A 115,343-nucleotide genomic window follows, 5' to 3' on the forward strand; every position below is an offset into this window, starting at 1 on the left:
CATTCCAGATTTTTCATGGCCGTGCCTTTGGCTGGATGGTCTGGCGCGGCTGATCCAATAGTCGCTTGGAATATTACTGTGGTGAGGGGATTCATCCCCGCTGGGTTGCGAAGCAGCCCCGAAACCATTCGACGCGGTGATTCAGTCAGATCTGGCAAGCCGGATTCACGACTGCTGCGCAGCCGGACGGGGATAAATCCCCTCACCACAGTGGATTCATTCCAGATTTTTCATGGCCGTGCCTTTGGCTGGATGGTCTGGCGCGGCTGATCCAATAGTCGCCTGGAATATTACTGTGGTGAGGGGATTTATCCCCGCTGGGTTGCGAAGCAGCCCCAAAACCATTCAACACGGTGATTCAGTTAGATCTGGCAAGTCGGATTTACGACTGCTGCGCAGCCGGACGGGGATAAATCCCCTCGCCACAGGGGATTCATTCCAGATTTTTCATGGCCGTGCCTTTGGCTGGATGGTCTGGCGCGGCTGATCCAATAGTCGCTTGGAATATTACTGTGGTGAGGGGATTCATCCCCGCTGGGTTGCGAAGCAGCCCCGAAACCATTCAGCGCGGTGATTCAGTCAGATCTGGCAAGCAGGATCTACGACTGCTGCGCAGCCGGACGGGGATAAATCCCCTCGCCACAGGGGATTCATTCCAGATTTTTCATGGCCGCGCCTTTGGCTGGATGGTCTGGCGCGGCTGATCCAATAGTCGCCTGGAATATTACTGTGGTGAGGGGATTCATCCCCGCTGGGTTGCGAAGCAGCCCCGAAACCACTCAGCGCGGTGATTCAGTCAGATCTGGCAAGCAGGATCTACGACTGCTGCGCAGCCGGACGGGGATAAATCCCCTCGCCACAGGGATTCATCCCCGCTGGGTTGCGAAGCAGCCCCAAAACCATTCAGCGCGGTGATTCAGTCAGATCTGGCAAGCAGGATTTACGACTGCTGCGCAGCCGGACGGGGATAAATCCCCTCACCACAGAGGTTCATTCAGATTGTTTATGGCCGGGCCTTACTGTGGCGAGCGGATTTATCCCCGCTGGGTTGCGAAGCAGCCCCAAAACCATTCAGCGCGGCGATTCAGTCAGATCTGACAAGCAGGATTTACGACTGCTGCGCAGCCGAACGGGGATAAATCCCCTCACCACAGGGGATTCATCCAGATTGTTTATGGCCGGGCCTTGAGCTGCGCTTCAGCCGCCGACGCCAGATCCGGTGGCAGGAAATCCTTGTCCGGGTTGTAGTCGGCTTTCAGATAACGCCGCAGGTCTTCCAGGTCACCCGGGTTCAGCGTCCCCGCCGCCTGCTTCAGGCGCAGGTTGTCGAGGATGTAGTCGTAGCGGGTGTTGTTGTAGTTGCGCACCGAGGTGTACAGCTGGCGCTGCGCGTCGAGCACGTCGACGATGTTGCGTGTGCCGACCTGATAACCGATTTCCGTGGCTTCCACCGCGCTCTGGTTGGAGATGATCGACTGGCGGCGCGCCTGCACCTGCTCGACGTCGGTGTTCACCGCGCGGTGCAGATTACGGGTGTTTTCCACCACTTGCCGGCGCAGCGATTCGCGCTGCTGTTCGCTCTGATCCAGTTGCGCATAGGACTGGCGCACTTGCGAACTGGTCAGCCCGCCGCTGTAGATCGGGATGTTCAGTTGCAGGCCCAGGGTGCTCTGCTCGACGTTGCCGCCATAAGGCGCGCCGAACGAGTTGGGGTTGGCGAAGCCGAGGGCGTCGTTGTCGCCTTTCTCGTATTTCGCCACGGCGTCGAGGGTCGGCAAGTGGCCGGCCTTGCGCTGCTTGAGCGTCTGCTCGGCGGAGCTGACCGCGTAGTTGCTGGCGAGCAGATTGAGGTTCTGCCGCGCCGCCGTGTCGACCCAGGATTTCGCATCGTTGGGCGCCGGCGGCAGGATCGGCAGCGTATGAACGATGCCCTGAATCGAGTTGTACTGGCGGTTGGTCAGGGTGATCAACGCCTGGAACGCATCATCGACCTGACGCTGGGCGACGATGCGGTTGGCTCGCGCGGTGTCGTAACTGGCTTGCGATTGCAGCACGTCGGTCTTGTCCGAAAGGCCGACATCGAAGCGCTCGTTGGACTGGTCGAGCTGACGTTTGAACGCCGCTTCTTCAGCTTTGGTCGAGGCCAGATTGTCCTGGCTGCGCAGCACGTTGAAGTAGCTTTCAGCGCTCTGCAGGATCAGGTTCTGCTCGGTGGCCGACAGCTGCAGAGCGGCCTGCTCGTTGACGTCCTTCGCCGCTTGATACTGGAACCAGCGATCGGCGCGGAACAGCGGCTGCGCCAGTGTCGCCTGATAGGAATGCGCGCTGCGGTTGGCGATGGCCGAAGGCTGGTCGATCGAGGTGCGCACGTCAGCAACTTCGGCGCCACCGGACAGGTTCGGCAGCAGACCGGCGCGGGCCTGGGGCACCACTTCTTTCTGCGCGCCATACTGGGCGCGGGCCGCCGCGAGGTCGGCGTTGTTGTCGACCGCTTCCTGATAGACGCTGACCAGATCGGTTTTGGTCGACAAGGGTGCTTCCGCTGCCCAGGCCATTGTGTTGGACGCACAGGACACGGCAACAGCCAATGAAAGTTTGCGCAGCATGAGGCGATCCCTAGCATGAATATTATGGAAGTAATCCGGGCGCCAAAGGTAAGGCGCAGCCCGCACAGCGTCAAGGCTGAGCAGGCCCAGCGAGTGTAGTTGCGCATTGCTCCGGCAACAATCGGCCAGCCTGGGTATTTACGCCATTCATCATGGCGTTCGCTGCGGTGTTGGCGTTCCTTGATGGTTGTGTCTAGACTGGCCGGGTTCTTGTCGGGGTGCCTTGCTATGAGGCTGAGATCGAATAATTTCGGATCCCGTTGAACCTGATCAGGTTAGCGCCTGCGTAGGGAACAAGATTTCTCGTCACCCGGCGAGTCCTCTTGTGCTTCGTCCGGGATATTGTTCGACAATCGAACGCCATGGCGAATGCACAGCACCGGTCCTGGTGCGTCCGTGCCTTTCAGGTTCTGCTCCGACAATCCACTGCTGGATGCCGTCTGGAGAGCCTGTGATGACAACAAAAGAAAAAAACGCGATCAACCTGAGTGACTCGGCCAAGGTCGACGAGCAGTCGGTCAAGCCGTTCACCCGTTCGCAAAAAGTCTACGTTCAGGGCTCGCGCCCGGACATTCGCGTACCGATGCGCGAAATCAGCCTCGATGTAACCCCGACCGATTTCGGTGGCGAGATCAATCCGCCGGTCACTGTCTACGACACTTCCGGCCCGTACACCGATCCGAACGTGGTCATCGATGTGCGCAAAGGTCTGGCCGATGTGCGTTCAGCGTGGATCGATGACCGTGGCGATACCGAGCGCCTGCCGGGCCTGAGTTCGAACTTCGGCCAGCAGCGTCTGGCCGATGCCGAACTGACCAAACTGCGCTTCGCCCACGTCAACAACCCGCGCCGCGCCAAGGCCGGGGCCAACGTCAGCCAGATGCACTACGCGCGCAAAGGCATCATCACTGCCGAGATGGAATACGTCGCCATCCGCGAAAACATGAAGCTGCAAGAAGCGCGCGCGGCCGGCCTGCTCAAGCAGCAACATGCCGGCCACAGCTTCGGCGCAAGCATTCCGCAAGAAATCACCGCGGAATTCGTCCGCGAAGAAATCGCTCGCGGCCGCGCGATCATTCCCGCCAACATCAACCACGTCGAACTGGAACCGATGATCATCGGCCGTAACTTCCTGGTGAAGATCAACGGCAATATCGGCAACAGCGCCCTGGGTTCTTCGATCGAAGAAGAAGTGGCGAAGCTGACCTGGGGCATTCGCTGGGGCTCGGACACGGTGATGGACCTGTCCACCGGTAAACACATTCACGAAACCCGCGAGTGGATCATCCGCAACTCGCCAGTGCCGATCGGTACCGTGCCGATCTACCAGGCGCTGGAGAAGGTCAATGGCGTTGCTGAAGACCTGACCTGGGAGCTGTTCCGCGACACCCTGATCGAACAGGCCGAGCAGGGCGTCGACTATTTCACCATCCACGCCGGCGTGTTGCTGCGCTACGTGCCGCTGACCGCCAAACGCGTGACCGGCATCGTTTCCCGTGGCGGTTCGATCATGGCCAAGTGGTGCCTGGCGCACCACAAAGAGAACTTCCTCTACACCCACTTCGACGAAATCTGCGAAATCATGAAGGCCTACGACGTCAGCTTCTCGCTGGGTGATGGCCTGCGTCCGGGCTCGATTGCCGACGCCAACGACGAAGCGCAATTCGGCGAACTGGAAACCCTCGGCGAGCTGACCAAGATTGCCTGGAAGCACGACGTGCAATGCATGATCGAAGGCCCGGGCCACGTGCCGATGCAGTTGATCAAAGAGAACATGGACAAGCAGCTCGAATGCTGCGACGAGGCGCCGTTCTACACCCTCGGTCCGCTGACTACCGACATTGCGCCGGGCTATGACCACATCACTTCCGGTATCGGCGCGGCGATGATCGGCTGGTTCGGTTGCGCGATGCTCTGCTACGTGACGCCGAAGGAGCACTTGGGCCTGCCGAACAAGGATGACGTGAAGACCGGGATCATCACTTACAAGATCGCCGCACATGCGGCGGACCTGGCCAAGGGACACCCGGGCGCGCAGATCCGTGATAACGCACTGAGCAAGGCGCGTTTCGAATTCCGCTGGGAAGACCAGTTCAACCTCGGCCTGGACCCGGACACCGCGCGCTCCTATCACGATGAGACCCTGCCGAAGGACTCGGCCAAGGTCGCGCATTTCTGCTCGATGTGCGGGCCGAAATTCTGCTCGATGAAGATCACCCAGGAAGTCCGTGAATACGCGGCCAACCAGCGCATCGACGCGGTCGATGTGGACGTCGCCAAGGGGCTAGCTGAGCAGGCCGAGCGGTTCAAACAGGAAGGCAGTCAGCTGTACAAGAAAGTCTGACCCCGTACTGATCGTTCCCACGCTCCGCGTGGGAATGCAGCCCGTGACGCTCCGCGTCACTGGACGCGGAGCGTCCCGAGAGGCATTCCCACGCAGAGCGTGGGAACGATCACAACAAATGTCCCTTTGAGATAACACCCTTGAGCATTCAACCCGGCACTTATTCTCCCGACCTCGCCGTGCCCGCTGACAAGCGTGTCTTCGGCGGTCGCGATCTGTTTTCCCTGTGGTTCTCCCTCGGCATCGGCCTGATGGTTTTGCAGACCGGTGCATTGCTCGCGCCGGGTCTGGGTCTGTCCGGTTCTTTGCTGGCGATCTTTCTCGGCACGCTGGTGGGCGTGCTGCTGCTCGCCGCCGTCGGCGTGATCGGCAGCGACACCGGTCTGTCATCGATGGCGGCGCTGAAACTCAGTCTCGGCAGCAAAGGCGCGAGCCTGCCGGCGCTGCTCAATCTGCTGCAACTGATCGGCTGGGGCTCGTTCGAAATCATCGTCATGCGCGACGCCGCCAGCCTGCTCGGCACCCGCGCCTTCAGCGAAGGTTCGCCGTGGGCCAATCCGATGCTGTGGACGCTGTTTTTCGGCACGCTGGCGACCTTGCTCGCGGTGAGCGGGCCGTTGACGTTCGTGCGGCAGATTCTGCGCAAGTGGGGCATCTGGCTGTTGCTCGCCGCGTGCCTGTGGCTGACCTGGAACCTGTTCGCCAAAGCCGACCTCGCGGCACTGTGGGCGCGTGCCGGTGACGGTTCGATGCCATTCGCGGTGGGCTTCGACATTGCCATCGCCATGCCGCTGTCGTGGCTGCCGCTGATTGCCGATTACTCGCGTTTCGGCAAACGCGCGAAGAATGTTTTCGGTGGCACGGCTGTGGGTTTTTTCATCGGTAATTTCTGGCTGATGAGCCTTGGTGTGGCCTACACCCTGGCGTTTGCGCCGAGCGGTGAAGTCAATGCGCTGCTGCTGGCTCTGGCCGGTGCCGGTCTGGGCATTCCGCTGTTGCTGATTCTGCTCGACGAGTCGGAAAACGCTTTTGCCGATATACATTCGGCAGCGGTCTCGAGCGGGATTCTGTTGCGTCTGAAAGTCGAGCACCTGGCCTTGGCCATCGGCGTGATCTGCACGCTGATCGCACTGCTGGCGCCGTTGGCGCAGTACCAGAATTTCCTGCTGTTGATCGGCTCGGTGTTTGCGCCGCTGTTCGGCGTGGTGCTGGTGGATCACTTCATCCTGCGCAAGCGCAGTGCTCAGGTCGCCTCAGCCGCATTGCGTTGGCCGGCGTTGCTGGCGTGGCTGGGTGGTGTGAGCACCTACCACTTGCTGGCGAATCTGTATCCGGATGTCGGCGCAACCCTGCCGGCGCTGGTGCTGGCAGGGCTGTTGCAGTTAGTGCTGGGCCGGGCCTTCAGTTACGGCCGGGAAACAGCTCAGGCTTGAGAATGCCGTTCAGGCGCGGATAAGGGATCTTCAGTTCGACGTGGCCCAGCGCATAGGGCGCGATGGTGGTCACGTCGTACTTGAGGATCACGCCACCGTAGGTCAGCGCCACGTGCGGGGTTTTCACGAACGGCCAGTTCGCGACGAATTCCGCCTCCTGATCGAGCTTGGTGCTGATCAGCCAACTGTTGTGCGCCACTTGCGCGGCTTTCCAGAATGCCTCTTCCTGACCCGGCAGCAACATGTCGGACAGGTTCAGCACCTTGTGCTGCTGGCGCGAATAGTTGATGAAACCGCGACCCGGCGTGCCGTGGGCGCCGCCGGTGTCGAGGTAGCTCGACAGCTCGATGATCACCAGTCCGTCATGCTGCTCGCGTACTTTCGCTTGCAGATAGCTGCTGTTGCGCGGGCCGGCGCTGGCGAGGAACTGCTCGCGGTAGGCGGCCAGGGTTGGCGCGACCGGCGCGTTCTTCTCGGTGCGGGTCATTTGCAGCAGACGTTTTTCGATGATGCCGTCCAGTGCCGGCTCATCCGGGAAGCGCAGGGTGTCGATGTTCACCAGCGGGCAATCGGGATTGGAACAGCCGGGTTTGAGTTGTTCCGAGGCGTCGCGGGTGGTTTCCAGCGGCGTGCGATAGTTAGGCTGGAACAGGCTGGCACAGGCGCCCAGAGTCAGGGCAATAGCGGCCACAGAGGCAATTTTGAAAAGCGACATGGGCGTCCTTTCGAAAGCAGGGGAAGGCAAAAAGATACCGCTTCGACTCTCAACGGAGCAGTCAGTTCGCCACTAAGCTGATTAGAGTGTGTTTCAGCTTCACCGTCCATCCCGCTGACGGTAAAGGGGCTGCATCAAACGGTGCGGGCGCGTTAGGATGGCGCGAAGTCGAGGTTGCCGGTTGTACATGGAAACCTCGTAAAGGATATGCAGTAAAGAGGATGAACATGACTGATTTTGCCAACGCCATTCCGACCGCCGTCGATATCGTGCGGCGCGAAAAATGCTACGAGGGCTTTTACAAGCTCGATCGTGTGCACCTGCGCCATGAATTGTTCGCCGGTGGCATGAGCCGCGAGATCAACCGGGAAATCTTCGTGCGCCACGATGCCGTGTGCGTCCTGCCTTACGATCCGCAGCGCGATGAAGTGGTGCTGATCGAGCAGTTTCGCGTCGGCGCCATGGGCAAGGCCGACAACCCGTGGCTGGTCGAGCTGGTCGCTGGTCTGATCGACAAGGATGAGCAGCCGGAAGAAGTTGCTCACCGCGAGGCGCAGGAGGAAGCTGGGCTGGACATCAAGGCGTTGTGGCCGATGACCAAGTACTTCCCATCGCCGGGTGGCAGCAACGAATTCGTGCATTTGTATCTGGGGCGTTGCAGCACCGACGGTGTCGGCGGTCTGCACGGGCTGGAAGAAGAGGCCGAAGACATTCGCGTAACGGTCTGGGCCTTTGAAGATGCCTTGCAGGCCGTGCGTGACGGACGTATTGCCAACGCGGCGAGCATCATCGCCTTGCAGTGGCTGGCGCTGAACCGCGCCGAAGTGAGGGGGCTATGGTCGTAAACAAGCTGCGCGATCGTTATCGGGTTGACCTCGTGGGGCTGCAAGCCGCCTGCGAGGCCAACTACGCGCGCCTGATGCGACTGCTGCCGGACATGCGCAACGAACCCGAAGCGCGGCGTATCGCTGTGACCCAGGGCGAGCAGATGCTCGGCGTGCTCGCCCTCGAAGTGCTGCAGACCTGCCCGTACACCACGACCTTGCAGGTACGCCAGGAGCACAGCCTGCCGTGGCTGCCGGTGCCGCAACTGGAAGTGCAGGTCTATCACGATGCGCGCATGGCCGAAGTGGTCAGCGCCGAGCATGCACGACGCTTTCGCGGCATCTATCCTTACCCGAACGCCGCCATGCACCAGCCCGATGAAAAGGCCCAGCTCAATGTGTTTCTGGGCGAATGGCTGAGTCATTGCCTGGCGTTGGGGCACGAGTACGAAGTCGTTCGCTAGTTGTGAACTGCGTCCGCTTCGGCGGTTTCCCCTTTGTGTCATCCCCCAGCATAATTGCCGCACCCATCCATTGCGTGCCTAGCCCCGGGAGAGCGCCTTGCCCAGCGTATCGACAATTACCAGCGCCGACCCGGCGCTGCTGGTGCAGTTGTCCGACAGCCACCTGTTCGCTGAAGCGCACAGCAAGCTGCTGGGCATGAAGACCCGCGAGAGCCTGCAACAGGTCATCGACCTGGTTTTGGCGCAACAGGCGCAGATCGATCTGCTGCTGGCGACCGGAGATATTTCCCAGGACGGCACGCTGGAGTCGTATCAGGCCTTCCGCCAGATGAGCGCGCAGATCAATGCCCCGGCGCGCTGGATTCCCGGCAATCACGACGAGCCGATGGTCATGGCCGAGGCGGCGGTGCAAAGCACGCTGCTGGAAGCAGTGGTCGATATCGGCAATTGGCGGGTTACCATGCTGGATTCGGCGGTGCCGGGTTCGGTGCCGGGCTATTTGCAGGATGATCAATTGCAGCTGCTGGCCCGCGCGCTGAGCGAGGCGCCGGAGCGTCATCATCTGGTGTGCCTGCATCATCATCCGGTGTCGATCGGCTGCGCGTGGATGGAGCCGATCGGCCTGCGCAACCCGGAAGCGTTCTTTGAAGTGCTGGATCGTTTCCCACAGGTTCGCGCGGTGTTATGGGGGCATGTGCATCAGCAAATCGATCGCGAACGCAATGGCGTGCGCTTGATGGCTTCGCCTTCGACGTGCATCCAGTTCGAGCCGGGCAGTGCGGATTTCAAAGTGGGCGAGCAGGCGCCGGGGTATCGCTGGCTGCGGTTGTTCCCGGACGGGAAATTGGAAACGGGCGTCGAAAGAGTCACCGACTTCGAGTTCACAGTCGATTACGGCTCCAACGGTTACTGAACTGACAATCAAAGACCCTCACCCCAGCCCTCTCCCAGAGGGAGAGGGGGCCGACCTCGGTGTCTTTGGCTGTGCATCGGCCTGAAACAGCGATATCGATTATGGATTCGCAGCATAACGTTCAGGTCGGTGTAGCTCTCGAATATCCCCCAGTCGGTTCCCTCTCCCTCCGGGAGAGGGTTAGGGTGAGGGCAGCTTGTGCTGTCACACCAATTTATTGAACCCACCCCCAATCCCGGTCCTTCTCCCTGTAAACTCCGCTATCTTTCGCCGACAGCCAGGGAGCTCAAATGTCCGGTTCGATCCTCTATATCCACGGTTTCAACAGCGCGCCGGCCTCAAAGAAGGCTTGTCAGCTGGTCGCGGTCATGGAGCGGCTGGGTTTGAGCGGGCAATTGCGCGTGCCGGCGCTGCATCACCATCCGCGCGAAGCCATCGGTCAGCTCGAGCAGGCAATCGCCGAGCTGGGCCGGCCGTTGCTGGTGGGAAGTTCGCTCGGCGGCTACTATGCGACTCACCTGGCCGAGCGCCATGGCCTGAAAGCCCTGCTGGTCAACCCGGCGGTCAGCCCGCACCGGATGTTCGATGGTTATCTGGGCACGCAGAAGAACCTCTACACCGATGAAACCTGGGAACTGACCCACGACCACGTCACGGCGCTGGCCGAACTGGAAGTGCCGCCACCGCAGGATCCGCAGCGTTATCAGGTCTGGTTGCAAACCGGCGACGAAACGCTGGATTATCGCCTCGCCCAACAGTATTACCGCGCCTGTGCCCTACGCATTCAGGCGGGTGGCGACCACAGTTTCCAGGGCTTTGCCGGGCAATTGCCGGCGTTGCTGAGTTTTGCCGGCATGGCTGCCGATATGTATCAGGCAATCGATTTCACCACGCTGTGAAGTCTTGCCCCTCTTTCATGAATGACTGACGACGAGACCTTATGGCCACTCCCAGCGCTAGTTCTTATAACGCCGACGCCATCGAAGTCCTCTCGGGCCTCGACCCGGTGCGCAAACGCCCCGGCATGTACACCGACACCAGTCGGCCGAACCACCTCGCCCAGGAAGTCATCGACAACAGCGTCGACGAAGCCCTGGCCGGCCACGCCAAATCGGTGCAGGTCATCCTGCACGCCGACCATTCGCTGGAAGTCAGCGACGACGGCCGTGGCATGCCGGTCGACATCCACCCGGAAGAGGGTGTATCCGGCGTCGAGCTGATCCTCACCAAGCTGCACGCGGGCGGCAAGTTCTCCAACAAGAACTACCAGTTCTCCGGCGGTCTGCACGGGGTGGGTATTTCCGTGGTCAACGCGCTGTCGACCGAAGTGCGCGTACGGGTCAAACGTGACGGCAACGAATACCAGATGACCTTCAAGGACGGCTTCAAGGCCTCCGAGCTGGAAATCGTCGGCACCGTCGGCAAGCGCAACACCGGCACCAGCGTGTACTTCGCGCCGGACCCGAAATACTTCGACTCACCGAAATTCTCCATCAGCCGCCTCAAGCACGTGCTCAAGGCCAAGGCTGTGTTGTGCCCGGGGCTGCTGGTCAGCTTCGAAGACAAAGGCACCGGCGAGAAAGTCGAGTGGCATTACGAAGACGGCCTGCGCTCTTATCTGGTCGATGCGGTCAGTGAGTTCGAACGTCTGCCGAACGAGCCGTTCTGCGGCGCTTTCGCCGGAAATAAGGAAGCGGTCGACTGGGCACTGTTGTGGCTGCCGGAAGGTGGCGACGCGGTGCAGGAAAGCTACGTCAACCTGATCCCGACCGCGCAGGGCGGCACGCACGTCAACGGTCTGCGTCAGGGCCTGCTCGATGCGATGCGCGAGTTCTGCGAATTCCGCAGCCTGCTGCCGCGCGGCGTGAAGCTGGCGCCGGAAGACGTCTGGGAGCGCATCGCTTTCGTCCTGTCGATGAAAATGCAGGAACCACAATTCTCCGGCCAGACCAAAGAGCGTCTGTCATCCCGTGAAGCGGCGGCGTTCGTCTCCGGAGTGGTGAAAGACGCTTTCAGCCTGTGGCTCAACGCCAACCCGGAAACCGGTCTGGCCCTGGCCGAACTGGCGATCAATAACGCCGGTCGTCGCCTCAAGGCGAGCAAGAAAGTCGAGCGCAAACGCGTCACCCAAGGCCCGGCATTGCCGGGCAAACTGGCTGACTGCGCCGGGCAGGACCCGATGCGTTCCGAGCTGTTCCTGGTCGAGGGTGACTCCGCCGGCGGTTCGGCCAAACAGGCGCGGGACAAGGAATTCCAGGCGATCCTGCCGTTGCGCGGCAAGATCCTCAACACTTGGGAAGTCGACGGCAGCGAAGTGCTCGCCAGCCAGGAAGTGCACAACATCGCCGTGGCCATCGGCGTCGATCCGGGCGCGGCGGACATGAGCCAGCTGCGCTACGGCAAGATCTGCATCCTCGCCGACGCCGACTCCGACGGTCTGCACATCGCCACTTTGTTGTGTGCGCTGTTCGTCCAGCACTTCCGCCCGCTGGTGGATGCCGGTCACGTCTATGTGGCGATGCCGCCGCTGTACCGCATCGACCTCGGCAAAGAGATTTACTACGCCCTCGACGAAGCCGAGCGCGACGGTATTCTCGATCGCCTGGTCGCCGAGAAGAAACGCGGCAAGCCGCAGGTCACCCGATTCAAGGGTCTGGGCGAAATGAATCCGCCGCAACTGCGTGAAACCACCATGGACCCGAACACTCGGCGTCTGGTGCAGTTGACGCTGGGCGAAGACTTCGCCGAAACCTCGGAAATGATGGACATGCTGCTGGCGAAGAAACGCGCCGGCGACCGCAAATCCTGGCTGGAATCCAAAGGCAACCTCGCCGAGGTGCTGGCCTGATGCAGTTTGGCTGGGCCTTGGCGGGTGCGTTGCTGCTGAGTGCGCTGAGCGTGTCGGCCGAGCCGCTGCAACAATTGCGGCTGCTTTCCGAACACCCGGTCGAAGGCATGCGCGGCGGTAACCTGTCGGGGCTGGCCATGTGCGGCAATGAGCTGTGGACGGTTTCCGATCGCGATGACGAGCAGATCTATCGGCTCGATACCCGCGATCCGGTCTGGCAGGCGCAAACCGTGCACATCGACGTGCCGCCCGTGCCGGAGAGCGGCTTGCCGTGGGGCTTGAGTTCGCGCACCTGGGCGGCGTCGTTCATTCGCGGTGGCGATCTGGATTTCGAGGGCATCAGTTGCGACAGCGTCGGCAATCGCTACATCGTCAGTGAGGCCCATGCGGCGGTGTTGCAGGTGCCGGTCAGTGGCCCGGCGAACTGGCTGAAAATCTCGCCGCTGCTGGTTCGCGAAGCGCGGGCGAGCGGCCTGCTGCTCAAGTTCAATTCGATCTTCGAGGGCCTGGCGATCAACCCGGCCGGTGATCAGATATGGCTGGCCGCCGAACGGCAAAAACGTGGTTTGCTGCTGATCAAACGCCAGCAGACGGTGTGGGATTGTGACGGTCGCTGCGTGCTGCTCAGTGAGGGCGGCAAGGAGATGCAGCCGCCACAGTTTCCGAAGGCGAAAGCGGTTCATCGCGACTTTTCCGACATTTCGTTGTTCAACGGCAAGCTGTTTACCCTTGAGCGCAACGCTTTCGAGATCTGCCGTCGCGATGCGCAGACGGCCAAGGTCGAGCAGTGCTGGTCGTATGCCGGCGAACTGTTGCAGGAAAATCGCCGCTACTCGCAGAACTACGGACTGGAGGAAGCGCTGATCATTGATGCCGAAGGTGCGTGGATCGGCGTCGACAACAATTTTGGCCCGCGTGCTGATGGCGAAGTCCGCCCGGTGGTCTGGCGCTTCGCCGCGCCGGACGGTGGCTGGAGCGCCAGGCCATGAGCCAGCAGCCACCGGGCAAGCGTGCCGGTCGGGTGTTGATGATCCTCGCCTGGTGCGCGGCGCTGTTTCTCGCGACGCGGTTTTTCGGTCAGTGGGAGCAGCGCCAGCAGAATCCGAACATCGTGGTTACGTCGGAGCAGGGCGAAGGATTTGTCGAAGTGAAACTGGCGAGCAATGCCCAAGGGCATTTTGTCGCCAGCGGCCAGATCAACGGCGAGCCGGTCGAGTTCATGCTCGACACCGGCGCCACCGATGTGGCAATCCCGGCGGATCTGGCCAAGCGTTTGAAGCTGCAGGAAGGTTTCGGCGTGACCCTGAGCACGGCCAACGGCCTGAGCCAGGGCTATCGAACGAAGATTGCCCGCCTGCAATTGGGCGACATCGTCCTGCGGGATGTCCGCGCACTGGTGGCGCCGGGACTGCATGGCGATCAGGTGCTGCTCGGCATGAGCGCCCTGAACAGACTTGAATTTACCCAGCGCGGTGGCACCATGCTGCTGCGCCAGACAACGAACCGATGAGGCCCGCATGAGCGACTCCCTTGATCTCAGCCTGGACGGTGTAGAACGCCGATCGCTGGCTGACTTCACCGAAAATGCCTACCTCAACTACTCCATGTACGTGATCATGGACCGCGCCTTGCCGCATATCGGCGACGGCCTGAAGCCGGTACAGCGGCGTATTGTCTACGCCATGAGCGAACTGGGGCTGGACGCTGATTCCAAGCACAAGAAATCGGCGCGTACCGTCGGTGACGTGCTCGGTAAATTCCACCCCCACGGCGACTCGGCGTGCTACGAAGCGATGGTGCTGATGGCGCAGCCGTTCAGCTATCGCTACACGCTGGTCGACGGCCAGGGCAACTGGGGTGCGCCGGACGATCCGAAGTCCTTCGCCGCCATGCGTTACACCGAAGCGCGGCTGTCGCGCTATTCCGAAGTGCTGCTCAGCGAGCTGGGCCAGGGCACCGCTGACTGGGGCCCGAACTTCGACGGCACCCTGCAGGAGCCGCTGGTATTACCGGCGCGCCTGCCTAACATTCTGCTCAACGGCACCACGGGTATCGCCGTGGGCATGGCCACCGATGTGCCGCCGCACAACCTGCGCGAAGTCGCCACCGCCTGCGTACGCTTGCTGGATGAGCCGAAAGCCACGGTTGAACAGCTCTGCGAACACATTCAGGGTCCGGATTATCCGACCGAAGCGGAAATCATCACGCCGCGCGCCGACCTGCTGAAGATGTACGAAACCGGCAAGGGCTCGGTGCGCATGCGCGCCGTGTACCACGTCGAGGACGGCGACATCATCGTTACCGCGCTGCCGCATCAGGTCTCCGGCGCCAAAGTGCTGGAGCAGATTGCCGCGCTGATGCAGGCCAAACCGTCGAAAGCGCCGCAGATCGCCGATCTGCGTGACGAATCCGACCACGAAAACCCGTGCCGCATCGTGATCATCCCGGTCAACAGCCGCGTCGATCACGACGCGCTGATGCAGCACCTGTTCGCCAGCACCGAGCTGGAGTCGACCTACCGGGTCAACGTCAACATCATCGGTCTGGACGGCAAGCCGCAGCTGAAAAACCTCCGTGCGCTGCTGGTCGAATGGCTGGAGTTCCGCGTGCTGACCGTGCGTCGCCGCCTGCAATTCCGCCTCGACAAGGTCGAGCGTCGCCTGCATCTGTTGGACGGTTTGCTGATCGCCTACCTCAACCTGGATGAGGTGATCCACATCATCCGTACCGAGGAACACCCGAAAGCCAAGCTGATCGAGCGTTTCGCCCTCAGCGAGATTCAGGCCGACTACATCCTCGACACCCGCTTGCGTCAGTTGGCGCGACTGGAAGAGATGAAGCTGCGTGACGAGCAGGACGAACTGCTCAAGGAACAGGCCAAGCTGCAAGCCCTGCTGGGCAGCGAAGCGAAGCTGAAGAAACTGGTGCGCACCGAGCTGCTCAAAGACGCCGAAACCTACGGCGACGACCGCCGTTCGCCAATCGTCGAGCGCGCCGAAGCCAAGGCGCTGAGCGAGCACGATCTGCTGCCGAACGAGAAAGTCACTGTCGTGCTGTCGGAAAAGGGCTGGGTACGTTCGGCCAAGGGCCATGACATCGACGCCACCGGTCTGTCGTACAAGGCCGGCGATGGCTTCAAGACCTCGGCGGCGGGGCGCTCCAACCAGTTTGCCGTGTTCATCGACTCCACCGGCCGCAGCTATTCGGTCGCCGCGCATACCTTGCCGTCGGCCCGTGGTCAGGGCGAACCGTTGACCGGCCGTCTGACGCCGCCACCGGGCGCCTCGTTCGAATGCGTGCTGATGCCCGAAGACGATGCGCTGTACGTGATTGCCTCCGATGCCGGTTATGGCTTCGTGGTCAAAGGCGAAGACCTGCAAGCGAAGAACAAGGCTGGCAAGGCGCTGTTGAGCTTGCCGAACAACGCCAAGGTCATCGCACCGCGCCCTGTGGCCGATCGTGAGCAGAACTGGCTGGCCTCGGTCACGACCGAAGGTCGCCTGCTGATCTTCAAAATCAGTGATCTGCCACAATTGGGTAAGGGCAAAGGCAACAAGATCATCGGTATCTCCGGTGAACGCGTGGCCAGTCGCGAAGAATATGTCACGGACATCGCCGTTCTGCCGGAAGGCGCCACCCTGGTGTTGCAGGCTGGCAAACGGACCCTGTCACTGAAAGCCGACGACCTCGAGCACTACAAAGGTGAGCGTGGACGGCGCGGAAACAAACTTCCGCGGGGCTTTCAGCGGGTCGATGCGCTGCTCGTCGAAAACCTCAATTAGGCGAGAACGCCTTCCTAGAGCGTTCGATCTGCGATTAAACGCGTAGATCGACGCTTTGGCGCTGGAGTCGGAACGCATATTCACGGATGATATGGCCTTTCAAGCGCCGGCGTGGCCGAGCGTTCTTCATATTTATTGAGTATTTTCACTGTGGTCAGCCTTGTGGCGGCCACCTGGACGGGATGATGACTGCTCTACGCCCCCTTATTTTGTTGCTCGCCGGCGTTCTTGGCCTGGCGGGTTGCAGCGTTCACCAGCCGGTGTCGCTGTACCAACTGGACAGCGGAAGTCCGGTTCAGCCTGCGCAAAGCGCGGGCATGGCGGTTTTGCTGGGGCCGGTGGTTGTAGCCGATTACCTGCAACGCGAAACCCTGCTGCAACGTCAACCGGACGGCAGCCTGCAAGCGGCGACCGACGGTCGTTGGGCCGGCAGCCTTTCGTCGGATATCGATCAGTTGCTGATGCGTCAGGTCGCCGGTCATCTGGACAGCCAGCGTGTGGTGCTGGCGCCTGCTACCGCCGGGTTCACGCCGGATGTGCAGGTTTTGCTGACCATCACCCGTCTGGATTCCGGAGCGAAACAACCGGCGATTCTCGATGCGCAGTGGCGTTTGATCGATCGTCGCGGCAAGGTGCGCGATAACCGCATCATTCATCTGCAAGAGTTGCATGCTGGCAGCACCGCTTCCCAGGTGCAGGCACAGGGGATTCTGTTGCAGCGTCTGGCCGAGCAACTGTCGGTGGCGCTCAAGCCACTGGCCAACCAGCCGCCAGTGGCCGAGGCACCGCGCAAGGCCGCGCCGAAACCCGCAGCGCCGGCGGCGGATGCCGAGAAGCAGCCGAAGATTCCGATGGCCTCGCCGATTCGTACCGATATGGAAGTGTTTCGCTTCTGAGGCTGGAACGCGTCAGAACAGAGCCCGCCTTGTGCGGGCTTTGTTGTGTCTGGAGGTGGGGTGGAAGATCCAGAGCCCCTCACCCTAACCCTCTCCCGGAGGGAGAGGGGACCGATTGGGGGATATTCGATAGCTACACCGACGTGAACGCGCGGAGGTGAATCCATAATCGCCAAGTTCTGTCAGGTCGACATATGGCGCCAGACACCTCGGTCGGTCCCCTCTCCCTCCGGGAGAGGGCTAGGGTGAGGGGCTTTTCAGGGGTGCGCACGATTCCAATAACACCGCGCACAAAAAAGCCCGCAGACAATCACTCGTCTGCGGGCTTTTGCGTATCTGGCCTAAGCCTTACGCCCGGCGCTCATGCATCCGCGCCAGTTGCCGCTCCAGCATCGACGGATACGGTTCCATCAACCGCTCCACACAGCAAGCGCCTTCAGGGCTGGCGATCGGCCGGATCCGCGCACGCTGGCGGATCAACGTGTCATCGCTGATCTTGCGCTCGACCAGCAGCAGATTGCGGCTGTGTTGCGACAAGGCCAGTGCATCCTGGGCCGAATCGGTCAGCAGCAGATCAATCTGGCTCAGACCGAACAATTCATCGCCCAAGGTCAGGCCCAGCTGCAATTGCAGGGTGATGCCGCTGTCTGCGACCTCGATCTGCAACTGATGACCCAGAGCACGCAGCAGTTCGCCGCAGCAGATGGCATTGGTCAGGTAATCGTCGCCGCAATCTTCGGTGTGGAACAGCAACAGCGTGCTGCCATCGTTGAGGGTTTCGATTTCGCCCTGATACAGCGACGCGGCCTGCTCAAGGCAGTCGCGATAGCGGTCCTGCAATTCTTCCAGACGCGCGCGAGGCAAGCGGCGCAATTGTTCCTGCGAGCCCAGTTGCACGGCCAGTACGGCGGTATGCTGCGGAACGTCAGGGCTCGGTTTGCGCGTGAGCGGTTGGGCGGCGCCGTTCAGCGATTCGTCGCGCAGGTCGGCGAAGGCGTCATCGTCATCATCGTCTTCGACGGTGCTGACCAGGTGACGCGGCGCCGGTTTCTTCGCGGCCAGCGGGCGGCTTTCGTCGAAGCTTGGATCGCGCAGGTTACGCACCTCGAATTCCGGCTCGTCTTCTTCCTCGGCGAATTCCGGTTCGGGTTCGGGCTCAGGCTCAGGTTCCGGGGCGTAGCTGGCGTGCAGCTGGCGCGCCAGATCGCCGATTTCATCCTGGCGATCGATGCCCGGGGTGTGCGCGTCGATGCGGCGCAGCCACACACGCAATTGCAGCAACGGCGTCGACAGATAGCGGCCCATGCGCAGGCTCAGAGCCAGCGACAGCGCCAGCAGAATCGCGCTCAAAATGCCCATGCTCTGAAGGCTGATGGTCATCGGCTGCTGGAACTGATCCATGTCCAGACTGATGCGCAGTTGCCCGGCAGTCACATCCTGGAAAGTGATCTTGCTCTCGTACATGCCCTCGGCTTCGCCCAGCAGGCTGTGTTTGGGGCGCTGACCGGACTCGGCGAGGATGCGGTTGTCCACGCTGTAGATCGCCGCGTGGGCGACCAGTTTGTTCTTGGTCAGGTTGTTGAGCAGCACGTTGAGGCTGAGGATGTCGTTGGACACCAGCAGCTCGGTGGCGGAAGTGGCGGTCTGCGTGGTCAGGCTTTCGCCCAGCGCATCGGCCTGCTCGTGCATGGCCTGCTTGAATTGCAGACCCATCACCCCGGCATAGATCACCAGGGCCAGAGCGACCAGGATCACGTTGTGGCTGGCAATGCGCAATGCAATCGGTACACGGCGATGGCGCAGTGCACGGAAGATCAGCAGGAAGAAGTTATCGGTTTTGACTGGCGTGGGCCGGTTCACTTGAGCTCGGCTCTTTGTCCGTGAAGTTGACGCGCAGTATAGCGACAGGCCCCAGACCGGCAAAGCGCTCGCGGTGCCCGATGGTCACTGAAAGTGGGTAGAATGCGGTTTTTTTCCAGTTGCGGGGGTGCGCGTTGCGCGAAATCGTCCTGATTAACATCACGGGAGTCGACCGTCCGGGTCTGACGGCGGCCATCACCGGTGTTCTGGCACAAGGTGGTGTGAACATTCTCGACATCGGTCAGGCGGTGATCCACGACACCCTGTCGTTCGGCATCCTGGTTGAAATTCCCGATTCCGAACAGGGCAAGTCGGTGCTCAAGGACATCCTGTTCAAGGGCTACGAACTGGATCAGCAAGTGCGCTTCACCCCGGTATCCGAAGAGGATTACCAGCAATGGGTGGGCAATCAGGGCAAGAAGCGCCATATCGTTACCCTGCTGACGCGCAAGGTTACCGCTGGCCAGTTGCAGGCGGTCAGCGCGATCACCGCCAAATATGGCCTGAACATCGACCATATCGACCGTCTGTCGGGGCGCATGCCGCTGGACACGCCGGCCGACAAGGGCAAGGGCTGCATCGAGTTTTCCGTGCGCGGCGAAGCTGCCGATCCGCAGGCCCTGCGCGCCGAATTCCTCAGTGTTGCCCAGGAATTGAACGTCGATATCGCCTTTCAGGAAGATTCGCTGTTCCGTCGCAACCGGCGTCTGGCGGTGTTCGACATGGACTCGACGCTGATCGAAGCGGAAGTCATCGATGAGCTGGCCAAGGCGGCCGGCGTGGGTGATCGAGTGTCCGAAATCACCGAGCGCGCCATGGCCGGCGAACTGGATTTCCGCGCCAGCTTCAAGGAGCGTCTGGCGCTGCTCAAGGGCCTCGACGTCAGCGTGCTCGACTCGATCGGCGCCTCGCTGCGCCTGACCGAAGGCGCCGAAACCCTGTTCGCCGAACTCAAGCGCCTCGGCTACAAAACCGCCATCCTGTCCGGCGGCTTCACTTATTTCGCCAAGCAGTTGCAAGCCAGGCTTGGCATCGATTACGTGTTTGCCAACGAGCTGGAAGTGGTCGACGGCAAGTGCACCGGCGTGGCGATCGAGCCGATTGTCGATGCGCAGCGCAAGGCTGACTTGCTCAAGGAACTGGCGCACAAGGAAGGTCTGCGTCTGGAGCAGACCATTGCCGTCGGCGACGGCGCCAACGACTTGCCGATGCTGGCGATTGCCGGGCTGGGCGTGGCGTTCCGCGCCAAACCGCTGGTCAAGCAGTCGGCGAAGCAGGCGATCTCAACGCTGGGGCTGGATGGTGTGTTGTATCTGCTGGGTTTCCGCGATCGTGACGGGCAGCTCTGAGATCTCGATAAGCTGATCTGGCCTCTTCGCGAGCAAGCTCGCTCCCACATTTGAACTGCATTTGAATGTGGGAGCGAGCCTGCTCGCGAAGGCCGCGCCTCGGTCTAGAGCGAATTCCACAACGAATCAAAATCCTCCTCACCTCCGCCATTCTGCGTAGGATCCAGCGAGCGATAGGCGAACTGGTTGAAGCTGTGCGTACTCGCCACCCGCCGATCCAGCCCGGCGCGGTGTTCTTCGCCTTGGGTGTTGATCAACACCTTGTTGCCTTCCTGAAAGGGCAGGCGCGGCGCAAGTACGGTCGCTGGCACATCGATCGCACTGATTTCCGGCAACAGCAAACCGCGCAAATACTGGCTGTGATCATCTTTCGTTCGGACCAGTTGCAAGCCGCACGGCTGCGCGTATGGCGCGACCAGTTCAATGCCCATCTGTGTACCGCTGCCGCGCACCTGGCGGATCCAGCGAATCACCGCAATGCTCCAGCCTTTGGCCTCGCTGTCCTGAATGCCGAGCATTTCCCCGGCCTGCAACTCCGCCGGTACTTCGCTCGGCCAGGCCAGGCAATAGCCGCCGGGGCTATGGTTGATCACCGGCAAGGCGTAAGTCGGATAGTTCGGCGCGTTGCCGGGGCCTTCGTCCTCGCTCAATTGGTCGTACTGGATTTCCTCGTACGGCAACAGCTCATCGTTACTTTGCGGGGCAGCGTCGAACGCCTGACTCCAGCTGTCCTTTTCGCCGTTGCTCACCACGCTGCTGAAGTTTGCCGCGCGGGCACCGGGATGTTTGAGCAACTCGCTGAAGGTGCGCTCGCCGCCGAGGTAGAAATGCAGGGCGCTCATGCCAACGCACACGGTCAGCGTGCCCTGGCCGGCGATGCGTTGAAAGCTGCGTTCCGCCGCTTGGCCCCAAGTAGCGTGCAGATGTTGCAGGGTGTCGACGCTGAGGCCGGCGGAAACGGGCAGTGGGGTCGAGGTGGACTGGTGCAGCAGGTGCGTTTCGAGCTGTTTGACCAGCGGTTGCGGATCGAAGCCCAGCAGCCCATTCTGTTGTTCGCTGCGAAACATCTTGCGGTAGCGCGGGCCGACATCGAGTTCCGGGCTGGTGGCGAACAAACCGTCGTCGGCGCTGCCGGGATGCAGTTTGAGCAGGGCGCTCCACGGCTCGATCACCTCGGCCAGCCGGGCAATCTGGCTTTGACGCAATTGATTGCAACGGGCGCTGCCCAATAGCAGTGCGGCGATGTAGGTCTGTTCGACGCTCAGTTCGCTGGTCAAAAAGGCCAGATCATCGCGCAGCCGCCGTTGTTGCAGCTGCAATTGCGCAGCGCTGCGATACAGCTGGTGCAATTCGAACCACACGTGTTCCGGCGGTGAACTGTACAACTGCGTGGCGCGCACCAGTTGCGCCTTGAGGGCATGCGCCGCGCGTTGCAAGGCGGTGCTGACCAACGTCGCGCGGTCCTTGCTGTATTTGGGCAGGATGCGCAGAACGATCTGTTTATAGCCGATGGCCAGCTGACCTTGCAGCGCCTGGCACAGGTTGCTGACCTTGCGCGAGCGCTCGTCGAGCATGATCGCCTGATGGAGAAAGTGCCGTTCCAGATGCTGGCAGACGAAATACACCTCGGGCCGCAGCAGTTCCAGGAGTTGCAGGCGATTGTCGCTGGGGGTGAGCAACAGGTTCAGTTCGCCGAGGCCTTGATAGAGCAGGCGGGCGGTTTCGCCGATGTTGGCCTTGGGCAGGCCGGCGATCCAGCGCTTGAGATCACGCGGGCTGGCGTCGCAGAACGACAGGCGCGTTTGCGTGGGAGTCGGAGCGCGCAGCTTGGGAGAAAAGTTGGTCTGGCTCATGAGCAAAACCATAGCAGCAAATGCCGCGGTGTGCGGAAGCAGCCTCGGCTACTTCCGCAAATTGGGTCACGCTTTTGGCAGTGCCAGGCCTTGGCCCATCTGCACTGGCGAGCCGGCCACCAGCTCTTCAGCCCACTTCACCTGATCCGGACCAAACAGCACGATTGCCGTCGAACCGAGCTTGAAGCGCCCCAGTTCCGCGCCTTTTTCCAGATGAATCGCTGCGCGTGCGGCTTCGTCGTAGCGGAAGGTTTTCAGCTCGCGCTTCGGCGGAGTAACCAGACCGGCCCACACGGTTTCAATCGAAGCGACAATCATCGCGCCAACCAGCACCACGGCCATCGGCCCGCGTTCGGTGTCGAAAATGCACGCCACGCGCTCGTTGCGGGCGAACAGCTCCGGGACGTTTTCGGCAGTAGTCTGGTTCACCGAGAAAATGCGGCCCGGGATGTAGACCATTTCGCGCAGGGTGCCGGCCAGTGGCATGTGCACGCGGTGGTAGTCCTTCGGCGACAGATAAATGGTGGCGAAATCGCCGCCCATGAATGGCGCTGCGTTGGCCGCATCACCGCCGAGCAATTCGAGCACGCTGAAACTGTGGCCCTTGGCCTGGAACACGCGACCGTGCTCGATCGGGCCGAGTTGACTCACCGCACCGTCGGCCGGGCTGAGGATCGCGCCCGGAGTTTCGTCCAGTGGACGCGCGCCGTCTTTCAACGCACGCGTGAAGAATGCGTTGAAGTGCTCGTAAGCGGTCAGGTCTTCGACCAGTGCTTGCGACATGTCCACTTGATAACGCTTGGCGAACCATTGGGTGAAGGCATTCTTGAACCAGCGCACGCGGCATTCGGCGATGCAGCCGGCCAGGCGCGACAGCAGGTGATGCGGCAGCAGGTACTGGCTGAGGATAAACAGACGCTCTTTCATTAGTTGTCCTTAAAAACCTTAAATCTCGACTGGCGTGTCAGGGTGGTTGCCCCATTCGCCCCAGGAACCGGCGTAGCCCTTGACCCGCGGATAACCGAGGGCTTTGGCCACCAGATAAGTGAAGCCCGACCGGTGATGGGTCTGGCAGTGGGTAATGATTTCCTTGTCCTTGGTGATCCCGAGGTTTTCGAGGATCTGCGGCATGTCGCTGCGGATACGCAGCTGACGCGTCTGGTCCATGCCGGCGGTCCATTCGAAATTGACCGCGCCGGGGATGTGTCCGCCCTTGGCGGCGAGGACTTTCTCGCCGGAATACTCCAGCGGCCCACGCGCGTCCCAGATCGCCAGATCGGCGGCACCGAGACGGCTTTGCAGGTATTCGCGGGTGGCGGTCGGTTCATCGTGCAGGGTCAGCGAGACCGGGCCACCGACGGCGGCCGGCACCTGAATCGACATCGGCATACCGTCCGCCAGCCAGGCCGGCAAACCACCATCTATATAGTGGTACTTGTCGTGGCCGATGACATCGAGCAGCCAGATGAAACGCCCGGCCCAGCCGCCGCCCTCATCGTCATACACCACGTAGACCGCGTCTTTGCGATGACCGAGCTCACCAAACAACGCTTCCAGATCGGCCTTCGCCGGCATCAGCCCGGGCGCCGGTGGCTGGCCGAGCTGGGTGCGTTTCGGGTCGACAAAACGTGCGCCGGGCAAATGACCTTCGGCATACCGGGCAGGGCTGGTCAGGTCCACCAGAATCAGTTCCGGGGACTCCAGACGCGGCAGCAGGTCGCTCGGCTCGATGACGAGCGGCAAGCCAGAGAAGTCAGACATGTGAGGTCTCCAGAGCACAAAGGGGAGGATTGTAGCGCAGGCTCATTGGCCGCGGCTGCTAAAGCTGTGCAGGGCTTTTTCGATGCACTGCGCAGTTTTGCCGAAGGCTTGCACAGTGATGTCGGCGAACGGCCCGCCACCCTGATCGGCAACGACGATCATGATCACCCGGCCGTTGTTGACCAGCGAACGCAGGAACAGATTTTCACCGCGAAACAGCGTGCGCAGGCTCGCTGGCAATAAGGCAGAGAATTGCGCGTTGTTCTCCGGTGTGATCCGCACCTGCGCCTGCTGAGCGAGCAGGCGTTGCAGGACCTTGCTCTGGCTGACGACAAAACTCAGCGCCGCCGCATCCTTCGGCAAACCGGCGGTCTGGTGCACGCGCAGGGTCGAGTGCGTGCGGTCGGCCATCAGAATCATCACCCGGCGCATGCCGCTGGCCACCAGTGCCTCGCGGGCGGCGACGGTCAGGCTCATGGCATTGGTGAAGCGGCTGGGCTCGGCGAGCAGTTCGGCGCATTGCCGACGCCACTGGCCCAGATCATCCGCATTCGGCGCTGCTGCCGGGAGCATGCCGGCCGGCAAGCGACGAGTGCCCCACGGCCAGATCAGCGAAACCGCCGGGTGCCACAAATCAGGCATCGAATGCTGACGCGCGCTGTTCGCCGCTTGCTGGTGCAACTGTTGCTGCACTTCGTCCATGGAAATCTGCAGATACAGGCTGGTCAGGTACTGCCAGCGCTTGCTGTGCGGACTGTCCCAGGCCTGTTGCGCCGACAGCGCCAGGCCGTTGGCAAGCAGCACGGTATTGGCGGGTTGATTGAGCCAGCGGCGTAGCGTCGGATCCTCGTCGAGGCGATTCTGCTGGCGCAGTGGGTGCTCGCTGTCACGGGCAATGCGCAGCACTTTGACCAGTTCGCGTTGTTCGCTGAGCAGCAATTTGTAGCCTTGCTCGACCCAGATCGGCAGATGCCAGGCCTGGACCAGTGCCTCGGCAATCTTCAACAAGCGCACGCCGAACAATTGCTTCTCGACCACACGTGCCGACTCGCCCTTGTGGATCACCCGCAGTTCCCACTCTTCGAGCAACTGCGGATAGGTCAGCGCCAACGGCCACAGCGGCGACAAGAACAGCAGGCTGCCCCAGTGGATGTCCTGCCACAGTCGCGCCAGGCGACTGGCAAAAAAACCGTTGGCCTGTTGTGTCGCGTGTTGGCTGATCAGTTGCAATTGGCGCAAAGCCTTGGGGATCTGCCGGTGCGGTTCGGCGGGCAGGCGCGCGAGCAATTCTTCGGTGCGTGCAAGGCCCAGGCGATTGATTGCCACCTCGAGATTTTCCGCCGGCGCGGCCATGGTGCCGTGGGTGTGACGATTCGCCTCACGGATGATGCTCAAGGCCAGCGCCGGGCTGTCCTGCATCAGATCGGCGATGTCGCGCAGTGAGCTGCGATTGTCGCGGATCGCCCGGCAGACTGTGTCGTGAGCCTCTTGCGGTACGGGCAGGAGGACGCTGTCGAGCAGCTTGACCCAAGCCTGGAGGGTGCTCGGTTTTACCGCTGGAATGTTCGTTTCATTAGCCATGTCTGGACGAGATCTTCACTGACTGTAGACGCGCCCGGCATGGGCTAAATTGGCTTTTCGCCTGAACTGGCTATAGTCTGGCGCAGTTTTGCCGATAAGTAGAAGAAGAGATTTTTTAACTTCCGAATATGACCTTGAACCCGACTTAAACAAGTACCTTCTACCTATGGCTAAAATTATCGGCATCATCGTCGTATTCGCGAGCGTGCTCGGCGGATACGTGCTCTCCCACGGCAAGATTGCCGCCCTGATCCAGCCCTTCGAGGTGTTGATCATCGGTGGTGCGGCCCTCGGCGCGTTCCTCCAGGCCAACCCCGGTTACATGACGATGCACGTGCTCAAGAAATCCCTGAGCATGTTCGGTTCGCGTTTCACCCACACCTTCTATCTGGAAGTGCTCGGGCTGATCTACGAGATCCTCAACAAGAGCCGCCGCGAAGGCATGATGGCGATCGAAGGCGACATCGAAGATGCCGCCGCGAGCCCGATCTTCGCCAAGTACCCGGCGGTGCTCAAGGATGAACGCATGACCGCGTTCGTCTGCGATTACCTGCGCATCATGTCCTCCGGCAACATGGCTCCCCACGAACTCGAAGGCCTGTTCGACATGGAACTGTACAGCCTCAAGGAAGACCTAGAGCACCCATCGCACGCAGTCAACGGCATCGCCGACGGCATGCCCGGTTTCGGTATCGTCGCGGCGGTACTCGGTATCGTGGTGACCATGGCCTCGTTGGGCGAGGGCGACCAGGCGTCGATCGGTCTGCACGTGGGTGCGGCACTGGTCGGTACCTTCTTCGGTATTCTCGCGGCGTACGGTTTCTTCGGTCCGCTGGCGCATTCCCTGGCCCACGATGCCAAGGAAGAGCTCAACGTCTACGAAGCCATCAAGGCCTCGCTGGTGGCTTCGGCGTCCGGCATGCCGCCGTCGCTGGCGGTCGAGTTCGGGCGCAAGGTTCTGTACCCGGCGCACCGTCCAAGCTTCGCCGAGCTGGAACAAGCGGTTCGCGGTCGCTAAGTCATGGAAAATAATCAGCCGATCATCGTCAAGCGCGTCAAGCGCATTGCCGCCGGGCACCACGGCGGGGCGTGGAAAATCGCCTTCGCCGACTTTGCCACGGCGATGATGGCGTTCTTCCTGGTGCTGTGGCTGCTGTCCACTGCTACGCCGGAACAGAAGATCGCCATCGCCGGTTATTTCAAGGACCCGGTCGGCTTCTCCGAAAGCGGCACGCCGTACATCATCGACCTCGGCGGTACACCGACCCTGGCGCCGGAAAACACCCTCAACCCGGAAGTGAAGTCGCAGCCGCAACCGGACAAGGTCACGGTCGACACCGATCAGGTTGAAGGCATGGCCGAGCAGGTCGAGAAGGAGCGTCTCGAACTGCTCCTGCAAGAACTGCAGAACAAGGTCGACGAGAACCCGCAACTGCAGAAATTCAAGGATCAGATCCTCTTCGAAATCACCCCGAACGGCTTGCGCATCCAGATCATGGACGCCGAGAACCGGCCGATGTTCGACTCCGGGTCCGCACGCCTGAAGCCGTACTTCGAAGACATCCTGCTGGCCATGGCCGACACCATCAAAGCGGTGCCGAACAAGATCAGTATCAGCGGCCACACCGACGCCAAGCCGTACATTGGCACTGGCGATTACGGCAACTGGGAGCTCTCGGCCAACCGCGCCAACGCGGCTCGCCGTGCCCTGGTCGCGGGCAGCTATCCGGATGCGCAGGTGGCGCGGGTGGTCGGTTATGCCTCTTCGGCGTTGTTTGATCGGGAAAATCCGTTCAACCCGGTCAACCGCCGGATCGACATTGTCGTGCTGACCAAGAAAGCCCAGGCTGCCATCGAAGGTGCGCAAGGGCCTGATGCAGCGAAACCGGCGGATCAGGGTCAGAACGGTGCTGCTCCGGCAGCCCCGGTTGATCCGAATGCGCTGCCGGCGGACAAACAGCCAGTGCCTGCTCATGAGTTGCGCGAGCGGTTGAATCTGTTTGACGATGCGGCGCCGAAACCGGCTGAGCCGGGTGGGGCGGCGCCAGCGCCGAAGCAATGATTAAAAATAAACCGACAGTGATGTCGGTTTTTTTTCGGCTGATTTTCGGCTTTGTTTTAGTGCGTTGCCAAGAGCAACCCCTTCACCCCAGCCCTCTCCCCCTGGGGGGCGAGGGGGAAAGGTAGCCGTTTTGTGTGCTTTTCGAATTCGAGTTCGACTCGGTATTTCAGGTCGGCGTACGTGAAACATTCACCTCGGTCAGTCCCCTCTCCCTCTGGGAGAGGGTTAGGGTGAGGGGCTTATCGAAAGTGACAAAATTCTAGAACCCGCGACGAATTCGATTCTTCAGCTGTTCATGAAACATCTCCGCATCGCGCTTGTAAGCCCCCTTGACCGATTCGCTGATCGAATCCAGCGCCATCGACCGCTTGTTCGACACCTCATCACGATACGCATCGATAAAGAAATCCAGATCGCTGGCCGTGCTCAGCTTCGGCCACTTGTCCAGATAGATCGGCAATTGCGCCGGCCCGGTCTTGAACGTACAGATCCGCCGGTTGCTGATCGTCGCCTCGCCGATCTCGAACGGCACCCACCACGACAGCGCAGTCTTCTCCGATACCACCGCCAGCAGATGTGTGCACTCGGTGATGTTGCGGGTAATGACCCCGGTAATGTCATCGGTGGTCTGCGATTCCGGATCCAGCACGTCGAGGTAAGTCCTGATCTTCGCCTGGGTCAGGCGGGTGTTGATGGCGATCGCATGGGCGCGATCCATGTGGCGATAGCTGATAAAGACTGGCATCAGAAATGTCCTTTGAGGGCGAGTTCGCGGTAATAGGCGCCGAGTGCCGTCAAGCGGCAGCCGGTCGAGTGAATGGCGGCGTAGTACATGTGCTCGGCGTCGACCGGTTCGATCAGGCTGTGGCGGTTGCACTTCTGCAACTGAGCGAAGACCTCGCCGTGCTCAGGCACGAACGCCTTTTCGGTGGGTTCGTAGCTGGGGTCGAGCGGCAAGACCGATTCGGCTTCGACAAACCAGTCGGGCAATTTGCGCAGGATCTCCTTGGGAATCAGCGGCGAGACTTCGCGCAGGGAAATGAACTGCGACACATTGGTCTTGAACACCGGGCGCTGTTCCCAGGCACCGAGGGCGTTGTCGACGAAGGAATACAGACTGCCGGGGGTGATTTTGCCGAGGATATTCGCCGCGCCGCCATGCAGCGCTTGCAGGAGCAGGCCGGTGAATACGCCGTGCTGCGCGCCCTCCAGCGCCGGCTCGGCTTTTTTGCAGGCGGTGAGGATCGTCATACCCTCGCTGACCATGCTGCTCTCGCTGCGCAGGGCGCGCACTTCGCCGGCGGAACCGCTTTCGCAGCAGTCGAGAATGATCACTTTGTTTTTGATCCGCGTGGCTTTGTCCGCCCAGTTGAGAATGTCGCTGATGCGGATGCCGTCCTTGGCGTTGCGGTAGTCCTGGGGTATCAGCATGCCTTCGTCAGTGTCGGCATCGAAACCGCCATGACCGGCGAAATACAGCAGAGCGACGTTGCAGTCGCCGGAAAACAACTCGCGGATCTGGTCTTCGAGTTTTTCCCGGCTCAGGTAATCCTCGGCAGATGTCAGTACGACATTTTTGAAGTTGGGGTCGCCGTTGGCGTTGCTTTTCAATACCGAAGCCATGGCCATGGCGTCGTTGCAACAGCCGCTCAGCCCGCCAATATGCGTGTAATCGTTGATGCCGATGAACAATCCCTTGCGCATGGTCACACCGCCTTGTGCAGGCGGATCGCGCCGGGGATTCTGTGGGTATTGCTCGGGCGGGCGCAGCGAGACAAATGGCTGATGAACACAAGATGTTTTTTCATGGCTTTCCTCGATGGTCGCTGTGAGCGAAGGAGGAAAGAAATGTAGGCCGCTGGCTCAGGCCTACAAGGTCTGCGCGGCAAAACAGAAAGGTCCTGCAAGCAGTCGTGCAAGTGCCTACAGAAGAAGCTGACGTTTAAGAGGAGAGAGGTGAGTCAGATGCAGTCCGACAACCGGCAGCCCATCGCATAGGACTGCCGGCGTGGCTGTTTAATAGCCGTTTTCAGGCAGGCTGGCGATGATCGAGCGATAGCTGTTCATCCGTTGCTGCTGGATGCGGCCATCTTCAAGCGCCTTGAGCAGTGCACAACCCGGCTCGCGATCGTGCTTGCAGTCGCGGAAGCGGCAAGTGCCAAGCAGGTCATCGAACTCGATGAAACCGGCTTCGACGTCGGCGCGGCTGACGTGGCCCAGACCGAATTCGCGGATGCCCGGGGAGTCGATCAGTTCACCGCCACCGGGGAAGTGGAACAGGCGCGCGGTAGTCGTGGTATGCGTGCCCTGGCCAGATAGCTCGGACAACGGCCCGACGCGGGTTTCGACTTCCGGCAGCAGACTGTTGACCAGCGACGACTTGCCGACGCCGGACTGGCCGACGAATACGCTGATGCGCCCGTCGAGCTGCTTTTGCAGTTGCTCCATGCCGTCGCCGTGGTGCGCCGAGACTTCCAGCACCGGATAACCCAGCGTGCGGTAGACCGCCAGCAACGCGTTCAGCGCCGGGGCGTTTTGCTCGTCGATCAGATCGAATTTGTTCAACAGCAGAAGCGGGCGGATGCCGGCATGTTCGGCGGCGACCAGATAGCGGTCGATCAGGTTGGCGTGGGGCTCTGGTAGCGGCGCGAACACGATGACGATCATGTCGACGTTGGCGGCAACCGGTTTGAGCTGGCCACGGCTGTCGGGGCGACACAGCTCGGTGCTGCGCGGCAGTTGCGCGACGATCACGCCAATGCCCTGGTTGCCGGCGCGCCAGACGACTTTGTCGCCGGTGACCAGCGCTGGCAGGTTGGCGCGCAAGTGGCAGCGGAACACTTGGCCGGCCAGTTCGCCGTCAACAGCTTCGACTTCGACCTGCACACCGAAGTGGGCGATCACCAGGCCGTGCTGCTCAGGGCCAAGGTCGCCGCCTTCGAGGGCCTCGACCGCCGAGGACTCGCGTTTGGCGGCGCGTGCGGCGCGCTCGCCCTGAATCTTTTCGATGCGCCAGTTTTGACGACGATTGAGTTGGCGTTTGGCCATGGGTGTTCCGTCTGAAGAATGCAGCGATTAGGTAAAACGGCCGCGAGTTTAGCACGCCCGGCCCCCGGCCTAGGCTAAACTGCGCAGCATTGCCTAGGAGCCCGAATATGCAAAACCCGCAGAACCTGATCTGGATCGACCTGGAAATGACCGGTCTGGACCCGGACAACGATGTGATCATCGAAATGGCCACCATCGTCACCGACAGTGAGCTCAACACACTGGCCGAAGGCCCGGTGATCGCCATCCATCACAGCGACGAAGTGCTCGCGCGCATGGACGAATGGAACACCCGCACCCACGGTAATTCCGGCCTGACCCAGCGTGTACGCGAAAGCCGCATCAGCATGGCTGAGGCAGAAGCTGAGACCATTGCCTTCCTGGAAAAGTGGGTGCCGAAGGGCAAATCGCCGATCTGCGGCAACAGCATCTGCCAGGACCGTCGCTTTCTTTATACCCACATGAAGGCGCTGGAAAGCTACTTCCACTACCGCAATCTCGACGTCTCGACGCTCAAGGAACTGGCCGCACGCTGGGCTCCGGACGTGCGCGACAGCTTCAAGAAGGGCAGCACGCATCTGGCGCTGGACGACATTCGCGAATCGATCGCCGAGTTGCAGCATTACCGCAAGCATTTCATCAAGTTCTGAGGGAGCGGCTTTCCGCCTTCGCGAGCCTGCTCGCGAAAGGCGCGCCCTCTTCTGGTGCGGCGCCGAAATGGCTAGACTGCGCGCCTTCCTGCCTGGACTGCCACCATGTTGCTGATGCTCTATCTGATCGCCATTACCGCCGAAGCCATGACCGGCGCGCTGTCTGCCGGGCGGCGCGGCATGGACTGGTTCGGTGTGGTATTGATCGCCTGCATCACCGCGCTCGGTGGCGGTTCAGTGCGCGACGTGTTGCTTGGGCATTACCCGCTGACCTGGGTCAAACATCCGGAATATCTGGTGCTGACCTCGGTGGCAGCGATGTTCACCGTATTCGCTGCGCGCTGGATGCGCCACCTGCGCTCGCTGTTTCTGGTGCTCGATGCAGTTGGACTGGTGGCATTTACTTTGATCGGTTGCATGACGGCGCTGGAAATGGGTCACGGCATGTTGGTGGCTTCCGTCAGCGGAGTCATCACCGGCGTTTTTGGCGGTATTCTTCGCGATATTTTCTGCAACGACATACCATTGATCTTCCGTCGTGAACTTTACGCCAGCGTCTCTTTTGCTGCGGCGTGGTGCTACATGGTTTGTCTTTATCTGAACGTGCCCGGCGAACAAGCCATTCTTATTACCCTCTTTGGCGGATTTTTATTGCGTCTGCTAGCCATCCGCTTCCATTGGGAAATGCCCAAGTTTGTCTATAACGATGAACATTAAAGTGTGGTTTTGCTCCTGTGGTGCACGCGGTCTCGCATGATCTTTGCGCCATTTTTCTGCAAACTTATATTTCTTACATTTTCTGCTTTGCTGTTTCTTTGAAAGGTATGTAGTTTTTTTCTTGGCATAGTCTCGATGCCAAAATCAATTTATCTTTTCAAAGGAATTGAATAATGAGCAACAACCCGGATGTTACGCATGATCAGCAAGCAACTTGGCCTGGCCTTGCCGGTCTGGCCAGTTTAAAAGTCAAGTTTGATGCGAATGATAATACTCAAAGCAGGGCATTCTTCGCCAATGGACGAATGCAGATAAAAGTGCAAGTGCTTGTATCCGGGGTGGACGCCGACGGCAACGCAACTCATCTACCGGCAAATGTAATGGAAAGCATCGAGCTTGTTCATTATGCCACCAGCAAGACGTTGCGCGACGGCTGGGTCGCGAGCGCAGTGCAAGGGCGATTTACCATTGAGGCACGACCCGCACCCACTGCCGGAGAGGAAAGTGACGATGACACTGACAGCGTTCATCCCCAAGTGCGGACGTTCTGGGTTTCCTCATCGAGCGCCGGCACGACTCAGATCGGTGCGCGCCTGTCTCTGAACGGGGAGAGGATTCTCAGTAATGGAACCACACTCTCCAGCGTTCACGACAGCAGCGTAACTATCGAAGCACAACCTCCCAAGGCGTATGACGTCAATCTGTTTCGTTGGTATCAGACCCGACGCGGCAATGAGGAACCCGGTAATCGTATCTGGAACTATTATCTGGGTCTTTATCCCCAGGGGGAGCAGGTCAAACTGGTTGATTGGATCGTCGACGGCGAAGATGCAGGCGTTGACATAGTCTTTGCAGGGGGTAATAAGCTTAACGAAAATAAAACCAATTATATGCTGGCCACTCTTGTCCGCCCCGAGCGTAACAAAGTGGATGTATCCTTGCCGTACCGCGGAGATCCTATTGCATTCAAATTTTATGCTGACGCCATTACCAGGGACAGCAAGCTTTACTCTGTGCGCGTCAATGATCGGGACGGCGAGTTGACCGTCATGCAAGCCCTGTCCGAATACTCGGAAATTGCACCAATATCCAGAAGCGGAGAAATTTTTCATTTTCGCGCCGTTGATCAGTATGGTACGGAGCACAAGCTGGCGATTCGGCTGAACTTCCATGAGCGCAACTTGTACTTGGAACGAGGCTGAATCATGTTCTCACCGATGTCATTTCGGTCGATATGAATATATATGCTTTCAGCAGGTTAACTCCCGATAAGCTGTGGTGTTCAATTGTCAGGTATTCGCACCCACGTGCATTTACTTATATGTAATGGTTGGCCCCTCGATTTCGGGGGGGCAACTCAACCACATCTCAAGGATGAGTAGTCATGACTGGCAAACCGCCAAAGGTCAAACCTGTACCAGCCCCAACCACCAAACCTTACGATTCCGGCGTGGATAGCTCTTATCGGCCAGCATCTTCGTCCTCAACAGTGCCATATCTGAACAGTGCGCATAGTCAGCAGCCCTTGCTTTCGGCCGCTGGGCCGGATCAAGTGGCGGTGACGCCGACGATCAGCGTAAACGTACGTCCGATATCCTCGATCATCGATGAATTGACATCGCTTTCCGCAGAGTCTGTGCTGGCGGGATACCAGATACCCATGCCCAAAAGCTTCGGCGATACCCACGCGAAGGGCATTCAGATGCTGAACCAGCGTCAGTATGTCGCCGTCGCTGATGATCACATCGTTCAAGTGGTCCTGGATGTCGAGAGCGGTCTGTTGCGCGCCACGCAGGCTAGAGAGCTGCATCCTTCCGGTCCGTTATTGAAGCCAGACAGCGAGGGGCGGTTCTGGCTCCCGCTGGATAATAGCGGTGCGCATAACCGTTCGGTAAATCTCCATTCCGAAGAAAGACACCTGGCAGAGCTGTTTCTTCTCGCAGGTCATTCAGTGGAGGATTTCTCCGCACTCACAATCAGACGTATTCTTGCGGTGAGTGGCATTGGCGCACCACTGGCGCACGAAACTTCCCCTCATTCCACAGCTTTGGCCTTGCTGCAAGACACGCTAAGGCGCTTTACTCTCGATCAGAACATCCAGCTGTTCGTCAGGCAAATGCAACATCCCGACCCGCACGTGCGCGCGCAGGCCGATCCACACTTGCTGACTTTGCTGCCGATAGGCGCTGGTGACATGACCGAACAGCACCGCGCGTTGCTCTTTGAGCAGAGTGAGCGGGCGTTCGAGCTCGACTGTGATGAAAATACGTTGCAGATGCGGCGCATTTTTCCTCATTTGCCCAAGAGTCTCGCTCAGGCGTTGTGGCGAGAAGCAAGCGCCGCCGACCATTCGCATATGCATCTCCAGCCGGGAATGCCGAGACATATTGCAGAAAAGGCGCTGCTGGCGTTGCGTGACGTTCGTCTTGCCAGAGCCTGTGAAGGTATTTATCTCGATTCAGTAGCCAGCCTGGACAGTGACCAACTGGCGCTGCAGATGATCGGGCAGCTTGATCAGTGGCCGCGACAGGTTCGTATTGAAATTCGTCTGCAAGGGGCGGAAGGCAACCCGTTGTGTGCTATTGGCGATGCTCGATCGCCAGTGCGTCACACGCTGATTCGTCAGCATGAAGGCTACGTCATCCCGGGCAGCGGCATCCCCTCGACCCGGGATTCAATGGATCTGTATGCCACAGTCTGGCTCCTGTTACTGCCCGAGCAGCGCCAGTTGCTCGGTGTAGCGCAGGGCGGTGGTGTGGCTCTGCAGGGGCTGATACGTGCACAGCCGTTGCCGTCGCGCCAGAGTGTGAGCGAATTGTTGGGACTCGCACCGGTGCAGGTAACGGCTGTTGCCGGCAGCGCCCAATACGTGCGAGCGGGGCTGCGAGGCGGCGGCGATGACAACCCGACGTTGACAAAATCCGTTATGGAACGTGTCCGTGATCTCTATCCGCAACTTGCTGACAAGGAATTGAATACGTTCATTTCCGAGCGTCTGAAGTCGGACGCATCCGGGGTCCTGGCTCGGCTGGAGGCAGAGTTTGTAACCTTGCGCACTGAGTTGGCGAGCTGGAGTGCGCAAGGATTGTCGAACCGCACGGATTCATCGCAGGGCGCACCGCAAGCTGGAGAGCAACGCCTGGCTCGCGAGCGGTTCAGTGCAAAGCTGCAGGATATCTGGCAGCGCAAGTCGGTTTCACAGTGGGGGGAGGGCGACTGTCAGTTTTCTTACTATGTCGATTTCTCCGGTGAGTTGCCAAGGTTGTCCAGCCGATTTGAGCATGTAACAGAGTTGATATTGACCGCGAATGAATCGGGCGCACGGATAGGTGCATTTCTCGACAGCTTTCCCGGTATCCGATTTTTGGGAGTCTTTGGCATTGAAGTGGGGGAATTTCCGTCGGGAATATTTCAAATGCGCCAATTAAGCGAACTAACGCTGGACGGGTGCTCGCTAAAACTATCCGAGGTCACAGTTGAAGGATTGTCCAGAATCGAAACGCTTACTCGGTTGAATCTGGCAAACAATCCTCTGACAGTTGCTCCGCATGTTGGCTACATGGCAGGTTTAACCGGATTGATGCTGAGCAACGCAAATCTTTCCTACGTACCTTCAGGCATAGACGCGCTCAGGAAACTGGGTGTCGTGGCGTTGCATGATAATAATATTTCCGACGTGGGATATGAGTTGTTTGAGATTCCGGATACACAGGATCTATTCGTTGGCTTGTTGAATAACCCGCTGAGTGATGCGTCAAGGCAACGGATCAGTCAGTATTTAGAAAATTCCAGTATGGATCGGAAGGTGGAAATCCAGGCGGAGGATGCATTTTCAGAATCTGACTCCGATAGTGAATCTTCAGAAAGCGGGATTTCGACAGGCTCGGACAGTGACTGAAATGTTGGTGAAAGTGACGGATTCTTTATTTTCAAACATATACTGACAAGAGTAGCTGTCCGGTGATTTCCCCTTCTGATTCTGCGTAGTTTGAGTCGGAAGGGGAAGACGGTGCTGAGGCGCTGGAATCAAAGGGGCAGGGACGATATTGTTGAACATGGTCTTGTGATATTGCATTTTGGAGAATATTAGCATTTGTGTGAGTGGGTGACAGAAATGTTAAATTGTTGCCTCCTCATAAATTGTCGAATGTCTTGACTGTTTTAATTGAACTCGAGCCTCAATACTTTGCTGGGTCCTTAAGGGCCAAGTCTATTAATCAGCAAGGTATTGTGAAATGTTTGATGAGAAAGATCGTTTATCCCAGATTGAGGTAAAGCTCGACGCCACAAACTCTGGCCAGCACAAAGTGCTCTATGCCAACGGTCGTATGCAGGTGCGTGTGTTGGTGCTTCTGCGCGGGATCGATAACAATGGCGACGGCGTATCACTGCATGGACATCCTGCCCTGCAGTCGCTGCGGCTGATTGCGTATAACGGTGCGCGGCCTCTGGAGGGAGACTGGAACGTCTCGATTCAGGAAAATCGATATGCTCACGAAATGTCGGGTGGTGCAACTCGGCTGACGGGAGTCCCGCGCATCACGGACAACCGGATAAGCGACGCCTCTGATCCGGTACAGATCTTTCAATTCTGGGTTTCGGCTTCCAGGCCTGGAATCATGGAAGTAGCCGCCGAGATTGTAATGGACGGTGTGGTGCTGCGAAGTAACGGAGTTGGCTTCGATAGCAGTGTTACGCTGGAGGCAGTTCCGCCGAAAAAATACTACCAGAACAGCTTTTCTCTCTATAAATACGGTGCGTTCAGGGAGCTTGTATACGAGGAGCGGATTCAGATTTTCCATCTCGGGCTTCAGGCTGACGGTCGTCAGATAAACTTGTTGGACTGGTACAGCAACGACATAGCGCTTAATCCATATGACGCTGATGATGCGGTAATGGTGTACTCGTCAGGAACAATAAATCACTACAGTGGCGGCGGCAGGAGTTTTTACGGTTATCTGGCGCCAATGTATGGAAAAACCGCTTCGATCCATACTCGTCACGGTTATGTTAATTTCCAGATCAATGATGTGCCCGGCGTGCTGACGCTCGTGCAACGCACTACTGTGCAGACAGAGGAAAAGCCGGGAAATGAAGGCGCGTTCGAACTCGCGGTTATTGATGAGTTCGGTACGGAGCACTGGCTTGGGATTGAGGGTGACAAAGAGCAGCGGACTTTCATTCTGGGTGAATCGAAACGTTCAACAAAGCAATTCTCCTGATTTGATTTTGCGGTCAGCGAATTATCGCTGGCCGAATTGACCGTTTTAATATCTATCTGGAAAAAGGAGCTTCTTTTCCATGGAAAGTAATTCATCCTCCGCTGTTCATTCAAACGCTTTCAACTTCGGTGAGTTTGTTTCCGGAGGCGTTGATCCCCGCACGGGTATGTACACCTGCGCCTTTTCGTTGGGAAAGCTGCACTCGGCGGATCTCAATGGTCCTGAACTTGCGTTTTCAGTGGCTTTCAATCCGCTCAACCAGGCAGATGTCGGTTTCGGCATTGGCTGGTCTTTGACCCTGACGAATTACGACTTGCGCAGCAAAGTCATGACCTTGTCCAACGGTGAACGCTATAAGGCTGTCGAGACATCTGCCGGTCTGAAGTTCAATGAAATGAAACTGCAAACCGCGAAGGTATTGGTGACTGGTGCAGGGCGCTATGAAGTTCGATACAAGGATGGTCGGCGTGAGTTGCTCAAAGTTCTGGCTGGCAGTCATTTCGCCGTAGCAGAAAAAATAATTGCGGGGAACGGTGTCAGCGTTGCGCTGAAGCACGAGTTGTTCAACGGGTTTCCCAGGTTGGCCGAAATCAACGATACCAAGCGCTGCCTCTTGCGAGTCACACGCAAGGCAGGCGAGGCGATATTTACCCGGCATCCCGACACTGCTTCGAGTTCCAGTTACAAATTGATCCTGAAAAACGCTCGAGTAACGGCAATCGAGCTACCGGTCGGTAAAGGTTGGGACCTGGAATATGAAGTCATTCATGGGGCCAGCTATTTACACCGCGTCGTCAATCCATTGCGCGGCGTGGAAATCATTCGCTACAAGCGCCATGGTCACCGTTTCGTAAGTGGCATTGATCGAACACTGCCGTTTGTCATCGCTCACGATATTTACCCGGGGCGCCGCCAACCCAGGCTCTGCAAGACTTACGAGTACTCCGACCATAACTTTCTCGGCCAGGGGCTGTCGCCGGCCCGAAACAGCGACGGCGATCCTCTCTATCAGGCGCCCGGCTACTACGTATATACCTCGGATGAGAAGTGGGTGTTAAAGGGCAAGGTCCACACGCGCATCAAACGCACCTACAACAAGTTTCATCTCCTGATCGCAGAGACGACCACCTGTGGCGACGCGCAGATCGAAACTGCCACCGAATATCACTGCTCCGTCACCAAGCCGTTCAATGACCAGGTGGCTCAGTTCCGCATGCCGAAGGTGCATACGGTGACGTACCTTGATCGACGCACTCAGCAAAAGCGTGTGGAAACCACCGTTACCGAGTTTGATCAGGAAGGCAACTTGCTTAAGCAGGTTGAGCCAAGTGGGGTCACGACTTCGACGGAATTTTATCCGGCCAGTGGTGGAGATAATTGCCCGGAAGATCCGTTGGGTTTCTCCAGGTTCCCGAAAAAAAGGACGGTATCTGCTGCCGCGTCGGAGGGTACTTCGACTGTCACGTACTATGACTATGCGCTGCATACTGCGCTGGAAGGAGCGGAACTGGCCTCCGTGTTACCGGTCGAGGAGCGATTCTTCGAAGTTGTGGAAGGTGTTGAGGTATTGCGTTCGATAACCGCACGCAGTTATCTGAACTTGCCCAAGGACCCACTCAAACACGGGGCCACGAAAGAGCAAAGTGTCATCCTGAATGATAAAAAGACCGTTACTGAATTCTCCTATGAACTTGAGGATGACAGGCTGCGGGTCAAGTCGAGTACACGCGGATTTGACGGCGCATTGCAGACCAGTGAAAAAGTGCTTTCGACGCTTACCGGTTTACTGGTGTCGGAAACAGGTGTCGATGGCGAGCGCATCGAACATCAATATGACGCCATCGGCCGCGCACTGAGCAAAACGGTCGCTTCCGGCACCCCGTATGCGGCCGCTACCCAGTGGGCGTATCTGGCAGCCAGTGAGCAGCAGCCGGCGACGGTGGTGACCACGGATCCCGCCGGCGGCGAGCAAAGAGTGGCCTACGATGGCCTGGAGCGGGTGATCACCGTTCAGGAAAAGGATTGCGACCATCCCGACAAGGACGGGTTCATCCTGACTCGCGCGCTTTATTCTGCCCTGCATGATTCAGTCGGTCACAAGGTGGAAGTGATCCTGACCGATTGGCATGATGGCAAGCCTTGTCCGGTCAGTACCCGCTACGAATTCGATTCCTGGGGCCAGGTCAGCAAGACGCTGCATGCCGATGGGCGTATCGAACACAGCGAGGCGGATCCGGTTCTTCGCCAGCAAACCAACTGGCTCCAGGGGATGGGCAAGACACTTGCCCTCGTCAATGACTTCGGCAAGCCGCTGAGTGTCGAGAGCTTCAATCTGAAGAACAAGAGCCTCGGCAAAACCGTTTACACCTATGACGGTTACGGGCGCACAACCAGCCAGACAGATCCTGTCGGCAATATCACGCGATATGAGTACGACGTGTTTGACCGGCTGATCCGCAGTGTCCTGCCCGACGGCAGTGAGGTTGTGACCGACTACGCCGAGCATAGTGATGAAGGGCTGCCGGTGGCCATTCAGGTCGGTGACAAACTGTTGGGGCAGCAAACTTACGACGGTTTGGGCCGTTTGATCCAGAGCACCGTGGGCGGACGTCAGTCCGAGGCTGCTTATGAAGCGGGCTTCACTCAGCCACAGTGGTACAAGAGTGCTGATGGCAAAAAGACCGAATTCACTTATTTGCGGGAACTGGGCGGTTTGCTGACTGAGCGCAAGGCAGAGGACCTGGTCACAACCATGACCTATGACCCCGTCATTGGCAAACCCTTGACCTGTACCGAAAGCGGCAGGAGCCGCAGCTTTGCCTATCACCCTTCCGGGCGCCTGAAATCCGAAACGACGACCTTCGGCGCTGTCACGAAAGCAACGTCCAGTACCTGGTCCCTGCAGGGGCGACCGATCAGCCACGTTGATGTGCTCGGTACCGACAACAGATCTGAATACGATGAGTTCGGCCGCCTTCTATCCGCCTCGCAAGGCTTGCTGACAACCGAGTTCCACTACAACGCCCGGACGGGGATGCTGGAGTGGACGAAAACCGAAGACACCTCGATCAAGCGTCAGATGATTACCCGGTTCGCCTGTGGCGATATCGGCCGTGAAACCCGGCGTACATTCGAGATTCAGGGTCAGCCTGACCAGACCCTCGAATCGACTTACACGCTGGCTGGCAAACTGGCGCAGAAAGTGTCCAGACGTGGCGCTCAACTCTTACGTGATGAACAGTTCACCTACGACGTGCGCGGGCGCTTGATTCAGTACGACTGCGCTGGCACCCAAAAGCCCCGTGACCCGTATGGCAAGGAAATTATCCAGCAGACGTTCACCTTCGATGCGCTGGACAACATTCTTACCGTGCAGACGAAGTTCCCGCTGGGCGTGAATCTGACCACCTTCAGTTATGACAATCCCGATCCGGTACAGCTCAGCGCAGTCAAACATTCCCATGTCGACTATCCACCGGCAGTGACGCTGGAATACGACGCCAACGGCAGGATGATCAAGGACGACCAGGCGCGAACGCTGGCCTATGACGCGTTCGGACGTCTCGAACAACTGTCCGGCGCAGGCGGTTCAGTCATTCGTGGCTACCATTACGACGGTTTCGACGATCTGGTTGAGCTGTCGCAACCCGACGAGGTTACTACGCAGCGTTACTACTACGCAGGCCGGGTCGCCAATGAGGTGAGTGGTGAAAACTCATCCAGTATCGTGCGTCACGGTGGCGCGCTTGTGGGGCAACAGCAACTCGGTTTGAACGCCGGCGCGCAACTGTTTGGCACCGATCAACAGCAAAGCGTGCTGGCAACACTGGGCAAGGAACAGCTCGCCGATTGCGCCTACAGCCCTTATGGGCATCGTTCTGCCGAAGGCGGATTGTTCAGCCTGGCGGGGTTCAACGGCGAGCAACTGGATCCGGTTACCGGGTTGTATCTGCTGGGCAATGGTTATAGGGCCTATAGCCCGACACTGATGCGTTTTCTTGCCCCTGATAGCATGAGTCCGTTCGGCGCGGGCGGAGTCAATGCCTACAGTTATTGCCTGGGCGACCCGGTCAATCGGGTTGACCCTACCGGGCATGTCTCCTGGCAATCGATCCTCGGCGTCGGCCTCAGTATTCTCGGGATTGTTGCCAGCGTGGTGACGATGGGCGCGGCGACTCCATGGGCAGTGGCGGCGTTGGGGCTGGCGGTTGCTTCAGGCTTGGCGGGTATTGCCAGCGAGGTGGTCAATGAGCTGTCACCGGGTTCTCAAACAGGCGAGATATTGGGCTGGATCAGTTTTGGTCTCGGGCTGGCTTCGCTCGGTGCAGGTATGGCAGCGGGTGCAAAAGCTGCTGTGAATGCTGGCAGGAAGATGGCTTCAGCGTTTAGCAAGGGGCTCAGTGGCAGGGGGGTGGGCAAAGCGGGAAAACACTTCAAGAAGGGCGGAAAAGGCGCCAAGGCTGATGCCAAAAAAGCCAACGCGCCAGTGGAAGAAGTGGCAGATCATCCTTGGCAATTAATCAGGCCCGATGCAGAAGACTACCTCTATCCCACCCACAAGACGATGGCCGACGAATTCTTCGGGCTCGTCGAAAGCGATATGTCCCCCCTTCAGGCAGCCAGGAGGTCCAGGATGTATTACGAGGAGTTCGGCCCAGCCGGTGATGGAAGAAAAGTAACGCATGTTTTTTTCGCGGCCTCGAAAGGACGTGGGGAGCGTATTTATCTTCTGGAGGACAGTAAACAGAGAGTTTGCAAAGTCCTGCAGGCGGGTGGCCATTGGTCCGACGGGGAGACCAACGCAATAATGAAATCGGCCAAAAATATTGTTACAACGCGCATATGAGTACTCTGAATACTTTGCTTGCCCTTTTATCGGTGTGAAAGTCTGGAGTGCTGTTCAAGCGCCCACTCCACATGTTCTTTAACCAACTCCGACGGATAATCCCGTCGCGCCTTCAACGCTTCCAGCACCGGAATCGTTGAAGGCGCATTGCCCAGGCCCACCGCCAGATTACGTAACCAGCGCTCATACCCGGCACGTCGCAACGGCGAGCCTTCGGTGCTGCTCAAGAACTTTTCCTCATCCCACATGAACAGCTCGGCCAATTCAGCATTGTCGAGGTTGTGCCGGGGCGTGAAATCACTTTCTCCGGTCGGTCGGGCGAAACGGTTCCACGGGCAAACGATCTGGCAGTCATCGCAGCCGAATACCCGATTGCCAATCAACGGTCGCAACTCTTCCGGGATCGCGGTTTTCAGTTCGATGGTCAAGTAGGAAATGCAGCGTCGGGCGTCCAGCACGTACGGGCCGACAAAAGCGTTGGTCGGGCAGATATCCAGGCATGCGGTGCAACGCCCGCAATGTTCGGTGCTGTGCGGCTCGTCCACCGGCAGCGGCAGATCGACGAATAGCTCGCTGAGGAAGAAATAACTGCCGGCCTTGCGATTCAGTACAAGGGTGTTTTTGCCGATCCAGCCCAGCCCGGCCTGTTCGGCGATGGCTTTTTCCAGCACTGGCGCACTGTCGACAAAGGCACGAAAACCGAACGGGCCGATCTCTGCCTGGATCCTGTCGGCCAATTGTTGAACACGTTTACGGATCAATTTGTGGTAATCGCGGCCCAAGGCATAACGCGACACGTAAGCCTTTTCCGGTTCAGCCAGGCGTTTGGCCATTTCGGTATCGCCTGGCAGGTAGTCCATGCGCAGGGAAACCACGCGCAACGTGCCCGGCACCAGTTCTTCCGGGTGCGAGCGTTTGCTGCCATGGGCGCCCATGTAGTCCATTTCGCCGTGATAGCCGGCGTCGAGCCAGCGTTGCAGATGCTGCTCGTGCTCGGCCAGGTCCAGACCGCTGATGCCGACTTGCTGGAAGCCCAGCTCGCGGCCCCAATCCTTGATCGATTGGGCGAGGGCGGGCAGGTCTGTGGTGATGGCGGACATGAGGCGAGAGAAACCGGAGCTGAGGTGCGTATAATTCTGCCAGACATCGGAGCCCGAAGACGCATGCCGCAGACGAAAGATGAATTGCCCGACGCGCTGTACCGCGCCGCGCAGGTGCGCGAACTCGACGCGCGGCTGATCGCCGCCGGCACGCCGGGCTTCGAATTGATGCAGCGCGCCGCCCGCGCGACGTGGCGCGCACTGGTGCGCAAGTGGCCGGCAGCGAACGAACTGACGGTGCTTGCCGGGCACGGCAACAACGCTGGCGACGGTTATCTGGTGGCCGGGCTGGCGCTGCGGGCCGGTTGGACGGTGCGCGTTCTCGCCGTCGGCGATCCGCAGCGTTTGCAGGGCGATGCCGCACTGGCCCATGCCGAATCCGTAGCTGACGGTGTTGTGGTGCAAGGCTGGCAGGCGCAGAGCGAGCTGCGCGGTGTCGTCCTCGATGCCTTGCTCGGCACAGGTCTGAGCGGCGAAGTGCGCGAGCCGTATGCATCGGCGATCAAGGCGATCAACGCCTGCGGTTTGCCGGTAGCGGCGGTCGATATTCCGTCAGGGCTATGTGCCGATACCGGACGTGAACTGGGCGTCGCGGTCCACGCCGATCTAACGGTGACATTCATTGCTATGAAGATCGGGCTGTTGACTGGCGACGCGGCGGATCAAATCGGCGAACTGGTCTTCAACGACTTGCAAGCCACCGACGAAATTTTCAGTGACATTCCCGTCTGCGCTCAACGCCTGAGCGCCGCTAATCTCCCAGCACTTGCGCCGCGTGCGCCGACCTCGCACAAGGGGCGCTTTGGCCATGTGTTGCTGATCGGCGGCGATCACGGGTTCGGCGGAGCGATTCTGCTCAGCACGGAAATGGCCTTGCGCGGCGGCGCGGGCATGGTTTCGCTGGCGACTCGCCCAGAGCATGTGCCGGCGGCGCTGACTCGGGTGCCGGAGGCGATGGCGCTCGGCACCTCGTCAGCCAATCAACTGATGGGTCTGCTGGAAAAGGTTTCGGTATTGGTGATCGGGCCGGGACTCGGTCAGGCCAGTTGGGGCCGTGCCCTGCTGTCGGCTGCCGCCAATGCACCATCGCCGCAGGTGTGGGACGCTGACGCGTTGAACCTGCTGGCCAGCGATTTTGTCCAGTTGCCCAAGGATTGCGTGATCACCCCGCATCCCGGTGAAGCGGCGCGCTTGCTTGGCATCAGTACCGCCGAAGTGCAGGCCGATCGCCCGGCCGCTGCTCTGGCGTTGAGCAAAAAGTATTCAGCGGTAGTGGTTCTGAAAGGTGCCGGCAGTCTGATCGCCCATCCAGAAGGGCGTCTGGCCCTCTGTCATCAGGGCCATCCGGCGATGGCCACGGGCGGGTTGGGTGATGTGCTGGCCGGTCTCACCGGCGCATTGCTGGCCCAACGCATGGACGCGTTCGATGCGGCATGCCTGGCCGTCTGGCTGCACGCCAACGCGGGTATGCAACAAGGCAAATTCGGCCGTGGGCTGGCGGCCAGTGATCTGATTCCAGCCATTCGTCAGTTGTTGGAGGAGCAAGCACCGTGTCTGAAGTAACCCTGTACCTGGCCGATGAACAGGCGATGAGCGACTTTGGCGCACGAATCGCTCGCGTCACCCAGGGCCACGGCCTGATTTTTCTCGAAGGCAACCTGGGCATGGGCAAAACCACTCTGTCGCGGGGCATCATTCGCGGTTTGGGGCATGTTGGCGCGGTAAAAAGTCCGACCTTCACTTTGGTCGAGCCCTACGAGATCGGTGACATTCGTGCCTTCCACTTCGACCTGTATCGCCTGGTCGATCCCGAGGAGCTGGAGTTTCTCGGCATCCGTGACTACTTCGAAGACGATGCCCTGTGCCTGATCGAGTGGCCCGATAAAGGTGCAGGCTTTTTGCCAAAGCCCGACCTGACCATTACCATTGGCCCGCAAGACAGCGGGCGTTCGCTGAAAATTTTAGCCCAGGGCTCGCGTGGCGAGGCCTGGTGTGCCGCTTTGGCATTGGAATCCAATTAAATGATGGGGTTTGGTATGCGCTTTCGCGCGTTGGTGGCTGCCGCTGGACTGATGTTGATGGCAGTAACCGTCAACGCTGTGGCCGATTCAAAGGTCAACAGCGTGCGCCTGTGGCGGGCGCCGGACAACACGCGACTGGTCTTTGACCTCAGCGGCCCGGTGCAGCACAGCGTTTTCACCCTGACGGCCCCGGACCGGCTGGTGATCGACATCAACGGCGCCACCCTCGGCGCGCCGTTGAACGTGCAGACCGCGAACACGCCGATCACTGCGATGCGCTCGGCCCAGCGCACACCGACAGACCTGCGCGTGGTCATCGACCTGAAAAAAGCCGTCACTCCGAAAAGCTTCTCGCTGGCGCCGAACGCGCAATATGGCAACCGTCTGGTGGTCGATCTGTTCGACAACCCGGCCGATGCCGCGCCGCCGCCAGCCCCGACGCCATCGGTGGCAACCGTGCCGGCAGTGCCGGTGACCCCGACCGAACCGGCGATCAAGCTGCCGCCAGCCCCGGCCGGCAAACGCGACATTATCGTGGTGATCGACGCCGGCCACGGTGGCGAAGACCCGGGCGCGTCCGGCTCGCGCGGCCAGCGTGAAAAAGACGTGGTACTGCAGATCGCTCGCGAGCTGCAGCGTCAGGTCAACGGCATGAAAGGCTTTCGCGCCGAGCTGACCCGTACCGGCGACTACTTCATTCCATTGCGCGGGCGTACCGAAATCGCGCGCAAGAAGGGCGCCGACCTGTTCGTCTCGATCCACGCCGACGCCGCGCCGTCCGCAGCCGCGTTCGGTGCTTCGGTGTTCGCCCTCTCTGATCGTGGCGCTACGTCCGAGACCGCCCGCTGGCTTGCCGACAGTGAAAACCGTTCCGACCTGATCGGCGGTGCCGGCAACGTCAGCCTCGATGACAAGGACCGCATGCTCGCCGGGGTGTTGCTCGACCTGTCGATGACCGCGTCGCTGACCTCCAGCCTCAACGTCGGCCAGAAGGTCTTGACCAACATTGGCCGCGTTACGCCGCTGCACAAACAACGTGTAGAACAAGCCGGGTTCATGGTGCTGAAGTCGCCGGACATTCCGTCGATCCTGGTCGAAACCGGCTTCATCTCCAACGCCAACGAAGCGAACAAACTGTCCGCATCCAGCCACCAGCAGGCGCTGGCCCGTTCGATCAGCAGCGGCGTGCGCCAGTTCTTCCAGCAGAATCCGCCACCGGGCACCTACATCGCCTGGCTGCGTGATTCCGGCAAGATTGCCCAAGGCCCGCGCGACCACCGTGTCGGCCCGGGGGAAACCCTGGCGATGATCGGCGTGCGCTATCAGGTCTCGCCGGCCACCTTGCGTGCTGCAAACAACCTGAAAAGTGACGAGTTGAAAGTCGGTCAGCACCTGACCATTCCCGGCACCGAACTGGCGTCGAAAGAATGAACCAGGTATTGAACACCGCGCGCATCGAGCTGCTCAGCCCACGGCTGGCGAACCAGATTGCCGCCGGTGAGGTGGTTGAGCGCCCGGCTTCGGTGATCAAGGAGTTGTTGGAAAACAGCCTCGACTCTGGCGCCAAGCGTATTGACGTCGATGTCGAGCAGGGCGGCGTCAAGCTGCTGCGCGTGCGCGATGACGGCAGCGGTATTTCCGCCGATGACCTGCCGCTGGCCTTGGCCCGTCACGCCACCAGCAAGATCCGCAATCTCGAAGACCTCGAGCAGGTGATGAGCCTGGGGTTTCGTGGCGAGGCGCTGGCGTCGATCAGCTCCGTGGCGCGTCTGACCCTGACCTCGCGCACCCGCGATGCTGATCAGGCCTGGCAGGTCGAGACCGAAGGTCGGGACATGGCGCCGCGCGTGCAGCCGGCGGCGCATCCGGTCGGCACTTCGGTGGAAGTTCGCGACCTGTTCTTCAACACCCCGGCCCGGCGCAAATTCCTCAAGACGGAAAAAACCGAGTTCGATCACCTGCAAGAAGTGATCAAGCGTCTGGCGCTGGCGCGCTTCGACGTGGCTTTTCATCTGCGCCACAACGGCAAGACCATCCTCAGCCTGCACGAGGCCCACGATGATGCAGCCCGCGCCCGGCGTGTGGCGGCGATCTGCGGTTCGGGTTTCCTTGAACAGGCGTTGCCGATCGAGATCGAACGCAATGGCTTGCACCTGTGGGGCTGGGTCGGTTTGCCGACGTTCAACCGTAGCCAGGCTGACTTGCAGTATTTCTTCGTAAACGGCCGAGCAGTGCGCGACAAACTGGTGGCCCACGCCGTGCGTCAGGCTTATCGCGACGTGCTGTTCAATGGCCGGCATCCGACCTTCGCGCTGTTTTTCGAAGTCGATCCGGCGGCGGTAGATGTCAACGTGCACCCGACCAAACACGAAGTGCGTTTCCGTGACGGGCGCATGGTCCACGATTTCCTGTATGGCACGCTGCACCGCGCGTTGGGCGATGTGCGCCCGGAAGATCAGCTGGCTGGCTCGGTCACCACGGCGATCGTTCGGCCGAGCGGGATCGAGGCGGGCGAATTCGGCCCGCAAGGCGAGATGCGTCTGGCCGCCAATGCGCTGCTGGAGCAGCCGCAGGCGCAGCCGGTGTTCAATACTTCGTCTGGTGCCAGCGCTGGCGGCGCTTATCAGTATCAATACACGCCACGTCCGCAATCGGCGCTGCCCGCTGCCGAGGCTCAAGCCGCTTACAAAGAGTTTTTCGCGCCGCTGCCTGAAGCCAATGCCAGCGCGCTGCCAACCGGTCAGGAAGATATCCCGCCGCTCGGCTATGCACTGGCGCAGCTCAAGGGCATCTATATTCTGTCCGAGAACGCCCATGGCCTGGTGCTGGTGGACATGCATGCCGCCCACGAGCGGATCATGTACGAGCGCCTGAAAATCGCCATGGCCAGCGAAGGTCTCAGTGGCCAGCCGTTGCTGGTGCCGGAGTCGCTGGCCGTGAGTCAGCGCGAGGCCGATTGCGCTGAAGAACACGCCGCGTGGTTTCAGCGTCTTGGTTTTGAATTACAGCGGCTGGGGCCGGAAACCCTGGCGATCCGGCAGATTCCCGCATTGCTCAAGCAAGCCGAAGCCAATCGACTGGTCGGCGACGTGCTCTCTGACCTGATGGAATACGGCACCAGTGACCGTATCCAGGCGCATCTCAACGAACTGCTCGGCACCATGGCCTGCCACGGCGCGATCCGCGCCAACCGGCGCTTGGCCCTGCCGGAAATGAACGGTCTGCTGCGCGATATGGAAAATACCGAGCGCAGCGGTCAATGCAACCATGGCCGACCGACCTGGACCCAGCTGGGTCTGGACGATCTGGACAAACTGTTCCTGCGCGGTCGTTGATGAGCCAGCTTCCTCCAGCGATTTTCCTGATGGGCCCGACCGCTGCGGGCAAGACCGATCTGGCCATCGAGCTGACCAAAGTGCTGCCGTGCGAATTGATCAGTGTCGATTCGGCGCTGGTCTACCGCGGCATGGACATCGGCACGGCCAAGCCTTCGAAAGAGTTGCTGGCGCAATACCCGCACCGGCTGATCGACATCCTCGACCCCGCTGAAGCGTATTCAGCTGCCGATTTCCGTCGCGACGCGATGCAGGCCATGGCCGAGATCACTGGGCGAGGAAAGATCCCGCTGCTGGTCGGCGGCACCATGCTCTATTACAAGGCTTTGGTCGAAGGTCTGGCGGACATGCCGGCGGCCGATCCCGAGGTTCGTGCGCAGATCGAGGAAGAAGCTGCACGCCTCGGCTGGCAAGCCCTGCACGATCAACTGGCGCAAATCGATCCGGTGTCTGCGGCGCGCATTCATCCCAATGATCCGCAGCGCTTGAGTCGGGCACTGGAAGTCTATCGAGTCAGCGGGCAGAGCATGACCGCCCTGCGCGAGCAACAATCTGCGCAAAGTACTGAAGCAGCCGCTTCGGGACGCCAACAATTGCCCTATACTGTCGCGAACCTGGCCATTGCTCCGGCGAATCGTCAGGTTCTGCACCAGCGAATTGAACAAAGATTCACAAATATGTTGGAACAGGGATTCATCGACGAGGTCGTAGCCCTGCGTAAAAGAAGTGACCTGCATTCCGGGTTGCCGTCTATACGTGCGGTAGGCTACCGCCAAGTCTGGGATTACCTGGACGGCAAGCTGACATTGGCCCAGATGCAGGAGCGGGGCATCATCGCCACGCGCCAATTGGCCAAACGCCAGTTTACCTGGCTGCGCAGCTGGGACGATTTGCACTGGCTGGACAGTCTTGATTGCGACAATCTGCCACGCGCCTTGAAATACCTTGGGACCATCTCCATATTGAGCTGAGTCCTTGCAATTGCCGTCTATCCTTGGGGGTGTGACGGCCGAAGCCATCTGAATTTACCTGTTTTTATTATTGAATCCTTAAAGGAGTGCGGCACATGTCAAAAGGGCATTCGCTACAAGACCCTTACCTGAACACTTTACGTAAAGAGAAAGTCGGGGTTTCCATCTACCTGGTCAACGGTATCAAGCTGCAAGGGACGATCGAGTCGTTCGACCAGTTCGTGATCCTGCTGAAAAACACCGTAAGCCAGATGGTCTACAAACACGCTATCTCGACCGTCGTGCCGGTTCGTCCAATTCGTCTGCCTAGCGCAACCGAAAACGAACAGGGCGATGCCGATGCAGCGCCGGGTAACGCCTGATAGGAGTCTCCTTTGTTCTTTGAGCGCCACGGTGGTGGTGAACGAGTCATCCTCGTTCACTTGGATGGACAGGACCCTGAGGCGCGCGAAGATCCGCAGGAGTTTCAGGAGTTGGCAAATTCGGCTGGCGCCGAGACCGTCGCGTTTTTCAACGTGCCGCGTCATCGGCCAACCGCCAAATATCTGATCGGCAGCGGCAAGGTCGAGGAACTGCGCGACCTGGTCAAGGCTGAAGAAGCCGATCTGGTGATTTTCAATCACATCCTCACGCCCAGTCAGGAACGCAACCTCGAACGTGTTTTCGAGTGTCGCGTGATCGACCGCACCGGGCTGATTCTCGATATTTTCGCCCAACGCGCACGCACCCATGAGGGCAAGCTGCAGGTCGAACTGGCCCAGCTTGACCACATGAGCACGCGGCTGGTTCGCGGCTGGACTCACCTTGAACGTCAGGGTGGCGGTATCGGTATGCGCGGCCCGGGTGAAACCCAGCTGGAAACCGACCGCCGTCTGCTGCGGGTTCGCCTGCGTCAGATCAAGGGGCGGCTGGAGAAGGTGCGCAGTCAGCGCGAGCAGTCGCGCCGTGGTCGATCCCGTGCGGACATTCCTACCGTTTCGCTGGTGGGCTACACCAACGCGGGCAAATCGACACTCTTCAACAACGTGACGAAATCCGAGGTGTACGCGGCCGATCAACTGTTCGCCACACTCGACCCGACCCTGCGCCGGCTGGAGCTTGACGACCTCGGTCCGATCGTCCTCGCCGACACCGTGGGTTTCATTCGTCATCTGCCACACAAGCTGGTCGAGGCATTTCGGTCTACGCTCGAAGAGTCGAGCAATTCCGACCTGCTGCTGCACGTGATCGATGCGGCCGAACCGGATCGCATGTTGCAGATCGAGCAGGTGATGGTGGTGCTGGGCGAGATTGGTGCCCAGGACTTGCCGATCCTCGAGGTCTATAACAAACTCGATTTGCTCGAAGGCGTCGAGCCGCAGATCCAGCGCGATGCCGATGGCAAGCCGCAACGGGTCTGGCTCTCGGCGCGGGATGGCAGCGGTCTGGAATTGCTTGAACAGGCCATCGCCGAGTTGCTCGGCAGTGATCTGTTCGTCGGTACCTTGCGCTTGCCGCAACGATTCGCTCGGCTGCGTGCGCAGTTCTTCGAACTCGGTGCGGTGCAGAAAGAAGAATACGATGAAGAAGGTGTCAGCCTGCTGGCCGTTCGTTTGCCCCGGATCGAGCTTAATCGATTGGTAAGCCGCGAAGGATTGCAGCCGATGGAATTCATCGAGCAACACACTTTGCAATAAAAGCCTGACAAAGCGGTTGTGCCGCAACGGCAGGCATTCTGTAGCATTGGTCGGCGCGCCGTGGGTGCGTCTTTGCTTTATCAGATGGAGAGCGCTATGGCTTGGAATGAGCCGGGTGGCAACTCGAATAATCAGGATCCCTGGGGTGGCAAGCGCCGCAATAACGGCGACCGCAAGGGGCCACCGGATCTCGACGAGGCCTTCCGAAAGCTGCAGGAAAGCCTGAACGGGTTGTTCGGTGGTGGTAAGAAACGCGGTGATGACGGCGGCGGGTCGGGGCGCAGCAGTGGCGGCTTCGGCGGTCTGCTCGGCATCGGCCTGGTCGTGCTGGCGGCTGTCTGGCTGTACAGCGCGGTCTACGTGGTGGACGAGCAGGAGCAAGCCGTGGTGCTGCGCTTCGGCAAGTACTACGAGACTGTCGGCCCGGGTCTGAACATCTACTTTCCGCCGATCGACAAGAAGTACATGGAGAACGTGACGCGCGAGCGTGCGTATTCCAAGCAGGGCCAGATGCTGACTGAAGACGAGAACATCGTCGAAGTGCCGCTGACCGTGCAGTACAAGATCAGCAACCTGCAGGACTTCGTGCTGAACGTCGATCAGCCGGAAATCAGCCTGCAGCACGCCACCGAAAGTGCGCTGCGTCACGTGGTCGGTTCCACCGCCATGGACCAGGTGCTGACCGAAGGTCGTGAATTGATGGCCAGCGAAATCAAGGAGCGTCTGCAACGTTTCCTCGATACCTATCGCACCGGTATCACCGTCACCCAGGTCAACGTACAGAGCGCAGCGGCACCGCGTGAAGTACAGGAAGCCTTCGATGACGTGATCCGCGCCCGTGAAGACGAGCAGCGTTCGCGCAACCAGGCCGAAACCTACGCCAACGGCGTTGTGCCGGAAGCCCGTGGTCAGGCCCAGCGCATCATTGAAGATGCCAACGGTTATCGCGACGAGACTATCTCGCGCGCCAAGGGTGAGGCCGATCGCTTTACCAAACTGGTCGCCGAGTATCGCAAGGCACCTGAAGTCACCCGCGAGCGTCTGTACCTGGACACCATGCAGGAAGTCTTCAGCAACACCAGCAAGGTCCTCGTGACCGGCAACAAGAACGGCCAGAGCAATCTGCTCTACCTGCCGCTGGACAAGATGATCCAGAACAGTTCGGGTAATGCACCGGTGACCGGTTCGGCCGCCAGCAACAACACGGACGTCACGCCACATGTCACTGACGTGCCGCAGACGCGTACAAGGGAGACCCGCTGATGAGCAATAAATCGCTGATCGCCCTGATCGTTGGCGTCGTTGTGGTACTGGTGGGCTGGAATTGCTTCTACATCGTCGCTCAGACCGAGCGCGCGGTGCTGCTGCAATTCGGTCGCGTGGTTCAGGCCGATGTCCAGCCGGGTCTGCATGTGAAAGTGCCTTACGTTAACCAGGTGCGCAAATTCGACGCGCGTCTGCTGACGCTGGATGCACCGACGCAACGCTTCCTGACCCTGGAAAAGAAAGCCGTGATGGTCGATGCCTACGCCAAGTGGCGGGTGAAAGATGCCGAGCGCTTCTACACCGCGACTTCGGGTCTGAAGCAGATCGCCGACGAGCGTTTGTCCCGTCGTCTCGAATCGGGCCTGCGTGACCAGTTCGGCAAGCGCACCCTGCACGAAGTGGTGTCGGGTGAACGTGATGCGCTGATGGCTGACATCACTGCGTCGCTGAACAAGATGGCGGAAAAAGAGCTGGGTATCGAAGTGGTCGATGTCCGGGTCAAGGCCATCGATCTGCCGAAGGAAGTGAACCGCAGCGTGTTCGAACGCATGAGCACCGAGCGTGAGCGTGAAGCTCGCGAGCACCGCGCCAAGGGTAACGAGCTGGCCGAAGGCATCCGTGCCGACGCCGATCGTCAACGCCGCGTGCTGCTGGCCGAAGCCTATCGTGAATCCGAAGAGGTTCGCGGTGACGGTGACGCCCAGGCTGCTGCGATCTACTCCAAGGCCTACGGTCAGGATCAGGAGTTCTACGGTTTCTATCGTAGCCTGCGTGCCTACCGTGAAAGCTTCGCGAACAAATCCGACGTCCTGGTCCTCGACCCAAGCAGCGACTTCTTCCGTTATCTGGAAAAAGCCAAACCTTGACACGACGTTGACCTGAATCAGCCCGCCCGGCGGCTAAAACCTCGGGCGGGGTGATCCTTTCGGAAAACGTGTGTATGATGCGGCAGCCGGGAAATTCCCGGCTTTTTTGCGTCTGCACGTTTGATTGCTGTTTTTGTTGCAGACATCGGGTTTGAATAGCCCGAGCGTTTTTCGAGGAAAGTGATGGGCGAAGCCGCCAGCCGGCCTTTCGCTGCGTCGTTCATGCGCGTGCGTTTTGAACGCCCCGATCATTTTCTGCTTCACTCAAGGCTCGCCTAGTGCTGGCCGCCCGGATCAAAGGGGAATGGCGTAATGGCAACGGTAGACCGCTGGCTGCTGCCAGATGGCATCGAAGAAGTACTGCCACCGGAGGCGGCGCGCATTGAAGTCGCGCGTCGTCAGGTGTTGGATCTGTTCCAGAGCTGGGGTTACGAGTTCGTCGTGACTCCCCATATCGAGTACCTGGAATCCCTGCTGACCGGCGCGGGCCAGGACCTGGATCTGCGTACCTTCAAGGTCATCGACCCGCAATCGGGCCGGCAGATGGGTTTCCGTGCCGACATCACGCCGCAAGTGGCGCGCATCGATGCGCACACCCTGCGTCGCGAAGGCCCCAGCCGTCTGTGCTACGCCGGCAGCGTCCTGCATGCCCAGCCGCGTGCATTGTCGTCCTCGCGCAGCCCGATCCAGCTGGGCGCCGAGCTGTACGGCGACGCCAGCCCGAGCAGCGATGTCGAAGTCATCAGTCTGATGCTGGCCATGCTGCAACTGGCCGATGTGCCGGACGTGCACATGGACCTCGGCCATGTCGGCATCTACCGTGGTCTGGCGCGTGCCGCCGGTCTGTCCGGTGAAGTCGAGCAGCAGTTGTTCGATGCCCTGCAGCGCAAGGCCATCGATGAAGTGATTACCCTGACCGAAGGCCTGCCGGCCGATCTGTCGGGCATGCTGCGCGCACTGGTTGATCTGTGTGGCGGCCGTGAAGTGTTGAGCGCTGCCCGCGAGCGTCTGGCCAATGCGCCGGCGCCGGTGCTGGCGGCGCTGGAAGATCTGCTGGCGATCGCCGAGCGTCTTTCCGTGCGCTTCCCGCAGCTGCCGCTGTATTTCGACCTCGGCGAATTGCGCGGCTACCACTACCACACCGGTGTGGTGTTCGCGGTGTTCGTGCCGGGCGTTGGCCAGTCCATCGCTCAGGGCGGTCGTTACGATGACATCGGTGCCGACTTCGGTCGCGCCCGTCCGGCGACTGGTTTCTCTACCGATTTGAAAACCCTGGTGACCCTGGGGCGTGCTGAGATCGAGCTACCGTCTGGCGGTATCTGGATGCCTGACAGTACGGATGCGGCACTCTGGCAGCAGGTTTGCCAGTTGCGCAGTGAGGGTCAGCGTGTCGTTCAGGCCTTGCCTGGACAACCTTTGGCCGCCGCCCGTGATGCGGACTGCGACCGGCAATTGATTCAGCAGAACGGGCTTTGGCAAGTATCGCCATTGGCTTCTTGAGTTTTCCTGCCGGCCATCGCCGGCACCAAGTTTGCGCGAATGAGGACAAGTGTTATGGGTAAGAATGTCGTAGTCCTGGGCACCCAGTGGGGTGATGAGGGCAAAGGCAAGATCGTTGATCTGCTGACCGAACATGCTGCCGCCGTAGTGCGCTACCAGGGTGGCCACAACGCGGGTCACACGCTGGTGATCGACGGCGAGAAAACCGTCTTGCACCTGATTCCTTCGGGCGTGCTGCGCGAAGGCGTGCAATGCCTGATCGGCAACGGCGTGGTGGTTGCACCTGACGCCCTGCTGCGCGAGATCACCAAGCTGGAAGAGAAAGGCGTACCAGTGCGCGAGCGCCTGCGTATCAGCCCGTCCTGCCCGCTGATCCTGTCCTTCCACGTCGCGCTGGACCAGGCCCGTGAAAAGGCCCGTGGCGAGCTGAAGATCGGTACCACCGGTCGCGGCATCGGCCCGGCTTACGAAGACAAGGTTGCCCGTCGTGGCTTGCGTGTCGGCGATCTGCTGAACATGCCGCGCTTCGAAGACAAGCTGCGTGAACTGGTGGATTACCACAACTTCATGCTGGTCGGTTACTACAAAGAGCCAGCCATCGAATTCGAAAAGACCCTGGCCGAGTGCAAGGAATACGCTGAGCTGCTCAAGCCGCTGATGCTCGACGTGACTGCCGAGCTGCACGATCTGCGTCGTGCCGGCAAGGACATCATGTTCGAAGGCGCGCAAGGTTCGTTGCTCGACATCGACCACGGCACCTACCCATACGTAACCAGCTCCAACACCACCGCTGGTGGCGTGGCGACCGGTTCGGGCGTGGGTCCGATGTTCCTCGACTACATCCTGGGCATCACCAAGGCCTACACCACTCGCGTCGGTTCCGGCCCGTTCCCGACCGAGCTGTTCGACGAAGTTGGTGCGCACCTGGCCAAGCAAGGTCACGAGTTCGGCGCTACCACTGGCCGCGCCCGTCGTTGCGGCTGGTTCGACGCCGTCATCCTGCGTCGCGCTATCGACGTGAACAGCATCTCGGGCATCTGCCTGACCAAGCTGGACGTACTCGACGGTCTGGAAACCATCAACATCTGCGTCGGCTACAAAGACGCGCAGGGCAATGCCGTTGCGCCGACCGATGCTGACAGCTACGTCGGCCTGCAGCCGGTGTACGAAGAAGTGCCGGGCTGGAGCGAATCGACCGTGGGCGCCAAGACCCTGGAAGAGCTGCCGGCCAATGCTCGTGCCTACATCAAACGCGTTGAAGAGTTGATCGGCGCGCCGATCGACATTATTTCGACGGGCCCGGACCGCAACGAAACCATCGTTCTGCGTCATCCGTTCGCTTGATAAGTTGTTGATGTAAAAAACAAAGGCCCCTTAATCGGGGCCTTTGTCGTTTATGCCTGTTGGACGGCATGACCTTTGCTGTGAATCTGCCTACAAGAGTGCCATCAAATTAATGGCGTCAGAAGTAGAGGGATTTAAAGTGTCAGCCGTTCTCTCACTGTTACAAAGCCGTTTGTTGCGGCCGGTGTTCGTTACCCTTGGTATCGCCCTTTTGGTGCAGGTGTTGGTGGCGGTTGCCCTGACGCGGAGCACGGTGACCGCGCTGGAAGCCGATCTGGCCGTGCGCCTGGGTGCCGACAGCCAGAAACTCTCCGGTGAGCTGGAGCAGGCGGGGCGTGAAGTCACTTCAAGTCTTGATGCGTTATCGGCCAGCACTCGTCAGCGCCTCACGGCTGGCCTGTCCGCACGCCTCAAAGAAGAGCAGGCGCAACTGCGGGCGACGCTGGAAAAGGATCTGAAGGATTCGGCCAACGACATGGCGCAGTTGCTTGCATCCGTAGCGCCGCGTGCCATGTGGGACAGCGACGTGCCGACGCTCTCGGAGTTCGCTCGTCGCGCCCAGCGCAATCCCAACGTGCTGTTCGTGGTGTATGACGACGCCACCGGCCAGCATTTGACTCGTTACCTCAACCGTGAAAACCCGATCAACAAGGCCTTGCTGGAAAAAGGTCAGGGCGAGCGTGCGCTGGATAAAGTACTCGATGCGGCGAAAAACGATCCTTCGGTTTACTACCTCGAAGCCTCGATCAATCCCAATGGCGTGGAAATCGGCAAAGTGCTGATGGGCGTGTCCACGGCCTCGGTGGAAAGCGATCTGGCCGAGCTCGACAAGCGCTTCCTCGCGCTGATTGCCAGCAGCGATCAATTGGTCGGCGACAGCCTCAAAGGCGCAGCGGCGGACAGCGCCAAGGCAATGCAGGCGCGCCTGCAATCGGCGCAGGGCACCGCTGGCGAAATGAAAGCCAACACCGCACAAACCGTTCAAGGCGCTGCCGCGACACTGCGCTGGCGTATCGGCCTTGGCCTGGCACTGGTCGGTTGCGGCGTCCTGCTGTTGCTGGCCGTGGTGCTCGGTCATCGTGTGGTCAATCGTCTGAAAATGCTCAATGCGGCGATGGACGATCTGGCAGCGGGCGAGGGCGATCTGACCAAGCGTGTGCAGATCAACAGCAAGGATGAAATCGGCGACATGGCCTCGGCGGTCAATCGCTTTGTGGATAAATTGCAGCCGATCGTGCGCGAGGCCGGTGATGTTGCTCAGCGCACTGGCGTGGAAATCGGCGCGATGACTTTGCGCAACGCTGGCGCTGATGCGGCTGCCGGAATGCAGCGCGATGAAGTCGCAGAAAGCCTTCGTGCGCTGTCGCAAATGGCTGACGAAGCGCAGTCGGAAAGTCAGGCGATGCAGGCGGCGCTGAAGCAGGTTGTCGATATTCGTCAGGCCACCGATGAGAACACTCGTACTTCCGCCAAGGTCGGCAGCCTGATCGAAGCGCTGGCCGGGCAGGTCGATACCGGGGCGAAGGTTATCGAGCGACTGGCGCAGCAGAGCGAGCAGATCGAGGTGGTGCTGACGGTGATTCACGGCATCGCCGAACAGACCAACCTGCTGGCATTGAACGCTGCGATCGAGGCGGCGCGCGCCGGTGAAACCGGGCGTGGGTTTGCCGTGGTGGCGGATGAAGGGCGGGCCCTGGCGAGCAAAACGCAGAGCTCGACGGGCGATATCCAAGCGCACATAGTCGCTCTGCAGCAAGGCGCACGTGAGGCAGTCGAGGCGATTGGTCAGGCCGGACGACAGGCCAGCGAAGGTTTGCTGGTGTTGCGCGACAGTGCGCGTTTGCAGCAATCGGTGCAGGCTTCGGTCGAGCAGGTGCATGCGGCGATCGGTCTGGCGACGCAAGCAGCCGCGCATCAGGCGCAGGGTGCACAGGCAGTGCGTGGGCGCGTCGAGACGATTCACGCCCAAGCCGAGAAAGCGGCGCAGGCAGTGGTGGAGACCACGGCCAGTGGCAAGGTGCTGGATGGTCTGGCGGCGCAGTTGAAGGCTAGCCTGGGACAGTTCCGCGCTTAAGATCAAAAGATCGCAGCCTGCGGCAGCTCCTACAGGGAAACGCAAATTCCGATGTAGGAGCTGCCGAAGGCTGCGATCTTTTAGCGGCTGAGATACATCCGCGTCGTCAGCAGATAAACCGGCAACCCCGAGACCACAATCAACAACGCCGCATAAGGCGCCGCCGCGGCAAACTCGACATTCGCCGTATGCGCCCAGACTTCGGTCGCCAATGTATTGAGTCCGGTTGGGCTGAGCAGCAACGTTGCCGTCAATTCCTTCATCGCATCAAGAAATACCAGCGCAAACGCTGCGCCCAGTGCCGGGAAAATGATCGGCAAGGTCACCCGGCAAAACGCGGTGAACGACGATGCGCCTAACGTCCGCGCCGCTTCTTCCAGCTGCGGTGCAGCCTTGTTCAGAGCGGTACGGATCGGCGCCTGCGCCAATGGCAGGAACAGCAGTGCATAGGCGATCAGCAGCAAGCCCGACGTCTGATACAGCACCGGCACGTAATGCAGGGCGAAATACACCAGCGTCAACGCAATCACCAGCCCCGGCAGCGCGTGCAACAGATAAGGCAGGCGTTCGGCCCAGATTGCCAATTGGCCTTTATAGCGCACCACCAGCAGCCCGACCGGCACTGCCAGCGCCAGGCACAACGCCGCGCCGCCCAACGACAATGCCAACGACGACAACAGCGCCTCGGTGATCGCTGCTAGCGGGAACGCCGCCGACGAACCGACCGCCAGCCAGTAGGCCAACATCCCCAGCGGAACGCCGCTGCCGATAATCGCCAGCAACAGGCAATACAACTGACCTGCCGCCGCCCATGGCCCAAGCTTCACTTGCTCAGCCTGTCGCGCCGCGCCCTGGCCGGTGCGCACATGCCGGCCCTTGCCACGCACCCGCAGTTCCAGCCACAACAGCAGCAGACACAGCGCCAGCAACACCGCCGAAAGCATCGCAGCATTGGCGTTGCTGAATTCCAGTTCGAATTGCTGGTAGATCGCCGTGGTAAAGGTTTGCAGGCCAATGATCGACAGCGCGCCGAATTCCACCAGCATGTGCAGGGCAATCAGCAGCGAACCGGCCAGCAGCGATGGCCACAGCAGCGGCAGGGTGACGCGGAAAAACACGCCCCAGCGATTCTGTCCCAGCGTGCGGGCGGATTCTTCCAGGGAGGGATCGAGATTGCGCAGGGTGGCGGCAACCGGCAGAAAGATCAGCGGATACTTCGACAGGCTCATCACCAGAATCGCCCCGCCGAGGCCTTCGAATTGCGCGCTGAGCGAGACCCAGGTGAAGCTGCTGACAAACGCCGGCACCGCAAACGGCAGGCACAGGATCACGCCCCACAGGCGTCGACCCGGCAGGTTGCTGCGTTCCAGCAGCCACGCCAGCGACAGACCGATCACTGCGCAGGTGACCGTCACGCCGACCATCAATGCCAAGGTGTTGCGCAGCAGGCCAAATACATACGGGCGCCACAGCAGGTGCAGCGCCTCGGCCCATCCGGCTTGCCAGGCTTTCAGTCCGACATAGGCCAGTGGCAGCAGGCTCATGACCACCAGCAGCAATACCGGCAACACCAGCCAGATTGAAGGCCTTTTGCGTCGTGGCACGTAATCCCCGCGCGCGGCGGGGGCCGATAACGATGCTGCCATCAGTTCAGGCCAACTTCGCGTTCCAGCTCCAGCGCTTCTTCAGCATTGCCCAGATCCGCCGGGGTGACGTTCGGCGCTTCCAGTTCGCTGAACGGCTTGAGGCCGCGATCCGATTCCATGCCTTTGTGCAGCGGGTATTCGGCGGTGGTCTGAGTGATCACGCGCTGACCTTCTTCGCTGGCCATGAAGGCGAGGAATTGCTGGGCTTCTTTTGGATGTTTGCTGGATTTCAGCACGGCAGCGCTGGACACGGTGATCAAGCCGCCAGCGTCGCCGCCGGTGAAATAATGCAGCTTGGAGTCGAGCTTGCCTTTCTCGCGTTGCAGGGCGAACCAGTAGTAGTTGTTCACCAGTACGGTAGCGACTTCGCCGTTTTCCACAGCTTTGAGTGCGACCATGTTGTTGCTGTAGGTCTTGCCGAACGCGCGCAGACCGGTCAGCCATTCTTCGGCAGCGTCACGACCGTGCAGTTTGATGATTGCTACGGCCTGCTCCTGGAAGGCGCCACTGGTCGGAACGAAGCCGACCTTGCCTTGCCACTGCGGCTCGGAGAATTCCATCACCGATTTCGGCAGGTCTTTTTCATCGATCAGTTTCGGATTGAACGCGACCACGCGCACGCGCGCGGTAACGCCAATCCAGGTACCGTTTGCTGCTACATATTTTTCCGGCAGAACCGCCAGTGTCGCGTCATCGGCCTTGGCCAGCAGGCCCTGTTCACCAAGGTTATTCAGCGGTGGCGACTCTTCGGTGTAGATCACATCGGCGGGCGAGCGGTCGCCTTCTTCGATGATCTGGCTGGCGAGCTGGTTGCTGCTGCCTTTGCGCACGTTGACGTGGATGCCGGTCTTGGCTTCAAAAGCCTTGGCAATCGCGTCGCCGACTTCCTTGTGCTGGCCGTTGTAGAGAGTCAGGGAAACCGCATCGGCAGCCTGGGTGAGGGGAGTGGCGAGCGCCAGGCCGAGGAGGGTGAAGGTCAGGCCTCGGCGCAGGGTATTTCGAAACGTCATTCGCAGGGTTCCTCACTGTCGCATTGCAAAAACTTGCAACAATGATAAACGATATTGTTTCTCAAGTGCGCCTTGTGGGGCGACTGGCGATCCTGTAGGGATGGCGAAATTCAGGAAGCCAGAAACGCAAAAACCCGCTTTCGCGGGTTTTTGTGAAATCCAAGGCCTGAACCTTGAATTTGAATTGGTGCCCAGAAGAAGACTCGAACTTCCACGACCGTAAGGTCACCAGCACCTGAAGCTGGCGTGTCTACCAATTTCACCATCTGGGCAATCATCGCAAGCGTTGCCGCTGTTGATGTGGCGCACTATACGGAGGCCTTTTTGATCTGTAAACCCCTGATTTGGTTTTAATAAATCAGTGTGAGCAAAAGCTTTCCCGCAAATGCACAAAACCCGCTTTCGCGGGTTTTGTGTGAGTGTTGAAACTGATCTAGTCTCAAACTCGAAATTGGTGCCCAGGAGAAGACTCGAACTTCCACGACCGTAAGGTCACCAGCACCTGAAGCTGGCGTGTCTACCAATTTCACCACCTGGGCATCATCGAAAGCGCTAGTGCGTCGTCGATGGCGCGCACTATACGGAGCGCCTTTTTAACTGTAAACCCCTGCCGCAGAAAAAACTGAATTTTTTTACCAGCGGCGTTCAAAACTGTGTCCGAGCGTCGATACAAGGCCCTGCACAGCCTTATAGAAGCGGAAATTTCCCGTTTCCCGGCGCCTATGCCAAACTAACCCGTATATAGACAAGGTGAAAACTCTCTAATGGCCGATTGGCAGTCCCTCGATCCCGAGGCCGCTCGTGAAGCGGAAAAATACGAAAACCCTATTCCCAGCCGCGAACTGATCCTGGCGCACCTCGCCGATCGGGGTTCGCCTGCTGCCCGCGAGCAACTGGTCGAAGAGTTTGGTCTGACCACGGAAGACCAGATCGAGGCCCTGCGCCGCCGCTTGCGCGCCATGGAGCGCGACGCTCAACTGATCTACACCCGCCGTGGCACTTACGCGCCGGTCGACAAGCTCGACCTGATCCTCGGCCGCATCAGCGGTCATCGTGACGGTTTCGGCTTCCTGGTGCCGGACGACGGCAGCGACGACCTGTTCATGAGCCCGGCGCAAATGCGTCTGGTATTCGACGGTGACCGTGCGCTGGCCCGGGTTTCCGGTCTCGACCGTCGTGGTCGCCGTGAAGGCGTGATCGTCGAAGTGGTGTCCCGCGCTCACGAAACCATCGTCGGCCGCTACTTCGAAGAAGGCGGCATCGGTTTCGTGGTTGCCGACAATCCGAAGATCCAGCAGGAAGTGCTGGTCACTCCGGGCCGCAACGCCAACGCGCAGATCGGTCAGTTCGTCGAAGTGAAAATCACCCACTGGCCAACGCCGCGCTTCCAGCCGCAAGGCGATGTGGTCGAAGTGGTCGGCAACTACATGGCGCCGGGCATGGAAATCGATGTTGCCCTGCGCACTTACGACATTCCGCACGTCTGGCCTGAAGCGGTTGTGAAAGAAGCCGCCAGGCTCAAGCCGGAAGTTGAAGAAAAAGACAAAGAGAAGCGCATCGACTTGCGCCATCTGCCGTTCGTCACCATCGACGGCGAAGATGCCCGCGACTTCGATGACGCGGTCTACTGCGAAGCCAAACCGGGCAAGCTGCGTCTGTTCTCCGGTGGCTGGAAGTTGTACGTGGCGATTGCCGACGTCTCCAGCTACGTGAAGATCGGCTCGGCGCTGGACAACGAAGCTCAGGTTCGCGGTAACTCGGTGTATTTCCCCGAGCGCGTGATTCCGATGCTGCCCGAGCAACTGTCCAACGGCCTGTGCTCGCTGAACCCGCGAGTCGATCGTCTGGCCATGGTTTGCGAGATGACCATCTCCAAGTCCGGCGAAATGACCGACTACTGCTTCTATGAAGCGGTGATCCATTCCCACGCTCGTCTGACCTATAACAAGGTCAGCGCGATGCTGGAAACGCCGAAGGCTACCGAAGCGCGCAAATTGCGCGGCGAGTACACCGACGTCGTGCCGCATCTCAAGCAGCTCTACGCCTTGTACAAGGTATTGCTGGCCGCCCGTCACGTGCGTGGCGCGATCGATTTCGAAACCCAGGAAACCCGGATCATCTTCGGCTCCGAGCGCAAGATCGCCGAAATCCGTCCGACCGTGCGCAACGATGCGCACAAGCTGATCGAGGAGTGCATGCTGGCCGCCAACGTGGCCACTGCCGAATTCCTCAAGAAGCACGAAATTCCTGCGCTGTATCGTGTTCACGCCGGTCCGCCGCCAGAGCGTCTGGAAAAACTGCGCGCGTTCCTCGGTGAGCTCGGCCTGTCGCTGCACAAAGGCAAGGACGGTCCGTCGCCGAAGGATTATCAGGCTTTGCTCGCGAGCATCAAGGATCGTCCGGATTTCCACCTGATCCAGACTGTGATGCTGCGCTCATTGAGCCAAGCGGTGTACAGCGCTGAAAACGACGGCCACTTCGGCCTGAATTACGAAGCCTACACCCACTTCACTTCGCCGATCCGTCGTTATCCGGACCTGCTCACGCACCGAGCGATCCGCAGCGTGATCCATTCGAAACAGGACACCCCGCACGTTCGTCGTGCCGGTGCGATGACCATTCCGAAAGCGCGCATCTATCCGTACGACGAAGCGGCGCTGGAGCAGCTTGGCGAGCAGTGCTCGATGAGCGAGCGCCGTGCCGACGAAGCGACCCGCGACGTGGTGAACTGGCTCAAGTGCGAGTTCATGAAGGATCGCGTTGGCGAATCGTTCCCGGGCGTGATCACCGCAGTGACCGGTTTTGGTCTGTTCGTCGAGCTGACCGATATCTACGTCGAAGGCCTGGTACACGTCACCGCATTGCCGGGCGATTACTACCACTTTGATCCTGTGCATCACCGCTTGGCGGGCGAGCGCACCGGTCGCAGTTTCCGTCTTGGCGACACCGTTGAAGTACGCGTCATGCGCGTCGACCTCGACGAGCGCAAGATTGACTTCGAGATGGCCGAGAAAACCATCAGCGCGCCGATTGGTCGCAAGAAACGTGGCACCGAAACCGCTGCGCCTGCTGCCAAGGCTGCGGAAGAAAAGGCTCCAGCGAAAACCGCCAGCCGTCGTCCGGCCAAGGAAAAGGTCGCCGAAGCCTATCGCCCGAGCGACGCCGTGGCGAAAAACGCCGAGCTGCGCAAAAGCCGTGAATTGAAGAAGGCCTTGCTGGCCGATGCGAAAAACGGTGGTAAAGCGGCGTCCGGGGGAAAGACCGGACGGTCGGCGCCTGACAGGGCGACCGACGGCAAGCCAGCCAAGCCGAGCAAACACCGTAAGGGCCCGCCAAAAGCGGGTTCCGCTCCAGCCAAAAGTGGCGGAGCGCGTAAACCGAAGGCGAAGTCATGAGTCAGTTGGAAAAAATCTACGGCGTTCATGCGGTAGAAGCGTTGCTGCGTCACCACCCCAAACGCGTCAAGCAGATCTGGCTGGCGGAAAGCCGCAACGATCCGCGCGTGCAGACGCTGGTCGAGCTGGCCAATGAAAACCGTGTTCAGGTCGGCCAGGCCGAGCGCCGCGAAATGGACGCCTGGGTTGAAGGCGTGCACCAGGGCGTGGTCGCGGAAGTCAGCCCGAGCCAGGTCTGGGGCGAGGCGATGCTCGACGAGTTGCTTGATCGTACCGAAGGCGCGCCGCTGTTGCTGGTGCTCGACGGTGTGACCGATCCGCACAACCTCGGCGCCTGCCTGCGCTCGGCCGATGCGGCCGGTGCGCTGGCGGTGATCGTGCCGAAGGACAAGTCGGCCACGCTGACCCCGGTGGTGCGTAAAGTTGCCTGCGGCGCCGCGGAAGTGATTCCGCTGGTGGCCGTGACCAACCTGGCGCGCACATTGGAAAAACTCCAGCAACGCGGTTTGTGGGTAGTCGGCACCGCAGGTGAAGCCGAGGTCAGCATTTATGACCAGGACCTCACCGGCCCGACCATCCTGATCATGGGCGCCGAAGGCAAAGGCATGCGCCGCCTGACCCGCGAGCATTGCGACTATCTGGTGAATCTGCCGATGGCCGGCAGCGTCAGCAGCCTCAACGTGTCGGTCGCCACTGGCGTGTGCCTGTTCGAAGCCCAGCGCCAGCGCGGTGCGAAGGCCAAGGCTGCCGCGAAGAAATAAGCTTCACGCAATCAACTGTGGGAGCGAGCCTGCTCGCGAAGAGGAGTGTCAGTCGACGTCATTGTTGCCTGACAGGCCGCATTCGCGAGCAGTCTCGCTCCCACATTCGTTTACGGTGTCTGGAAGATCGGTGGTTGTTCAAATAATCACCAATTGCCTTGCGCCCCCGCAGTCCCTTCTCTACAATTGCGCCCCTTGCTGTGACGGCAGGCACGCATGTGCCCCGCGCCAGCAAGTCCATAAGTGTCATTCACTCCTTGTCTGACCGTTTTTGAGCGGCAGGCTACAACCCGTAAGGAGCATTCATGCGTCATTACGAAATCATCTTTCTGGTCCACCCGGATCAGAGCGAGCAAGTCGGCGGCATGGTTGAGCGTTACACCAAGCTGATCGAAGAAGACGGCGGCAAAATCCACCGTCTGGAAGACTGGGGCCGTCGTCAACTGGCCTACGCAATCAACAATGTTCACAAGGCTCACTACGTGATGCTGAACGTTGAGTGCACTGGCAAGGCCCTGGCCGAGCTGGAAGACAACTTCCGCTACAACGATGCAGTGATCCGTAACCTGGTCATCCGTCGCGACGAAGCCGTTACCGGCCAGTCCGAGATGCTCAAGGCTGAAGAAAACCGCAGTGAGCGCCGTGAGCGTCGCGACCGTCCTGAGCACGAAGGCGCCGAAGGCACCGACAGTGATGACAGCGACAACAGCGATAACGCTGACGAGTAATCCACGGACCTTATTAAGGAGCCTATCAAATGGCACGTTTCTTCCGTCGTCGTAAATTCTGCCGCTTCACCGCTGAAGACGTGAAAGAGATCGATTACAAAGATCTCAACACTCTGAAAGCCTACGTATCCGAGACCGGCAAAATCGTTCCAAGCCGCATCACCGGTACCAAAGCTCGTTATCAGCGTCAGCTGGCCACCGCTATCAAGCGCGCCCGCTTCCTGGCCCTGCTGGCCTACACCGACAGCCACGGCCGCTGAGACCGGGCAGTCGACAAGTAGCAAAGGATTGAATGCATGCGCGCCTTAGCTGAGTTCATCATGCGAGGCCGAATGCAGGCCACTCTCGTGGTGGCCGGATGTGCAACATTGCCGTTGTTGTATTGGTTGGGTGCTGCCGCCGGGAGCCTTGTGCTGCTGCGGCGCGGATTGACGGACGCCCTTGGCGTTCTGTCACTGGGACTGCTGCCGGCATTGATCTGGTGGCTGTATGCCGATGACCCACGGGCACTTCTGGTGCTGCTGGGGTCTTCGGGGCTTGCGTTGGTTTTGCGCGCAAGCGAATCCTGGGTCCGCACGCTGCTGGTCAGCGTAGTGATCGGAGTGGTGTTTTCGGTGGTGCTCGGGGTCGCTTTTGCGGCCCAGATCGAGATGCTTGCACAGGCCCTCATAAAGGTCATGCCGGCGCTTCTTGGTGAGACTTACAAGCAATTGTCGGTCGATGAGCAAGCGCGTTTCGCGTCCCTGATTGCACCGGTCCTGACCGGACTGATTGCGGCCTTGTTGCAGATCGTCAGCGTGCTGAGTCTGATTGTCGGGCGGCATTGGCAGGCGTTGTTGTACAACCCGGGTGGTTTCGGTCGCGAGTTTCGCGCCATCCGCATCCCGCTGGGGCCGGCGATGTTACTGCTGGCGTTGATGCTTCTGGGCCCGAATCTCGGTGCACAGATGGCTATGTTGACGCCGTTGTGCAGTGTACCGCTGGTGTTCGCCGGGCTGGCCCTGATTCACGGGCTGGTCGGGCAGAAGCGACTGGCCGGTTTCTGGCTGGTGGGGTTGTACGTCACGCTGCTGTTGTTCATGCAGCTGATCTATCCGTTGCTCGTGGTTCTGGCCATTGTCGACAGCCTGATTGATTTTCGCGGTCGTCACGTGTCGAAAGACACCGACAGCGCGAACGGTGAAGGTTAAAAGTTAGAGGATTTTCACATGCAACTGATCCTTCTGGAAAAAATCGCCAACCTGGGCAACCTGGGCGACAAAGTAAACGTTAAGGCCGGTTACGGCCGTAACTACCTGCTGCCTTTCGGCAAGGCTACCGCTGCGACCGCTGCCAACCTGGCTGCGTTCGAAGAGCGTCGCGCCGAGCTGGAAAAAGCTGCCGCAGACCGTAAGGCATCGGCTGAAAGCCGTGCTGCCCAACTGGCCGAGCTGGAAGTGACCATCACTGCCACCGCTGGCGACGAAGGCAAGCTGTTCGGTTCGATCGGTACTCACGACATCGCTGATGCACTGACCGCTTCGGGCGTTGAAGTGCAGAAGAGCGAAGTTCGTCTGCCGAACGGCACCATCCGCAACGTAGGTGAATTCGACGTGGCCGTGCACCTGCACGCCGAAGTTGAAGCCACCGTACGCGTTGTCGTGGTAGCAGCTTAAGCAACACGGATCGGCTGGCGGCTTGTCCGCCAGGCGGTTAACATCGGGCACGATCCTGTTTACAGGTCGTGCCCTTTGTCTTTCTGAATTCCCTGCTTTTCACTAATACTCAAGTGGCCATGAACGATATCTCCGCTCCCGAGCAATACGATCTGCAAACCGCTGCCCTGAAGGTGCCGCCGCATTCCATCGAGGCCGAACAGGCCGTACTCGGTGGTCTGATGCTGGACAACAACGCCTGGGAACGCGTGCTTGATCAAGTCTCCGACGGCGATTTCTACCGACATGACCACCGCCTGATTTTCCGCGCGATCGCCAAACTGGCCGATCAGAACTCGCCGATCGACGTCGTGACCCTTGCCGAGCAATTGGACAAGGAAGGCCAGACGTCGCAAGTTGGCGGCCTCGGTTATCTTGGCGAACTGGCGAAAAACACGCCTTCCGTCGCCAACATCAAGGCCTATGCGCAGATCGTCCGCCAGCGCGCGACGTTGCGCCAATTGATCGGCATCAGCACCGAGATTGCCGACAGCGCCTTCAACCCGGAAGGTCGCACCGCTGAAGAAATCCTCGATGAAGCCGAACGGCAGATCTTCCAGATCGCCGAAGCGCGGCCCAAGACCGGCGGCCCGGTCGGCGTCAATGAGCTGCTGACCAAGGCCATCGACCGCATCGACACGTTGTTCAACACCGCCGACGCGATTACCGGTCTGTCTACGGGTTACACCGACCTCGACGAGAAGACCAGCGGCTTGCAGCCGTCCGACCTGATCATTGTCGCCGGCCGACCTTCGATGGGTAAAACCACCTTCGCGATGAACCTGGTGGAAAACGCCGTGTTGCGCAGCGAGAAGGCTGTCCTGGTTTACTCCCTCGAGATGCCAGGCGAATCGCTGATCATGCGTATGTTGTCCTCGCTCGGCCGTATCGACCAGACCAAGGTCCGTTCCGGCCAACTCGAAGACGACGACTGGCCGCGTCTGACTTCTGCAGTCAACCTGCTCAACGACCGCAAACTGTTCATCGATGACACCGCCGGTATCAGCCCCTCGGAAATGCGCGCGCGGACCCGGCGTCTGGTGCGTGAGCATGGCGAGGTGGGCTTGATCATGATCGACTACTTGCAGTTGATGCAGATTCCTGGTTCCAGTGGTGACAACCGCACCAACGAGATTTCCGAGATCTCGCGATCCCTGAAAGCCCTGGCCAAGGAATTCAACTGTCCGGTAGTGGCGCTGTCGCAGCTCAACCGTTCCCTCGAACAGCGCCCGAACAAGCGCCCGGTGAACTCCGACTTGCGGGAATCCGGAGCGATCGAGCAGGACGCCGACGTGATCATGTTCGTTTACCGCGACGAGGTGTATCACCCGGAAACCGAGCACAAGGGCATCGCCGAAATCATCATCGGCAAGCAGCGTAACGGCCCGATCGGGTTCATCCGGCTGGCGTTCATCGGTAAATACACGCGCTTCGAAAACCTCGCACCGGGCAGTTACAACTTCGACGACGACGAATGACAGCAGGCCGGTTCAACCGGTCTGCTGGAGCGCTCAATCTCAGTCGGCCTGAACTGGCGCCTCGACGGGCTCGCCTGGTTGCAGTTCTTGTCGAGTCAGTGTCTGAATCAGCGTCGCTTCGCTGATTGCCAATTGTGCGGTGACATCATTGGTTTGAGTATCGTAGTCAGTCTGCGGCAGTACTTTTTTTGCAAACTGCTCGTCCAGTGCGGCCTGTTTCTGCTGATAAGGCTGACGAGCCGCGTCGAACTGCGTTGAATGTTTATGTGTGATGAAGTCCTGCCAGAAGTCTGTTGCCAACAACGCCTGGACCTCTTCAGGCGAGTTGTCCTGCGTGACAACTTTTCGATACGCCACATCGAGCATCGCCGGCGTGACGCCAGCCATGCCGATGAACGACAGCGTCTGCGGTTGAAACGGCAGTTGCAGCCGATCCTTGAGACCGAAGCGGTACGCCATGGTCATCTCGTGCGGGTCGCGTATGCGCAGGCGATGGATGTTTCGCTCGCTCGCTGATGCCAACGGATCGTTGGCGACAGCCCTGCTGGTCGTTACCTGTGCCGCCGCAATGTCATCGACTTGCTTGAGTCGAAACAAACCTTTGGACAATTCCACCAATGGAGCGCCATTGCCATCCACACGGGCTTGCACGCGCGCCTTATGAGTCATGGCCAGCACTTGCAAGTCGGTGAAAGTGGCAGCCGCCAGGTCAGTGCAGCCCGCCTCGCAGGCGCGGTCGAAGATTTCTCGGCGCAAAGCTCGGGATGACCGATTGTTGGCGCTGATGACGTCGACGACTTCCCAGGCCTGTCGCCTGAAGTCCGCGTGGTGAGCGAGACCATTGAGAATGTTGAAAAAACCGTCCGAGCCGTCCTGTGCCCTTAAACCGTTCAGTTGCGCGAGTCGAGTCGATGCCTGATCTGACGACATACCGGCGAACCATTGTGGGTGAAATGCTTCGGGGGCTATGACGGGCAGCTGTATGCGAACATCGGGGCGTGCAGTCGTCAGCAGGTTCCAGCGACGCTGGAGCGGGGTGCCGGCGGCGTTCAGTCGCTCGCGATAGAGGCGTAGCCGATCGTGAGTGGCCTCCGTCAGCGGGTTATTGTTGATCTGTGTGCCGCTATTGACCTGTACAGAGTGCGCCAGCCGGTCGGCTGGCGGATTGATGAGAAAGTCCGGAAGTGTAGTGAGCTGGTTGTTGCTCAACGTGATCTTGCCCAGTCGCGGTTGATCGAAAAGTCCTGTGGGCCAACTTTCTATTCCCGTGTTCGACAGATCGACTTCGCGAATGTCCGGAATCCGACTGAAATCCGGGACCACGCCCAGTCGCGGATTGTCTTGCAGCCACAAAGCTCTGAGTGTCGTGCGCCCGGCCAGTATCTGCGCCGTTTCGGCGGTCAGTTCGAGTTGGTTGCCCTGCAGGAACAACCGCGTCATGCCGTGCATTTCTCCCACGGCGGGCGGCAATTCCCTGAGCCGGTTTTTCGCCATGTTCAGCCAGCGCACATGGCGGAAGCGCGTGAGAAAGCCCTCCGGCGATTCGGTGAGGTTCATGTTGTCCAGTTTGAGCGAACCGACATGGCTGAAGTCGATGCTCAGGTCCGGCAGAGTCGGCAACGTCAGGCCGCTCAGGTCTAGTTCCTGACCAATCTCGCTGCCGTCGTTCGCGTGTTTCTGAGGCGTGTCCTGGCGCCAGCAACGGATTATTCGTTCGCGTGCTTCGTTGCGGTCATTGCGGGTCTGCTGGTTGATTTGCAACTGGTTGGCGCGAATGTAGCGCTGGCGGTTATTGCCACCCGAAAACACCCAGTCATCCAGTTGGCTCTTCAGTAAGGCAAACTCTTGCTCCAGTGCCAGAAGCCGGGGCGCAACAGTGGCCTTGTCGTGGTTCCAGATGAATTCCCGGCAGGCCTTGATGCTTTTGCCAGGAAAAAGTCTGCGATAGCGTTGTGCGCGCGAGTTATCGCTGTCGAATGCGTCAGGAGGGGCCAGAGCCATCAACTCACCGTGCCGTTCGTTGAGTTTTCGCCAGTAGCGGTCGAACTTCCTCCAGTAAGCGGAAGGGAAGTCGTTGCCCTCAAGAAAAATGCAGTTATTGATGCGCGCGACCACGGCCAATTGATCGTCTGTCGGGAAGATGTGGGCGTCGGGGACCTTGCGCAATTTATTGTTGCGCAGGTCGAGGCTGGTCAAGGTGGTCTTGTCAGTCAGGCCGGAGGGCCATTCACTGATACCGGTGTTTTCCAACGAAAGTCTCCGCAACCCGGACATCGCGCTGAAATCCGGCAGTACCCCGAGCGGGTTGTTCGACAGGTTGATGGTGGTCAGCTGATGCAATGCACTCAGTGCACCTGCGCTGTTCTCATCAAGTTTTATCCGGTTTGAATTCAGGTCGAGAAAGGAGAGCCGGCTCATCTCGCCGATGCTTGTGGGCACTTTCTCCAGACCGGAACCGGTAATGACGAGCATTTCCAGGTTGGGCAAATGCGACAGGAACGTGTCGGCGGTGTCGGACCAGACGGCATCACCGAGACTGAGAAATTTCAATTGACTGAAGTCAGCTGTCAGCGACGGTAGCGGTCCGTTCATGGAGGGCAGCGTGAGCAAGGTCGACTCCTGGAGCCAGCAGTCCTTGATGATCCTGGCGACGCGTTCTGCCTGGAGCTTTTCCGGTCCGGCGACGCTCGATGTGCCCGGTTGGCTGTCGGCGACGTAGGCTTGCAGTTGTGCTTCCAGCACTTCGAACTCCTCGAAACGCCGGCGCACTAAGGCTTCCGCGCCATCCCCCAGACCGATCAGGTATTCCCGTGCCGTCTGCCGGTTTTTATCCGGATACATCCGCAACACCATGGCTATTTCGGGGATGTCGCCATCAATCCGGAACGCACCGCTGCGTCCGTCGGTGAGGGCCGGATACTCGGCAGTGACTCGCTGCCAGTAGGCTTCCAGCAATCGCCAGGAGCCGCTGGCAAATGGGTTGCCTTCGATGAGGGTGACGCGGTTGATGTTGGCGATGGCAAGCAACTGATCATTCGCCGGGTTAATGATTGTCTGCGGAATTTCGCTCAATCGGTTGTCACGCAGATCGACCAGTTCCATTGTCAGCTGATGCTGCAACCCGGTCGGCCACTGATCCAGCTGTGTATTGCGCAGACCCACGGTCTTGAGCCGCAACATGCCACTGAAATCCGGAGTCCGGCCCAGCGGGTTGTCCGACAGATCGAGGTGTTCGAGTTGGCTGAGCGACGCCAGATGGCTGGAGGTTTGATCGTCGAGTTCGATGCGGTTCGCTCGCAGGTCAAGATGCGTGAGGTCCGGCATCTGCCCGAGGCTCACAGGCAGTTTGGCGAGCGTCGAGGCGTCGATTCTCAGGCTCTCGATGCGGGTGAAATTATTGAGGAAGATTTCGGCGCCATCCGACCAGCCGACCGCCTGCAAGTGCAGCGTGCGCACATGGCTGAAATCTGCCGTGAGCGCAGCCATGCTGGCGTCGCCAAGATTCAGTTTCAGGGTTGGTCCGGTTTGCCGTTTCCAGCATCGCTTCAGTTCCTGTGCAGCAAGCTCCACCCAGGGATGAATGGCCCCGTTTGAGAGTTCGGTATTTTTCAGCCAGGCCGCGAGCTCAAGCTTGAGGGTCTTGTACTCGGTTTCCAGGCGAGTCAGAAAACCTTGTACATCGTCGCCCTGGGTACTCAGCAATGTGCGGATTTCTTCACTGTCGAGAGAGGGATAAAGTTTTCGCAGTCGCGATTGTGGCGTGCGCATTCGGTTGATCGCGGCATTCAGCCGTTCGCGCAAGCCAGGCGAAACAGGTTGGGCGGGACTGCCGCGCTGCATTCCGCCGGCCCCGCCGACCACAATGCCCCGCCAGCCCTTTTGGGCATCGAAGACAACAGGCTCCGAGCGACCCGGACGCGTAGCACTGTAGAGATTGTCTATGTCAGCGGCGACCGGATCGCCAGGGCGGACGATGCGCATTACCTCGGCCAGAGGCGTCGAGGCGTCGGGATCGTGCAATACCTGATAGCTCTGATCGTCGACCACCGCATAGAGCTTGCCGTCATGGCGATGCAGACCGTCGCTGTCGCGTATGGAGGTGCTGAAGTTCAGCGGGGTGCGAAAGGCTTCCAGGCGCATCGTCGAGAGCGCGAACGTGTCTGGCTGCGAATGCTCCACTGCGTGCCACAGTTCGCCCTCGGGGTCGCGCAGCATCAGCGGACCGGAGGGCATCGATTCGCTCGCCAGCCGGGCCCGCCAGAGGCCGCTCTGTGAATCCTTGCCGACTTGCACGAAGCCGCCATCGGCCATTTCCACGTACTCGCGACCCTTGAAAGTTCTTAGTCCTTCGACGTCAGCAGTAGGCAGACTGATCGTCGTGGTCAATCGATAATCGTCCAGAGGCCGGGTGACAGCATCGCTGGTATCGAGCATCGAAGAAGTGGAATGCACCGTGACGATGGGGGCAGGGGTGATCGCATCGGGATCGGTACTGCCCGTGGGGCTGGCCGGTCGCAGTTGTGGTCCGATCGACAAAGTGGTTTCGAAGCCCGGACGCAACGTCAAGTCGGGACGCAAGCGTGGCAGATCCACTGACGGATCCGGCCGCAGATGGACGTTGACGGTAGTGGTCCCTTTAGGGGGTGTTTTGATTGGCATGTCTTACGTTCCTTGTAGAGATTGCCTGGCATCATTGCCTGAGGGTGTCACTGAGGGGCAGATGTCGCATTGCCCGCCAGGTCAAACAGTCATGTATGGCCTGATAGGCATGGTTGTGGATGGACAGGTACAGCCGACCATCGTGGCGAAACAGTCCCTCAGCGTCGGGTTTCGCGTCGGTGAAGTCCAGATCTGTCCGCAAGGCCTGAAGACTGGGGTCGAACGAGGCGACGGCGTCACCGTCGTTGAGCGAGTGCCACAGCCCGCTGTCAGGGTCGCGCAGCATTAACGGGCCCGAGGCATGGCGCTCGGCGGCGAGTCGGGCGCGGTAGAGGCCGGACTGTGAATCCACGCTGACCATCACAATGCCGCCTTGCGCCGTATCGACGTATTCGCGCCCTCTGTGAATTAGCAGACCGTCGTCATTGGCCGGCGGCAAATGACCAGAGCGTGGCAGCAGATAGCGATCCAGCGTTGATCCTGCGGCACCGATGTCTGCGAGGGTCGAGGCCCCTTGCGTTATGACGACGGTTGAAGGTCTTGGCGTTTTCCGAGCGGTCGCACCGGCGATGCTGACCGGCCGTAGCCGAGAATCGGCAGCATCAGGCGCCTGACGTGCTGCGTTTCCGGTATTGCCCGGATGCGATGAATCACGGCTGGTGGAAGTGTTCGCTCTAGTGGTGCCCTTGACGGGCTTTTTGGGTGACATGGCTTCTTCCTTGAAGGTTTATCACATCTGCCGGCACAGGCGCCGGACTGGTAAATATCGAATTGGGACGATGCTGGTCCGCCTGTTGGGGGTCATCGGGCATGCGTAACGCGGGCCGCAAGAGAAACCGACCATTGCCGTCGGAATTGGTTAAATTTTGTGCTATATTCCGCGCCCGCGATTTTTCACTTCAACACCGGTCGTCGACATGCAAGCAGCCAAGCCGTTATTTGACTATCCAAAATATTGGGCCGAATGTTTCGGGCCAGCGCCATTCCTGCCGATGAGCAGGGAGGAGATGGATCAGCTTGGCTGGGATTCGTGCGACATCATCATTGTTACCGGTGATGCCTACGTCGATCACCCGTCGTTCGGCATGGCGATCATCGGCCGGCTGCTGGAGTCGCAAGGCTTCCGCGTCGGGATCATCGCGCAGCCGAACTGGCAGTCCAAAGACGACTTCATGAAGCTCGGCGAGCCGAACCTGTTCTTCGGCGTCGCGGCGGGCAACATGGACTCGATGATCAACCGCTACACCGCGGACAAGAAAATCCGTTCCGATGACGCATACACCCCCGGCGGCATGGCCGGCAAGCGCCCGGATCGCGCCAGTCTGGTCTACAGCCAGCGCTGCAAGGAAGCCTACAAGCACGTGCCGATCGTGCTCGGCGGCATCGAAGCCTCGCTGCGCCGCATCGCCCACTACGACTATTGGCAGGATCGCGTGCGCAACTCGATCCTGATCGACGCCAGCGCCGACATTCTGCTGTACGGCAACGCCGAGCGCGCCATTGTCGAAGTTGCCCAGCGCCTGTCGTGGGGCCACAAGATCGAAGACATCACCGATGTGCGCGGCACCGCGTTCATCCGTCGCGATACGCCGCAGGGCTGGTACGAAGTCGACTCGACGCGCATCGACCGTCCGGGCAAGGTCGACAAGATCATCAACCCGTACGTGAATACCCAGGACACTCAGGCCTGCGCCATCGAGCAGGAAAAAGGCCCGGTCGAAGACCCGCAGGAAGCCAAGGTGGTGCAGATCCTCGCCAGCCCGCGCATGACCCGCGACAAGACCGTGATCCGCCTGCCGTCGATGGAGAAGGTGCGTAACGATCCCGTTCTGTACGCCCACGCCAACCGCGTGTTGCACCTGGAAACCAACCCGGGCAACGCCCGTGCGCTGGTGCAGAAGCATGGCGAGCTCGATGTCTGGTTCAACCCGCCGCCGATTCCGATGACCACCGAAGAAATGGACTACGTGTTCGGCATGCCTTACGCCCGTGTGCCGCACCCGGCGTACGGCAAGGAGAAGATCCCGGCGTACGACATGATCCGTTTCTCGGTGAACATCATGCGTGGCTGCTTTGGTGGCTGCACCTTCTGCTCGATCACCGAGCACGAAGGCCGCATCATCCAGAACCGTTCCGAAGAGTCGATCATTCGCGAAATCGAAGAGATCCGCGATAAGGTCCCAGGCTTCACCGGGGTCATTTCCGACCTCGGCGGCCCGACTGCAAACATGTACCGCATCGCCTGCAAGAGCCCGGGAATCGAATCCGCCTGCCGCAAGCCGTCGTGCGTGTTCCCCGGTATCTGCCCGAACCTGAACACCGACCACTCGTCGCTGATTCAGCTGTATCGCAGCGCCCGTGCCCTGCCGGGTGTGAAGAAGATTCTGATCGCCTCCGGTTTGCGTTACGACCTCGCCGTGGAGTCGCCGGAGTACGTCAAGGAGCTGGTGACACACCACGTCGGCGGTTACCTGAAGATCGCCCCGGAACACACCGAGGAAGGTCCGCTCAACCAGATGATGAAACCGGGCATCGGCAGCTATGACAAGTTCAAGCGCATGTTCGAGAAGTACACCAAGGAAGCGGGCAAGGAGCAGTACCTGATTCCTTACTTCATCGCCGCCCACCCGGGCACTACCGACGAAGACATGATGAACCTTGCTCTGTGGCTCAAGGGCAATGGCTTCCGCGCCGACCAGGTACAGGCGTTCTACCCGTCGCCGATGGCCACCGCTACGGCGATGTACCACTCGGGCAAGAACCCGCTGCGCAAGGTGACGTACAAGAGCGACGGCGTGACCATCGTCAAGAGCGAAGATCAGCGTCGTCTGCACAAGGCGTTCCTGCGTTATCACGACCCGAAAGGCTGGCCGATGCTGCGTGAAGCGCTGATCCGCATGGGCCGCGCCGATCTGATCGGGCCGGGCAAGGATCAGTTGATCCCGGCGCATCAGCCGGCCACCGACAGCTACCAGAGCGCCCGTCGCAAGAACTCGACGCCGGCCGGCAGCCACAAGGTCGCCAAAGAGAAGACCACCAAGATTCTCACCCAGCACACCGGTCTGCCGCCGCGTGCCAGTGATGGCGGTAATCCGTGGGACAAGCGTGAACAGGCCAAGGCTGCGGCATTCGCCCGCAACCAGCAGGCGGCCAAGGAGCGCAAGGATGCGGCCAAAGGCAAAGGGCCGAAGCCGACGCGCAAGCCGGTCGTGCCGCGTTAAACACTGCTTGAGCTGAACAGAGCGCCAACCTTCGGGTTGGCGTTTTGCTGATCGTTCCCACGCTCCGCGTGGGAATGCCTCTCGGACGCTCCGCGTTCCAGCCGTTGCTCGCAGTATTGTCGAACATGGTTGTGACGCGGAGCGTCACGGGCTGCATTCCCACGCAGAGCGTGGGAACGATCAAGTTGTTGCCGCTGGCCTCTTCGCGAGCAGACTCGCTCCCACAGAGGAACGCATTGCACATGTGGGAGCGAGCCTGCTCGCGAAAGCATCCGATCAAACACAGCAAGAATCAGCGTCCGCAACATTTGCGTGCAACTGTGCCAAAGCATTTCCTCGCATCGCCCGGTTTTGGTGCTGTACTGCCTTGAGCATTTCGCGAAAGCGCGCAAGCCTGTGCATGGCATAAGTCTTGCGCGCTTTCCCATACGCCCAAGGCTCGCAGGAGGCACGCCGTGTCGATTCATGTCGCATTGCATCACGTCACGCATTATCGCTACGACCGCGCTGTCGAACTCGGCCCGCAGATCGTCCGCCTGCGCCCGGCGCCCCACAGCCGCACGCGGATTCTTTCCTATGCGCTGAAAGTCTCGCCCGAGCAGCATTTCATCAACTGGCAGCAAGACCCCCAGGGCAATTACCTGGCACGTCTGGTGTTCCCGGAAAAAACCGCAGAGCTGCGCATCGAAGTCGATCTGGTAGCGGAAATGGCGGTGTTCAATCCGTTCGATTTCTTTCTCGAACCGTACGCCGAGCGAATCCCCTTCAGCTACGCCGCCGACGAGCGCAAGGAGTTGGCGCCGTACCTCGAAACCCTGCCGCTGACGCCAACGTTCAAGGCTTACCTGGACAGCATCGACCGCACGCCACTGCCGGCGGTGGATTTTCTGGTGGCGCTCAATCAGCGCCTCAGCGAAGACATTGGCTACCTGATCCGCATGGAGCCCGGCGTGCAGACTCCGGAGCACACGCTGCAACACGCCTCCGGTTCCTGCCGTGATTCGGCATGGTTGCTGGTGCAGCTGTTGCGCAATCTCGGTCTGGCGGCGCGGTTTGTTTCCGGCTACCTGATTCAACTGACCGCCGACGTGAAAAGCCTCGACGGCCCGTCCGGCACCGAAGTCGACTTCACCGACCTGCACGCCTGGTGCGAGGTGTATCTGCCGGGTGCCGGCTGGATCGGCCTCGACGCCACGTCCGGGTTGTTCGCCGGGGAAGGGCATATTCCGTTGGCGTGCAGTCCCGATCCGTCCTCGGCGGCGCCGATCAGTGGTCTGGTCGAACCTTGCGAGACGCAGTTCAGCCACGAAATGTCGGTCGAGCGAATCTGGGAAGCGCCACGTGTCACCAAGCCCTACACCGATGAACAGTGGCGGGCGATCCAGGCGCTGGGGCGGCAGATCGATGCCGATCTGCTCGAAGGCGATGTGCGCCTGACCATGGGCGGCGAGCCGACCTTCGTTTCCATCGACGACCCGGACGGCGCCGAATGGAACACCGCCGCGCTGGGGCCGGACAAGCGTCGGCTGTCCGCCGAACTGTTCCAACGCATGCGCAAGCAATATGCACCGCAGGGGCTGGTGCATTTCGGTCAGGGCAAGTGGTATCCCGGCGAGCAGTTGCCGCGCTGGTCGCTCAATTGTTACTGGCGCCGCGACGGTCAGGCGATCTGGCACAACGACGCATTGATCGCCGACGAACAGCAGGACTATGGCGCCGACGGCGAACTGGCCGGACGCTTTCTCGCCAGCGTCGCCGAGCGCCTGAAGTTGCCGGCACGCTTCGTCTTCCCGGCTTACGAGGATCATCTCTATTACCTCTGGCGCGAGGGCGCGTTGCCCGGCAACGTCAGCGCCGAAGATTCGCGTCTGGAGGAACCGCTGGAGCGCGCGCGATTGCGCAAGGTCTTCAGTCAGGGCCTGAACAAGGTGATCGGCCAGGTGCTGCCGCTGGCGCGCACGGCCAAGGGCGATCAATGGCAGAGCGGGCGCTGGTATCTGCGTGACGAGCACTGTCGCTTGGTGCCGGGGGATTCGCCGCTGGGTTACCGCTTGCCGCTGGCCTCGCAGCCGTGGGTGAAAGCGGCGGAATATCCGTTCATCCATCCCAACGATCCGAATCAGGACTTCGCTGAACTGCCGGATCTGGCGCAGCTCGGTGTGCACGGCGAACCGGCTGCGCTGGATGAGCGGGTGCCGAAAATCGATGAGTCCGCTGACTGGCTGACCCGCACCGCATTCTGCGCCGAGGCCCGCGAAGGGCGGCTGTATCTGTTCATGCCGCCGCTGGAGCGGGTCGAGGATTATCTGGAACTGGTCTCGGCCATTGAGGCCACCGCCGAAGAATTGCATTGCCCGGTGCTGCTGGAAGGCTATGAACCACCGAGTGATCCGCGCCTGAGCAATTTCCGTGTCACTCCGGACCCGGGCGTGATCGAGGTCAACGTGCAGCCATCGGCGAGCTGGGACGAGTTGGTCGAGCGCACCGAGTTTCTCTACGAACAGGCACGGCAAACCCGGCTGACCACCGAGAAGTTCATGATCGACGGACGCCACACCGGCACCGGCGGCGGCAATCATTTCGTCCTCGGCGGCGCGACACCGGCGGACTCACCGTTTCTGCGGCGGCCGGATCTGTTGCGCAGCCTGATCAGTTACTGGCACAACCATCCTTCGCTGTCGTACCTGTTTTCCGGGTTGTTCATTGGCCCGACTTCCCAGGCTCCACGGGTTGATGAGGCGCGCAATGACGCCTTGTACGAACTGGAAATCGCCTTTGCGCAAATGCCGGAACCGGGCGAGGAATGTGCACCGTGGCTGGTCGATCGACTGTTGCGCAATCTGCTGATCGATGTCACCGGCAATACCCATCGCGCCGAATTCTGCATCGACAAACTGTACTCACCGGACGGCGCCACCGGGCGTCTTGGCTTGCTGGAACTGCGCGCTTTTGAAATGCCGCCCCATGCGCGCATGAGTCTGGCTCAGCAGTTGCTGCTGCGGGCGCTGGTCGCGCGCTTTTGGCGCGAGCCTTATGCGCCGGCGAAACTGGCACGCTGGGGCACCGAGCTGCACGATCGCTTTTTGCTGCCGCACTTTATCGAAGAGGATTTCGCCGACGTCATCGTCGAACTCAACAACGCCGGCTATCCGTTGCGTGCGGAGTGGTTCGCGGCGCATCTGGAGTTTCGTTTTCCCAAGGTCGGCGACTACGCCGTCAATGGCATCGAGCTGGAGCTGCGTCAGGCGCTCGAACCCTGGCACGTGCTGGGCGAGGAGGGCTCGGCGGGCGGCACGGTGCGCTACGTCGATTCATCGCTGGAGCGCTTGCAGGTCAAGCTCAACGGCTTGCCGCCACAGCGCTATCTGCTGACTTGCAATGGCGTCGCGGTGCCGTTGCACCCGACCGGGCGGGTGGGTGAGTTTGTCGCCGGGGTGCGCTTTCGGGCGTGGCAACCAGCCAACTGTCTGCATCCGACCATACCGGTGCACGCGCCGTTGGTGTTCGACCTGCTCGATACCTGGATGGGGCGTTCGCTGGGTGGTTGCCAGTACCACGTCGCCCATCCCGGTGGGCGCAATTACGAGACCTTGCCGGTCAATGCCAATGAAGCGGAGAGCCGGCGCATGGCGCGTTTTTTCCGCCTCGGACACACGCCGGGGAAACTTCCCGTACCAAAGGTAGAAATCAATGACGAGCTACCGCTGACCATCGACCTGCGCCGTTACTAGAGCCTACGCAACACGCGGATTTTTCGTATATCCGCGTGTCATGTGCCTGCGTTAGTCTGACCGTTCCCTGCTGTCTGCCGAGCTTTCCATGCCTGACCTGTTAGACCGCTACCCGCTGACTGCGGGCACCTATCACGAACTGCTCGACGGCAGCGGCGCAGTGCGTGCGCATTGGCAGCGCCTGTTCGATCAGTTGCAGCGCAGCAGCCCGGCGCAACTGGTGCAGCGCCAGGCCTTGCTGGCGCGGCAGATTCAGGAAAACGGCGTCACCTATAACGTCTATGCCGATCCCAAGGGCGCTGATCGGCCGTGGGAACTGGATCTGCTGCCCCATGTGATCGCGGCTGATGAATGGCAGCAATTGTCCGCCGGCATCGCTCAGCGTGCGCGCTTGCTCAATGCAGTGCTGGCGGATCTGTACGGTGCGCAACGGTTGATCAGTGAAGGCCTGCTGCCGGCAGAGCTGGTGTTCGGGCACAACAATTTTCTCTGGCCCTGTCAGGGCATTGCCCCGCCCGAGTCAGCTTTTTTGCATTTGTATGCCGTGGATCTGGCGCGCACGCCGGATGGTCGCTGGTGGGTCACTGCCGATCGCACCCAGGCGCCGTCCGGGGCCGGCTATGCGCTGGAAAACCGCACCATCGTCTCCCGCGCCTTTCCCGACTTGTACCGCGATCTGAAGGTTCAGCATCTGGCGGGGTTCTTCCGCACCTTGCAGGAAACTTTGGCCCGTCAGGCACCGCAGGGCGATGACGCACCGCTGGTGGTGCTGCTGACGCCGGGGCGGTTCAATGAAAGTTATTTCGAACATCTGTATCTGGCGCGCCAGCTCGGTTATCCGCTGGTCGAAGGCGGCGATCTGACTGTGCGCAATGCCACGGTGTACCTGAAAACCCTCAGCGGCCTGCGCCGGGTGCACGCGATCATGCGCCGCCTCGACGATGATTTCTGCGACCCGCTGGAACTGCGTACCGACTCGGCGCTCGGCGTCCCCGGTCTGCTGGAGGCGGTGCGGCAGGGGCGGGTGCTGGTGGCCAATGCGCTCGGTAGCGGGGTGCTGGAATCGCCGGGGCTGCTGGGGTTTTTGCCGAAGATCAACCAGTTCCTGTTCGGCGAAGAACTGATCCTGCCGTCGATCGCCACCTGGTGGTGCGGTGAAGCGCCGGTGCTGGCACAAGCGCTGGAAAAGCTTCCGGAGCTGTTGATCAAACCGGCGTTCCCGTCGCAGAGCTTCGCCCCGGTGTTCGGCCGTGATTTGAGTGACAGCCAGCGCCTGGAACTGGCGCAGCGTATGCAGGCACGGCCTTATGCCTACGTCGCGCAAGAACTCGCACAACTGTCGCAGGCTCCGGTCTGGCAAGCCGAAGACGGTCATCTGCAACCCCGCGCGATCGGCATGCGCATGTATGCGGTGGCCAGCCACGACGGCTATCGCGTGTTGCCGGGTGGTCTGACCCGAGTGGCGGCCGACGCCGATGCCGAGGTGGTGTCGATGCAGCGCGGCGGGGCGAGCAAGGACACCTGGGTGCTCAGCGATCGTGCGCCGAGTGGCGAGCAATGGAAGGCGCAGCGCAGTGTCGGAGTGCACGATCTGGTGCGGCGCGATCCTTACCTGCCATCGCGGGTAGTGGAAAATCTGTTCTGGTTCGGCCGCTACTGCGAGCGCTGCGACGACAGCGCGCGGCTGCTGCGCATCATGCTCACGCGTTACGTCGATGGCGATGATCCGCAGGCGCTGCAAGCAGCGGTCGATCTCGGCGAGCGGCTGGCGCTGTTGCCGGATGAGGGCGAACTGCCGGAGCGCCTGCTCGCTGCGCTGCTGGGCGAGGACTGGTCGTTCAGCCTGCGCTCCAACCTGCAACGCCTGCAATGGGCCGCCTCGCAAGTGCGCGGCAAGCTGTCCCGGGAAAACTGGCAGGCGCTGGTCGAATTGCAGCGCGAGGCGCTGGAGCTGGAAGTCGATGAACCGGACTTCGGCGAACTGCTGGATTTCCTCAACCGTCTGGTGATGTCGCTGGCAGCGCTGTCGGGGTTTGCGCTGGATGACATGACCCGCGACGAAGGCTGGCGTTTTCTGATGATTGGCCGGCGCATCGAACGCCTGCAATTTCTCAGCAGCAGCCTCGCCGCATTTCTGCGCGGTGCGGGTGCTTTCGATCAGGCCGGGCTTGAGTGGTTGCTGGAGTTGGGTAACAGCAGCATCACCTATCGGTCGCGCTATCTGGCGGTAGCGCAATTGATTCCGGTGCTTGATTTGCTGTTGCTGGATGAGCAGAACCCCCACGCGGTGCTGTTTCAGCTGAAACTGGTCACCCGCACGCTGAAACGCCTGAACGACGATTTCGCCGCGCCTCGGGAAACCGCGCTGCCGCAACTGGTCGAGCGCCTGTCGCGGTTTGATCTCGGTTGTCTGGAAAATCCGCTGTTCGGCAAATCCAGCGTACGTGCCGCGCTGGATGGTCTGGCCGATCTGTTGCAGGAAATCGCCGAAGCCAGCGGCCAGGTATCGGATCGTCTGGCGCTGCGCCATTTCGCCCATGTCGATGATGTTAGTCAGCGTACGGTGTCCGTGTGATGAGCGCTCAGTACCAGATCTTTCACGACACCTGTTATCACTACGACAGCCCGGTCTCCCTCGCGCAGCAACTGGCGCACTTGTGGCCGCGCAAATGCAGCTGGCAGCGCAGCACCGAGCAGCAGTTGTTGATCAGTCCCGAGCCGACCATGCGCCGTGACGAACTGGACGTGTTTGGCAATCCGTTGACGCGTCTGGCATTTGAACGGCCCCATGACCAATTGCAGGTCAACGCCCGGCTGACGGTGGAGGTGCTGGCGCGGCCGGCGCTGGATTTCAACCAGTCGCCAGCGTGGGAGCAGACCCGCGATGCGCTGACCTACAGCAGTCAGCCGTTGTCCGCCGACTTGCTCGAAGCCTGTCGCTACCGGTTCCAGTCACCTTATGTGCATTTGAAGCGCAGCTTCGTCGAGTTCTCGCAAAGCTGTTTTCCGCCAGGGCGACCGTTGCTGCTCGGGGTGCAGGCGCTGATGCAGAAGATCTTCAGCGAATTCACCTTCGATGCCGAAGCCACCCAGGTGGCGACGCCGCTGGTGGAAGTGCTGGAGCGTCGACGCGGCGTGTGTCAGGACTTCGCTCATCTGATGCTGGCCTGTGTGCGCTCGCGCGGTCTGGCGGCGCGTTATGTCAGCGGCTACCTGCTCACCCAGCCGCCGCCGGGGCAGCCACGCCTGATCGGCGCCGACGCCTCGCATGCGTGGGTATCGGTGTTCTGTCCGGTATCGGGCTGGGTGGATTTCGATCCGACCAATAATGTGCGGCCGGCGCTGGAACACATCACGCTGGCGTGGGGAAGGGATTTCTCCGATGTGTCGCCGCTGCGTGGGGTGATTCTCGGTGGCGGTAATCACGACCCGGAAGTGCGGGTTACGGTGATGCCTCAGAATTGATGAGTCTTCAAATGTGGGAGCGAGCCTGCTCGCGAAAGCGTCAGGTCAGCCAATAGATTTGTAACAGATATATCGCATTCGCGAGCAGGCTCGCTCCCACAGGGATTTTGGTGTGTCAGGGAAAGCAGGGCTGTGAGGGCCGGCAGCAGAACTGCCAGCCCCGTCACAAATCCGCAGGGTCTGATTCGATCATCAAACCCGGTGGGGCTCAGGCGTCGGGCGTCTGATCTTTCGGTGCATCGGTTGCATCAACATCATCATCGGTCGCCACTTCACCGTCAGGGTTCAGTGCCGCTTCTTCAGCGGTTTGCTTCTTGCGCTGAAGCTTTTCCTCTTTCTTCTGTTCCTTTGCCAGGTCTCGTTGACGTTTGGCGAAGGAGTAATTGGGTTTGGCCATGGGCGATCCTCTGGGGTCGAAGGTGAGGTTGAGCGGCGCGTATTCTGCCCTGTATCGGTGTCCGGGGGTTAGCCGGGTTTTTGGTCGACCCACTTGGGCGTGACGGTCGGCTGCCACTGATCGAGGGCTTCGAGCAGGGAATCTGGCGATTCGCTCACTTGCAGCATGTCACGGTGTGGCGCGCGAACGAAGCCTTCGCCGACGATATGATCGAGAAAAGCCGTGAGTTTGCTGTAGAAACCGTTCACTTCCAGCAGCCCCAAAGGCTTGCCGTGATAGCCGAGCTGGCCCCAGGTCCAGACTTCGAACAGCTCTTCCAGCGTGCCGAGGCCGCCGGGCAGGGCGATGAACGCATCGCTCAGCTCAGCCATCCGCGCCTTGCGCGCATGCATGCCGTCGACCACTTCCAGGCGCGTCAGGCTCTTGTGGCCGATCTCCTTGTCCATCAGGCTTTGCGGAATGATGCCGATCACTTCGCCGCCAGCCGTCAGCGCGGCATCAGCGACAATGCCCATCAAACCGACGGCACCACCGCCGTAGACCAGCGTCAGATTACGCTCGGCCAATGCCCGGCCGAGGGCCACGGCAGCTTCGGTGTAAGCCGGCACGGTACCGGCGTTGGCACCGCAAAACACACAAACGGATTTCAGCGACATGCGTTACTCCTGAGTCGATCAGTCGCACAGGGTAACGGCTGGCGCGCTGCGCTCCAAGGTCTAGACTTCGCGTTCGGGTGATTCAAAAGTACCGCTGGCGCCACAAGCGTAGGCGGCGAGCAAGCTGCACAACAGACCGTTAAAGAACATGACAGGCACTCCGTTTCAGTAGGTGGGCCGATCATAGGGCTGGCCCCACGAAATGGCCGTTAGATTGTGTCGATGAGTGTCATAGCCTGAAAGTTGTATACAATTTTTGACTCAAGTCATATGAACTTGCGATGATTTCAGGCAGTCTTTCCACCACTAGTGTTTTTGTTAACCCTGCCTTGGAGATTCACCATGTTTTCCAAAGTTGTTGCGGTATCCCTGCTGGCGCTGGCCAGCAGCCAATTGATGGCTGCCGAGTGCAAAACCACCGTTGATTCCACCGATCAGATGACCTTCAACACCAAGGAAATCGTGATCGACAAGAGCTGCAAGACCTTCACCGTCGAACTGACCCACTCCGGCAACCTGCCGAAGAACGTCATGGGCCATAACCTCGTGATCAGCAAAGAAGCTGACATGCAGCCGATCGCTACCGACGGCCTGGCAGCCGGTATCGACAAGAACTACCTGAAAGATGGCGACGCACGCATCATCGCCCACACCAAGATCATCGGCGCCAAGGAAACCGATTCGGTGACCTTCGATGTGGCCAAGGTAGCTGACGGTGGCTACGGCTTCTTCTGCTCGTTCCCTGGCCACATCTCGATGATGAAAGGTACCATCGTCGTCAAGTAATCAGGGCCAATGTGGGAGCGAGCCTGCTCGCGAAGAGGCCATCCGCTTCACCGAAAGACTGATGGCCAAAAAAAAAGCCCGCAGAGGATCACTCCTCAGCGGGCTTTTTCATGCCTTTGAAAAATCAAGGCGCAAACGGCATGACCCGCTTGTGATGAGTCTTGTTGTACGTATCGACGATGATCTTCGCCGCCTCGTCCCGCACCGTTTCCCCGTGCAGAAACGCATCGATCTCGGCATAGGTCACGCCGTGCGCCGCTTCGTCCGGTTTGCCCGGCGACAAGTCTTCCAGGTCAGCAGTCGGCACTTTCTCGACCAGCGTCTCCGGCGCGCCAAAGCTGCGGGCAATCGCACGCACCTGATTTTTTACCAGGCCGCTGAGCGGGGCGAGGTCGCAGGCGCCATCGCCGAATTTGGTGAAGAAACCCATCACCGCTTCCGCCGCGTGGTCGGTGCCAATCACCAGACCGCCCGCCACCCCGGCAATCGTGTACTGCGCGACCATACGCATGCGCGCCTTGGTATTGCCCAGCACGAAATCCACCGACGCCGCCGGTTTGCCTTCGAACGCCGACACCTGAGCTGCCAGCGCCTTGACCGCCGGGCCGATGTTCACGGTGTGGATTTCGTCAGGGGCGATGCAGTCGAGCGAGGCCTTGGCGTCGTGCTCGTCGAACTGGGTTTCGTAGGGCAGGCGCACGGCGATGAATTTGTAGCGGTCGTCGCCGGTTTTTTCGCGCAGTTCACGTATCGCGCGCTGGGCCAGGAGGCCGGCGGTCAGTGAGTCGACGCCGCCGCTGATGCCCAGCACCAGGGTCTTGAGCCCGGAATTGACCAGACAATCCTGAATGAACGTCAGGCGCCGGGCGACTTCGGCCTGCAGGGCCTGATCGTCGGCGAACGGTGGTTGCACCTTGAGCTGCTCAGCAATCTCACGCTGTACGGCTTGCATGAATTCACTCCTTGCTAGATAGACTGGATTCGGCAGGAACCTGAAACACATGTCGCAAATAGGCGACGAAATTCGGATCTTTGCAGTGGGTCTTGCCAGGCTCGTCGGAGATCTTCGCCACCGGCTGGCCGTTGCAGGCGGTCATTTTAAGCACGATGCTCATCGGTTCGACACCCGGGATGTCACAGGTGAGGTTGGTACCGATGCCGAAGCTCACATTGATGCGACCGTGCAGCGCGCGGAAAATCTCCAACGATTTCGGCAGGGTCAGACTATCGGAGAACACCAGGGTCTTGCTCATCGGGTCGATGCCGAGCTTGTGGTAGTGCGCGATACACTTTTCCCCCCACGCCACCGGGTCCCCGGAGTCATGGCGCAGACCGTCGAAGAGCTTGGCGAAGAACAGATCGAAATCGCCAAGAAACGCATCGGTGGTGATGCAGTCGGTGAGGGCGATACCGAGCAGACCGCGGTATTCGCGAACCCAGCAGTCGAGCGCGGCGATCTGGCTGTCGATCAGGCGCGGGCCGAGTTGCTGATGGGCCATGATCCACTCGTGAGCCATGGTGCCCAGCGGTTTCATGTCGAGCTCGCGGGACAGATGCACGTTGCTGGTACCGACGAAACGCCCGGGGAAATCGTGCTTGAGCACGTTGACCACTTCGGCCTGCACGCCAAAGGAAAAGCGCCGGCGCGTGCCGAAATCGGCAACCTGCAGTTGCGACAGCTCATCGGCCGAAGCATTGGCGGTCAGCCAGTCGAACTTGCGATACAGCTGTTCGCGTGCCTGCTCCAACGAGGTTTCCCGGTAGCGATAGCGATTGCGCACTTCGCTGACGATCGCGAGCAGCGGCACTTCGTAGAGGATCACATGCAGCCACGGCCCGCGCAGGCGGATGAACAACTCGCCGTTTTCGATGCCGGTGTGCAGGTAGCGCAGGTTGAAGCGAAACAGGCCAAGGAAGCGCAGAAAGTCCGGTTTCAGGAAGGTGATGCGCTCGAGAAAACTCAACTGATCGGCGCTCAGACTCAACTCGGCCAGACGCTCGATCTGATGGCGGATCTCGGCCAGATACGGGCGCAGATCCTCGGCGTTGCGGCAGCGGAACTCCCATTCGACTTCGACGTTGGGGTAGTTGTGCAGCACCGCCTGCATCATCGTCAGCTTGTAGAAGTCGGTGTCGAGCAGGTTCTGCACGATGCGATCGGCAAACACACTCTCGCTCATAAACGGGTCTCCAGTTGCGCCGCGCCTGGCGCGGTCTATATCGATGGCGCTAGTGGCGCATATCGGCGGTGGGGGTTGCCAGCATTTTTTCAGAGCGCCGCAGATCCACTGTGGGAGCGAGCCTGCTCGCGAATGCGGTGTGTCAGTTAAAGATGATGTGGCTGACCAGACGCTTTCGCGAGCAGGCTCGCTCCCACAGGGATCCCGGTCGACCTCACACCGGGCTATCGATTTGTTCAAGCATCCACTTCACAAAATCCCGCACCTTCGGCACTTCCGCCGCGTGCTCCGGGTAGGCCAGGTAATAGGCATCGCTGCTGGGCATCGCATGCTGCCAGGGTATGACCAGTTTGCCTTCGGCCAATTCCTCTTCCACCAGAAACCGCGGCAGCAGCGCCACGCCACAACCGACCTGGGCGGCGCGGATGCACATATAAAAAGTTTCGAAACGCGGCCCGTGGTAGCTGTGTTCGGTGTGGTAGCCCTGACTGTCGAACCAGTCGTGCCAGGCCTGCGGTCGCGAGGCATTTTGCAGCAGCACCAGATCAGTGAGTTGCGTCGGGTCAGTGAATGGCGCGTCCGGCAGGCTGCCCGGGGCGCAGACCGGTACCAGTTGTTCGCCGAACAATTTCAGGCATTCGGTGCCCGGACGCGAAGCCTGGCCGAAATAGAAAGCCAGATCGCTGCGCCCCTGCAACAGATCGTCGGCCTCCTGCTCGTTGCATAGATCCAGATGAATCGACGGATGGCGCAGGCGCCAGCCTTTCAGGCGCGGCACCAGCCAACGGGCGCCGAAGGTTGACGGGGTGGAGACACGCAAGACTTCGGTTTCGCCGCCGTAGGAACGCAGGTAATGCGTCGACATCTCCACTTGGCTGAGGATTTTTCTGACCTCGACCAGATACAAATCCCCGGCCGGCGTCATCTGCAAACGCCGACGCACGCGGCGGAACAGCAAGTGCTGCAACAGTTCTTCAAGCTGTGCAACCTGTTTGCTCACCGCACTCTGGGTCAGGTTCAGCTCTTCGGCGGCGCGGGTAAAACTCAGGTGCCGGGTCACGGCCTCGAAGCATTGCAGCGCGGTGATCGAGGGCAAGTGGCGTTTGTTCAGCATGGCCAGTCCTTTTTCTTGTCTTTCGCCAGGCAGCATGAATAAACGGAATGATATCTGGCGTAAAGGTCGTTTGTTGCATCGCCGCAGTGAGGCTACAACTAAAGGCCTGCCCGGCCATGCGAAGGATGGCCGCACACATTCTGTTTTTGCTTGAGGAGAGACCGATGGTAGCTGCATTGCTTGATCGTCTGGGAGTCAACCCGGCCCTGTACCAGAACGGCAAAGTGCCGGTGCATTCGCCCATCGACGGCAGCGAAATTGCCTCGGTGAACTGGGAAGGCGCTGCCGAAGTCGAGCAGCACATCAGTCGCGCAGATCATGCATTCGAGCACTGGCGCAAGGTGCCGGCGCCGCGTCGCGGTGAGCTGGTGCGCCAGTTCGGCGAAGTGTTGCGCGAGTACAAGGCCGACCTCGGCGAGTTGGTGTCGTGGGAGGCCGGCAAGATTACTCAGGAAGGTCTGGGTGAAGTGCAGGAGATGATCGACATCTGTGACTTCGCCGTTGGCCTGTCGCGCCAGTTGTACGGTCTGACCATCGCCTCCGAGCGCCCTGGCCACCATATGCGTGAAACCTGGCATCCGCTTGGCGTGGTCGGGGTGATCAGCGCGTTCAACTTCCCGGTCGCGGTGTGGGCGTGGAATACCACCCTGGCGCTGGTCTGCGGCAACCCGGTGGTGTGGAAGCCATCAGAGAAAACTCCGCTGACCGCGCTGGCCTGTCAGGCGCTGTTTGATCGCGTAGTGAAGAATTTCAGCGATGCTCCGGCGAGTCTGTGCCAAGTGGTGATCGGCGGTCGTGATGCCGGCGAAGCGCTGGTCGATGATCCGCGTGTTGCGCTGATCAGCGCCACCGGCAGCACGCGCATGGGCCGCGAAGTGGCGCCGAAAGTCGCCGCGCGTTTCGCCCGCTGCATCCTTGAACTGGGCGGCAACAACGCGATGATCCTCGGCCCGAGCGCCGATCTGGACATGGCGGTGCGGGCGATTCTGTTCAGCGCCGTCGGCACCGCCGGGCAACGCTGCACGACCTTGCGCCGTCTGATCGCCCATGAATCGGTCAAGGAAGAAATCGTCCCCCGCCTCAAGGCTGCCTATTCGAAAGTACGCATCGGCCATCCGTTGCAAGGCAATCTGGTCGGCCCGCTGATCGACAGGCACAGCTTCGAAAACATGCAGGATGCGCTGGAACAGGCGCTGAGCGAAGGCGGCCGGGTGTTCGGTGGCAAGCGCCAACTGGAAGAGCAGTTCCCCAACGCCTACTACGTGTCGCCGGCCATCGTGGAAATGTCTGAGCAGAGCGACGTGGTCTGCAGCGAAACCTTCGCGCCGATTCTCTACGTGGTCGGCTACAGCGATTTCGAGGAAGCGCTGCGCCTGAACAACGCCGTGCCGCAAGGCCTGTCATCGTGCATCTTCACCACCGATGTGCGCGAGGCCGAGCGGTTCATGTCGGCGGTCGGCAGCGACTGCGGCATCGCCAACGTCAACATCGGCCCGAGCGGCGCGGAAATCGGCGGCGCCTTTGGTGGCGAGAAAGAAACCGGCGGCGGCCGTGAGTCCGGCTCCGATGCCTGGCGCGCGTACATGCGCCGGCAGACCAACACCGTCAACTACTCGCTGGAGTTGCCGTTGGCGCAGGGCATTACATTCGACTGAAAGGTGGAGATCCTCTGTAGGAGTGAGCACTGTGGCGAGGGGATTTATCCCCGTTCGGCTGCGAAGCAGTCGTCGCTTTTGAAATTTTGGGGTCGCTCCGCGACCCAGCGGGGCGGTGCGACGTTTCGCTAAATCCCCTCGCCACAGGGGCTCACTCAGGTTTGTGTGTTTGTTGGGTTTCTGTTGGAGTCTGGCAATGCCGTTACGCGAAGAATGTCTGTGGGAAACACTCACGCCACAACGCCCGGATAACACCGCGCTCAGTGGCGAGGTCAAGGTCGATGTCTGCGTGATCGGCGCCGGGTTCACCGGGTTGTCGGCGGCGCTGCATCTGCTGGAAAAAGGCAAAAGCGTCTGCGTGCTGGAAGCGCATCGCGCAGGGCATGGTGGCTCCGGACGCAACGTCGGGCTGGTCAACGCCGGCCTGTGGATTCCTCCGGACGAGATCGAAGCCGGGTTCGGCGACGCGGTCGGCAGTCAGCTCAACCGCATGCTCGGTGCGGCGCCGGCGCTGGTGTTCAGCCTTGTGGATAAGTACGCCATCGATTGCCAGTTGCGCCGCGAAGGCACTTTGCACATGGCCCATAACGCCAAGGGTGAGGCGGATCTGCGCAGTCGCGAGCAGCAGTGGAAGCGCCGTGGCGCGCCGGTCGAACTGCTCACCGGCAAGGCCTGCGAGCAAGCCACCGGCACGCAGAAAATCGCCGCCGCGTTGCTTGATCGCCGCGCCGGCACGCTCAATCCGATGGCCTATGTCACCGGGCTGGCCAATGCCGTGCGCGGGCTCGGCGGGCAGATCTTCGATCATTCGCCGGTGACTCGCCTAGAGCGCATCGGGCAGAAGTGGTCGGTACAGACCGCCCAGGGTTCGGTGCTCGCTGAACAAGTGGTCATCGCCTCCAACGCCTATACCGAAGGCGACTGGACCGAACTCAAGCGCAATTTCTTTCCCGGTTATTACTACCAGGTCGCCTCGGTGCCGCTCAGCGAAGACGCCGCGCAGGAAATTCTTCCCGGCGGGCAGGGCTCGTGGGACACCCGTCAGGTATTGAGCAGCATCCGTCGCGACAAGGACGGGCGCCTGTTGCTCGGCAGCCTCGGCAACGGCAACCAGAAACCGGCGTGGTTTCTCAAGGCCTGGGCTGATCGGGTGCAGCAGCATTACTTCCCCAATCTGAAGCCGGTTGAGTGGGAATGCACCTGGACCGGGCGCATTGCGTTTACCCCTGATCACCTGATGCGCCTGTTCGAACCGGCGCCGGGGCTGGTGGCCGTCACCGGTTATAACGGTCGCGGCGTCACCACTGGCACGGTGGTCGGCAAAGCTTTCGCCGATTACCTGTGCAACGGCAATCCGCAGGCACTGCCTATTCCCTTCGCACCGATGCAGCCCCTGGCCGGTGTGGGTTTGCGCAGTTGCCTGTACGAGGCCGGGTTTTCCCTGTATCACGCGGGCCAGTGCCTGCGCATCGTCATTTGAGTGTTGAAATTTGTTGCCGCAAGCGGCGCTTTTGCATCCAGCGACTAGCCTGTAATGGTGCGGGTTGTAGCAGTCCCGCACCAGCAGTGTGCAGTTCGGTGACGCGGGCTGTTACAGGCTGGTTGCACGTCGTTTGCCGCTGCGGTTGCAATGATGGCGCGTGCGGGTTGCGCCTGAAAAAACAAATGGTTTCACCTTCCGCGGTTTAGACGGTTGCACGCCCAATGAAAATGGGACCGAAACAGTCGAAATAACAACAACGCAGCGACTTTTTGAAGAATAAAAAACCGATGGCACGGGCCTTGCTCTGAGCTTTGAGTGAAGTGAAGTCGCAGTGCCAACTAAAAAAAACCTTGGAGCACCACCTCATGTCCCAGACGTTTTACAAGAAAGGCTTTCTGGCCCTCGCAGTCGCTACTGCGCTGGGTGTTTCTGCGTTTGCTCAAGCTGATATCAAGATCGGTGTAGCGGGTCCTATGACCGGTGCCAACGCGGCATTCGGCGAGCAGTACATGAAGGGTGCACAGGCGGCGGCCGATGCGGTCAACGCGGCGGGTGGCGTCAATGGGGAAAAAATCGTCCTGGTCAAAGGCGATGACGCCTGCGAACCGAAGCAGGCAGTGACGGTCGCCAAGGACCTCACCAACCAGAAAGTCGCCGGCGTGGTCGGGCACTTCTGCTCCTCGTCGACCATTCCAGCGTCGGAAATCTACGACGAAGCCGGGATCATCGCGATCACCCCGGGCTCGACCAACCCGCAAGTTACCGAACGCGGTCTCAGCGCCATGTTCCGTATGTGCGGACGTGACGACCAGCAAGGCATCGTTGCCGGCGACTACATCGTCGACATGCTCAAGGGCAAGAAAGTCGTCGTGCTGCACGACAAGGACACCTACGGCCAAGGCCTGGCGGACGCCACCAAGGCTCAGCTGGAAAAACGCGGCGTCAAGCCTGTGCTGTACGAAGGCCTGACCCGTGGCGAGAAAGACTTCAGCACCATCGTCACCAAGATCCGTGGCGCCGGCGCCGATGTCGTCTACTTCGGCGGCCTGCATCCGGAAGCCGGTCCACTGGTTCGCCAGCTGCGTGAGCAAGGCCTGAAAGACGTCAAGTTCATGTCCGACGACGGCATCGTGACCGACGAGCTGGTGACCACCGCTGGCGGCCCACAATTCACCGACGGCGTGCTGATGACCTTCGGCGCCGACCCGCGCCTGTTGCCTGAAAGCAAGACCGTAGTGGACGCGTTCCGCAAGGCCGGCACCGAGCCTGAAGGCTACACCCTGTACGCCTACGCCTCGGTTCAGACTCTGGCTGCAGCGTTCAATGGCGCGAAGAAAAACGATGGCGAAGCCGCTGCCAAGTGGCTGAAGGCCAACCCGGTGAAAACCGTGATGGGCGAGAAGACCTGGGACGCCAAAGGCGACCTGAAAGTCTCCGACTACGTGGTTTACCAGTGGGACAAGGACGGCAAATACCACCAGCTGGAAAAGCAGAAGTAAGGGCTGAAGCGATCATCTGATCACTACCGATCCCCTGTGGGAGCGAGCCTGCTCGCGAAGACGCACTGACAAACAACCTCTGCGTTGAATGTTCAACCGCTTTCGCGAGCAGGCTCGCTCCCACAAAGGGGGGCCGTGTGGTCAGGGCTGATCACGCTCCGACATTGCTCCGACGTACATCTGTATTTTTCCTAGAAGAACCGCGCGTCATGGGCGCGCAGGTTCTCACTGCGTGAGATTGCGTTATGGATGGTATTTTCCTGCAGCAACTGGTCAATGGCCTGACCCTCGGGTCGGTCTATGGCCTGATCGCCATCGGCTACACAATGGTCTACGGCATCATCGGCATGATCAACTTCGCCCACGGCGAGGTTTACATGATTTCCGCTTACCTGGCGGCAATCAGTCTGGCTCTGCTGGCTTACTTCGGTATCGAATCCTTCCCGCTGCTGATGCTGGGCACGCTGATCTTCACCATCGTCGTCACGGCGGTGTATGGCTGGGTCATCGAGCGTGTTGCCTACAAACCCCTGCGTAACTCGACCCGCCTGGCGCCGCTGATCAGCGCTATCGGTATTTCGCTGATTCTGCAGAACTACGCACAGATCGCTCAGGGCGCCAAACAACAGGGCGTGCCTACGCTGCTGACCGGTGCCTGGCGTGTTGAAGTCGGCACCGGCTTCGTACAACTGACCTACACCAAAGTCTTCATCCTGATCGCCGCATTCGTCGGCATGGGGCTGCTGACCTACGTCATCAAATACACCAAGCTCGGCCGCATGTGCCGTGCGACCCAGCAAGACCGCAAGATGGCCTCGATCCTGGGGATCAACACAGACCGGGTGATTTCCTATGTGTTCATCATCGGTGCAGCCATGGCGGCACTGGCCGGTGTGCTGATCACCATGAACTACGGCACGTTCGACTTCTATGCCGGCTTCATCATCGGCATCAAGGCGTTCACCGCAGCGGTTCTGGGCGGCATCGGTTCACTGCCTGGCGCGATGCTCGGCGGGATCATCCTCGGCATCTCCGAGTCGCTGTTCTCCGGTCTGGTCAACTCCGACTACAAAGACGTGTTCAGTTTCTCGCTGCTCGTCCTCGTACTGGTCTTCCGGCCGCAGGGCCTGTTGGGCCGCCCTCTTGTGTCGAAGGTGTAAGCGATGTCTGCAACCACTGAAAAATCCATCGATATCAAAAAAAGCCTGGTCGAAGCGATTCTTGCCGGCCTGATTGCGCTGATCGTGTTCGGGCCGATTGTCGGCGTGGTCCTCGACGGCTACAGCTTCAACCTCGAAGCGACCCGCGTGGCGTGGATCATTGCCATCGTCATGGCCGGTCGCTTTGCCCTCAGCCTGTTCCTGCAAACGCCCAAGGGCCTGAAGATCCTCGACGGGTTCGAGAGCAGCGGTTCCGGCGTGCACGTGCTGCCGGCAGATTACAAATCGCGGCTGCGCTGGATCATCCCGCTGATCATTGTGCTGGCGATCATCGTGCCGTTTGTTTCCAACTCCTACCTGCTCGGCGTGGTCATCCTCGGTTTGATCTACGTGCTGCTGGGGCTGGGGCTGAACATTGTGGTCGGTCTGGCCGGGCTGCTCGACCTTGGTTACGTGGCGTTCTACGCCATCGGTGCCTACGGTCTGGCACTGGGTTATCAATATCTGGGTCTGGGTTTCTGGACGGTGCTGCCGCTGGCGGCGATCACCGCAGGCCTGGCCGGTTGCATTCTCGGTTTCCCGGTGCTGCGTCTGCACGGTGACTATCTGGCGATCGTGACCCTGGGCTTCGGCGAAATCATTCGTCTGGTGCTGAACAACTGGCTGTCCCTGACCGGCGGCCCGAACGGCATGCCGGCGCCACTGCCGACGTTCTTCGGTCTGGAGTTCGGCAAGCGGGCGAAGGATGGCGGGGTGCCGTTTCATGAGTTCTTCGGCCTGACCTACAACCCCGACGTGAAGTATTACTTCATCTACGCAGTGCTGTTCCTGGTGGTGCTGGCGGTGCTGTACGTCAAGCATCGGTTGGTGAAGATGCCGGTCGGTCGCGCCTGGGAAGCCCTGCGTGAAGATGAAATCGCCTGCCGTTCGATGGGCCTGAACCACGTACTGGTCAAACTCTCGGCGTTCACCATCGGTGCGTCGACGGCGGGTCTGGCCGGGGTGTTCTTCGCCACTTATCAAGGCTTCGTCAACCCGACCTCGTTCACCTTCTTCGAATCGGCGCTGATCCTCGCCATCGTCGTGCTCGGCGGCATGGGCTCGACCATTGGCGTGGTCATCGCCGCATTCGTGCTCACCGTCGCTCCGGAACTGCTGCGCGGCTTCGCTGAGTACCGCGTGCTGCTGTTCGGCATCCTGATGGTGTTGATGATGATCTGGCGACCACGCGGGCTGATCCGCATCAGCCGTACCGGGGTCAAACCACGCAAAGGTGCCATTCACTACGAGAGGACTGCGCCATGAGTGAAGTCGTACTCTCTGTTGAAAAACTGATGATGCATTTCGGTGGCATCAAGGCTTTGAGCGATGTCAGCCTGAAGGTCAAACGCAATTCGATCTTCGCCCTGATCGGCCCCAACGGCGCCGGCAAGACCACGGTGTTCAACTGCCTGACCGGTTTCTACAAGGCCACGGGCGGCAAGATCGAACTCAATGTGCGTGGCCAGCAGACCAACGTCATCCAGTTGCTGGGCGAGTCGTTCAAACCGACCGATTTCGTTTCGCCGAAATCCTTCCTCAGCCGCATGTACTACAAAATGTTCGGCGGTACTCACCTGGTGAACCGTGCCGGTCTCGCCCGTACGTTCCAGAACATTCGCCTGTTCAAGGAAATGTCGGTGCTGGAAAACCTGCTGGTGGCGCAGCACATGTGGGTCAACCGCAACATGCTCGCCGGCATCCTCAACACCAAGGGCTATCGCAAGGCCGAGAGCGATGCGCTGGATGTCGCGTTCTACTGGCTGGAAGTGGTCGATCTGGTCGACTGCGCCAACCGTCTCGCCGGTGAACTCTCGTACGGCCAACAACGCCGTCTGGAGATTGCTCGGGCCATGTGCACCCGCCCGCAGATCATCTGCCTCGACGAACCGGCCGCCGGCCTCAACCCTCAGGAAACCGAAGCGCTCAGCGCGATGATCCGGCTGCTGCGTGACGAGCACGATCTGACCGTGGTGCTGATCGAACACGACATGGGCATGGTCATGAGCATTTCCGATCACATCGTGGTTCTCGACCACGGCATCGTCATCGCCGAAGGCGGGCCGGAAGCGATCCGCAACGATCCGAAAGTGATCGCGGCCTATCTGGGCGCCGACGAAGAGGAGCTGGTATGAGTCAACCGATCCTCGAACTGCGTAATCTGGACGTGTTCTACGGCCCGATTCAGGCGCTCAAAGGCGTTTCCCTGCAGATAAACGAAGGCGAAACCGTCAGCCTGATCGGCTCCAATGGCGCCGGCAAGTCGACCCTGCTGATGTCGATCTTCGGCCAGCCCAGAGCGGCGGGCGGGCAGATTCTCTATCAGGGCGTCGACATCACGCAGAAGTCCTCGCACTACATCGCCTCCAACGGCATCGCGCAGTCACCGGAAGGGCGGCGGATTTTTCCCGACATGACCGTCGAGGAAAACCTGCTGATGGGCACCATCCCGATTGGCGACAAGTACGCCAAAGAGGACATGCAGCGCATGTTCGAGCTGTTTCCACGGCTCGAAGAACGGCGCAATCAGCGGGCGATGACCATGTCTGGCGGTGAACAGCAGATGCTCGCCATCGCCCGTGCGCTGATGAGCCGGCCGAAGCTGTTGCTGCTCGATGAGCCGAGCCTGGGTCTGGCACCGATCGTGGTGAAGCAGATTTTCGCCACGCTACGCGAGCTGGCGAAAACCGGGATGACGATTTTCCTCGTCGAGCAGAACGCCAACCATGCGTTGAAGCTGTCGGATCGGGCTTATGTAATGGTCAACGGCGAGATTCGCCTGACCGGCACCGGTAAAGAACTGTTGGTGAACGAGGAGGTGCGTAACGCCTATCTGGGCGGGCACTGATGCTTCTCGCGGTTGTACACAGCCCCGGCGACGAGAGTCCCGGGGCTTTTTTATTTTTTGAATCCACCACAGGTAAATTGGGTAATTCCCGAAATTGTGGAAAACAAATTCCCCAAGCTGCCAAAGCGCGACATATAGACGCTGCAAATGGCTGTTTTTCCACAGTTTTGACTTGTCCCCGGTTACTGTGGAACTGGCTGTGAATAACGTGGGTGTATATGGTTGCAGGCCTTGTAATCCGTGGTCTCCAGGCTTGTGATTGTTTTTTGATCAGTAAGTTTCAAGCAGGCGTGAGGCGCCATTGTCAACCTTTTTATAGCGCATCCAGGTCGGGTACTGTTGTGTGTAAAAGCCTGTGGATAAGTCTGTGACTAAACTCTGGAAAGACCTCGCGGAGCGCCGTAATTGCTGGCCTCGCGCAATCACCCGATTGCACCGTCCGTCGTGCAAAATGCCCTGTCCCGCACATCCCCCGCCTCACGGTCAAGCAAAAAACTTTCCATTTCGCCCGCAAAGCCTTGTGTGGCGCGGCTTTGCGCGTTTGCACTTGCCCCCGGAAACTGTGGAGCAGACTGTGGATAACATGCGTGCACATGGCTACAGGCCACGCTGGCTGTGGCCTTGGCGGGTCTGGTTGATTTTTGTACAGCTGGCAAGTGTTGCCCGTATCCGCGAGGGCGGGCATGCTGCCTGCTGATTTTCTATTCCAAGGGCTGCCGTGGCGGCCGAAGCAAGGAGAACACGATGTCCGACACCCTGTTTATCACCGGCGCGACGTCCGGTTTTGGTGAAGCCTGCGCCCGTCGTTTTGCCGAGGCTGGCTGGAAGCTGGTTCTGACCGGCCGTCGTGAAGAACGCCTCAATGCCCTGTGCGCCGAACTGTCGAAGCAGACCGAAGTGCATGGTCTGGTCCTCGATGTGCGCGATCGCAAGGCGATGGAGGAGGCAATCGCCAACCTGCCGCCGTCGTTTGCCAAACTCCGTGGCCTGATCAACAACGCCGGCCTGGCGCTCGGCGTCGACCCGGCGCCGAAATGCGATCTGGATGACTGGGACACCATGGTCGACACCAACGTCAAAGGCCTGATGTACGCCACCCGCCTGCTGCTGCCTCGGCTGATCGCCCACGGCCGTGGTGCCGGTATCGTCAACCTCGGTTCCATCGCCGGCAACTATCCGTACCCGGGCAGCCACGTGTACGGCGCGAGCAAAGCCTTCGTCAAACAGTTCTCGCTGAACCTGCGTTGCGACTTGCAAGGCACTGGCGTGCGGGTCAGCAATATCGAGCCCGGCCTGTGCGAAAGCGAGTTCTCGCTGGTACGTTTTGCCGGTGACCAGGAACGCTACAACGCCACTTACGCTGGCGCCGAGCCGATCCAGCCGCAGGACATCGCCGAGACGATCTTCTGGGTCATGAACACCCCGGCGCATATCAACATCAACAGCCTGGAGCTGATGCCGGTGAGCCAGACCTGGGCCGGGTTTGCCATCGAGCGTAACAAGGCTTGATACCGCGTTGAGGCCATTCGCGAGCAGGCTCGCTCCCACATTGGACATGCATTTTTCCCTGTGGGAGCGAGCCTGCTCGCGAAAGGGTCGGCACAGGCAAAACAGGACGATAAGCTAAACTCCTCACTCAACCATCAGGCCGCACCCCGCGGCGCTCAAGGTTTCATGAGGAGTTCAAGTGAGTAACCGAGGTGAGCAGGCACTGCTCAAACAGTCGACGCTGCTGATGCTGGCGGTGTCGATTGCCGGGATCGTCACCGGTTTTGTTTCAGGTTCGCAATCCATCCTGTTCGATGGCTTTTTTTCGCTGATCGCGACGTTCATCAAAATCCTGATGCTGATCACCGCCCGGCTGATTGCCAAGCAAAGCAATCAGCGTTTCCAGTTCGGCTTCTGGCATCTGGAGCCGATGGTGCTGCTGATCGAGGGCAGCTTCCTGCTGTTGATCGCGATCTATGCGTTTCTCAACGGCGTATTCGGCATCATCAATGGTGGCCGCGATATCGAGCTGGGTCTGGTGATCGTCTACGCGGCGGTATTCACCGTCGTCGAGTTCGCCTACTTCTTCTACGTGCGCCGGCGCAATCGCACGCTCAAATCCAGCCTCATCCAGTTCGACAACATCAGTTGGCTGGTCGACGCGATGCTCTCGGTGGGCCTGTTGATCAGTTTCCTCGCCGCGCTGCTGCTCAAGTCCCAGGGCTATGGCGAGTGGGCGGTGTATGTCGACCCCCTGATCCTCATCGTGCTGGCCCTGACCATGCTGCCCCCGGCGTTGAAGATCCTCGGCCCGGCGTTGCGTGATGTGCTGGGAATCGCCCCGGACACTCTGGATGAGCAGGTCAGGCAGGTCATGGAGGTGGCGAAGGTCGAGCAGGGTTTCGACGATTACGTGTCCTACGTGCAAAAGCACGGCCGGGCGCGGTTCATCGAAATTCATGTGGTGTTGCCGGCGGATTATCCGCTGCGCGATGTCGCGCAGCTGGATGCGCTACGTGAGCAGATATCGGCGCAGCTGGGCGAGCCGGATGCGGCGAGGTGGCTGACGATCAGCTTCACCGGGGACAAGAAGTGGATTGCCTGATCTGATCCGGATGTCTGCTGAGAGCACAGTAACCCTCTAGCCCCAAAATCCTGCTTTGCACAGGTCAACGCAGATATTCAGCCAAACCGTGATAGCAAGTCGCCAAATGATAAGGCGTGGTCGAAGGCATGTCCTTGCGGCTGACCTCTCCATTCTCATCGCGACACTCATGCCAGCCGCCGGCATGCAGAAACCGCTGCTGCAACGCCTGCAACTGGCGCAGTACTACCGCTTCGCTGTCCGCCCGCAAGGTCAGCGCGCGCAGGTATTCGGCCTGAGCCCAGATCCGCTGAGTCGAATCCCTTGGCCGTCCATTGCCATCCAGATCAAGCATTGCCCGCACCGCGCCGCAGGACACCAGCACGCCGTACTGCTCGGTAAAGGCAAATGCCCGATCCAGCGCCCGGTGCAGTTTCGAATCGCGCAACAGCGCCGACGATTGGAGCAGGAAATACCATTCGAACTGGTGCCCCGGCTCGTACCAGTTATCCACAGCACCGAGTGGCTTCTCCATTAACACGCCGTATTGCGGGTCGACGAATTGCTTGTGCATGGCTGTGCATAACTCAAGCAGGGCCTTCTGCGTCTGCGGGTCTTCGCGCACCGCCAAGGTGGCGAGGAAGGCTTCGGCCAAGTGCATCAGTGGATTTTGCAGTGGGCCGGTTTGCAGGGTGAGCCAATCACGCTCAAGGCAGGCTTCGTACAAACCGTCGCCGGTGGCGAATCGGCGGCCGATGATTTCCAGCGCGGCGTTGAGTGTCGACTCGGCCAGCGAATCCCGGGACTTGTCCCAGTAATGCGCGCAGGCGAACAGGATGAAGGCGTGGGTGTAGAGATCCTTGCGCTGGTCCAGCGGCTTGCCCTGTGCGTCGATACTGTAGAACCAGCCGCCATGCTCGGCATCATGGAAATGCCGTTGCAGGGAACGGAACAGCGCGGCGGCGCGGACTTCGGCGTTATCCACAACCCCGATCAGGCTGGAGAACAGATACAGCTGCCGCGCGCAGGCCATCGCCCGATAGCGCTGCACTGGCAACGGCTGGTGTGTAGCGTCCAGCGCCTCATAGGGCAACGCCATGTCGGCGTTCCAGCCCGGGCCTTGCCACAGCGGCACGATCACGTCGAGGAAGTGCTGCTGCACTTGGCCAAACAGGGCGGTCAATTCGGGCAGGGCGGTGGAGCGGGAAGCGTGGGGCATGGGCGGGCGTCACGGGCTGGGGCGATTGCGCGACATGGTAGCAGAGGCACCGCTTGAGAGAGGCGGTGTCTGTCAGCCTCGCGAGCAGGCTCACTCCCACAGTGGATTTGCAGCGAACACAAAACCTGTGGGAGCGAGCCTGCTCGCGAAGAGGCCAGTGCAGGCGCTAAAAAATCAGCCTGCCAACAACCACACCCCAGTCGCCGCCGAAGCCGCACCCGCCAACCGCACCAGCGGCGCCGCTGCCTGCGGAAGAATTCGCACCACGCCATAACCGAGCGCATGCAAAACCGCTGTCGCTGCGACGAACCCGGCCGCATACGCCCACGGACTGCTCATGTCCGGCAACTCCAGCCCATGCGCCACGCCATGGAACAGCGCAAACAGCGCCGTCGCTGTCACCGCCATCACCAGTGGCGGACGTACCGCCAGTGCCACGGCCAGGCCCAGCGCCAATACCGAGGCGGCAATTCCGCTTTCCAGCGCCGGCAACTCCAGCCCTTCAAAACCGAGCAGGCCGCCCAGCAGCATGGTGCCGACGAAGGTGCACGGCAGCGCCCAGCGCGCCGCGCCTTGTTGCTGCGCCGCCCACAAACCGACGGCGAGCATTGCCAGCAAGTGGTCGAGCCCGCCGATCGGGTGGCTGATGCCGGCGACCAGACCGCTGTCGCCATGCCCCGGGTGAGCGAAAGCCAGTGCCGGTGTCAGCAGCAACGCCAGAGCGCCAAGAATGCGTTTGAGTGTCATGGATAAGCTTCCTTGTGGATAAGTGGATCAGGCGGCGGTCAGCAGGCCCTGACGTTCGATGAAGGCGATGATTTCTTCGAGGCCCTGACCGGTTTTCTGGTTGCTGAACACGAACGGCTTGCCGTTGCGCATGCGTTTCGTGTCGCTGTCCATCATTTCCAGCGAGGCGCCCACCAGTGGCGCGAGGTCGATCTTGTTGATCACCAGCAGGTCGGACTTGCAGATCCCCGGGCCGCCCTTGCGCGGCAGCTTGTCGCCGGCGGAGACGTCGATCACGTAGATGGTCAGGTCGGACAGCTCCGGGCTGAAGGTCGCCGAGAGGTTGTCGCCGCCGGACTCCACCAGAATCAGATCCAGCCCGGGAAAACGACGGTTCAGTTGATCGACCGCTTCGAGGTTGATCGAGGCGTCTTCACGGATCGCCGTGTGCGGGCAGCCGCCGGTTTCCACGCCGATGATCCGCTCCGGCGCGAGGGCTTCGTTGCGCACCAGGAAATCGGCGTCTTCGCGGGTGTAGATGTCGTTGGTGACCACGGCGAGGTTGTAGCGCTCGCGCAGGGCCAGGCACAGGGCCAGGGTCAACGCGGTCTTGCCGGAACCGACCGGGCCGCCGATGCCGACGCGCAGAGGTTGTGTATCCATTTCATTCTCCAAAATAAACAGCCCTAAGAGCGGAAGAGACGGCTGTACTGGCGCTCGTGGGCCATGCACGCCAGGGACAGGCCAAACGCGGCGCTGCCGATATGTTCGGGATTTATGCGGGTTGCATCGTGCTGCGCCTGTTGCAGCAGCGGCAGCAGTTCGCTGGTCAGGCGCTGGGCGGCTTGCTGGCCCAACGGCAGGGTTTTCATCAACACGGTGAGCTGGTTTTCCAGCCAGCTCCACAGCCACGCGGCAAGAGCGTCCTGCGGGCTGATGCTCCAGGCGCGTGCTGCCAGCGCCCAGCACAAGGCCAGGTGCGGTTCTGTGGTCTGGTCAAGAAAGTCGCGGGCAGGCTCGTCGAGTTCCGGCAAGCCGTTCAACAACTGCTGCAAGGAGTAACCCATCTGCCGGCTCTCCAGATGCAACTCGCGGGTTTCGCGACTGGCGCGGTGGCTCTCGCAGAGTTGTCGTAGCTCGGCCCAGTTTTCATCTGCTGCGGCTTGGCAATGCGCCAACAGCAGCGGCGCTTCGAAGCGGGCGAGATTGAGCAGCAGTTGATCGCTGATCCAGCGGCGGGCGGCGTCAGGGTTGTGGACCCGGCCGTTATCCACCGCCATTTCCAGACCCTGGGAATAGCTGTAGCCGCCAATCGGCAATTGCGGACTGGCCAGACGCAGCAGCGCCCAGGCCGGATTCACAGGCGCACGCCGAACTGGTGAAGTTTTGGCGCGTAGTTGAAGTCTTCGTCACCGTGGCGGGAATGATGATGGCCGCCGCCGTAAGCGCCGTGTTCCGGCTGGAACGGCGCTTCGATAGCCTCGACCCGGGCGCCGAGCTGTTCGAGCATCGCTTTGAGCACGTAATCGTCGAGCAGGCGCAGCCAGCCATCGCCGACTTGCAGGGCGACATGGCGGTTGCCGAGGTGATAGGCCGCGCGCGTCAGTTCGAACGCATTGGCGCACGTGACGTGGAGCAGTTGTTCGGGACGGGCGCAGACGCGCACGACACGGCCGTCTTCGGCCTGCAGACATTCGCCGTCATACAGCGGTGGCTGGCCGCGCTCCAAAAACAACCCGACGTCTTCGCCTTCGGCACTGAAACAGCGCAAACGGCTTTTGCTGCGCGCTTCGAAGGTCAGGTGCAGCTCGGCGGCCCAGACGGGTTGAGGGTCGATTCTGCGATGAATCACCAGCATCGGAAAGCTTCCAGCAATGAACGTTGATTGGGCTAGAGCAAGCGCCGCGCCAATCGGGCGATCTGTAGGAAATAGCTGTCGGCGCGTGCCTGATCTTTCAACAGGCGCGGCGATTCTGGAAGGTTTTGGTGCATGAACAATTTGTCATGCACCAAAGCGAGGCCATGACGGATGTTCAATGTGGGAGCGAGCCTGCTCGCGAATGCGCCGTGTCAGGCAGATGTATTCAGCTGACCCAGCGCTTTCGCGAGCAGGCTCGCTCCCACAGGGGCTTTGCGCTGTGTCAGATAGAGAAGGGATTACTCGGTACTGCCCAGCCCTTGCCAGTGCTTGAGGCCGATGAAGATGAAGCGCAGTTGCTGGGTGATCTTCGCCTGTGGGGTCAGATGCTCCGGCAAGGCCTCGGCGGGCGGGTCGATGATGTCGGGGAGGGTGGCGAACACCGATTTGACGATCAGGTCAGCCATTACGCTGAGGCCGGCCAGATCCAGATGTTGCAGCTTGGGCATCAGCGCCAGGTCCGCCGCGAGGTCGGCGCTGATGTTTTCGCGCAAACGGCCGATCGCCTGGCGCACCGGCAGCGAGCCGCCGTATTGTTCGCGAGCGAGAAACAGGAATTGCGAGCGGTTGGCGTTGACCACATCGAGGAAGATGCGCACCGACGCATCGATGATGCCGCCCATGACGAATTCATTGTGCCGCACCAGGCGGATGGTCTCGCGGAAGGTCTGGCCGACTTCACTGACCAGCACCAGCCCCAACTCGTCCATATCGGCGAAGTGCCGGTAGAAACCGGTGGGCACGATGCCGGCGGTCTTGCTCACTTCGCGCAGGCTCAGGCTGCCGAATCCTCGGCCGCTTTCCATCAGGTGGCGGGCAGCGTCCATCAGGGCGTTGCGGGTCTGTTGTTTCTGTTCGGCGCGGGGCAGCATCGCAGGGTGTGTTCTTCGGCAGGACAAGCGCCGCACTCTAGCAAATCGGCTTTGTCGGCGTCGAACGGGGAGTCATGCAGCGAGGGATTCACAGAAGCTGAAAAGTCAAAAGCCCAATCCGCTGATTGGGCTTTTTCGCTGGGCCGTCATAGGCTCAGCTCACGGCGCTGTTGCGTTCGATCACACGGTCACCACCACCTTCGGCGAGGGCTTGACCTTGTGGAGTCTTGTCGTAGCCGTCTTCCACCAGGCCTTTTTCTTCGAGACGATTGCGGCCGTTTTCGGCTACAGCCTGGCCTTGTGGCGTCTTGTCATAGCCATCTTCAACCAGACCTTTTTCCTGGAGGCGGTTGCGACCGTTTTCAGCCAGAGTCTGACCTTGTGGGGTTTTGTCATAGCCGTCTTCAGCAAGGGTCTGGCCTTGTGGAGTTTTGTCGTAGCCGTCTTCAGCGAGAGTCTGGCTGAACACCGAGTGGCTGTCTTTGACTTGCGGAGTAGCCTGATCGGCAGCGGGCAGGGCGAAAGCAGTGCTGGCTAGCATCGACAGGGTAAGGCTGAGCAGTAATTGGCGTTTCATGATAGTGGCTCCTTGGGAGGGCGATAAAGTGGGTACGAGGGCAATGCTACTCTCGATAAGTCGATATAAAAGTTCATAAACGCAATGGTAATAATCAACAGAATTGATTGTTCGGCGCGAAGGCTCTAGATCGGGCCTTTGCGGGCGACGGTTTTGCACCGTCGTGGGTATTTTCGACTCACTCGCGCCTCGTAAAAGTGCGGATCGCGGTAACACTGCTCGACCGATCGGTCAGTTTTGCCGGGCTTTTTATGGCTTAAACTGCCTTTCAATTAAACCTGCGGGCCTTTCGCCAGTCACAGACTGCATAGGGGCCGCTTCGGTCTGCCGTTTCAGCTGTGCGTCGGGATGTTCGGCGTGCGGTCGTGATCAGGAGCTTTGTGCATGACGCGCACTGGAAAAATCTTCAGCTGGACCTTCGCCATCCTCGCGCTGCTGCTGGCAGCCTTGATTCTGATCATCGTGTTTTTCGACTGGAACCGGATCAAACCTACGATCAACGCCAAAGTTTCGGAAGAACTGCACCGGGCGTTTGCCATCAATGGCAACCTCGCGGTGATCTGGCAGCGCGAGCCGGAAGAAGGCGGCTGGCGCTCTTGGGTGCCGTGGCCGCATGTGGTCGCCGAGGACTTGAGCCTGGGCAACCCGGACTGGTCGAAACAGCCGCAGATGGTCACGCTCAAACGCGTCGAGCTGCGCATTTCGCCGCTGGCCCTGCTGGCCCAGCGCGTGGTGATTCCGCGCATCGACCTGACCGAGCCGAATGCCGAACTGCAACGTCTGGCCGATGGCCGCGCCAACTGGACCTTCAAATTCGATCCCAAGGACCCGAACGCCGAGCCGTCGAGCTGGGTGGTCGATATCGGCGCGATCGGTTTCGACAAGGGCCACGTGACCCTCGACGACCAGACCCTGAAGACCAACCTCGATGTGCTGATCGACCCGCTCGGCAAGCCGATTCCCTTCAGCGAGATTGTCGGCGACAAAGCGGCGAAAACTGCTCAGGACAAGGGCGGCGCACCGCAGGACTATGCCTTTGCACTCAAGGTCAAAGGCCAGTATCACGGGCAGAACCTCACCGGTCAGGGCAAGATCGGCGGGCTGCTGGCCTTGCAGGACGCGAGCAAGCCGTTCCCGTTGCAGGCCCAGGCGAAGATCGGCGATACCCGTATCGAACTGGCCGGCACCCTGACTGACCCGCTGAATCTCGGCGCCCTCGACCTGCGCTTGAAACTCGCTGGCGACAGTCTCGGCAATCTCTACCCACTGACCGGCGTGACGCTGCCGGACACCCCACCGTATTCCACCGACGGCCACCTGATCGCCAAGCTGCATGACGAGGCCGGGGCGAAATTCACATATGAAAAATTCAACGGCAAGATCGGCGACAGCGACATCCACGGCGACCTGACCTACGTGGCCAGCCAGCCACGGCCGAAACTCACGGGTGCGTTGCTCTCCAATCAACTGCTGTTCGCCGACCTTGCGCCGTTGATCGGCGCTGATTCCAATACCGAGCAAAAGGCTCGTGGCGGCGCGAGCAAGCAGCCGGCAGACAAAGTCCTGCCGGTCGAAGAGTTCAAGACTGATCGCTGGCGCGCCATGGATGCCGATGTCGAGTTCACCGGCAAACGCATCGTCCACAGCGAGAAGCTGCCGTTCAACGACCTCTATACCCATCTGAAACTCAACGACGGCGAACTCAGCCTGGAGCCGCTGCGCTTTGGCGTTGCCGGCGGCACCCTGGATGCGCTGATTCGTCTCAATGGCCGCACCGAACCGCTGGAAGGCCGCGCGCGTCTGACCGCACGCAAATTCAAGCTCAAGGAGCTGTTCCCGACCTTCGAGCCGATGAAAACCAGTTTCGGTGAGCTCAATGGCGATGCCGACATCAGTGGCCGGGGCAACTCCGTGGCCAAGCTGCTCGGCGGCGCCAACGGCAATCTGAAGATGCTGATCAACGACGGTGCGATCAGCCGTGAGCTGATGGAACTGGCCGGGCTCAACGTCGGCAACTACGTGGTCGGCAAGATCTTCGGCGACAAGGAAGTGAAGATCAATTGCGCGGCGGCGGACTTCGACATCAAGACCGGCCTGGCCACGACACGGCTGTTTGTCTTCGATACCGAGAACGCAATCATCTACATCGATGGCACGGCGAACATGGCCACCGAGCAACTCGATCTGACCGTGACCCCGGAGTCGAAAGGCTGGCGTCTGATCTCCCTGCGCTCGCCGCTGTATGTGCGGGGCAAGTTCATCAAACCGGATGCCGGCGTCAAAGCCGTACCGTTGATGCTGCGCGGGGCGGGGATGGTTGCGCTGGGCGTGATTGCCGCACCGGCGGCGGGATTGCTGGCGCTGGTGGCGCCGAGCGGGGGCGAGCCGAATCAGTGCGCACCGTTGTTGGAGCAGATGAAGCAGGGCAAGGCGCCGGTGACCGTTAAACCCAGCAAGTAATGCGGCGTCTCTGAGGGCGCCTTCGCGAGCAGGCTCGCTCCCACATTCGAACGCATTCCTTCAATTGAAATACGTTCCAGTGTGGGAGCGAGCCTGCTCGCGAAAGCGGTGTGACGGGATTACAGATCGTTGAGGATATCCGCCATGTCGTCGGCGTGTTCTTCTTCCTGGGCAAGGATGTCTTCGAAGATGCGGCGGGTGGTCGGGTCCTTGTCACCGATGTACTGAATGATTTCGCGGTAGCTGTCGATGGCGATGCGCTCGGCCACCAGATCTTCGTAAACCATTTCCTTGAGTGTGTTGCCGGCCACGTATTGCGCGTGGGACATCTTGCTCAGCAGGTCGGGGTTGAACTCAGGCTCGCCGCCCAGTTGCACGATGCGTTCGGCGAGGCGATCGGCGTGCTCGGCTTCCTGGTTGGCGTGCTCGAGAAATTCGTCGGCGGCGACGTTGGCTTTCAAGCCGTTGGCCATGAAGTAGTGGCGCTTGTAGCGCAAGGTGCACACCAGCTCGGTGGCCAGCGACTCATTGAGCAAACGCAGTATTTCTTCACGGTTGGCGTTGTAGCCCTCGGTGACCGCGCCGTTTTCCACGTGTTGCCGCGCGCGTTCACGCAGGGTTTGAACATCAGACAAATGCACGTCACTCATTTCATTCTCCTGGAGGCTAATCCGATAGGCGCCACGTTCTGAAGACGCGGTCGCTACTCAGGGTGTGAGTCTTGAGCGAAGCGAAAAGTTTTATGCGATTTACGCCGGACACGGTGCAGCAACTGCTGAAGACTGCGATGTCGGGAGAGTCAAAGCGGTTTCGGTGGAGCGGGTGCTGGCGGGCTGGAATTGGCTTATCGTTGAGTTGTCATCGTCGAGGTGGATGCTTGGCGGGCGTCTTGCACGTCTGACATCCACCCATCGCGCACAAGGATGTACCCCATGTCGACACGTTATCCACTGGTGCTGGTGCCGGGCATGCTCGGCTTTGTCCGGCTGGTGCTTTATCCGTATTGGTTCGGCATCATCAAGGCCTTGCGCCGTGGTGGTGCGACGGTGGTCGCGGTGCAGGTCTCGCCACTCAACTCCACGGAAGTGCGCGGCGAGCAATTGCTGGCGCGGATCGAGGAAATTCTGCGCGAGAGCGGGGCGCCGAAGGTCAATCTGTTCGGTCACAGCCAAGGCGCGTTGACCGCACGGTATGCGGCGGCGAAGCGCCCGGATCTGGTGGCCTCGGTAACATCGGTGGCCGGGCCGAATCACGGCTCCGAACTGGCCGATTATCTGGAAAAGCACTATCCCGCCAACAGCGCCAAGGGGCGCTTGCTCGAAGCGTTGCTGCGCTTGATCGGCTGGGTCATGGCATTGCTCGACACGGGTTATCACGGGCCGAAACTGCCGGTGGATATCCACGCTTCCCACCAATCGCTGACCACGGCGGGCGTTGCAATATTCAATCAGCGTTATCCACAAGGGCTGCCGGAAACGTGGGGCGGGCAGGGGCCGGAAGAGGTCAACGGTGTGCGCTATTACTCCTGGTCAGGGACGCTGCAACCGGGCAAGACCGATCGTGGCGGCAATCTTTTTGACGGCACCAACCGCAGTTGTCGCTTGTTCGCCAGGACCTTCGTTCGCGAGCCGGGGCAGTGCGACGGCATGGTCGGCCGTTACAGCTCGCATCTGGGCACGGTGATCGGTGATGACTATCCGCTGGATCATTTCGACATCGTCAATCAGTCGCTGGGACTGGTGGGCAAGGGCGCGGATCCGGTAAGGCTGTTTGTCGAGCATGCGGCGCGGCTGGAGGCTGCAGGGTTATGAAAGCAAGATCAAGATCAAAAGATCGCAGCCTTCGGCAGCTCCTACCTTGAAATGCGGTCCCTGTAGGAGCTGCCGAAGGCTGCGATCTTTTCAATCAGGCGGTACCGATCCGCCAGCCCAACACCGTGGTCCAGCGCTCCGACAAAACCACCCCACCCAAGGTCAGCAAACCGCCCACCAGGTGATACATCGCCAACTGTTCCTTCAACACCACTGCTGCAATCAGCGCGGTAATCAATGGCAGCAGATTGAAAAACAGCGTCGTCCGGCTCGGCCCCAGTCGCTGCACCGCCTGCATCCACGCCAGCGGCGCGACCATCGAGGCCAGCAGGCATGCATACAGCACCAGCGGTACGCTCTGCAGGCTCAGCCCGGTCTTCGGCGACATCGCGAACAACGGAAACAACACCACAATCGCCACCAGCACCTGCAAGTACAGCAGCACCAGTGGCGGCAGGCGCAGTTGCCACTTTTTCAGCAGCGTGCTGTAAACCGCATAGGCCAGCGTCGCGACCAGCATCATCGCATCGCCCAGATTGACCCCGTGTTGCAGCAGCGCACCGAGGCTGCCGGATGACACCACCACCAGCACGCCAGCGAACGACAGCACCGCACCGACCAGCGCACCAGCCGTCAGGCGCTGGCCGAGGCTGATGATCGCCATGGCCAGCGACATCAATGGCATCAACGACAGGATGATGCCCATGTTGGTCGCGGTGGTCAGTGTTGCGGCGAAATAGGCGAGGCTCTGATACACCGCCATGCCGAGCACGCCGAGGACGAAAATCCGCCCCAGGTTCGGCCGAATCTGCGGCCAGTGCGCGATCACTTTTGTGAGCATGAATGGCGTGAACAGCACGCCGGCCAGCAGCCAGCGATAGAAACCGATCTCGGCGGGGGAGATCGCGCCGACCGCCAGTTTGTTGATCACGGTGTTGCCGGCCCAGATGAAAATCGCCAGCAGGGGAAACGCGTATTGCATGGGACAAAACCAGAACGTTGATGAAGGGCGATTATCGCCTGTCTGGATGCAGGCCTATACTGCGAACCGGACAACCTGCCTCTGCATCCGGACAGCATGAACAGCAAACACATCGATCTGCTCGATTTCAGCGAACTGCCGTCAGCGGTGTATTTCCGCTACGCCGATTTCACTGCCCACGAATATGCCGCGCCGCATCGCCATCCGTGGGGCACGCTCGAGTATGCCGCCCATGGCGTGTTGCACATGGATGTCGATGGCAGCCGCTTCATGTCGCCGCCGCAGTACGCGGTGTGGGTGCCGCCTGAGGTCGAGCACAGTTTCTACAGCCATCAGCCGGTCAACTATCGCGCGGTGTGTCTTGATCCAAGTGTTTGCACACGGTTGCCGGCGCGCGCCTGCACCTTGGCGATCAGTGACATTCTCAAGGCGATTCTCAAGGACTTCGCTGCCCGCGATGTGAAGATTGCGGAGCATGAGGCCGATCAGCGTCTGGCCCAGGTATTGGTCGATCAACTGCAACAGGCACCGGTGCAGGAATGTTACCTGCCATATGCGAGCAGCCCGGGCTTACTGACGATTCTCGACGCCTTGCAGGCCGCGCCGGGCGACAACCAACCGTTGGCGCATTGGGCCGCGCAAGTGCATGTCAGCGAGCGCACCCTGGCCCGGCAGTTTGTCCGCGAGCTGGGCATGAGCTTTGGCGAGTGGCGTCAGCGCTTGCGTTATCTGGCGGCGATCGAGGCGCTGGAAACCTCGCGTTCGGTGCAGGAAATCGCTTTCGACCTCGGCTACAGCAGCGGCTCGGCCTTCATCGCCATGTTCGCCCGCCAGGCCGGTTGCACGCCGGAGCAGTATCGGCGCAGCCACCTCGAGGGCAGGAAGGTGTAACAAGCTTTGACTACACTGCGACAGAGGCCGCATCCATCGGTGCGGCAACAAGGAGAAAACTCCATGAAGATGTTGCGTGTGCCGTTGTTGATGATCGGGCTGCTTGTGTGTTCCCAGGGTTTCGCCGCCACGGCGCAACAGAACAAGATGACCACCTGCAATGCCGATGCGACCGCCAAGAGCTTGAAGGGCGACGAGCGCAAGGCGTTCATGAGCACCTGCCTGAAAGCGGCGCCTGCGGCCAACGATGGCAAGGAGCTGACCCCGCAGCAGCAGAAGATGACCACCTGCAATGCCGATGCGAAAACCAAGGCGCTGACCGGTGATGCGCGCAAGGCGTTCATGAGTGAGTGTCTGAAGAAAAAGTGAAACGGTAAATAATGTGGTGAGCTTGCCGGCCTCTTCGCGAGCAGGCTCGCTCCCACATTTGAAACGCGCACTCCTGTGGGAGCGAGCCTGCTCGCGAAAGCGTCGGTGAACGCACCGCCATTCCCACGCCCTGCATATCCCTAGTGCTAACCCCGGATCGCTGGCAGACTGCCCATCCTTTCACGCCGTTCGTTTTGAGGCTGTATGCCAACGTTTTCTCAGCGTCATGTTGTGTTCTGGGTCAGTTGCATCATCATTTTTGGCGGTTTGCTGCTGGTGCTGCCGCTGCGCCTGTTGCCGAGCCTGCTGGCCGGGTTGCTGGTGTTCGAGCTGGTCAACATGCTCACCCCGCAACTGCAACGGCTGATCGAAGGGCGGCGTGCGCGCTGGTTGGCGGTGGCGCTGCTCGGCACGCTGGTGGTGAGTGCGCTGGCGCTGATCTTCGCCGGCGCCATCAGTTTCCTCCTGCATGAAGCGGAAAACCCCGGCGCCTCGCTCGATAAATTCATGGGCGTGGTCGATCGCGCGCGCGGGCAGTTGCCGCCGTTCATCGACGCTTATCTGCCGGCCAGCGCGGCGGAATTTCGCGTGGCGATCGGCGAGTGGGCGAGCAAGCATCTGGCCGACCTGCAACTGGTCGGCAAGGACGCTGCGCACATGTTCGTCACCCTGCTGATTGGCATGGTGCTTGGCGCGATCATCGCCCTGCAGCGCATTCCCGACGTGACCAAGCGCAAGCCGCTGGCCGCCGCCCTGTTCGACCGTTTGCATCTGCTGGTGCAGGCGTTCCGCAATATCGTCTTTGCGCAGATCAAGATTTCCCTGCTCAACACCGTGTTCACCGGAATCTTCCTCGCGGTGATCCTGCCGATGTTCGGCATCAAGCTGCCGCTGACCAAAACCCTGATAGTGCTGACCTTCCTGCTCGGCCTGCTGCCGGTGATCGGCAACCTGATGTCGAACACGCTGATCACCATCGTCGGCCTGTCGCTGTCGATCTGGGTGGCGATCGCCGCGCTTGGCTATCTGATCGTTATCCACAAGCTCGAATACTTTCTCAACGCGCGCATCGTCGGCGGGCAGATCAGTGCCAAGTCGTGGGAGTTGCTTCTGGCGATGCTGGTGTTCGAAGCCGCGTTCGGCCTGCCGGGGGTGGTGGCGGGGCCGATTTATTACGCGTATCTGAAGAGCGAGCTGAAGCTGGGCGGGATGGTCTAAGGCCAGGCAACTGAATTGAATGCATCTGTGGCGAGGGGGATTGTTCCCCGTTGGCCTGCGCAGCAGGCCCCTGCTTTCAAGCTCGGGGGCGGGGCCGCTTCGCGGCCCAAGGGGGATAAATCCCCTCGCCACAGGATAAATCCCCTCTCCACAAAGGCTCTTCGCCACAGATTGTGATCAGGCCATCGAACCGTAACGCTTCATCGCTTCAATCGCCAAACCGCTGCCAATGCTGCCGAAGATGTTGCCTTCCACATGCCGGGCGTTCGGCAGCATTGCCGAGACGCTGTTGCGCAGGGCCGGGATGCCGCTGGAACCACCAGTGAAGAACACCGTGTCGACCTGATCGACCGCCACGCCAGCGTCATTCAACAACTGCGTAACGCTGCCACGCACACGCTCCAGCAACGCCTCGATCGCCGATTCGAACAGCGCGCGGCTCAGCTCGACGCTCAGCCCGGCTTCGATGCGGTCCAGCGGCACGTGGCGGCTGTCGGCGTGGGTCAGCTGAATCTTGGTTTCTTCCACTTCCATCGCCAGCCAGTGCCCGGCGCGCTGTTCGATCAGCTTGAACAGGCGATCGATGCCGCCGGTGTCTTCGATGTCGTAGCGCATGCTGCCCAGCGCCAGCGTGGATTTCTGCGAGTACACCGAGTTGATCGTGTGCCAGGTCGCCAGGTTCATGTGGTGGCTGGTCGGCATGTAGGCGCCGCTCTTCATGCGGCTGCCGTAGCCGAACAGCGGCATCAGGCCTTGCAGGCTGAGCTGTTTGTCGAAGTCGGTACCACCGATGTGCACACCGCCGGTGGCGAGGATGTCATCGTGACGGTTGTCGAGACCACGACGCTCGGGCGACAGGCGCACCAGCGAGAAGTCGGAGGTACCACCGCCGATGTCGACGATCAGTACCAGCTCTTCTTTCTCGATGGTCGACTCGTAGTCGAACGCTGCCGCGATCGGCTCGTACTGGAACGACACATCTTTGAAACCGATTTTGCGCGCCACTTCGACCAGGGTGTCTTCGGCTTCCTGGTCAGCCAGCGGATCGTCATCGACGAAGAACACCGGACGACCCAGCACCACTTGCTCGAATTCCCGTCCGGCGGCGGTTTCGGCGCGGCTCTTGAGCTGGCCGATGAACAGCCCGAGCAGGTCCTTGAACGGCATCGCCGTGCCGAGGACGCTGGTGTCGTGCTTGATCAGCTTGGAGCCGAGCAGGCTTTTCAACGAGCGCATCAGCCGACCTTCGTAGCCTTCCAGATACTCGTGCAGGGCCAGGCGACCGTAGACCGGGCGACGTTCCTCGATGTTGAAGAAGACCACCGACGGCAGGGTGATCTTGTCGTCTTCCAGCGCGATCATGGTGTCCATGCCGGGGCGCAGCCAGCCGACGGTGGAGTTGGACGTGCCGAAGTCGATGCCGCAGGCACGGGCTGGAGAGGCGTCTTTCATGTCTTTCGGTTTCCGGTCAAAAAAACGGCCGCGCAGTGTATGCCAGTGCGCGGCAGATTCGAAGGCCGGTCATCCGCTATTTCGCCGGCAGCCAGCTTGAAAAGCGCCGCTTCGCCCCAAACTTGCTGGCATGGGCCGGCAGACACACCGGCGGTCGCAAGAACCGTCGTCCACTGCCGATAAACTTCTGCGGCGCCACCCGGTCACAAACTTGAGATCGGTCAACCCGGCACGTGCCAATCGGCGCATGCTGGTCTCGGCGCGAAATCGATAACGGATGGTGATCCTTCCATGGACTTCAAAGACTATTACAAGATACTCGGCGTGGAGCCGACAGCCGACGACAAGGCCATCAAGGCGGCCTATCGCAAGCTGGCGCGCAAATACCACCCCGATGTCAGCAAGGAAAAAGACGCCGAGGCCAAGTTCAAGGACGCCTCGGAAGCCTATGAAGCGCTGAAAAGCGCCGACAAGCGCGCCGAATACGACGAACTGCGCCGTTATGGCCAGCACGGTCAGCCGTTCCAGGGCCCGCCAGGCTGGCAGAGCCGTGGCGGCTTCGGCGGTGGCGGTGGCGACACGGGCGACTTCTCGGACTTCTTCAGTTCGATCTTCGGCAATCGCGGCCCCGGTTTCGGTGGCGCCGAGAGCCGCCAATCACGCGGACGCCGAGGGCAAGACGTGGAAATGGAACTGCCTGTCTTCCTCGAAGAAACCCTGTCGAACGAATCGAAGAAAGTCACC

91 protein-coding genes, 2 tRNA genes and 1 riboswitch (1 of these 94 running past the window's edge) are annotated in these 115,343 nt (G+C 60.2%); of the genes, 60 read left to right on the plus strand and 33 right to left on the minus strand.

Annotated elements, in window-relative coordinates; genetic code table 11:
- The coding region (locus OC605_RS18510; protein ID WP_262138708.1) for a hypothetical protein at nt 1–270 on the plus strand (270 nt) is incomplete at its 5' end.
- Nucleotides 271–1,172: 902 nt separating this feature from the next.
- On the opposite strand, the gene OC605_RS18515 is transcribed toward OC605_RS18510, so the two are convergent.
- Nucleotides 1,173–2,606 carry a TolC family outer membrane protein gene (locus OC605_RS18515; protein WP_016771977.1) on the minus strand — a complete coding sequence of 478 codons (1,434 nt, stop codon included), beginning with the start codon at nt 2,604–2,606 and terminating at the stop codon, nt 1,173–1,175.
- A gap of 204 nt (nt 2,607–2,810) precedes the next feature.
- Nucleotides 2,811–2,916: riboswitch (TPP riboswitch) on the plus strand.
- Nucleotides 2,917–3,060: 144 nt separating this feature from the next.
- Between OC605_RS18515 and thiC the strand changes: the two genes are divergently transcribed.
- Nucleotides 3,061–4,950 (plus strand): phosphomethylpyrimidine synthase ThiC, encoded by a 1,890-nt coding sequence (gene thiC, locus OC605_RS18520; protein WP_262138710.1) that lies wholly within the window; start codon nt 3,061–3,063, stop codon nt 4,948–4,950.
- A gap of 140 nt (nt 4,951–5,090) precedes the next feature.
- On the plus strand, nt 5,091–6,383 hold the full coding sequence (gene cytX, locus OC605_RS18525; RefSeq protein ID WP_262138711.1) for a putative hydroxymethylpyrimidine transporter CytX: 1,293 nt from the start codon (nt 5,091–5,093) through the stop codon (nt 6,381–6,383).
- Here the strand turns inward: cytX and OC605_RS18530 are convergent.
- On the minus strand, nt 6,352–7,098 hold the full coding sequence (locus tag OC605_RS18530; protein ID WP_016771974.1) for an RsiV family protein: 747 nt from the start codon (nt 7,096–7,098) through the stop codon (nt 6,352–6,354). The two genes, cytX and OC605_RS18530, sit on opposite strands and share 32 nt — an antisense overlap.
- A 227-nt stretch (nt 7,099–7,325) precedes the next feature.
- On the opposite strand from OC605_RS18530, the gene OC605_RS18535 reads away from it, so the two are divergent.
- From OC605_RS18535 to OC605_RS18575, 9 genes are all read left to right on the plus strand, one after another.
- Nucleotides 7,326–7,943, plus strand: a complete 618-nt coding sequence (locus tag OC605_RS18535; protein ID WP_024011344.1) for an NUDIX domain-containing protein — start codon at nt 7,326–7,328, stop codon at nt 7,941–7,943.
- On the plus strand, nt 7,934–8,386 hold the full coding sequence (locus OC605_RS18540) for a DUF1249 domain-containing protein (protein ID WP_016771972.1): 453 nt from the start codon (nt 7,934–7,936) through the stop codon (nt 8,384–8,386). The genes OC605_RS18535 and OC605_RS18540 overlap by 10 nt, the downstream gene beginning before the upstream one ends.
- Before the next feature lie 97 nt (nt 8,387–8,483).
- Nucleotides 8,484–9,299, plus strand: a complete 816-nt coding sequence (gene cpdA, locus OC605_RS18545) for a 3',5'-cyclic-AMP phosphodiesterase (protein WP_262138713.1) — start codon at nt 8,484–8,486, stop codon at nt 9,297–9,299.
- Nucleotides 9,300–9,589: 290 nt separating this feature from the next.
- Nucleotides 9,590–10,198: a YqiA/YcfP family alpha/beta fold hydrolase gene (locus OC605_RS18550; RefSeq protein ID WP_071174223.1), complete on the plus strand. Its 609-nt coding sequence runs from the start codon at nt 9,590–9,592 to the stop codon at nt 10,196–10,198.
- 41 nt (nt 10,199–10,239) lie between these two features.
- Nucleotides 10,240–12,147, plus strand: a complete 1,908-nt coding sequence (gene parE, locus OC605_RS18555; protein WP_024011346.1) for a DNA topoisomerase IV subunit B — start codon at nt 10,240–10,242, stop codon at nt 12,145–12,147.
- Complete coding sequence (locus OC605_RS18560; protein ID WP_122508568.1) at nt 12,147–13,136, plus strand: esterase-like activity of phytase family protein; 990 nt, start codon at nt 12,147–12,149, stop codon at nt 13,134–13,136. Before parE ends, OC605_RS18560 begins: the two co-directional genes overlap by 1 nt.
- Nucleotides 13,133–13,657, plus strand: coding sequence for a TIGR02281 family clan AA aspartic protease (locus OC605_RS18565; protein ID WP_262138716.1), 525 nt, complete (start codon nt 13,133–13,135; stop codon nt 13,655–13,657). The genes OC605_RS18560 and OC605_RS18565 overlap by 4 nt, the downstream gene beginning before the upstream one ends.
- A 7-nt stretch (nt 13,658–13,664) precedes the next feature.
- Nucleotides 13,665–15,929, plus strand: coding sequence for a DNA topoisomerase IV subunit A (parC, locus tag OC605_RS18570; protein ID WP_197891739.1), 2,265 nt, complete (start codon nt 13,665–13,667; stop codon nt 15,927–15,929).
- Nucleotides 15,930–16,114: 185 nt separating this feature from the next.
- On the plus strand, nt 16,115–16,825 hold the full coding sequence (locus OC605_RS18575; protein ID WP_039756820.1) for a membrane integrity-associated transporter subunit PqiC: 711 nt from the start codon (nt 16,115–16,117) through the stop codon (nt 16,823–16,825).
- Between the two features lie 348 nt (nt 16,826–17,173).
- Here the strand turns inward: OC605_RS18575 and OC605_RS18580 are convergent, their stop codons facing one another.
- On the minus strand, nt 17,174–18,685 hold the full coding sequence (locus OC605_RS18580; RefSeq protein ID WP_041477649.1) for an AhpA/YtjB family protein: 1,512 nt from the start codon (nt 18,683–18,685) through the stop codon (nt 17,174–17,176).
- A 134-nt stretch (nt 18,686–18,819) separates the two neighbouring features.
- Between OC605_RS18580 and serB the strand changes: the two genes are divergently transcribed.
- Complete coding sequence (serB, locus tag OC605_RS18585; protein ID WP_041477650.1) at nt 18,820–20,034, plus strand: phosphoserine phosphatase SerB; 1,215 nt, start codon at nt 18,820–18,822, stop codon at nt 20,032–20,034.
- A gap of 104 nt (nt 20,035–20,138) precedes the next feature.
- Here the strand turns inward: serB and OC605_RS18590 are convergent, their stop codons facing one another.
- The 4 genes from OC605_RS18590 to OC605_RS18605 form a co-directional block, all read right to left on the minus strand.
- The gene (locus tag OC605_RS18590; protein WP_262138719.1) at nt 20,139–21,887 is read right to left on the minus strand and encodes a molecular chaperone; all 1,749 of its coding nucleotides are present in this window, start codon (nt 21,885–21,887) and stop codon (nt 20,139–20,141) included.
- A gap of 66 nt (nt 21,888–21,953) precedes the next feature.
- Entirely contained in the window at nt 21,954–22,814 is an 861-nt protein-coding gene (asd, locus tag OC605_RS18595) for an archaetidylserine decarboxylase (protein ID WP_262138721.1), read from the minus strand.
- A gap of 18 nt (nt 22,815–22,832) precedes the next feature.
- A complete protein-coding gene (gene rhdA / locus OC605_RS18600) occupies nt 22,833–23,648 on the minus strand; it encodes a thiosulfate sulfurtransferase (protein ID WP_076565369.1) in 816 nt (271 codons plus the stop codon).
- 42 nt (nt 23,649–23,690) lie between these two features.
- Nucleotides 23,691–25,229, minus strand: a complete 1,539-nt coding sequence (locus tag OC605_RS18605; protein ID WP_262138723.1) for an HDOD domain-containing protein — start codon at nt 25,227–25,229, stop codon at nt 23,691–23,693.
- A gap of 166 nt (nt 25,230–25,395) precedes the next feature.
- On the opposite strand from OC605_RS18605, the gene motA reads away from it, so the two are divergent.
- Both motA and motB read left to right on the plus strand, forming a co-directional pair.
- On the plus strand, nt 25,396–26,247 hold the full coding sequence (gene motA / locus OC605_RS18610; RefSeq protein ID WP_016771962.1) for a flagellar motor stator protein MotA: 852 nt from the start codon (nt 25,396–25,398) through the stop codon (nt 26,245–26,247).
- A gap of 3 nt (nt 26,248–26,250) precedes the next feature.
- The gene (gene motB, locus OC605_RS18615) at nt 26,251–27,291 is read left to right on the plus strand and encodes a flagellar motor protein MotB (protein WP_071174230.1); all 1,041 of its coding nucleotides are present in this window, start codon (nt 26,251–26,253) and stop codon (nt 27,289–27,291) included.
- Nucleotides 27,292–27,550: 259 nt separating this feature from the next.
- On the opposite strand, the gene OC605_RS18620 is transcribed toward motB, so the two are convergent.
- The 3 genes from OC605_RS18620 to rsgA all read right to left on the minus strand — a co-directional run bounded on the left by OC605_RS18620 (nt 27,551) and on the right by rsgA (nt 30,339).
- Complete coding sequence (locus OC605_RS18620) at nt 27,551–28,036, minus strand: toll/interleukin-1 receptor domain-containing protein (protein ID WP_130888311.1); 486 nt, start codon at nt 28,034–28,036, stop codon at nt 27,551–27,553.
- Nucleotides 28,036–28,995, minus strand: coding sequence for a caspase domain-containing protein (locus tag OC605_RS18625; RefSeq protein WP_262138726.1), 960 nt, complete (start codon nt 28,993–28,995; stop codon nt 28,036–28,038). The genes OC605_RS18620 and OC605_RS18625 overlap by 1 nt, the downstream gene beginning before the upstream one ends.
- 312 nt (nt 28,996–29,307) lie before the next feature.
- Nucleotides 29,308–30,339: a small ribosomal subunit biogenesis GTPase RsgA gene (rsgA, locus tag OC605_RS18630; RefSeq protein ID WP_024011360.1), complete on the minus strand. Its 1,032-nt coding sequence runs from the start codon at nt 30,337–30,339 to the stop codon at nt 29,308–29,310.
- A 107-nt stretch (nt 30,340–30,446) separates the two neighbouring features.
- Here rsgA and orn point away from each other — a divergent pair, with 107 nt between their 5' ends.
- The 6 genes from orn (at nt 30,447) to OC605_RS18660 (ending at nt 41,774) form a co-directional block, all read left to right on the plus strand.
- Nucleotides 30,447–30,989, plus strand: a complete 543-nt coding sequence (orn, locus tag OC605_RS18635) for an oligoribonuclease (RefSeq protein ID WP_110644898.1) — start codon at nt 30,447–30,449, stop codon at nt 30,987–30,989.
- A 105-nt stretch (nt 30,990–31,094) separates the two neighbouring features.
- Nucleotides 31,095–31,706, plus strand: coding sequence for a trimeric intracellular cation channel family protein (locus tag OC605_RS18640; protein WP_262138728.1), 612 nt, complete (start codon nt 31,095–31,097; stop codon nt 31,704–31,706).
- A 173-nt stretch (nt 31,707–31,879) separates the two neighbouring features.
- Entirely contained in the window at nt 31,880–32,908 is a 1,029-nt protein-coding gene (locus OC605_RS18645) for a hypothetical protein (protein WP_262138729.1), read from the plus strand.
- A gap of 182 nt (nt 32,909–33,090) precedes the next feature.
- Nucleotides 33,091–35,604: a leucine-rich repeat domain-containing protein gene (locus tag OC605_RS18650; RefSeq protein ID WP_262138731.1), complete on the plus strand. Its 2,514-nt coding sequence runs from the start codon at nt 33,091–33,093 to the stop codon at nt 35,602–35,604.
- Nucleotides 35,605–35,941: 337 nt separating this feature from the next.
- The gene (locus OC605_RS18655; RefSeq protein WP_186567392.1) at nt 35,942–36,928 is read left to right on the plus strand and encodes a hypothetical protein; all 987 of its coding nucleotides are present in this window, start codon (nt 35,942–35,944) and stop codon (nt 36,926–36,928) included.
- Between the two features lie 79 nt (nt 36,929–37,007).
- A complete protein-coding gene (locus OC605_RS18660) occupies nt 37,008–41,774 on the plus strand; it encodes an RHS repeat domain-containing protein (RefSeq protein ID WP_262138734.1) in 4,767 nt (1,588 codons plus the stop codon).
- 26 nt (nt 41,775–41,800) lie between these two features.
- Here OC605_RS18660 and queG read toward each other — a convergent pair whose 3' ends face one another.
- A complete protein-coding gene (gene queG, locus OC605_RS18665) occupies nt 41,801–42,874 on the minus strand; it encodes a tRNA epoxyqueuosine(34) reductase QueG (protein ID WP_262138736.1) in 1,074 nt (357 codons plus the stop codon).
- Nucleotides 42,875–42,937: 63 nt separating this feature from the next.
- Here queG and OC605_RS18670 point away from each other — a divergent pair, with 63 nt between their 5' ends.
- The 9 genes from OC605_RS18670 (at nt 42,938) to hflC (ending at nt 53,009) form a co-directional block, all read left to right on the plus strand.
- Nucleotides 42,938–44,437: an NAD(P)H-hydrate dehydratase gene (locus tag OC605_RS18670; RefSeq protein WP_262138738.1), complete on the plus strand. Its 1,500-nt coding sequence runs from the start codon at nt 42,938–42,940 to the stop codon at nt 44,435–44,437.
- On the plus strand, nt 44,425–44,895 hold the full coding sequence (gene tsaE / locus OC605_RS18675) for a tRNA (adenosine(37)-N6)-threonylcarbamoyltransferase complex ATPase subunit type 1 TsaE (protein WP_130910048.1): 471 nt from the start codon (nt 44,425–44,427) through the stop codon (nt 44,893–44,895). The genes OC605_RS18670 and tsaE overlap by 13 nt, the downstream gene beginning before the upstream one ends.
- Nucleotides 44,896–44,946: 51 nt before the next feature.
- Complete coding sequence (locus tag OC605_RS18680; RefSeq protein WP_370593506.1) at nt 44,947–46,326, plus strand: N-acetylmuramoyl-L-alanine amidase; 1,380 nt, start codon at nt 44,947–44,949, stop codon at nt 46,324–46,326.
- Nucleotides 46,323–48,230 carry a DNA mismatch repair endonuclease MutL gene (gene mutL / locus OC605_RS18685; protein WP_133337186.1) on the plus strand — a complete coding sequence of 636 codons (1,908 nt, stop codon included), beginning with the start codon at nt 46,323–46,325 and terminating at the stop codon, nt 48,228–48,230. The genes OC605_RS18680 and mutL overlap by 4 nt, the downstream gene beginning before the upstream one ends.
- A complete protein-coding gene (gene miaA, locus OC605_RS18690; RefSeq protein ID WP_133337184.1) occupies nt 48,230–49,201 on the plus strand; it encodes a tRNA (adenosine(37)-N6)-dimethylallyltransferase MiaA in 972 nt (323 codons plus the stop codon). Before mutL ends, miaA begins: the two co-directional genes overlap by 1 nt.
- A gap of 95 nt (nt 49,202–49,296) precedes the next feature.
- Nucleotides 49,297–49,563 (plus strand): RNA chaperone Hfq, encoded by a 267-nt coding sequence (hfq, locus tag OC605_RS18695; RefSeq protein WP_016771947.1) that lies wholly within the window; start codon nt 49,297–49,299, stop codon nt 49,561–49,563.
- 12 nt (nt 49,564–49,575) lie between these two features.
- Nucleotides 49,576–50,877, plus strand: a complete 1,302-nt coding sequence (gene hflX / locus OC605_RS18700; RefSeq protein ID WP_016771946.1) for a ribosome rescue GTPase HflX — start codon at nt 49,576–49,578, stop codon at nt 50,875–50,877.
- Between the two features lie 96 nt (nt 50,878–50,973).
- Nucleotides 50,974–52,140 carry an FtsH protease activity modulator HflK gene (gene hflK / locus OC605_RS18705; RefSeq protein WP_076565403.1) on the plus strand — a complete coding sequence of 389 codons (1,167 nt, stop codon included), beginning with the start codon at nt 50,974–50,976 and terminating at the stop codon, nt 52,138–52,140.
- A complete protein-coding gene (hflC, locus tag OC605_RS18710; protein WP_016771945.1) occupies nt 52,140–53,009 on the plus strand; it encodes a protease modulator HflC in 870 nt (289 codons plus the stop codon). The genes hflK and hflC overlap by 1 nt, the downstream gene beginning before the upstream one ends.
- A 17-nt stretch (nt 53,010–53,026) precedes the next feature.
- On the opposite strand, the gene OC605_RS18715 is transcribed toward hflC, so the two are convergent.
- Nucleotides 53,027–53,233 carry a hypothetical protein gene (locus tag OC605_RS18715; RefSeq protein ID WP_186567380.1) on the minus strand — a complete coding sequence of 69 codons (207 nt, stop codon included), beginning with the start codon at nt 53,231–53,233 and terminating at the stop codon, nt 53,027–53,029.
- Between the two features lie 88 nt (nt 53,234–53,321).
- Here OC605_RS18715 and OC605_RS18720 point away from each other — a divergent pair, with 88 nt between their 5' ends.
- The 3 genes from OC605_RS18720 to OC605_RS18730 all read left to right on the plus strand — a co-directional run bounded on the left by OC605_RS18720 (nt 53,322) and on the right by OC605_RS18730 (nt 57,927).
- Nucleotides 53,322–54,509, plus strand: coding sequence for an ATP phosphoribosyltransferase regulatory subunit (locus tag OC605_RS18720; protein ID WP_016771944.1), 1,188 nt, complete (start codon nt 53,322–53,324; stop codon nt 54,507–54,509).
- A 54-nt stretch (nt 54,510–54,563) separates the two neighbouring features.
- Complete coding sequence (locus tag OC605_RS18725) at nt 54,564–55,853, plus strand: adenylosuccinate synthase (RefSeq protein WP_016771943.1); 1,290 nt, start codon at nt 54,564–54,566, stop codon at nt 55,851–55,853.
- 139 nt (nt 55,854–55,992) lie between these two features.
- Entirely contained in the window at nt 55,993–57,927 is a 1,935-nt protein-coding gene (locus OC605_RS18730; protein WP_262138746.1) for a methyl-accepting chemotaxis protein, read from the plus strand.
- 80 nt (nt 57,928–58,007) lie between these two features.
- Here the strand turns inward: OC605_RS18730 and OC605_RS18735 are convergent, their stop codons facing one another.
- The 4 genes from OC605_RS18735 to OC605_RS18750 all read right to left on the minus strand — a co-directional run bounded on the left by OC605_RS18735 (nt 58,008) and on the right by OC605_RS18750 (nt 61,122).
- Entirely contained in the window at nt 58,008–59,573 is a 1,566-nt protein-coding gene (locus OC605_RS18735) for an ABC transporter permease (protein WP_262138748.1), read from the minus strand.
- Nucleotides 59,573–60,583 carry an extracellular solute-binding protein gene (locus OC605_RS18740; protein WP_016771941.1) on the minus strand — a complete coding sequence of 337 codons (1,011 nt, stop codon included), beginning with the start codon at nt 60,581–60,583 and terminating at the stop codon, nt 59,573–59,575. Before OC605_RS18740 ends, OC605_RS18735 begins: the two co-directional genes overlap by 1 nt.
- Before the next feature lie 185 nt (nt 60,584–60,768).
- A tRNA-Leu gene (locus OC605_RS18745) sits at nt 60,769–60,855 on the minus strand.
- A gap of 180 nt (nt 60,856–61,035) precedes the next feature.
- Nucleotides 61,036–61,122 (minus strand) — tRNA-Leu (locus OC605_RS18750).
- Between the two features lie 225 nt (nt 61,123–61,347).
- On the opposite strand from OC605_RS18750, the gene rnr reads away from it, so the two are divergent.
- The 7 genes from rnr to dnaB all read left to right on the plus strand — a co-directional run bounded on the left by rnr (nt 61,348) and on the right by dnaB (nt 68,639).
- The gene (rnr, locus tag OC605_RS18755) at nt 61,348–63,978 is read left to right on the plus strand and encodes a ribonuclease R (protein ID WP_262138750.1); all 2,631 of its coding nucleotides are present in this window, start codon (nt 61,348–61,350) and stop codon (nt 63,976–63,978) included.
- On the plus strand, nt 63,975–64,739 hold the full coding sequence (gene rlmB / locus OC605_RS18760) for a 23S rRNA (guanosine(2251)-2'-O)-methyltransferase RlmB (protein WP_024011372.1): 765 nt from the start codon (nt 63,975–63,977) through the stop codon (nt 64,737–64,739). The genes rnr and rlmB overlap by 4 nt, the downstream gene beginning before the upstream one ends.
- Before the next feature lie 305 nt (nt 64,740–65,044).
- The gene (gene rpsF / locus OC605_RS18765; RefSeq protein ID WP_016771938.1) at nt 65,045–65,467 is read left to right on the plus strand and encodes a 30S ribosomal protein S6; all 423 of its coding nucleotides are present in this window, start codon (nt 65,045–65,047) and stop codon (nt 65,465–65,467) included.
- Nucleotides 65,468–65,496: 29 nt separating this feature from the next.
- Complete coding sequence (rpsR, locus tag OC605_RS18770) at nt 65,497–65,727, plus strand: 30S ribosomal protein S18 (protein ID WP_002551829.1); 231 nt, start codon at nt 65,497–65,499, stop codon at nt 65,725–65,727.
- Nucleotides 65,728–65,763: 36 nt separating this feature from the next.
- Nucleotides 65,764–66,657: a hypothetical protein gene (locus OC605_RS18775; protein ID WP_016771937.1), complete on the plus strand. Its 894-nt coding sequence runs from the start codon at nt 65,764–65,766 to the stop codon at nt 66,655–66,657.
- Nucleotides 66,658–66,675: 18 nt separating this feature from the next.
- Nucleotides 66,676–67,122, plus strand: coding sequence for a 50S ribosomal protein L9 (gene rplI, locus OC605_RS18780; protein WP_003221136.1), 447 nt, complete (start codon nt 66,676–66,678; stop codon nt 67,120–67,122).
- Nucleotides 67,123–67,241: 119 nt separating this feature from the next.
- Nucleotides 67,242–68,639 carry a replicative DNA helicase gene (gene dnaB / locus OC605_RS18785; RefSeq protein ID WP_039756905.1) on the plus strand — a complete coding sequence of 466 codons (1,398 nt, stop codon included), beginning with the start codon at nt 67,242–67,244 and terminating at the stop codon, nt 68,637–68,639.
- A gap of 39 nt (nt 68,640–68,678) precedes the next feature.
- Here dnaB and OC605_RS18790 read toward each other — a convergent pair whose 3' ends face one another.
- Nucleotides 68,679–73,298 carry an NEL-type E3 ubiquitin ligase domain-containing protein gene (locus tag OC605_RS18790; protein ID WP_262138751.1) on the minus strand — a complete coding sequence of 1,540 codons (4,620 nt, stop codon included), beginning with the start codon at nt 73,296–73,298 and terminating at the stop codon, nt 68,679–68,681.
- Nucleotides 73,299–73,329: 31 nt separating this feature from the next.
- On the minus strand, nt 73,330–74,007 hold the full coding sequence (locus tag OC605_RS18795) for a hypothetical protein (protein WP_262138753.1): 678 nt from the start codon (nt 74,005–74,007) through the stop codon (nt 73,330–73,332).
- Nucleotides 74,008–74,215: 208 nt separating this feature from the next.
- On the opposite strand from OC605_RS18795, the gene OC605_RS18800 reads away from it, so the two are divergent.
- From OC605_RS18800 to OC605_RS18815, 4 genes are all read left to right on the plus strand, one after another.
- Complete coding sequence (locus OC605_RS18800; RefSeq protein ID WP_262138755.1) at nt 74,216–76,519, plus strand: YgiQ family radical SAM protein; 2,304 nt, start codon at nt 74,216–74,218, stop codon at nt 76,517–76,519.
- 455 nt (nt 76,520–76,974) lie between these two features.
- Nucleotides 76,975–80,250: a DUF2126 domain-containing protein gene (locus OC605_RS18805; protein WP_262138756.1), complete on the plus strand. Its 3,276-nt coding sequence runs from the start codon at nt 76,975–76,977 to the stop codon at nt 80,248–80,250.
- A gap of 88 nt (nt 80,251–80,338) precedes the next feature.
- Nucleotides 80,339–82,825 (plus strand): circularly permuted type 2 ATP-grasp protein, encoded by a 2,487-nt coding sequence (locus OC605_RS18810; protein ID WP_262138758.1) that lies wholly within the window; start codon nt 80,339–80,341, stop codon nt 82,823–82,825.
- Complete coding sequence (locus OC605_RS18815; RefSeq protein ID WP_262138760.1) at nt 82,825–83,715, plus strand: transglutaminase family protein; 891 nt, start codon at nt 82,825–82,827, stop codon at nt 83,713–83,715. The genes OC605_RS18810 and OC605_RS18815 overlap by 1 nt, the downstream gene beginning before the upstream one ends.
- A 208-nt stretch (nt 83,716–83,923) precedes the next feature.
- Here OC605_RS18815 and OC605_RS18820 read toward each other — a convergent pair whose 3' ends face one another.
- Complete coding sequence (locus OC605_RS18820; protein WP_130910695.1) at nt 83,924–84,112, minus strand: hypothetical protein; 189 nt, start codon at nt 84,110–84,112, stop codon at nt 83,924–83,926.
- Nucleotides 84,113–84,180: 68 nt separating this feature from the next.
- The gene (locus OC605_RS18825) at nt 84,181–84,768 is read right to left on the minus strand and encodes a TIGR00730 family Rossman fold protein (RefSeq protein WP_262138762.1); all 588 of its coding nucleotides are present in this window, start codon (nt 84,766–84,768) and stop codon (nt 84,181–84,183) included.
- A 342-nt stretch (nt 84,769–85,110) separates the two neighbouring features.
- Here OC605_RS18825 and azu point away from each other — a divergent pair, with 342 nt between their 5' ends.
- Entirely contained in the window at nt 85,111–85,554 is a 444-nt protein-coding gene (gene azu / locus OC605_RS18830; RefSeq protein ID WP_122610370.1) for an azurin, read from the plus strand.
- Between the two features lie 124 nt (nt 85,555–85,678).
- On the opposite strand, the gene nadE is transcribed toward azu, so the two are convergent.
- From nadE to OC605_RS18845, 3 genes are all read right to left on the minus strand, one after another.
- A complete protein-coding gene (gene nadE / locus OC605_RS18835) occupies nt 85,679–86,506 on the minus strand; it encodes an ammonia-dependent NAD(+) synthetase (RefSeq protein WP_186567359.1) in 828 nt (275 codons plus the stop codon).
- Nucleotides 86,507–86,510: 4 nt separating this feature from the next.
- On the minus strand, nt 86,511–87,734 hold the full coding sequence (pncB, locus tag OC605_RS18840; RefSeq protein ID WP_042608959.1) for a nicotinate phosphoribosyltransferase: 1,224 nt from the start codon (nt 87,732–87,734) through the stop codon (nt 86,511–86,513).
- A 214-nt stretch (nt 87,735–87,948) separates the two neighbouring features.
- The gene (locus OC605_RS18845) at nt 87,949–88,848 is read right to left on the minus strand and encodes a LysR family transcriptional regulator (RefSeq protein ID WP_122707749.1); all 900 of its coding nucleotides are present in this window, start codon (nt 88,846–88,848) and stop codon (nt 87,949–87,951) included.
- Between the two features lie 164 nt (nt 88,849–89,012).
- Here OC605_RS18845 and OC605_RS18850 point away from each other — a divergent pair, with 164 nt between their 5' ends.
- The 9 genes from OC605_RS18850 (at nt 89,013) to OC605_RS18890 (ending at nt 100,125) form a co-directional block, all read left to right on the plus strand.
- On the plus strand, nt 89,013–90,503 hold the full coding sequence (locus tag OC605_RS18850; protein WP_316044675.1) for an aldehyde dehydrogenase family protein: 1,491 nt from the start codon (nt 89,013–89,015) through the stop codon (nt 90,501–90,503).
- 196 nt (nt 90,504–90,699) lie between these two features.
- Nucleotides 90,700–91,983, plus strand: coding sequence for an NAD(P)/FAD-dependent oxidoreductase (locus OC605_RS18855; protein ID WP_262138766.1), 1,284 nt, complete (start codon nt 90,700–90,702; stop codon nt 91,981–91,983).
- A gap of 368 nt (nt 91,984–92,351) precedes the next feature.
- Nucleotides 92,352–93,485: an ABC transporter substrate-binding protein gene (locus OC605_RS18860; protein ID WP_041480713.1), complete on the plus strand. Its 1,134-nt coding sequence runs from the start codon at nt 92,352–92,354 to the stop codon at nt 93,483–93,485.
- A 245-nt stretch (nt 93,486–93,730) separates the two neighbouring features.
- Nucleotides 93,731–94,645: an ABC transporter permease subunit gene (locus OC605_RS18865; protein WP_016771918.1), complete on the plus strand. Its 915-nt coding sequence runs from the start codon at nt 93,731–93,733 to the stop codon at nt 94,643–94,645.
- A gap of 3 nt (nt 94,646–94,648) precedes the next feature.
- Entirely contained in the window at nt 94,649–95,950 is a 1,302-nt protein-coding gene (livM, locus tag OC605_RS18870) for a high-affinity branched-chain amino acid ABC transporter permease LivM (protein ID WP_016771917.1), read from the plus strand.
- On the plus strand, nt 95,947–96,819 hold the full coding sequence (locus OC605_RS18875; protein ID WP_016771916.1) for an ABC transporter ATP-binding protein: 873 nt from the start codon (nt 95,947–95,949) through the stop codon (nt 96,817–96,819). The genes livM and OC605_RS18875 overlap by 4 nt, the downstream gene beginning before the upstream one ends.
- A complete protein-coding gene (locus tag OC605_RS18880) occupies nt 96,816–97,532 on the plus strand; it encodes an ABC transporter ATP-binding protein (RefSeq protein WP_262138770.1) in 717 nt (238 codons plus the stop codon). Before OC605_RS18875 ends, OC605_RS18880 begins: the two co-directional genes overlap by 4 nt.
- Nucleotides 97,533–98,276: 744 nt before the next feature.
- A complete protein-coding gene (locus tag OC605_RS18885) occupies nt 98,277–99,041 on the plus strand; it encodes an SDR family oxidoreductase (protein WP_016771914.1) in 765 nt (254 codons plus the stop codon).
- Nucleotides 99,042–99,219: 178 nt separating this feature from the next.
- Entirely contained in the window at nt 99,220–100,125 is a 906-nt protein-coding gene (locus OC605_RS18890; protein ID WP_122508601.1) for a cation diffusion facilitator family transporter, read from the plus strand.
- 64 nt (nt 100,126–100,189) lie between these two features.
- On the opposite strand, the gene OC605_RS18895 is transcribed toward OC605_RS18890, so the two are convergent.
- The 7 genes from OC605_RS18895 to OC605_RS18925 form a co-directional block, all read right to left on the minus strand.
- Complete coding sequence (locus OC605_RS18895) at nt 100,190–101,323, minus strand: AGE family epimerase/isomerase (RefSeq protein ID WP_262138773.1); 1,134 nt, start codon at nt 101,321–101,323, stop codon at nt 100,190–100,192.
- A 174-nt stretch (nt 101,324–101,497) separates the two neighbouring features.
- The gene (locus tag OC605_RS18900) at nt 101,498–102,070 is read right to left on the minus strand and encodes a HupE/UreJ family protein (RefSeq protein ID WP_262138774.1); all 573 of its coding nucleotides are present in this window, start codon (nt 102,068–102,070) and stop codon (nt 101,498–101,500) included.
- A gap of 27 nt (nt 102,071–102,097) precedes the next feature.
- Nucleotides 102,098–102,712 (minus strand): urease accessory protein UreG, encoded by a 615-nt coding sequence (gene ureG, locus OC605_RS18905; protein ID WP_016771910.1) that lies wholly within the window; start codon nt 102,710–102,712, stop codon nt 102,098–102,100.
- Nucleotides 102,713–102,735: 23 nt separating this feature from the next.
- Nucleotides 102,736–103,410, minus strand: a complete 675-nt coding sequence (locus OC605_RS18910; protein WP_262138776.1) for an urease accessory protein UreF — start codon at nt 103,408–103,410, stop codon at nt 102,736–102,738.
- On the minus strand, nt 103,407–103,907 hold the full coding sequence (gene ureE / locus OC605_RS18915; RefSeq protein WP_016771908.1) for an urease accessory protein UreE: 501 nt from the start codon (nt 103,905–103,907) through the stop codon (nt 103,407–103,409). The genes OC605_RS18910 and ureE overlap by 4 nt, the downstream gene beginning before the upstream one ends.
- Before the next feature lie 299 nt (nt 103,908–104,206).
- Nucleotides 104,207–104,839, minus strand: coding sequence for a TetR family transcriptional regulator (locus tag OC605_RS18920; RefSeq protein WP_016771906.1), 633 nt, complete (start codon nt 104,837–104,839; stop codon nt 104,207–104,209).
- 154 nt (nt 104,840–104,993) lie between these two features.
- The gene (locus OC605_RS18925; protein ID WP_016771905.1) at nt 104,994–105,416 is read right to left on the minus strand and encodes a hypothetical protein; all 423 of its coding nucleotides are present in this window, start codon (nt 105,414–105,416) and stop codon (nt 104,994–104,996) included.
- A 384-nt stretch (nt 105,417–105,800) separates the two neighbouring features.
- On the opposite strand from OC605_RS18925, the gene OC605_RS18930 reads away from it, so the two are divergent.
- Entirely contained in the window at nt 105,801–107,876 is a 2,076-nt protein-coding gene (locus tag OC605_RS18930; protein ID WP_262138779.1) for an AsmA family protein, read from the plus strand.
- Nucleotides 107,877–107,995: 119 nt separating this feature from the next.
- On the opposite strand, the gene OC605_RS18935 is transcribed toward OC605_RS18930, so the two are convergent.
- Nucleotides 107,996–108,526: a bacterioferritin gene (locus tag OC605_RS18935; RefSeq protein ID WP_016771904.1), complete on the minus strand. Its 531-nt coding sequence runs from the start codon at nt 108,524–108,526 to the stop codon at nt 107,996–107,998.
- 282 nt (nt 108,527–108,808) lie between these two features.
- Between OC605_RS18935 and OC605_RS18940 the strand changes: the two genes are divergently transcribed.
- On the plus strand, nt 108,809–109,687 hold the full coding sequence (locus OC605_RS18940) for an esterase/lipase family protein (protein ID WP_122508606.1): 879 nt from the start codon (nt 108,809–108,811) through the stop codon (nt 109,685–109,687).
- 94 nt (nt 109,688–109,781) lie between these two features.
- On the opposite strand, the gene OC605_RS18945 is transcribed toward OC605_RS18940, so the two are convergent.
- A complete protein-coding gene (locus tag OC605_RS18945; protein ID WP_262138781.1) occupies nt 109,782–110,669 on the minus strand; it encodes a DMT family transporter in 888 nt (295 codons plus the stop codon).
- 96 nt (nt 110,670–110,765) lie between these two features.
- On the opposite strand from OC605_RS18945, the gene OC605_RS18950 reads away from it, so the two are divergent.
- The 3 genes from OC605_RS18950 (at nt 110,766) to OC605_RS18960 (ending at nt 113,147) form a co-directional block, all read left to right on the plus strand.
- Entirely contained in the window at nt 110,766–111,560 is a 795-nt protein-coding gene (locus OC605_RS18950) for an AraC family transcriptional regulator (RefSeq protein ID WP_122601497.1), read from the plus strand.
- A 63-nt stretch (nt 111,561–111,623) separates the two neighbouring features.
- Nucleotides 111,624–111,929: a PsiF family protein gene (locus OC605_RS18955; RefSeq protein WP_016771900.1), complete on the plus strand. Its 306-nt coding sequence runs from the start codon at nt 111,624–111,626 to the stop codon at nt 111,927–111,929.
- Between the two features lie 204 nt (nt 111,930–112,133).
- Nucleotides 112,134–113,147 carry an AI-2E family transporter gene (locus OC605_RS18960; protein WP_016771899.1) on the plus strand — a complete coding sequence of 338 codons (1,014 nt, stop codon included), beginning with the start codon at nt 112,134–112,136 and terminating at the stop codon, nt 113,145–113,147.
- A gap of 177 nt (nt 113,148–113,324) precedes the next feature.
- Here the strand turns inward: OC605_RS18960 and OC605_RS18965 are convergent, their stop codons facing one another.
- Nucleotides 113,325–114,599, minus strand: coding sequence for an Hsp70 family protein (locus OC605_RS18965; RefSeq protein ID WP_016771898.1), 1,275 nt, complete (start codon nt 114,597–114,599; stop codon nt 113,325–113,327).
- Between the two features lie 291 nt (nt 114,600–114,890).
- Here OC605_RS18965 and OC605_RS18970 point away from each other — a divergent pair, with 291 nt between their 5' ends.
- A protein-coding gene (locus OC605_RS18970; protein WP_110603615.1) for a DnaJ C-terminal domain-containing protein crosses the window boundary here: on the plus strand, nt 114,891–115,343 show its start. Its footprint extends 492 nt past the window's final position; 453 of the gene's 945 nt are visible here — the first part of the coding sequence; its start codon is at nt 114,891–114,893; its stop codon lies off the right edge, out of view.

It is taken from the genome of Pseudomonas sp. Marseille-Q5117 (assembly GCF_946901175.1).
In the GTDB taxonomy this organism is placed as follows: domain Bacteria; phylum Pseudomonadota; class Gammaproteobacteria; order Pseudomonadales; family Pseudomonadaceae; genus Aquipseudomonas; species Aquipseudomonas iranensis.

Excerpts from the sequence above, each read along its gene's own strand:
- OC605_RS18515 (WP_016771977.1), bottom strand. The coding sequence starts at position 2,606 with ATGCTGCGCAAACTTTCATTGGCTGTTGCCGTGTCCTGTGCGTCCAAC.
- thiC (WP_262138710.1), top strand. The coding sequence starts at position 3,061 with ATGACAACAAAAGAAAAAAACGCGATCAACCTGAGTGACTCGGCCAAG.
- OC605_RS18530 (WP_016771974.1), bottom strand. The coding sequence starts at position 7,098 with ATGTCGCTTTTCAAAATTGCCTCTGTGGCCGCTATTGCCCTGACTCTG.
- OC605_RS18535 (WP_024011344.1), top strand. The coding sequence starts at position 7,326 with ATGACTGATTTTGCCAACGCCATTCCGACCGCCGTCGATATCGTGCGG.
- OC605_RS18540 (WP_016771972.1), top strand. The coding sequence starts at position 7,934 with ATGGTCGTAAACAAGCTGCGCGATCGTTATCGGGTTGACCTCGTGGGG.
- OC605_RS18550 (WP_071174223.1), top strand. The coding sequence starts at position 9,590 with ATGTCCGGTTCGATCCTCTATATCCACGGTTTCAACAGCGCGCCGGCC.
- parE (WP_024011346.1), top strand. The coding sequence starts at position 10,240 with ATGGCCACTCCCAGCGCTAGTTCTTATAACGCCGACGCCATCGAAGTC.
- OC605_RS18560 (WP_122508568.1), top strand. The coding sequence starts at position 12,147 with ATGCAGTTTGGCTGGGCCTTGGCGGGTGCGTTGCTGCTGAGTGCGCTG.
- OC605_RS18565 (WP_262138716.1), top strand. The coding sequence starts at position 13,133 with ATGAGCCAGCAGCCACCGGGCAAGCGTGCCGGTCGGGTGTTGATGATC.
- parC (WP_197891739.1), top strand. The coding sequence starts at position 13,665 with ATGAGCGACTCCCTTGATCTCAGCCTGGACGGTGTAGAACGCCGATCG.
- OC605_RS18575 (WP_039756820.1), top strand. The coding sequence starts at position 16,115 with ATGACTGCTCTACGCCCCCTTATTTTGTTGCTCGCCGGCGTTCTTGGC.
- OC605_RS18590 (WP_262138719.1), bottom strand. The coding sequence starts at position 21,887 with ATGAGCCAGACCAACTTTTCTCCCAAGCTGCGCGCTCCGACTCCCACG.
- asd (WP_262138721.1), bottom strand. The coding sequence starts at position 22,814 with ATGAAAGAGCGTCTGTTTATCCTCAGCCAGTACCTGCTGCCGCATCAC.
- rhdA (WP_076565369.1), bottom strand. The coding sequence starts at position 23,648 with ATGTCTGACTTCTCTGGCTTGCCGCTCGTCATCGAGCCGAGCGACCTG.
- OC605_RS18605 (WP_262138723.1), bottom strand. The coding sequence starts at position 25,229 with ATGGCTAATGAAACGAACATTCCAGCGGTAAAACCGAGCACCCTCCAG.
- motA (WP_016771962.1), top strand. The coding sequence starts at position 25,396 with ATGGCTAAAATTATCGGCATCATCGTCGTATTCGCGAGCGTGCTCGGC.
- motB (WP_071174230.1), top strand. The coding sequence starts at position 26,251 with ATGGAAAATAATCAGCCGATCATCGTCAAGCGCGTCAAGCGCATTGCC.
- OC605_RS18620 (WP_130888311.1), bottom strand. The coding sequence starts at position 28,036 with ATGCCAGTCTTTATCAGCTATCGCCACATGGATCGCGCCCATGCGATC.
- OC605_RS18625 (WP_262138726.1), bottom strand. The coding sequence starts at position 28,995 with ATGCGCAAGGGATTGTTCATCGGCATCAACGATTACACGCATATTGGC.
- rsgA (WP_024011360.1), bottom strand. The coding sequence starts at position 30,339 with ATGGCCAAACGCCAACTCAATCGTCGTCAAAACTGGCGCATCGAAAAG.
- orn (WP_110644898.1), top strand. The coding sequence starts at position 30,447 with ATGCAAAACCCGCAGAACCTGATCTGGATCGACCTGGAAATGACCGGT.
- OC605_RS18640 (WP_262138728.1), top strand. The coding sequence starts at position 31,095 with ATGTTGCTGATGCTCTATCTGATCGCCATTACCGCCGAAGCCATGACC.
- OC605_RS18645 (WP_262138729.1), top strand. The coding sequence starts at position 31,880 with ATGAGCAACAACCCGGATGTTACGCATGATCAGCAAGCAACTTGGCCT.
- OC605_RS18650 (WP_262138731.1), top strand. The coding sequence starts at position 33,091 with ATGACTGGCAAACCGCCAAAGGTCAAACCTGTACCAGCCCCAACCACC.
- OC605_RS18655 (WP_186567392.1), top strand. The coding sequence starts at position 35,942 with ATGTTTGATGAGAAAGATCGTTTATCCCAGATTGAGGTAAAGCTCGAC.
- OC605_RS18660 (WP_262138734.1), top strand. The coding sequence starts at position 37,008 with ATGGAAAGTAATTCATCCTCCGCTGTTCATTCAAACGCTTTCAACTTC.
- queG (WP_262138736.1), bottom strand. The coding sequence starts at position 42,874 with ATGTCCGCCATCACCACAGACCTGCCCGCCCTCGCCCAATCGATCAAG.
- OC605_RS18670 (WP_262138738.1), top strand. The coding sequence starts at position 42,938 with ATGCCGCAGACGAAAGATGAATTGCCCGACGCGCTGTACCGCGCCGCG.
- OC605_RS18680 (WP_370593506.1), top strand. The coding sequence starts at position 44,947 with ATGTTGATGGCAGTAACCGTCAACGCTGTGGCCGATTCAAAGGTCAAC.
- mutL (WP_133337186.1), top strand. The coding sequence starts at position 46,323 with ATGAACCAGGTATTGAACACCGCGCGCATCGAGCTGCTCAGCCCACGG.
- miaA (WP_133337184.1), top strand. The coding sequence starts at position 48,230 with ATGAGCCAGCTTCCTCCAGCGATTTTCCTGATGGGCCCGACCGCTGCG.
- hfq (WP_016771947.1), top strand. The coding sequence starts at position 49,297 with ATGTCAAAAGGGCATTCGCTACAAGACCCTTACCTGAACACTTTACGT.
- hflK (WP_076565403.1), top strand. The coding sequence starts at position 50,974 with ATGGCTTGGAATGAGCCGGGTGGCAACTCGAATAATCAGGATCCCTGG.
- hflC (WP_016771945.1), top strand. The coding sequence starts at position 52,140 with ATGAGCAATAAATCGCTGATCGCCCTGATCGTTGGCGTCGTTGTGGTA.
- OC605_RS18715 (WP_186567380.1), bottom strand. The coding sequence starts at position 53,233 with ATGAACGACGCAGCGAAAGGCCGGCTGGCGGCTTCGCCCATCACTTTC.
- OC605_RS18720 (WP_016771944.1), top strand. The coding sequence starts at position 53,322 with ATGGCAACGGTAGACCGCTGGCTGCTGCCAGATGGCATCGAAGAAGTA.
- OC605_RS18725 (WP_016771943.1), top strand. The coding sequence starts at position 54,564 with ATGGGTAAGAATGTCGTAGTCCTGGGCACCCAGTGGGGTGATGAGGGC.
- OC605_RS18735 (WP_262138748.1), bottom strand. The coding sequence starts at position 59,573 with ATGGCAGCATCGTTATCGGCCCCCGCCGCGCGCGGGGATTACGTGCCA.
- OC605_RS18740 (WP_016771941.1), bottom strand. The coding sequence starts at position 60,583 with ATGACGTTTCGAAATACCCTGCGCCGAGGCCTGACCTTCACCCTCCTC.
- rnr (WP_262138750.1), top strand. The coding sequence starts at position 61,348 with ATGGCCGATTGGCAGTCCCTCGATCCCGAGGCCGCTCGTGAAGCGGAA.
- rlmB (WP_024011372.1), top strand. The coding sequence starts at position 63,975 with ATGAGTCAGTTGGAAAAAATCTACGGCGTTCATGCGGTAGAAGCGTTG.
- rpsF (WP_016771938.1), top strand. The coding sequence starts at position 65,045 with ATGCGTCATTACGAAATCATCTTTCTGGTCCACCCGGATCAGAGCGAG.
- rpsR (WP_002551829.1), top strand. The coding sequence starts at position 65,497 with ATGGCACGTTTCTTCCGTCGTCGTAAATTCTGCCGCTTCACCGCTGAA.
- OC605_RS18775 (WP_016771937.1), top strand. The coding sequence starts at position 65,764 with ATGCGCGCCTTAGCTGAGTTCATCATGCGAGGCCGAATGCAGGCCACT.
- rplI (WP_003221136.1), top strand. The coding sequence starts at position 66,676 with ATGCAACTGATCCTTCTGGAAAAAATCGCCAACCTGGGCAACCTGGGC.
- dnaB (WP_039756905.1), top strand. The coding sequence starts at position 67,242 with ATGAACGATATCTCCGCTCCCGAGCAATACGATCTGCAAACCGCTGCC.
- OC605_RS18790 (WP_262138751.1), bottom strand. The coding sequence starts at position 73,298 with ATGCCAATCAAAACACCCCCTAAAGGGACCACTACCGTCAACGTCCAT.
- OC605_RS18795 (WP_262138753.1), bottom strand. The coding sequence starts at position 74,007 with ATGTCACCCAAAAAGCCCGTCAAGGGCACCACTAGAGCGAACACTTCC.
- OC605_RS18800 (WP_262138755.1), top strand. The coding sequence starts at position 74,216 with ATGCAAGCAGCCAAGCCGTTATTTGACTATCCAAAATATTGGGCCGAA.
- OC605_RS18810 (WP_262138758.1), top strand. The coding sequence starts at position 80,339 with ATGCCTGACCTGTTAGACCGCTACCCGCTGACTGCGGGCACCTATCAC.
- OC605_RS18815 (WP_262138760.1), top strand. The coding sequence starts at position 82,825 with ATGAGCGCTCAGTACCAGATCTTTCACGACACCTGTTATCACTACGAC.
- OC605_RS18820 (WP_130910695.1), bottom strand. The coding sequence starts at position 84,112 with ATGGCCAAACCCAATTACTCCTTCGCCAAACGTCAACGAGACCTGGCA.
- OC605_RS18825 (WP_262138762.1), bottom strand. The coding sequence starts at position 84,768 with ATGTCGCTGAAATCCGTTTGTGTGTTTTGCGGTGCCAACGCCGGTACC.
- azu (WP_122610370.1), top strand. The coding sequence starts at position 85,111 with ATGTTTTCCAAAGTTGTTGCGGTATCCCTGCTGGCGCTGGCCAGCAGC.
- nadE (WP_186567359.1), bottom strand. The coding sequence starts at position 86,506 with ATGCAAGCCGTACAGCGTGAGATTGCTGAGCAGCTCAAGGTGCAACCA.
- pncB (WP_042608959.1), bottom strand. The coding sequence starts at position 87,734 with ATGAGCGAGAGTGTGTTTGCCGATCGCATCGTGCAGAACCTGCTCGAC.
- OC605_RS18845 (WP_122707749.1), bottom strand. The coding sequence starts at position 88,848 with ATGCTGAACAAACGCCACTTGCCCTCGATCACCGCGCTGCAATGCTTC.
- OC605_RS18850 (WP_316044675.1), top strand. The coding sequence starts at position 89,013 with ATGGTAGCTGCATTGCTTGATCGTCTGGGAGTCAACCCGGCCCTGTAC.
- OC605_RS18855 (WP_262138766.1), top strand. The coding sequence starts at position 90,700 with ATGCCGTTACGCGAAGAATGTCTGTGGGAAACACTCACGCCACAACGC.
- OC605_RS18860 (WP_041480713.1), top strand. The coding sequence starts at position 92,352 with ATGTCCCAGACGTTTTACAAGAAAGGCTTTCTGGCCCTCGCAGTCGCT.
- OC605_RS18865 (WP_016771918.1), top strand. The coding sequence starts at position 93,731 with ATGGATGGTATTTTCCTGCAGCAACTGGTCAATGGCCTGACCCTCGGG.
- livM (WP_016771917.1), top strand. The coding sequence starts at position 94,649 with ATGTCTGCAACCACTGAAAAATCCATCGATATCAAAAAAAGCCTGGTC.
- OC605_RS18875 (WP_016771916.1), top strand. The coding sequence starts at position 95,947 with ATGAGTGAAGTCGTACTCTCTGTTGAAAAACTGATGATGCATTTCGGT.
- OC605_RS18880 (WP_262138770.1), top strand. The coding sequence starts at position 96,816 with ATGAGTCAACCGATCCTCGAACTGCGTAATCTGGACGTGTTCTACGGC.
- OC605_RS18885 (WP_016771914.1), top strand. The coding sequence starts at position 98,277 with ATGTCCGACACCCTGTTTATCACCGGCGCGACGTCCGGTTTTGGTGAA.
- OC605_RS18895 (WP_262138773.1), bottom strand. The coding sequence starts at position 101,323 with ATGCCCCACGCTTCCCGCTCCACCGCCCTGCCCGAATTGACCGCCCTG.
- OC605_RS18900 (WP_262138774.1), bottom strand. The coding sequence starts at position 102,070 with ATGACACTCAAACGCATTCTTGGCGCTCTGGCGTTGCTGCTGACACCG.
- ureG (WP_016771910.1), bottom strand. The coding sequence starts at position 102,712 with ATGGATACACAACCTCTGCGCGTCGGCATCGGCGGCCCGGTCGGTTCC.
- ureE (WP_016771908.1), bottom strand. The coding sequence starts at position 103,907 with ATGCTGGTGATTCATCGCAGAATCGACCCTCAACCCGTCTGGGCCGCC.
- OC605_RS18920 (WP_016771906.1), bottom strand. The coding sequence starts at position 104,839 with ATGCTGCCCCGCGCCGAACAGAAACAACAGACCCGCAACGCCCTGATG.
- OC605_RS18925 (WP_016771905.1), bottom strand. The coding sequence starts at position 105,416 with ATGAAACGCCAATTACTGCTCAGCCTTACCCTGTCGATGCTAGCCAGC.
- OC605_RS18930 (WP_262138779.1), top strand. The coding sequence starts at position 105,801 with ATGACGCGCACTGGAAAAATCTTCAGCTGGACCTTCGCCATCCTCGCG.
- OC605_RS18935 (WP_016771904.1), bottom strand. The coding sequence starts at position 108,526 with ATGAGTGACGTGCATTTGTCTGATGTTCAAACCCTGCGTGAACGCGCG.
- OC605_RS18940 (WP_122508606.1), top strand. The coding sequence starts at position 108,809 with ATGTCGACACGTTATCCACTGGTGCTGGTGCCGGGCATGCTCGGCTTT.
- OC605_RS18945 (WP_262138781.1), bottom strand. The coding sequence starts at position 110,669 with ATGCAATACGCGTTTCCCCTGCTGGCGATTTTCATCTGGGCCGGCAAC.
- OC605_RS18950 (WP_122601497.1), top strand. The coding sequence starts at position 110,766 with ATGAACAGCAAACACATCGATCTGCTCGATTTCAGCGAACTGCCGTCA.
- OC605_RS18955 (WP_016771900.1), top strand. The coding sequence starts at position 111,624 with ATGAAGATGTTGCGTGTGCCGTTGTTGATGATCGGGCTGCTTGTGTGT.
- OC605_RS18960 (WP_016771899.1), top strand. The coding sequence starts at position 112,134 with ATGCCAACGTTTTCTCAGCGTCATGTTGTGTTCTGGGTCAGTTGCATC.
- OC605_RS18965 (WP_016771898.1), bottom strand. The coding sequence starts at position 114,599 with ATGAAAGACGCCTCTCCAGCCCGTGCCTGCGGCATCGACTTCGGCACG.